84 protein-coding genes (1 of these 84 running past the window's edge) are annotated in these 115,343 nt (G+C 36.8%); 41 read left to right on the top strand and 43 right to left on the bottom strand.

Translation table 11 applies throughout. From position 1 onward, the window contains the following. The 3 genes from QM481_RS10025 to QM481_RS10015 all read left to right on the top strand — a co-directional run. A protein-coding gene (locus QM481_RS10025; RefSeq protein WP_166551085.1) for an SIR2 family NAD-dependent protein deacylase crosses the window boundary here: on the top strand, positions 1-223 show its 3' portion. It extends 473 nt beyond the left edge of the window; the window shows 223 of its 696 coding nt (coding positions 474-696); the start codon falls outside the window, past its left edge; it ends in the stop codon at positions 221-223. A gap of 77 nt (positions 224-300) precedes the next feature. Then, positions 301-1,182 carry a bifunctional 5,10-methylenetetrahydrofolate dehydrogenase/5,10-methenyltetrahydrofolate cyclohydrolase gene (locus QM481_RS10020; RefSeq protein ID WP_095167315.1) on the top strand — a complete coding sequence of 294 codons (882 nt, stop codon included), beginning with the start codon at positions 301-303 and terminating at the stop codon, positions 1,180-1,182. 456 nt (positions 1,183-1,638) lie between these two features. Continuing rightward, entirely contained in the window at positions 1,639-3,267 is a 1,629-nt protein-coding gene (locus QM481_RS10015) for a sialate O-acetylesterase (protein WP_283381646.1), read from the top strand. Between the two features lie 220 nt (positions 3,268-3,487). Here the strand turns inward: QM481_RS10015 and QM481_RS10010 are convergent, their stop codons facing one another. From QM481_RS10010 to QM481_RS09990, 5 genes are all read right to left on the bottom strand, one after another. Continuing rightward, positions 3,488-4,516, bottom strand: coding sequence for a sensor histidine kinase (locus QM481_RS10010; RefSeq protein ID WP_166551088.1), 1,029 nt, complete (start codon positions 4,514-4,516; stop codon positions 3,488-3,490). A gap of 74 nt (positions 4,517-4,590) precedes the next feature. Then, positions 4,591-7,500 carry a TolB family protein gene (locus QM481_RS10005; RefSeq protein WP_283381645.1) on the bottom strand — a complete coding sequence of 970 codons (2,910 nt, stop codon included), beginning with the start codon at positions 7,498-7,500 and terminating at the stop codon, positions 4,591-4,593. Between the two features lie 77 nt (positions 7,501-7,577). After that, positions 7,578-8,345 (bottom strand): hypothetical protein, encoded by a 768-nt coding sequence (locus QM481_RS10000; protein WP_283381644.1) that lies wholly within the window; start codon positions 8,343-8,345, stop codon positions 7,578-7,580. A gap of 135 nt (positions 8,346-8,480) precedes the next feature. After that, a complete protein-coding gene (locus QM481_RS09995) occupies positions 8,481-9,566 on the bottom strand; it encodes an AMP-binding protein (RefSeq protein WP_283381643.1) in 1,086 nt (361 codons plus the stop codon). A gap of 87 nt (positions 9,567-9,653) precedes the next feature. Beyond that, positions 9,654-10,142 carry a QcrA and Rieske domain-containing protein gene (locus QM481_RS09990; protein ID WP_283381642.1) on the bottom strand — a complete coding sequence of 163 codons (489 nt, stop codon included), beginning with the start codon at positions 10,140-10,142 and terminating at the stop codon, positions 9,654-9,656. A 562-nt stretch (positions 10,143-10,704) separates the two neighbouring features. On the opposite strand from QM481_RS09990, the gene QM481_RS09985 reads away from it, so the two are divergent. The 10 genes from QM481_RS09985 (at position 10,705) to rplT (ending at position 21,066) form a co-directional block, all read left to right on the top strand. Beyond that, complete coding sequence (locus QM481_RS09985; protein ID WP_283326475.1) at positions 10,705-11,163, top strand: DUF2452 domain-containing protein; 459 nt, start codon at positions 10,705-10,707, stop codon at positions 11,161-11,163. Between the two features lie 36 nt (positions 11,164-11,199). After that, a complete protein-coding gene (gene menB / locus QM481_RS09980) occupies positions 11,200-12,018 on the top strand; it encodes a 1,4-dihydroxy-2-naphthoyl-CoA synthase (RefSeq protein WP_095167294.1) in 819 nt (272 codons plus the stop codon). Positions 12,019-12,359: 341 nt separating this feature from the next. Continuing rightward, positions 12,360-12,767, top strand: coding sequence for an EVE domain-containing protein (locus tag QM481_RS09975; protein WP_166551094.1), 408 nt, complete (start codon positions 12,360-12,362; stop codon positions 12,765-12,767). 49 nt (positions 12,768-12,816) lie between these two features. Next, the gene (locus tag QM481_RS09970; RefSeq protein ID WP_166551095.1) at positions 12,817-14,421 is read left to right on the top strand and encodes a hypothetical protein; all 1,605 of its coding nucleotides are present in this window, start codon (positions 12,817-12,819) and stop codon (positions 14,419-14,421) included. A gap of 223 nt (positions 14,422-14,644) precedes the next feature. After that, positions 14,645-15,541 (top strand): class I SAM-dependent methyltransferase, encoded by an 897-nt coding sequence (locus tag QM481_RS09965; protein ID WP_166551096.1) that lies wholly within the window; start codon positions 14,645-14,647, stop codon positions 15,539-15,541. Between the two features lie 278 nt (positions 15,542-15,819). Next, positions 15,820-17,043 (top strand): tetratricopeptide repeat protein, encoded by a 1,224-nt coding sequence (locus QM481_RS09960; RefSeq protein ID WP_283381641.1) that lies wholly within the window; start codon positions 15,820-15,822, stop codon positions 17,041-17,043. Positions 17,044-17,181: 138 nt separating this feature from the next. Next, entirely contained in the window at positions 17,182-19,125 is a 1,944-nt protein-coding gene (thrS, locus tag QM481_RS09955) for a threonine--tRNA ligase (RefSeq protein WP_166551098.1), read from the top strand. Positions 19,126-19,437: 312 nt separating this feature from the next. After that, positions 19,438-19,998, top strand: coding sequence for a translation initiation factor IF-3 (infC, locus tag QM481_RS09950; RefSeq protein WP_095167282.1), 561 nt, complete (start codon positions 19,438-19,440; stop codon positions 19,996-19,998). 424 nt (positions 19,999-20,422) lie between these two features. Continuing rightward, complete coding sequence (gene rpmI, locus QM481_RS09945) at positions 20,423-20,617, top strand: 50S ribosomal protein L35 (protein WP_166551099.1); 195 nt, start codon at positions 20,423-20,425, stop codon at positions 20,615-20,617. Positions 20,618-20,721: 104 nt separating this feature from the next. After that, a complete protein-coding gene (gene rplT, locus QM481_RS09940) occupies positions 20,722-21,066 on the top strand; it encodes a 50S ribosomal protein L20 (RefSeq protein ID WP_095167278.1) in 345 nt (114 codons plus the stop codon). A gap of 46 nt (positions 21,067-21,112) precedes the next feature. Here rplT and QM481_RS09935 read toward each other — a convergent pair whose 3' ends face one another. After that, positions 21,113-21,550: a nuclease A inhibitor family protein gene (locus QM481_RS09935; RefSeq protein ID WP_283381640.1), complete on the bottom strand. Its 438-nt coding sequence runs from the start codon at positions 21,548-21,550 to the stop codon at positions 21,113-21,115. Between the two features lie 100 nt (positions 21,551-21,650). Between QM481_RS09935 and QM481_RS09930 the strand changes: the two genes are divergently transcribed. Both QM481_RS09930 and QM481_RS09925 read left to right on the top strand, forming a co-directional pair. After that, positions 21,651-22,157 carry a DUF937 domain-containing protein gene (locus QM481_RS09930; RefSeq protein WP_166578495.1) on the top strand — a complete coding sequence of 169 codons (507 nt, stop codon included), beginning with the start codon at positions 21,651-21,653 and terminating at the stop codon, positions 22,155-22,157. Between the two features lie 272 nt (positions 22,158-22,429). Beyond that, a complete protein-coding gene (locus tag QM481_RS09925) occupies positions 22,430-23,575 on the top strand; it encodes a cysteine desulfurase family protein (RefSeq protein ID WP_283381639.1) in 1,146 nt (381 codons plus the stop codon). A 101-nt stretch (positions 23,576-23,676) separates the two neighbouring features. Here the strand turns inward: QM481_RS09925 and QM481_RS09920 are convergent, their stop codons facing one another. The 4 genes from QM481_RS09920 to QM481_RS09905 all read right to left on the bottom strand — a co-directional run bounded on the left by QM481_RS09920 (position 23,677) and on the right by QM481_RS09905 (position 27,182). Further along, a complete protein-coding gene (locus tag QM481_RS09920) occupies positions 23,677-24,225 on the bottom strand; it encodes a hypothetical protein (protein WP_283381638.1) in 549 nt (182 codons plus the stop codon). Between the two features lie 172 nt (positions 24,226-24,397). Next, complete coding sequence (locus QM481_RS09915) at positions 24,398-25,309, bottom strand: hypothetical protein (protein WP_283381637.1); 912 nt, start codon at positions 25,307-25,309, stop codon at positions 24,398-24,400. A gap of 108 nt (positions 25,310-25,417) precedes the next feature. Further along, entirely contained in the window at positions 25,418-25,969 is a 552-nt protein-coding gene (locus QM481_RS09910; protein ID WP_283381636.1) for a DUF2199 domain-containing protein, read from the bottom strand. Between the two features lie 208 nt (positions 25,970-26,177). Next, on the bottom strand, positions 26,178-27,182 hold the full coding sequence (locus tag QM481_RS09905) for a fatty acid desaturase (RefSeq protein WP_283381635.1): 1,005 nt from the start codon (positions 27,180-27,182) through the stop codon (positions 26,178-26,180). Positions 27,183-27,442: 260 nt separating this feature from the next. Between QM481_RS09905 and QM481_RS09900 the strand changes: the two genes are divergently transcribed. Both QM481_RS09900 and QM481_RS09895 read left to right on the top strand, forming a co-directional pair. Continuing rightward, entirely contained in the window at positions 27,443-28,795 is a 1,353-nt protein-coding gene (locus QM481_RS09900; protein ID WP_283381634.1) for an alpha-L-fucosidase, read from the top strand. A gap of 68 nt (positions 28,796-28,863) precedes the next feature. Beyond that, positions 28,864-29,496, top strand: a complete 633-nt coding sequence (locus tag QM481_RS09895; RefSeq protein ID WP_283381633.1) for a sialidase family protein — start codon at positions 28,864-28,866, stop codon at positions 29,494-29,496. A 283-nt stretch (positions 29,497-29,779) separates the two neighbouring features. On the opposite strand, the gene QM481_RS09890 is transcribed toward QM481_RS09895, so the two are convergent. After that, the gene (locus QM481_RS09890; RefSeq protein WP_283381632.1) at positions 29,780-30,316 is read right to left on the bottom strand and encodes a cupin domain-containing protein; all 537 of its coding nucleotides are present in this window, start codon (positions 30,314-30,316) and stop codon (positions 29,780-29,782) included. 343 nt (positions 30,317-30,659) lie between these two features. On the opposite strand from QM481_RS09890, the gene QM481_RS09885 reads away from it, so the two are divergent. Further along, the gene (locus QM481_RS09885) at positions 30,660-31,172 is read left to right on the top strand and encodes a DUF1905 domain-containing protein (RefSeq protein ID WP_283381631.1); all 513 of its coding nucleotides are present in this window, start codon (positions 30,660-30,662) and stop codon (positions 31,170-31,172) included. Between the two features lie 113 nt (positions 31,173-31,285). Here the strand turns inward: QM481_RS09885 and QM481_RS09880 are convergent, their stop codons facing one another. From QM481_RS09880 to QM481_RS09870, 3 genes are all read right to left on the bottom strand, one after another. Next, a complete protein-coding gene (locus tag QM481_RS09880; RefSeq protein ID WP_283381630.1) occupies positions 31,286-33,409 on the bottom strand; it encodes a fibronectin type III domain-containing protein in 2,124 nt (707 codons plus the stop codon). Between the two features lie 143 nt (positions 33,410-33,552). After that, on the bottom strand, positions 33,553-39,705 hold the full coding sequence (locus QM481_RS09875) for a hypothetical protein (RefSeq protein ID WP_283381629.1): 6,153 nt from the start codon (positions 39,703-39,705) through the stop codon (positions 33,553-33,555). A 13-nt stretch (positions 39,706-39,718) separates the two neighbouring features. Next, a complete protein-coding gene (locus QM481_RS09870) occupies positions 39,719-41,377 on the bottom strand; it encodes a hypothetical protein (protein WP_283381628.1) in 1,659 nt (552 codons plus the stop codon). 399 nt (positions 41,378-41,776) lie between these two features. Between QM481_RS09870 and QM481_RS09865 the strand changes: the two genes are divergently transcribed. Further along, positions 41,777-43,714: a glycoside hydrolase family 97 protein gene (locus QM481_RS09865; RefSeq protein ID WP_283381627.1), complete on the top strand. Its 1,938-nt coding sequence runs from the start codon at positions 41,777-41,779 to the stop codon at positions 43,712-43,714. Positions 43,715-43,932: 218 nt separating this feature from the next. Here the strand turns inward: QM481_RS09865 and QM481_RS09860 are convergent, their stop codons facing one another. Beyond that, positions 43,933-44,568, bottom strand: a complete 636-nt coding sequence (locus QM481_RS09860; RefSeq protein ID WP_283381626.1) for a response regulator — start codon at positions 44,566-44,568, stop codon at positions 43,933-43,935. A gap of 128 nt (positions 44,569-44,696) precedes the next feature. Between QM481_RS09860 and QM481_RS09855 the strand changes: the two genes are divergently transcribed. Then, positions 44,697-45,338 (top strand): HAD-IA family hydrolase, encoded by a 642-nt coding sequence (locus tag QM481_RS09855; protein ID WP_283381625.1) that lies wholly within the window; start codon positions 44,697-44,699, stop codon positions 45,336-45,338. A 34-nt stretch (positions 45,339-45,372) separates the two neighbouring features. On the opposite strand, the gene QM481_RS09850 is transcribed toward QM481_RS09855, so the two are convergent. The 5 genes from QM481_RS09850 to QM481_RS09830 form a co-directional block, all read right to left on the bottom strand. Next, complete coding sequence (locus QM481_RS09850) at positions 45,373-46,815, bottom strand: alpha-L-fucosidase (protein ID WP_283381624.1); 1,443 nt, start codon at positions 46,813-46,815, stop codon at positions 45,373-45,375. Positions 46,816-46,902: 87 nt separating this feature from the next. Then, on the bottom strand, positions 46,903-48,231 hold the full coding sequence (locus QM481_RS09845) for a vanadium-dependent haloperoxidase (protein ID WP_283381623.1): 1,329 nt from the start codon (positions 48,229-48,231) through the stop codon (positions 46,903-46,905). A 59-nt stretch (positions 48,232-48,290) separates the two neighbouring features. After that, positions 48,291-51,548, bottom strand: a complete 3,258-nt coding sequence (locus tag QM481_RS09840; protein WP_283381622.1) for a VCBS repeat-containing protein — start codon at positions 51,546-51,548, stop codon at positions 48,291-48,293. Between the two features lie 232 nt (positions 51,549-51,780). Then, the gene (locus QM481_RS09835) at positions 51,781-53,364 is read right to left on the bottom strand and encodes a SusD/RagB family nutrient-binding outer membrane lipoprotein (RefSeq protein WP_283381621.1); all 1,584 of its coding nucleotides are present in this window, start codon (positions 53,362-53,364) and stop codon (positions 51,781-51,783) included. Between the two features lie 26 nt (positions 53,365-53,390). Beyond that, on the bottom strand, positions 53,391-56,474 hold the full coding sequence (locus QM481_RS09830) for a SusC/RagA family TonB-linked outer membrane protein (RefSeq protein WP_283381620.1): 3,084 nt from the start codon (positions 56,472-56,474) through the stop codon (positions 53,391-53,393). An 839-nt stretch (positions 56,475-57,313) separates the two neighbouring features. Between QM481_RS09830 and QM481_RS09825 the strand changes: the two genes are divergently transcribed. Further along, positions 57,314-58,549, top strand: a complete 1,236-nt coding sequence (locus QM481_RS09825; RefSeq protein WP_283381619.1) for an ROK family protein — start codon at positions 57,314-57,316, stop codon at positions 58,547-58,549. Positions 58,550-58,779: 230 nt separating this feature from the next. Here QM481_RS09825 and QM481_RS09820 read toward each other — a convergent pair whose 3' ends face one another. Together QM481_RS09820 and QM481_RS09815 are read right to left on the bottom strand one after the other, a co-directional pair. Then, positions 58,780-59,469, bottom strand: a complete 690-nt coding sequence (locus QM481_RS09820; RefSeq protein WP_283381618.1) for a cyclase family protein — start codon at positions 59,467-59,469, stop codon at positions 58,780-58,782. Beyond that, complete coding sequence (locus QM481_RS09815; protein ID WP_283381617.1) at positions 59,469-60,854, bottom strand: FAD-binding oxidoreductase; 1,386 nt, start codon at positions 60,852-60,854, stop codon at positions 59,469-59,471. Before QM481_RS09815 ends, QM481_RS09820 begins: the two co-directional genes overlap by 1 nt. 315 nt (positions 60,855-61,169) lie before the next feature. Here QM481_RS09815 and QM481_RS09810 point away from each other — a divergent pair, with 315 nt between their 5' ends. The 3 genes from QM481_RS09810 to QM481_RS09800 all read left to right on the top strand — a co-directional run bounded on the left by QM481_RS09810 (position 61,170) and on the right by QM481_RS09800 (position 64,428). Beyond that, on the top strand, positions 61,170-61,907 hold the full coding sequence (locus QM481_RS09810) for a DUF4290 domain-containing protein (RefSeq protein WP_166553081.1): 738 nt from the start codon (positions 61,170-61,172) through the stop codon (positions 61,905-61,907). Between the two features lie 84 nt (positions 61,908-61,991). Continuing rightward, positions 61,992-63,299, top strand: a complete 1,308-nt coding sequence (murA, locus tag QM481_RS09805; RefSeq protein WP_283369364.1) for a UDP-N-acetylglucosamine 1-carboxyvinyltransferase — start codon at positions 61,992-61,994, stop codon at positions 63,297-63,299. A 169-nt stretch (positions 63,300-63,468) separates the two neighbouring features. Continuing rightward, positions 63,469-64,428: a hypothetical protein gene (locus QM481_RS09800; RefSeq protein WP_166553083.1), complete on the top strand. Its 960-nt coding sequence runs from the start codon at positions 63,469-63,471 to the stop codon at positions 64,426-64,428. Positions 64,429-64,432: 4 nt separating this feature from the next. Here the strand turns inward: QM481_RS09800 and QM481_RS09795 are convergent, their stop codons facing one another. Continuing rightward, a complete protein-coding gene (locus QM481_RS09795; RefSeq protein WP_283381616.1) occupies positions 64,433-65,404 on the bottom strand; it encodes a helix-turn-helix transcriptional regulator in 972 nt (323 codons plus the stop codon). Positions 65,405-65,495: 91 nt separating this feature from the next. On the opposite strand from QM481_RS09795, the gene QM481_RS09790 reads away from it, so the two are divergent. Then, positions 65,496-66,686, top strand: coding sequence for an FAD-dependent oxidoreductase (locus tag QM481_RS09790; protein ID WP_283381615.1), 1,191 nt, complete (start codon positions 65,496-65,498; stop codon positions 66,684-66,686). 53 nt (positions 66,687-66,739) lie between these two features. Here QM481_RS09790 and QM481_RS09785 read toward each other — a convergent pair whose 3' ends face one another. Beyond that, entirely contained in the window at positions 66,740-69,676 is a 2,937-nt protein-coding gene (locus QM481_RS09785; RefSeq protein ID WP_283381614.1) for a sensor histidine kinase, read from the bottom strand. A gap of 297 nt (positions 69,677-69,973) precedes the next feature. Here QM481_RS09785 and QM481_RS09780 point away from each other — a divergent pair, with 297 nt between their 5' ends. Then, a complete protein-coding gene (locus QM481_RS09780) occupies positions 69,974-70,423 on the top strand; it encodes a methylglyoxal synthase (RefSeq protein ID WP_166553087.1) in 450 nt (149 codons plus the stop codon). Between the two features lie 71 nt (positions 70,424-70,494). Here the strand turns inward: QM481_RS09780 and QM481_RS09775 are convergent, their stop codons facing one another. The 6 genes from QM481_RS09775 to QM481_RS09750 form a co-directional block, all read right to left on the bottom strand. After that, positions 70,495-71,907, bottom strand: coding sequence for a PQQ-dependent sugar dehydrogenase (locus QM481_RS09775; protein ID WP_283381613.1), 1,413 nt, complete (start codon positions 71,905-71,907; stop codon positions 70,495-70,497). A gap of 92 nt (positions 71,908-71,999) precedes the next feature. Next, positions 72,000-73,841, bottom strand: coding sequence for a glycoside hydrolase family 2 protein (locus QM481_RS09770; protein ID WP_283381612.1), 1,842 nt, complete (start codon positions 73,839-73,841; stop codon positions 72,000-72,002). A 427-nt stretch (positions 73,842-74,268) separates the two neighbouring features. Next, positions 74,269-74,727: an SRPBCC domain-containing protein gene (locus QM481_RS09765; RefSeq protein WP_205690995.1), complete on the bottom strand. Its 459-nt coding sequence runs from the start codon at positions 74,725-74,727 to the stop codon at positions 74,269-74,271. A gap of 102 nt (positions 74,728-74,829) precedes the next feature. Then, on the bottom strand, positions 74,830-75,996 hold the full coding sequence (locus QM481_RS09760; RefSeq protein WP_283381611.1) for a dipeptidase: 1,167 nt from the start codon (positions 75,994-75,996) through the stop codon (positions 74,830-74,832). Positions 75,997-76,247: 251 nt separating this feature from the next. Next, positions 76,248-76,727 (bottom strand): hypothetical protein, encoded by a 480-nt coding sequence (locus tag QM481_RS09755; RefSeq protein ID WP_283381610.1) that lies wholly within the window; start codon positions 76,725-76,727, stop codon positions 76,248-76,250. 70 nt (positions 76,728-76,797) lie between these two features. After that, positions 76,798-77,673: a helix-turn-helix domain-containing protein gene (locus QM481_RS09750; protein ID WP_283381609.1), complete on the bottom strand. Its 876-nt coding sequence runs from the start codon at positions 77,671-77,673 to the stop codon at positions 76,798-76,800. A gap of 255 nt (positions 77,674-77,928) precedes the next feature. On the opposite strand from QM481_RS09750, the gene QM481_RS09745 reads away from it, so the two are divergent. Continuing rightward, positions 77,929-79,587, top strand: coding sequence for an alpha-L-fucosidase (locus QM481_RS09745; RefSeq protein ID WP_283381608.1), 1,659 nt, complete (start codon positions 77,929-77,931; stop codon positions 79,585-79,587). Positions 79,588-79,986: 399 nt separating this feature from the next. Here QM481_RS09745 and QM481_RS09740 read toward each other — a convergent pair whose 3' ends face one another. Both QM481_RS09740 and QM481_RS09735 read right to left on the bottom strand, forming a co-directional pair. Then, the gene (locus tag QM481_RS09740; protein ID WP_283381607.1) at positions 79,987-81,186 is read right to left on the bottom strand and encodes an MFS transporter; all 1,200 of its coding nucleotides are present in this window, start codon (positions 81,184-81,186) and stop codon (positions 79,987-79,989) included. A 192-nt stretch (positions 81,187-81,378) separates the two neighbouring features. Beyond that, complete coding sequence (locus QM481_RS09735; RefSeq protein ID WP_283326519.1) at positions 81,379-82,275, bottom strand: helix-turn-helix domain-containing protein; 897 nt, start codon at positions 82,273-82,275, stop codon at positions 81,379-81,381. 185 nt (positions 82,276-82,460) lie between these two features. Here QM481_RS09735 and QM481_RS09730 point away from each other — a divergent pair, with 185 nt between their 5' ends. Continuing rightward, positions 82,461-84,026 (top strand): alpha-L-arabinofuranosidase C-terminal domain-containing protein, encoded by a 1,566-nt coding sequence (locus QM481_RS09730; RefSeq protein WP_283381606.1) that lies wholly within the window; start codon positions 82,461-82,463, stop codon positions 84,024-84,026. 188 nt (positions 84,027-84,214) lie between these two features. After that, the gene (gene purL, locus QM481_RS09725) at positions 84,215-87,904 is read left to right on the top strand and encodes a phosphoribosylformylglycinamidine synthase (protein ID WP_283381605.1); all 3,690 of its coding nucleotides are present in this window, start codon (positions 84,215-84,217) and stop codon (positions 87,902-87,904) included. Positions 87,905-88,137: 233 nt separating this feature from the next. Here the strand turns inward: purL and QM481_RS09720 are convergent, their stop codons facing one another. After that, complete coding sequence (locus tag QM481_RS09720) at positions 88,138-88,497, bottom strand: hypothetical protein (RefSeq protein ID WP_283381604.1); 360 nt, start codon at positions 88,495-88,497, stop codon at positions 88,138-88,140. Positions 88,498-91,197: 2,700 nt separating this feature from the next. On the opposite strand from QM481_RS09720, the gene QM481_RS09715 reads away from it, so the two are divergent. From QM481_RS09715 to QM481_RS09705, 3 genes are all read left to right on the top strand, one after another. Continuing rightward, a complete protein-coding gene (locus tag QM481_RS09715) occupies positions 91,198-91,932 on the top strand; it encodes a hypothetical protein (protein WP_283381603.1) in 735 nt (244 codons plus the stop codon). A 97-nt stretch (positions 91,933-92,029) separates the two neighbouring features. After that, positions 92,030-93,013 carry a caspase family protein gene (locus tag QM481_RS09710; RefSeq protein WP_283381602.1) on the top strand — a complete coding sequence of 328 codons (984 nt, stop codon included), beginning with the start codon at positions 92,030-92,032 and terminating at the stop codon, positions 93,011-93,013. Between the two features lie 326 nt (positions 93,014-93,339). After that, positions 93,340-94,323: a formylglycine-generating enzyme family protein gene (locus QM481_RS09705; RefSeq protein WP_283381601.1), complete on the top strand. Its 984-nt coding sequence runs from the start codon at positions 93,340-93,342 to the stop codon at positions 94,321-94,323. A gap of 165 nt (positions 94,324-94,488) precedes the next feature. On the opposite strand, the gene QM481_RS09700 is transcribed toward QM481_RS09705, so the two are convergent. Both QM481_RS09700 and QM481_RS09695 read right to left on the bottom strand, forming a co-directional pair. After that, positions 94,489-95,151 (bottom strand): transposase, encoded by a 663-nt coding sequence (locus QM481_RS09700; protein WP_283381600.1) that lies wholly within the window; start codon positions 95,149-95,151, stop codon positions 94,489-94,491. Further along, the gene (locus QM481_RS09695) at positions 95,127-95,627 is read right to left on the bottom strand and encodes a hypothetical protein (protein WP_283381599.1); all 501 of its coding nucleotides are present in this window, start codon (positions 95,625-95,627) and stop codon (positions 95,127-95,129) included. Before QM481_RS09695 ends, QM481_RS09700 begins: the two co-directional genes overlap by 25 nt. Positions 95,628-96,182: 555 nt before the next feature. On the opposite strand from QM481_RS09695, the gene QM481_RS09690 reads away from it, so the two are divergent. Continuing rightward, a complete protein-coding gene (locus tag QM481_RS09690) occupies positions 96,183-97,262 on the top strand; it encodes an acyltransferase family protein (protein WP_283381598.1) in 1,080 nt (359 codons plus the stop codon). A 407-nt stretch (positions 97,263-97,669) separates the two neighbouring features. Here QM481_RS09690 and QM481_RS09685 read toward each other — a convergent pair whose 3' ends face one another. Further along, a complete protein-coding gene (locus QM481_RS09685) occupies positions 97,670-98,368 on the bottom strand; it encodes a response regulator transcription factor (protein WP_283381597.1) in 699 nt (232 codons plus the stop codon). A gap of 48 nt (positions 98,369-98,416) precedes the next feature. Continuing rightward, complete coding sequence (locus QM481_RS09680) at positions 98,417-99,658, bottom strand: sensor histidine kinase (protein WP_283381596.1); 1,242 nt, start codon at positions 99,656-99,658, stop codon at positions 98,417-98,419. 202 nt (positions 99,659-99,860) lie between these two features. Here QM481_RS09680 and QM481_RS09675 point away from each other — a divergent pair, with 202 nt between their 5' ends. After that, on the top strand, positions 99,861-100,148 hold the full coding sequence (locus tag QM481_RS09675; protein ID WP_283381595.1) for a hypothetical protein: 288 nt from the start codon (positions 99,861-99,863) through the stop codon (positions 100,146-100,148). Between the two features lie 82 nt (positions 100,149-100,230). Here QM481_RS09675 and QM481_RS09670 read toward each other — a convergent pair whose 3' ends face one another. The 5 genes from QM481_RS09670 to msrB all read right to left on the bottom strand — a co-directional run bounded on the left by QM481_RS09670 (position 100,231) and on the right by msrB (position 103,669). Next, entirely contained in the window at positions 100,231-100,401 is a 171-nt protein-coding gene (locus tag QM481_RS09670; RefSeq protein WP_283381594.1) for a hypothetical protein, read from the bottom strand. 103 nt (positions 100,402-100,504) lie between these two features. Then, on the bottom strand, positions 100,505-100,963 hold the full coding sequence (locus QM481_RS09665) for a DUF3299 domain-containing protein (protein ID WP_283381593.1): 459 nt from the start codon (positions 100,961-100,963) through the stop codon (positions 100,505-100,507). Between the two features lie 110 nt (positions 100,964-101,073). Further along, positions 101,074-101,730, bottom strand: a complete 657-nt coding sequence (locus tag QM481_RS09660) for a hypothetical protein (RefSeq protein ID WP_283381592.1) — start codon at positions 101,728-101,730, stop codon at positions 101,074-101,076. A gap of 60 nt (positions 101,731-101,790) precedes the next feature. Next, entirely contained in the window at positions 101,791-102,888 is a 1,098-nt protein-coding gene (locus QM481_RS09655) for a Gfo/Idh/MocA family protein (RefSeq protein ID WP_283381591.1), read from the bottom strand. A gap of 286 nt (positions 102,889-103,174) precedes the next feature. Continuing rightward, a complete protein-coding gene (gene msrB / locus QM481_RS09650) occupies positions 103,175-103,669 on the bottom strand; it encodes a peptide-methionine (R)-S-oxide reductase MsrB (protein WP_283381590.1) in 495 nt (164 codons plus the stop codon). Between the two features lie 1,016 nt (positions 103,670-104,685). Between msrB and QM481_RS09645 the strand changes: the two genes are divergently transcribed. The 6 genes from QM481_RS09645 to QM481_RS09620 all read left to right on the top strand — a co-directional run bounded on the left by QM481_RS09645 (position 104,686) and on the right by QM481_RS09620 (position 112,765). Next, positions 104,686-107,886 carry a SusC/RagA family TonB-linked outer membrane protein gene (locus QM481_RS09645; RefSeq protein ID WP_283381589.1) on the top strand — a complete coding sequence of 1,067 codons (3,201 nt, stop codon included), beginning with the start codon at positions 104,686-104,688 and terminating at the stop codon, positions 107,884-107,886. Between the two features lie 25 nt (positions 107,887-107,911). Continuing rightward, positions 107,912-109,363 (top strand): SusD/RagB family nutrient-binding outer membrane lipoprotein, encoded by a 1,452-nt coding sequence (locus tag QM481_RS09640; protein WP_283381588.1) that lies wholly within the window; start codon positions 107,912-107,914, stop codon positions 109,361-109,363. A gap of 24 nt (positions 109,364-109,387) precedes the next feature. Continuing rightward, positions 109,388-110,239, top strand: coding sequence for a BT_3987 domain-containing protein (locus QM481_RS09635; RefSeq protein ID WP_283381587.1), 852 nt, complete (start codon positions 109,388-109,390; stop codon positions 110,237-110,239). Between the two features lie 293 nt (positions 110,240-110,532). Then, entirely contained in the window at positions 110,533-111,147 is a 615-nt protein-coding gene (locus QM481_RS09630) for a hypothetical protein (protein WP_283381586.1), read from the top strand. A 381-nt stretch (positions 111,148-111,528) separates the two neighbouring features. Continuing rightward, the gene (locus QM481_RS09625; RefSeq protein WP_283381585.1) at positions 111,529-112,122 is read left to right on the top strand and encodes a hypothetical protein; all 594 of its coding nucleotides are present in this window, start codon (positions 111,529-111,531) and stop codon (positions 112,120-112,122) included. A 250-nt stretch (positions 112,123-112,372) separates the two neighbouring features. Then, positions 112,373-112,765: a hypothetical protein gene (locus QM481_RS09620; RefSeq protein WP_283381584.1), complete on the top strand. Its 393-nt coding sequence runs from the start codon at positions 112,373-112,375 to the stop codon at positions 112,763-112,765. Positions 112,766-112,923: 158 nt separating this feature from the next. Here QM481_RS09620 and QM481_RS09615 read toward each other — a convergent pair whose 3' ends face one another. Then, positions 112,924-113,148 (bottom strand): hypothetical protein, encoded by a 225-nt coding sequence (locus QM481_RS09615; RefSeq protein ID WP_283381583.1) that lies wholly within the window; start codon positions 113,146-113,148, stop codon positions 112,924-112,926. Positions 113,149-113,304: 156 nt separating this feature from the next. Between QM481_RS09615 and QM481_RS09610 the strand changes: the two genes are divergently transcribed. Then, positions 113,305-115,203, top strand: coding sequence for a tetratricopeptide repeat-containing sensor histidine kinase (locus QM481_RS09610; protein WP_283381582.1), 1,899 nt, complete (start codon positions 113,305-113,307; stop codon positions 115,201-115,203). Positions 115,204-115,343: the final 140 nt, after the last annotated feature.

Below are 115,343 nucleotides of genomic sequence, written 5' to 3'. Positions count from 1 at the left end.
TGCCTCTGAAATGACCGCTATGGCCGATATTCTCATTATTGTAGGCACATCGATGCAAGTATATCCAGCAGCAGGGTTGATTGACTGTGTAGGCAAAAATGTACCGATTTATATTATTGACCCCAACAAGCCTAATGTGTCGTTGCGTTCTAATATGACCTTTATCGAAGAAATGGGTAGTGTGGGACTCAAACAGCTTTTTGACAAGCTCACCAAAAAATAAAATTTGTCCGAAGACAAACAATCCCGTATTTTTGCGCTTTCAATTTTTACTCGAATACATCCCCCACAAGTCTAATCATGCAAATCATCGACGGTAAAGCCGTAGCAGACGAAATAAAAAAAGAAATTGGTGCAGAAGTTGAAGCTATCAAAGCATCAGGAGGTAAAATTCCTCATTTGGTTGCTATTCTCGTTGGAAACAACGGTGCTTCAGAAACTTATGTAGCAAATAAGGTTAAATCTTGCGAAGAATTAGGCTTTAAATCTACTTTGTTGCGTTTTGACCCAACAATTTCGGAGGAAGAGCTTTTGGACGAGGTTCGCAAAATCAACCAAAATGATGACATGGATGGTTTGATTGTTCAGCTTCCACTTCCTGACCATATCAATCCAGACAAAGTAATGGAAACAATCGACCCAAGAAAAGATGTTGATGGTTTCCACCCAATCAATATTGGTAGAATGGCTAAAGGATTGCCTGCTTACATTTCGGCTACGCCTCAAGGCGTTCTTGATTTGTTGGAGCGTTACAACATCGAAACAGCAGGAAAACACTGTGTAGTAGTAGGTCGTAGCCAAATCGTTGGTTTACCAATGACTATTTTGATGCAACGTAATACTAAAATTGGTAACTGTACTGTAACCATTACGCACTCTAGAACTAAAAATTTGGCTGAGGTATGTGCATCAGCAGATATTTTGATTGCGGCACTAGGTCGTCCAGAATTTATCACAGCTGACTACGTAAAAGAAGGAGCTGTAATCATCGACGTAGGTTTGACTCGCGTAGAAGATAGCTCAAAGAAAAGTGGTTTTGCCTTGAAAGGCGACGTTAAATTTGATGAAGTAGCACCAAAATGCTCATTCATCACTCCAGTACCAAAAGGTGTTGGTCCGATGACTATCGTTTCGCTTATGAAAAACACATTACTTTCTGCTAAAAAAGTAATTTACCAATAGCATTTCAAACTCATTTAGTGAATTGAGATTGAGTGAATAAGTGATTATTTTTAATATGAAATTTACTTGTAGAGACGCAACGCTTTGCGTCTTAAGCTGAGTCAGATATAGCATAGTAGTATCAAAAAAGCGGTCGGAAAACAGTTTCTGACCGCTTTTTTGATGAAAATTTAGAGAATAATCCCAATACTAAAATTCGGGATGCCTCCTATTTCTTTTCTTCTACGACCCTTCTTTTCGCACACCATCATTTTTAAGACTTTTCACAGATTCTTACCAAAAGAATCCATTTTTGTAAAATTTCAAAAAATCTTACTAGATGGCATTGCTTTTGTAGAGTTTTCTATAATTTCATGTCTTCAGGAGCCTTTACTCCTTGTCCTAAGTAGCTTATAAATGAGACATATATACATTTATTCACTCCTATTCATCTACCTATTAGCCACCCATTCGGGAATGGCTCAGATAAAAATTCGCTATCCTGAAAGCAGATTTGTATTTCAACGAAATAATAACAATCGGGCTGATGTCCCTGTAGTATTACAATTTGATAAACCTGTCCAAAAAATTGAGATTCAAGCGATTGCTCGTTCGATGAATTCTCCACAAGGTACATCTACGGACTGGATTCCTGTTCAAAAACCTTCCCAATCCAACACTTGTTACACTAAAATTACCCTAGCGGGAGGTTGGTACGACTTAATTGTTAGGGCATTTGACGGTCTTAACTTTGTGGGTATAGACACGCTCAAAAGAGTAGGTGTTGGCGAAGTTTTTATTGTAGCAGGACAATCAAATGCCACAGGCGATAATGAACTTAGAAATCAAAATATATTTGGCCCCAGTGCTACCGACGATAGAGTCGAAACAATCAATTATTTCAATGGCGAAACCACTACTTATGGGGCAACAAAATATCCCTACCCCATCATCTCCCAAATAGATTCTACTTTTCGTTTGGCTCCCTTTGGTAACAGCGCATGGTGTTGGGGTGTGTTAGGGGATTCCTTGGCAAAAAAATTGAATGTGCCTATTCTCTTTTTTAATGCTGGTTGGTCAGGTTCAGGCATAAGTTCTTGGGTGTCGTCTGCCGAAGATAGTAGCGCCACTCCAAGTGAATTCATTACCTATCCGAGAGGCTTACCCTACGGAAACCTAAGAAGCTCCTTACGCTTTTACACAGCTCAGTTTGGTCTAAGAGCAATTCTATGGCATCAGGGCGAAACCGATAATTTGTATCAAACCGACCGTGATACTTACGGGAAAAAGCTAAAAAGACTTATCGAAAAATCAAGAGAGCACAGCAATGCCCCTAATTTAGCGTGGGTAGTGGCTCGTGCTACAAGATTTAGAGGATTAAGTATTCAGTACTCCAGAGTTTGGCAACCCGTTATTGATGCACAAAACGATGTACTTGGCATCAACGGGCAAGGACAGGCAAACTACCTATCTAATACCTTTATAGGACCTGCAACAGACTCATTGATTGGTCCTTCTATTCGAACGATTGATTCAGTTCATTTTCAAGGAAAGGGAATTGTAAAATTGGCTCAAGCATGGAATACATATTTGGATAGTCACTTTTTTGAAGCGTCAACCCCTATCCTTAGCACATCATTACCCGAAATTAATAGCGCTTGTGCGAGTATTACGAGTCTAAAATTTACGCTAACCAATCCTACACTATATTCGGTATCTGAATGGAGTAATGACCCTTTTGCAAAACAGGTTTTTAGTAACAGTACTAGTATAAATTTATCTCAAAACCAGTTTGCTAGAGTCCGAGTAAAAGATGCGCAGGATCGAGAATTATTTAGTCCATTGCTATATACTCCCAACAATTTTGCGGGTTTGTACCCTTTAGAGTCCACTCAATCGGGCTATTGGCACGACACAGGGATTTGGAGTTGTGGCAGAATCCCTACTGCGTTGGACGAAGTAACCATTTTGAAGAATCATGAAGTCGTTGTTGGAACAGGCTTGTCAGCACAGTTTAAGAAGCTTAATTTGTTAGGGAATTTATATCTCTTTGGCGACACTCATTTGTTTACTAATAAGGTAATCCCCAAATCTGTGAAAGAGTAGAGAAACCTAAAAATTAAGTGAATGTCGATTGAGTGATTTAGTGATTATGTTAAAATCTATATGTTAGCTGTAGAGACGCAATGATTGCGTCTTAAGCCAAGTTATATCTAGTAAAGTTTTATCAAAAAAGGCGGTCGAAAAACAATTTTCGACCGCCTTTTTTGATAAATAGTTGAAGAAATGGGTTATTTCAATTCACTAAATGCGAGATAACATCTCTTTACGAATAATGAATCAAAACCTGCGAAACCACTTTATCTTCTTCTTGTAATAATTGTAATTCTGCTTTTTCTTGAAAATTGATAGAAAGTCGACGTTGAAGGTTTTTCATTCCTACACCTATTCGTTTGTTCTCTAAACTTAGCGTTCCAGCATTGGTAACCCTAATCATCAAAACTTTCTCCGACATTCGGGCTTGAATCATAATATCTCCCCCATTTTTCGTTTTCCCAACACCATGTTTGATGGCATTTTCGACTAATAATTGCAACGACATGGGTGGTACTTTACAGCCCATAGTGGCTCTTTCTATCATAAACTGATATCGTAACCTTTCTTCATATCTTAATTTTTCTAGAAAAAGATAGTCTTTTACTAATTTCAACTCCTCCTCAAAACTTACCAGTTGATGATTACCCATAGATAATGAGGTACGCAACAAATCTGATAATTCTGTTAGTGCATGGCGTGCCAAAGCTGGGTCTGTCAAGGTGAGCGCCTTGATGCTATTGATTGCATTAAAAAGAAAATGCGGGTTAAGCTGGTTTTTAAGGTTTTCTAATTCCGCAATTTTAAGAAGCGTTTCAGCCTTACTTAGCTGAATTTCCTTTTGATGTGAAACCCTTTCCATGATGATTAAATGGAAAAACAAAAACCAAATAATAACATAACGGATAGACTCTACGTAAAACTGAAGATAATCGCCCAATTCGAGCGGCAAACCCATACTTGGTTTTCTATATCGCTGAAAACCAAAAGCAAAGTCTTGTAAATAAAATGCACCTCCTACTACCACGATTCCTAAAAGGGCATAGGGTATTACATTTCTTTTATTAGCAAGCTTTTTATTGAATATCTCTTTATAAATATGTGTAAGAACTAATCCAATAAAAAAACTAATTACTAAATAAATAGGCAAATTGTAGCCCTGCTCAAAATACTTTGAGTTAGGTTGTCTGAGTACAAAAGTGGTAAATATCCACCAGCTAAACTGTCCTATCCAGTAAACTCGTGAGTCTAGTAACTTCATTTTTTCTTTTTTAAGGATGTAAATAATTTGCGGTACACCCCTGTTTGGCTATTTGGTTAAGGAAGACTTTTTTATTAGAATCCTATATCTAAAACTACAGGCTGTATCAAAAATTGGTTCAGGTTTTGCAAATATACGAATCTTATACCGGCCTCAAAAGATTGAGAAAATCTCATCCAATGAAAATCTCCAGAAATATCCAGACCAAAAGATTTAAAGTTACCTATATCACTACCTTTATAATTTAAAACTTTTGTTCCTTGACGAACGGTAAAGTCATAATTAGTTTCTCCATGTGATAAATCTGCAAAGAAATTAGTCTTAATACGCTTCAAATATACCCATCTTCCGATATTCCAATCAGGTGTTGCCAGTGGCATTTTATAGTCAACACTAAGGGTATTGAGGTACTCATAATTACGATACGAATAGCCTCTGGTGTAGGCAATAGGGCTTCCATACACATATAATTTATCATTTGGCGAACCATCCTGATTTTTAAAACCAAACTGCTGTTGGAACCCTCCACGTAATCTCAAACTATGATGAGGAGCTAACCCTGGTGTATAAAGACTTGCCTGCACTGCTGCCAAGCCTCCATCGATCACACTAGCAAAAGCATTTCTGTAGTAAAAATTTACACTCTGTGCCCATTTGGGTGCTATATCTCTCCCCGACTGCTTTAATTGCCTAACATACGAGAATGTATAAATCATAGACTGATTGAGTCCATTGTACGACTCCGTCACATATCTTTTACCTAAATCATAACCATTTACTTGCATCATTGCCCAGTTGGCTGAGAAAGATAATGATTGAATATATTTTGATTTCGTGAAATTTAATGGCACTCTCAAACCTACCAACAATTCTTGCTGATTCCATTGGTCAGAGGCTAGGCTATCCAAAGGTTGTGCATTGTCCAAATAAATGGAAGTCTTTCGTTGGGTATTACGCAACGAAACATCAAGCATTGGGTAAAATGTTTGAAAACTCAAATTCGCGTACGTTCCACTGGTTTGCTCATTCATATTGTAGGAATAACCACCAGAAATAGCGGTAGTTCCCAACAAATCCTGAGATGATAATCCTGCGTAAAGCGTATTACCAGAAGAGGTGGTCATAGCACCCCACGAATAGATATTGAAGATGTTGAATTTACTATACTTGCTGACCTCAAAAGTTTGATTAGGGACTTGTTTCAACAAATTTTGATGAGCCTCTTTCAGCACCATTTCTCCAAAATATCGTGTTGTCGAAACGGGATTAACTTCTTTCAGATCTGAATCATGCAAAGGCATATAAGCTAATCTATGGCCATTTTTAGTGAAATCATTAAAAATTAACTCTTTCCCATCTTGTGAAATGGCAGGATTAAATCCTCCTAGTTTACGATTAGTGACCTGATAACGAGTTTGTTTATCCAAACGAAACAAATACACATTATCTATCCCAGTCACCCCTGAATTAAAAAACAGGCTATCTCCAATCAAGACAGGATGTGCTAAATTTTCTTGACTACTCGCAAATAAGGCAGTCTCTTTTCCTGACAAATCTGTTTTTGTAATAGTTTTCTTTCCATCTTTTAGTTTTACAAAAACAATTTCATTCTGTTTTGTCCATCTTGGATGAAGTAAAAAAGCATTGGTTGGATTTGATATTTTTTGTAAAACTTGTCCAGACTGAGCATCCAAAACTACCAAACTATATTTTTGTTCAGGTGTACTTTCTACACAGACAATCTTTGTAGCATCGGTATTTAGGCTAGGCGCTGCATATTTAGTTTTATGAGTGAGTGTTCTGATTTTACCCTCATTGAAATCATACGTTTTTATCACAGAATAATCCTTACGTGCCCAACGTGCATCATAAGCAATCTCTGCCCAAACTACTTTCGTCCCTTGTAAAGAAAGCATTCCTGCATCGTTCCAAATCCCTAATTCTGCTATTTTTTCTTCTTCACCATTTTTATCAACTGCGACTAATTGCGAAATAATATCTAAACCAGTTTTGACAACCAAAATTCTACCATCAGGCAAATATTGAGGATATAGATAATTGGAAAAGTATTTATCCTTACTCGAAATCTGAGTAGCAGGATTCTCCGTAATCTTACTTTGTTCTTCAATCCATTCTTTTTGAATATCTAAAAATGCATTTTTGTACAAATCTTCAACCCTAAGTCCAGTCACCTTTTTGATATTATTCGAAAAAGAAAAAGGATAAAATGGAAATTGATAAGTTCCTGTCAATACTTTATCCCAAGCATCATTTCCATATTTCTTCTTCAAGTAAGTCGTTAAAAAATAGCCACTTACGTAATAGTTAGGAATATAGTCTTTATAGGATTCTGTAACAGCTTTGGCATAAGGATATATCTTACCAGAAGTCAACTGCGCACGCAAAGCCATATCAAAACTAGGAATTCGTCCTCTACCTGATGGTGTCATGGCAGTTTCTACTCCTACGGCATCTCCTTCTTTAAACCAATTAGGGGCTGTCAAACTGCTTACTACACCTAAGCCATTGTTTCCAAATAAATAATAGGCCAATTTTGAAATACCCGTCAAAGCTTTGTCATTTTGTACCACATGACGAAACTCGTGTACGGCTAGTAAATCAAGCCAGTTGTTAGTTCCCAGCAAATTAGGGTCTTGGGGTGGTGTCACAAAAAATTCACTTCTGCGCGGTAATAGCGTCACAAAACCATTAGAAACGGTCGTCTGATTTTGCAATAACACTGAAATTTTACGAGGATTTTTTCCGAGCGAGGAAGATACTGGTTCGTAAACCGTTTCCAAAACATTGGCCAAACGTTGCCCTTCTTCTGTATTGGTGGTAGGAAAAATAAGTCTGAAGTGTGGGGTATTGATTTTTGACCAGCGAACTGATGGAGGATTTTGTTGTAAACTATTTGTAGAAACCTGAGCCAAATCCAAAAATGGACTCAATAGACCAAACACCAACAAAAGACTTTTTTTCATAGAGATTATTTGGTTTGCGAGAATGGATGTATTAGTAGCGCTTGTTGAGTCGACCTCAACAAGCGCTATAAGGTGTTTTAGTCAACCCAAGGGTCAAACGTTTTTTCAAGTTCAGTCAAATAGCCCTTATTGCCATTTGGTCGTTTTAAGCTTTTGGTAAATTCATACCAATAACCGTCGCCTACAGAGATATATTTTCCTGTATGCTTAGGTTCATTTTTCAAAGCTGCATCAGGGATAAACTCACCGATAAAAACCTGTTGAATAATAGCATTAGCTTGTGCCCAAGTAATTGGTTTTGAGTCAGTTTTTCCAATACTATTGATACCCTCAGCTTGACGCTTGGCATAGTAAAGGTTTAACTCAAAGTTTTTCACATTTTTATCTTTATCGATTCTGCGGTATTCCAAATGAAAAGGCGCTTCTTTTTGGGAAGTTTCATAAATAGCCTGAATCAATTCTTGAAGGAAATATTCCCAATCTGTTTGGTTAATAGGATTACCCGCAGATTGTTGATTTACTTCAATTTCGAAGAAGTTCATTTCCTCCTCCAACGCTTTATGATTAAATTTATTTGGCGTTTTTTTCAATATCTCTTTAATGGGTTCAAGCCATGCATTGTCAATCTGACCTTTCCAGCTGTAATCATCATTGAGAGAAAATCCTTCTTCCAAAATTTCTTCTTCACTCAAATCTTCTCTGTCAATATAGGCAATTTGGAAATCTACCCCGATGCCCTGCCCAGCAAATTGCATTTTTAGCAAAATCTGATGTGAAAATGGAGCACCGACCATATCGGCTGTCTCAAATTTTATTACTAATGATGATAATTGATTAATTTCCATTGAATACTGTTTTTTGTAAAATTGTGTTTTGTCACACTAAAATTATTGCCCATGCTCAAAGCTTTGTTTGGTAACAATCGGCAAAGTAACAAAGGTACAAAGGCTAATTTTGAAGGCAATGAATTGGCTCAAAATTTATAAGTTGGTATCCAAAAGCAGACTTTGAGCAATGGCTCTTTTATCAATTTTACCTGAAGGAGTTTCAACAAATGTATTTACTAAAAAAATGCCTTTAGGGATTTTAAACTTAGGTAATTTTTCTGCACATTTTTCTAAAATACTCTTTTCCTCTGTTGCTACGATTTCGTTAGTTTCCCAAATCAACACGAGTTTTTGACCTAATTTATCGTCGGGAATCCCCCAAGCAAAAAATCGTTTGTTCGACAATTCCTCAAAATACTTTTTGCAGATTTCTAAAACAACTTTCTCAACCTCCTCCAATTGTATCTTGACTCCTCCACTATTAATAATGTTGTCGTATCGACCTAAAATTTTGAATTTCTTATCCTCGGTTAATTCTACCACATCATTGGTAAATATCCATTCGTTATTAGAGGCAGGCGCTTTTATAGCCAGACAAGAGCGTTCGTCCAACTTAATTTCGACTCCATCGAGTATCTCAAACTCATCAGAAAGATGTTCTCCATTCAACTTTTTAATAGCAATATGCGAAACCGTCTCTGTCATGCCATAGGTACTGAACACTGGCACGGAAAGTTGCTGAATCTGTGATTGTAAAGCAATATTCACCGCAGCACCGCCTACAATAATGGCTTTCATTTGGTTGATTTTTTGTAAGCCTGTACCCCCATTTTCAATAACCTGTTGAATTTGTAAAGGGACAAGTGCCACAAAATCAAAATCATATTGAGATATCATTGGGTATTTCGCAAAAGGATTTGAAACAGGTGGTACAATTACCAATTTCAAGCCTAGCGTCATCCCTCTTACTAGCATCATCACCCCTGCAATATACTCGATATTCACACAAACCAAAGCAGTATCACCCTTGTTTAAATCAAATGTTTTTCCTGTCAATTCGGCGCTTGCCTTCATCTGAGCACGGGTCAATTCAATCGGCTTGGGCGTACCAGTTGAGCCTGACGTGTGGAGGACAAAAGTCTCAGCGCCAGACAACCATTTTTTACAAAATTCCAATGCTCGTTGCTCGTAGGCATCGTCGGAATTGGGTAAATTTTCGTAAGAATCTATATATAGCATGCACAAAAATACAAATCGACTGTAGCATTGTCTACCACAGTCGATTTTTTATGGTGAATATTAGAACCCAACCTTCTAAGATGGATTCTATTTGATTGCAACTTTATTCGATACTGAGTCGAATGTAGCGGTGTATTGCTTCAACGGACTGCTTGCAGGAGCAGAAAGAACAGCACCAGTAGTCGAAAATTCGGAACCATGATTCGGGCATCTAAATTTGTTGTCATCTGCTACAAAATTAATCGTAGTACCTTCATGGGTACAAGCTTTGGCCAATGCAATAAAATTTCCAGCTTTAGTACGAGCAACTATTACATCACCAACCACCAAAGCTGAGCCATTAGTTTTTAAAGTCGCATAATCTGAAGTGGAGATATCAATGGTAAAATCAATCGTTCCTTTCGAACTGGCAGCATTGCCAGTAAACCCTGTACTAGTTGGATTGGTTGTAGTACCGCCTGTAGTACCACCTGATGGCGTAGGATCTGACTTACTACTACATCCTGACAAACAATTTTGTAAAATTACAGCACCAACACTGATGCCCACGAGAGACATGAATTCTTTACGTTCCATGATAGATTGAAGAAGTTGTTTAAATAAGACAATATTACGAGAGTCGAGAATTTACATCCTCTTGCACAAGTTGATTTAGTACCACTTTCGTTAGAAAATAGCACAATACGTTTTAAATGAAGAAATTATAAATTGCAACGCTAGAGAAAACGGTCAAGTATAAAAGAGAATAAACGGATATATGTAAGTAAATTAAATGTATTTACAGATAAAAGCAAACTAAAAGGTATAAATTATTTATTACGATTTTATACTCAAAATCAACTCTTTAGTAAAATTCTGTTTAATCCATTTTTTGGCACTAATCTATAACTTCAAAAACAATTTATAAGTCTCCAAGGTTACAACCTTGATTGAATTCTTGGAAAATCTCCAAAATTTGGTCTGCCCAATAGATAATATCCCTATTTTTGTAAAAGATTTCACAGGGATTTGAAAAACTTATCTATTTGCTTAATCACAAATAGATATATTATCTAAAATTTGCTAGTCTAGTAAATAAAAAATCTTGTTCTAGTAAATTTGTGGTATTCATAAACAGTACACAATTTTCACTAAGATTATGTCCGACGATAAATTTATCAATCCCATTAATAAAGATAAAGTAGCCGAAAACCCAGGTTTATTACCATACGCACACACCGCAGGTGGGGCAGTAATCAGACCAGAGGATATGGGCAAAACCAAGGGTCGTTCTGTTACAGCGATGCGCCAGCAAACTGACCGTCAAATGAACCAGTTGTATGAACAAATGGAGACTTTGGCAAGGCAGGCAAAAGCACTGGCTCAGCGTCGTGAGATTTCAGAAAGAATATATACTGCTACTGTTGGGTTTGACCCTATCATCAACGAAACCTACTATATGTACGAGAAAGAAGATGGTACAGATTTGTTGTCGCTGGTAGCACCGCATGAGTGGGGGCGTTCGTTCAAGTATGTTAGATATGTCGCAAAAGTATTACTTTTGGCCGACCATACTTGGGATGTAACTTACAATGAAGAATTAGACAAAGAACAATAAGGCATTAATGCTTATTCATTATTTAATTATACAATTATGATTCAGTGGGAAACCATCAAGGAATATCAAGAAATCCTGTTTCAATTTCATGAGGCTGGGATTGCAAAAATCTCAATCAATCGCCCTCATGTACACAACGCTTTTACGCCATTGACCGTAAAAGAAATGATTGACGCCATGAATATCTGTCGTGACGACGAGCGTATTGGTGTTATTATTTTGACAGGTGAAGGTGGTCGTGCTTTTTGTAGTGGTGGCGACCAGTCTGTTCGTGGACACGGAGGATACATCGGTACAGATGCTGTGCCTCGTTTGAACGTATTGGATTTGCAAAAACAAATTCGTTCAATTCCTAAACCAGTAGTAGCTATGGTTGCAGGTTGGGCAATTGGCGGAGGTCACGTTTTGCATGTAGTTTGTGACTTGTCTATCGCTGCTGAAAACGCTCGTTTTGGACAAACTGGTCCAAACGTAGGTTCTTTCGACGGTGGCTTTGGTGCATCTTACTTGGCTAGAGTAGTAGGTCAGAAAAAAGCTCGTGAGATTTGGTTCTTGTGTGACCAATATAATGCTCAAGAGGCTTTGGATATGGGATTGGTCAACAAAGTAGTTCCTTTAGAAAAACTAGAAGAAACAACTGTTGAGTGGTGTTTGAAAATGTTAGAGAAAAGTCCTTTGGCACTTCGTATGTTGAAATCTGCATTCAATGCCGAATTGGACGGACAAGCAGGTATTCAAGAATTGGCTGGTAACGCAACTTTGTTGTATTACTTATCTGACGAAGCAAAAGAGGGTAAAAATGCTTTCTTGGAAAAAAGAAAACCTGACTTCAGTAAATTCCCTAAATTCCCATAAGAATCGAATACTGAGATTTAGAGAGGAGACATTCCTATTTTCGATAATCTGTATTCTCAAACGACGCCCAATCATATTTTTATGGTTGGGCATTTTTGATTATTGACTCATATACAACATTTTAGATTTTATTCGAAAAAAACTTATCACCGCAAATCAACCTTTTATCTACAAATTGTGTCTATAGTGGAAGCAAATACTTCCAAATTTTAATAACAAGATTCAAGACCAAAGCGTTAAGTATATCAAGATTTCTTTTAGTTTTGGGGAAATAACAAACGAAGAAGATACATCGGTTATTTTCTTACATAAAATTTGTACAATACTTAATTCTTATCAAAATGAACTATTGGTTAGTAAAGTCTGAGCCTTTCAAATATTCGTGGGATGATTTTGTAGCGCAAGGAGTCGGTATGTGGGACGGCGTTAGAAATTATCAAGCTCGTAATAATATGAAAAGTATGAAGCTTGGAGATTTAGTGTTTTTTTATCACTCCAACGAAGGACTTGAAGTTGTAGGTATTGCGAAGGTGGTTAAAGAACATTATCCCGACCCTACCACAGACGATGAGCGTTGGGTTGTTGTAGATTTATCACCTGTTGAAAAATTACCAAAAACAGTTACACTTAAACAAATGAAGAATGATGAAAGACTACAAGATTTAGCATTAATCAAACAATCTCGCTTGTCTGTAACTCCTGTAAAATCAGAAGAATTTGACATCATCGTGGGATTGGCTCATGAATAAATAGCTGGTCTACAAGCTTTTGTTAATCTATAACCCAATCACAACATATATGAAAAAGATATTGTTGATTTTAAGTTGGCTACTTTGTACCACTACAATGTATGCCCAAAGTGTAAAGCGCGTAGAAATTCCGCTGCCTTCGGCCTCGTCGGAATACTTTACGATTCCTTTGCAAAAGCAAGGTGTGCTTCTTTTGTCCCAAATCAACAAAAATCAGTTTAACCTCATTAAACTTGATACCAACCTTGAAACTGTTTGGAATATAACTGGCACAATTGATGGCAACCTTGATTATGTAAAGCACTCTTACGATGGCAAAAATGTGTATTTACTTTTTAGCCGTTACCGTAGCAATGTGTTTGAGGTAATCAAAGTAAATCTTGGTCCAGGGTTTGTCGAAAAATTCCAAATTATGTCAGTCGACAGACTTGAAGTATCTGATTTTCAAGCACTCAACTCATCGGTATTTATCGGAGGACTTGTCAATAGTCAACCCATTATCTTATACACAGATTTGGCCGCTCGCAAGACCAAAGTATTGCCTTCTGCCTTGAAAAATCAAGCAGAATTACAATCAATGGAGCTTGATACGGTAAACCATTTCGTGAATGTAACATACGCTGTTGGCAACAAAGGAAAGAATTACCAATTGGTCGTAAAATCATTTGACGAAGAAGGTACGCCAATCAATCAAATTGTGATGGATACCCAAGAAGATTTTGCCATGATGAATGGGCGTCTCAATATGGTTTCGGATAGCACACAAATCATGTTTGGAACCTATGGTCACAAAAACTCCATAGGTACACAGCGTGGTCCTACCTCACAAGGAATTTATTTCAGCAAAATGCTTGACAATGAGCTAACTGAACTGAAGTTTTATAGCTTTACAGACTTCAAAAACTTCTTTAATTATCTCAGTGAAAAACAGCGTTTGAAACAAGAAAGGAAAATTCAAGACAAAAGAGATAAAGGAGAAGACCTTCGTTTAGATTACCGTTTCTTGGTTCATGATATTGTTAAACAAGGTGATAAATACATTCTTGTAGCAGAGGCATTTTATGCGGATTATCGTTACAACAACTTCAATAACCCATATAGTCCGTTTAGTTCATGGGGATCTGGCTTGTATGGTAGCCCTTGGAATTCCTTCTATAATCCATATCGTTGGGGATATGGTTACTACGGTTTGTATTCGCCATTTAGTAGCTACTACAGTCCGTGGGGATATGGCAATAGATATTACAGCAACTCACAAACATTTGATGGTTGGATCTATACCCATGCCATCGTAGCCGCTTTTGACGAAAAAGGAAATTTGTTGTGGGACAATAGTATTCCACTGAAAGATGTGAAAGAGCCTAAATTAGTAGAGAAAGTTCAAGCCTCTATCAAAGGCGATCAAATTACTTTAACTTACAGTAGCAAAGGGCAAATTTTCACCAAAACTATTGCCAAAGATTTAACACTTGACGAATTAACACCTAAACAGGTGGATACTCAGGTAGAAGGCGATGTAGTAAAAAGAACGACGTCTGACCATATCGATTATTGGTTTGATAACTACTTTTTGGCGTCTGGTATTCAACGAATTAATAATGATTCTGAAAACTTAAGAAGAAATGTATTCTATTTGAATAAAGTTTCATTCTAAAATCCAAAGCCAGACAAACTTATAATTTAGCAGAAAAGAACTTTAGCTCATCAAACAATCTATTGTTTTTCAGCAGTTTAAAGAAAAAAGTAAAAATAATCTAAAACAGCGAAGAGCTTATCGTTCAATTTGCACGCATTCTAACAACTCTTTTTTGTAAATTTGTAGCGGTATCCGAAAAGGATACCGCTTTTTATTTGCAGAAGTTTAATCAACAGAACCATTGAGCACAACCGTAATACAAACAGCAACGCCCAAAAACTGGAAAGCCTATCAACTTTTAGATTCGGGTGGTTTTGAGAAATTAGAGAAATTTGGAGACTATATCTTACGTCGTCCCGAACCGCAAGCGGCTTGGGATAAGTCACTTTCTGAACTAGAGTGGCAAAATCGAGCGAATGCATATTTCAAAAAAGACAAAGGATCTCAAGAAAAGGGCGAATGGATGCTAAAGAAAGGCATGGTAGAGCGCTGGTATATGCCTTATCAAACACCCACCTTGAATCTTAATTTTAAGCTGGCATTATCTTCTTTCAAACACGTTGGTATTTTTCCAGAACAAGCTATGAACTGGGATTTTATCATGGAGAAGGTAAAGAAAATGCCCGTTAAAAATCCAAAAGTATTAAATCTCTTTGCCTATACAGGTGGTGCGTCTATTGCAGCCAAGCAAGCAGGAGCCGATGTAACCCACGTGGATTCTATCAAACAAGTAATTAGCTGGTCGCGCGACAATATGGAAGCTAGTCAGCTTGACAATATTCGTTGGGTAGTCGAAGATGCTATGAAATTTGTACGTCGTGAAGCAAAACGTGGCAATGTATATCAAGGAATTATCCTTGACCCTCCTGCCTATGGTCGTGGTCCTGATGGAGAAAAATGGGTATTGGAAGAACAGATTAATGAAATGCTCAAAACTGTTGCACAAATTTTAGATAAAGAAAATTACTTTCTCATCTTGAATATGTACTCAATGGGGTTTTCTTCTCTTATTGTCGAAAATCTAGTAAAGTGTAGCTTTGAGCATTCCAAAAATCATGAATTCGGGGAGCTTTACTTAGAAGATTCTTTCAAAAAGAAACTTCCTCTTGGTGTGTATTATCGTTTTGCGAGCATCTAAAAATAGTACAAACTGGAGGATTTATTAAAGAAAGTCATATCTTACTTTAGTATCTTTCGTTAGTAACTATTTTACTGCTTAAAAACTAAATAAATACTTCTAATGCTTTGAGTAGCAACAAGAAAAGCGCTAAAAGATAAAATTTTTTCATAACAACAAAATCAGTGATTAGTTAAGGTTTTACTAATAGCAAATATATTGTTATTTATATTTTCAAACAATAATTTTTCTTTTGTTTTGGGAACTTTTAAATGTTTTTTAATGCAGCAATAATTTACATGGTAAAGGCTGTAATTTTGAGAATGATGAAAAGACTGTTTTTCTACTATATATTCTTATTGGGAGTGGTACTTTTTTTGGCAAGCTGTAATAGTGAATCAAAAAAAGGGCTTTCTATTCCTGCTGTTCCTGAAGTTACTGAAAAAGCACGCAGAGCTGCCGCAATTGAATTCTTAACAGATTTGATTAATTCGTCGTCTAGTTCTTCTGAAATTTATTACAAAAGAGCCAAATTGTATCTTGAAGACGAAAGACCCAAAGAGGCCTTAGACGATATTAATACCGCCATTGGCATGAAAGCCAACAATGGTCATTATTATCAAACAAAAGCGCTAATCTTGAGAGAACTCAAAGAGCCTCAGCAAGCACTTGAAGCCGCTTCTAAGGCGGAGGTACTCAATGTAGAGTCGCCTGAACTATTTACTCTTTTGGGCGATTTGTATCAGCAAATTGGACAATTCGCCAAAGCAAAACTATACTTGAATAAGTCTTTACAGATTTCTCCAAATCATGGTGAAACGTACTTCTTCAAGGGAGAAATTGCAGCCAGACAAGGCGACACCACTACGGCTTTACAGTATTTTCATCAAACACTCAATCTCAAGCCTACATTTTTGCCGCTTTATCTCAAGTTCGCGGAGGTTTATACAGCCTTACGTCAATATGATTTAGCCTTATTTTACAGCGATGAAGGGATTAAACAGCATCCTAAAAATGCTGAATTGTACTATAAAAAAGGGGTTACCTATCAGCGAGCTTATCAAACTGATAGCGCTTTGGCTAGTTATACCAAAGCTGTCAAGTTAGATTCGTCCTTGACGCAGGCTAGTTTTAGTGCAGGAATGTTGTATTTCAGAATCAAAAACTATCGTTTTGCTTTGCCTCAATTTGCCCATACGGTAAAAATTAACCCCAAATATCCCGATGCCAAGCTTTACTTAGCCATTTGTCAGGAGTTTACAGGTGATTTTGCTTCGGCTATCCTCACTTACGAACAAATTATCGCCGAAAATCCAACAGATTACCGTGCTTCGGGAGGACTTTACCGCACCAAACGTAAGCAAGACTATGGAGCCTTTATTCCAGATAATTATGGTACGTCTACCGATACCAGTAGTTTGAGTCAATATGATATTCCAAGAAAGAATGTAGATACTACATTTAGACCATTACAACCAAAATCAAGATTAAACTTAAAACCTGATTCTTCTCGAAAGAATTAATTATCTTTGAATAGTCTTTACATTTTAATTCATAAATACAAAAACCAACGCCTGTAATGGCTATCCCTTTCGAAGAAATTGTTTGTATAATTTTCTGACTAGGAAAGATAGAATACAGGCCGAAACTAAAACAATCAAATGATTAAAATCACTTTACCCGATGGTAGTGTTAGAGAGTATGCCCAGGGAGTCACTGGGATGGACATTGCCCTCAGTATTTCAGAAGGTCTTGCCAGAAATGTATTGGCAGCGAAAGTAAATGGAAAGGTAGTTGACGCCTCATTACCTATCAATCAAGATTCAGATTTCCAATTGCTTACGTGGAATGATACAGATGGAAAACAAACTTTCTGGCACTCTTCAGCTCACTTGATGGCCGAAGCTATTGAAGCTTTATACCCCGGTACGAAATTCGGTATTGGTCCTGCTATTGAAACTGGATTCTACTACGACATCGACATGGGTGATAAAACCCTAAGCTCGGAAGACTTCAAGAAAATTGAAGATAAAATGGTAGAATTGGCTCGTCAAAAAAATGAATATCAACGTACTCCTATCTCAAAGGCTGAGGCGATTGAATACTTCACTGAAAAAGGCGACGAATATAAATTAGAGCTAATTGATGGCTTAGAAGACGGCTCAATTACGTTCTATTCTCAAGGAAACTTTACGGACTTATGTCGTGGACCACACATTCCAAACACTGGTTTTATCAAAGCCATTAAATTAATGAGTGTGGCAGGTGCTTACTGGCGTGGTGATGTGAGCCGCAAACAGATGACTCGTGTATATGCCGTTACATTCCCGAAACAAAAGGAATTAGAGGAATATCTACACTTGTTGGAAGAAGCCAAACGTCGCGACCACCGCAAGTTGGGTAAAGAATTAGAGTTATTTGCTTTCTCTGAAAAAGTAGGTATGGGCTTACCACTTTGGTTGCCAAAAGGAACAATGTTGCGTGAGCGTTTGGAAGGATTCCTTCGCAAAGCACAGGTTCGTGCAGGCTACTCTCCTGTTGTTACGCCACATATCGCTTCTAAAGAACTATATGTAACATCGGGTCACTATGCCAAATATGGTCAGGATTCATTCCAACCAATTCATACACCTGATGAAAACGAAGAGTTCTTCTTAAAACCAATGAACTGCCCTCACCACTGCGAGATTTATAAAGTAAAACCTCGTAGTTATCGTGACCTTCCATTGCGTTTGGCTGAATTTGGAACAGTATATCGTTACGAACAATCAGGCGAATTACACGGCTTAACTCGTGTAAGAGGATTTACTCAGGATGATGCGCACATCTTCTGTCGTCCAGACCAAGTAGAAGAAGAGTTCATGAAAGTAATTGACTTGGTATTGTATGTTTTCAAAGCTCTAGGTTTCGAAAACTATTCAGCACAAGTATCACTTCGTGACCCTGAAAACAAGGAAAAATACATCGGTAGAGATGAAGACTGGGAAAGAGCAGAAGCCGCTATTATTCGTTCGGCAGAAATCAAAGGTTTGCCAACAGTAGTAGAATTAGGCGAAGCAGCGTTCTATGGTCCGAAGCTAGACTTTATGGTAAAAGACGCTCTTGGTCGTAAATGGCAGTTGGGTACAATCCAAGTGGATTATCAATTACCACAACGTTTTGAGTTAGAATACACTGGTTCTGACAACCAAAAACACCGCCCAGTGATGATTCACCGTGCACCATTTGGTTCATTAGAGCGTTTTGTGGCTATTTTGATTGAAAACACCGCGGGTAACTTCCCATTGTGGTTGTCGCCAGACCAATTGGCCGTATTGCCAATTTCTGAGAAATACGAAGATTATGCAAACGATTTATTCTTGAGATTACAAGAACAAGATTTGCGTGGATATATCGATCACAGAGATGAGAAAATTGGTAGAAAAATCCGTGATGCGGAAGTTTCCAAAATTCCATTCATGCTAATTGTGGGAGAAAAAGAATCTGCTGAAGGTAAAGTTTCAGTGCGTAAAAAAGGAGAAGGTGATTTAGGAATGATGACCATTGAAGAGTTTATTCAATTGGCTCAAGAAGAAATCAACAAGAATTTGGCACGCATCAGCTAAGCAACCAACGATTTGTAGCATTTGGTGAATAACGAGTTCACACTCCCATTGCTCATCGAATGCTGCAGATTAAGGATGCAATAGCAACGAAAAATAAATTTGTGGTTTCACAGACGCGGAAATTTGCATTTCATTTTTTTTTGATTTAGATTTCGGAAAGATAAATTGATAACTATCTAATAATCACGAAAATCTGTAATTAGCCCTTGTGCTGGAACATTTTTAGGAGTATTATAGTTATTAATTTAAACAGTTTTTGAACTTCTAGCTCAATCTGATTTTATATAATTTAAAACTAATAAATTTTACAATATGGCGTTACGCCCGAATAATAATTACAAAGGGACAAAAAGAGAAGAGGAACCTTACAGAATTAATAATGCTATCCGTGGCGTTCAGCAGGTTCGTCTTGTAGGTGAAAACGTTGAACAAGGCATCGTTGAGTTCAAACAAGCCTTAGAAATTGCGAGTCAACAAGGATTAGACTTGGTAGAGATTTCGCCAAAAGCAGTTCCACCAGTATGTCGTGTTATTGATTACGCAAAGTTTAAATACGAACAGAAGAAAAAACAAAAAGAAATTAAAGCCAACGCCGCTAAAACGGTTGTAAAGGAAATTCGTTTCGGTCCTAACACGGATGAACACGATTTTAATTTCAAGTTAAAACACGCTATCAGTTTCTTGAAAGAAGGTGCAAAAGTGAAAGCTTATGTACACTTTGTTGGTCGTGCTATCGTATTTAAAGAAAGAGGAGAAATGCTTTTGCTTAACTTTGCAAAAGGTTTGGAAGAGGTTGGCAAGCCAGACGAAATGCCAAGATTGGAAGGAAAAAGAATGTCTATTATCTTCTCTCCAAAAGTTGTGAAGAAATAGTATTCAATTTCAAATTCCAGTTTTACTTTGACAATCTAATAAATCTGTAAAGGTTTATAGGTATATTTCAGGTAAACCCCTGATAATCAAAAGCCATTAATGACTGTTCGCAGCATTAATGGCTTTTTAAGTATTAATGCAAAATAAAATTGCATTAATACGCTTTAGGCTGTAAGCCGTAGGCATTAGGCAAAAAAGTTTCTATTACTTCATGAGAAATACTATTTAACTTTTAGCCTACAGCATAAAGCCTAGGGCTTAATGCGGGTAAAATTATTTTAATTTTGCCCACTAACTTATTTCTTAAAAATTAATTACAAACGCAATTAATTGCAAACTTTTTTGTATCTTTGCGGACTATTTTACCAAGCCAAGACAGAAATGTTAAGGCAATTACTTTTCACAATTTAAACGTTTAACAGAAATGCCAAAAATCAAAACTAAGTCAGGAGCGAAAAAACGCTTCAAAGTGACTGGATCAGGCAAAATTAAGCGTAAGCACGCTTTCCATAGCCACATTTTAACAAAAAAATCTACTAAACGTAAGCGTAACTTGGTTCATGATACATTAGTATCTTCTTCAGATATGAACAGAGTTACAGCAATGTTAGTATTGTAATTTTTTTTCGGAAATCTAATTTCCATTTAGTTATTGTTCAACCAGAGAATTGGCCTTAAAGATTTCTTCAACGAAACGCCAAATTTCAAAAAACAAGCAAGATTATGCCACGTAGCGTCAATCACGTAGCGTCGAGAGCAAGACGTAAAAAAGTGCTTAAATTAGCCAAAGGTTTTTACGGAAGAGGTAAAAACGTTTGGACAGTAGCAAAAAACAAGATCGAGAAAGGTCTTCAATATGCTTACCGTGACCGTAAGGTTAAGAAAAGAGATTTCCGCTCATTGTGGATTCAACGTATCAATGCTGCTGCACGTCAAGAAGGTCTTTCTTACTCAGCATTCATGGGTAAAGTGAGCAAATCTGGTATCGAATTAAACAGAAAAGTATTAGCTGACTTAGCAATGAACCACCCAGAGGCGTTCAAAGCTGTAGTAGCTAAAGTAAAATAGCACAATAAAAGCCGAACCTCTAAGGAAGTTCGGCTTTTTTGTTTTTCTAGGTTTCAATCACCTTCGTTTTGATACCCACACAATTTCCTTCTATAGGTTTTCCTAACAAATACACCTCAATCTCTATATTCCCAATTCTATAAATTTTTATATCCGTTAAGTTGGCCGTTAATAGAGCTTGTAAATCTTCAGCAGATTTTAGCCACCCTAATTCTTCTTCTCCAAACCAATCTTCTTTTTTCAATAAAGGTTTAAAAAATGTTTCTAAATCCCATTCAGAGGTGGTGACTTCTGGAGGAATTCCTAAAAACATTTTAAGAGATGCCACATCTGGAGTACCTTCTATCGCGAATGGTGCATCAAAGAATTCAATCTTTTCATCAGATTCACTGGGGTAATAAAGGTCAGCTACTAAGGCTGTTATCTTTTCGCCTAAAGATAAATTTGGAGCTTCTTGTGACAAATTGATAGCTGTTTCTGTCATAACACTGATTTTTATAGATTTTAATCATATTTTAGTTGAATTTATAAAAAGTCTTTCTATTATTGTACTCAACACAAACCAAATTTAAACCCCCATAAAGATGTTAGAGCAACTCATGGGTCTAATCCAAGACCATTCTCAAGACGCAATCGTTAATAACCCCGCTATTCCTAACGAAAAAAACAATGATGCAATGCAAACTATCCTTGGTGCCATTACTGGCGGGCTGCAACAGCAGGCTCAAGGCGGTGGTTTAGCTAGCGTTATGGGTCTTTTGGGTGGACAAGCAAACACAGGTGGTGGAAATCTTATGTCTAATCCAATTGTAGCAAACATTACTCAACAAGCAGTAACAGGATTGATGCAAAAATTTGGACTTGAAAATAGTGCAGCAGCAGGAATCGTTAGTCAAGTATTACCGGGTGTAATTAGTTCTGTGATTTCGAAAACTAATGATCCAAATGACAACTCATTGAACATGTCAGATTTCACAAACGCATTTAGCGATGGTAAATTTGATATGAATGATGTGTCTAACATTGCAGGCAAATTACTAGGAGGAAACGCTGGTGGTATTGGCGGCATGTTGGGTGGCTTATTCAAGTAATTAAATCATACCGAACCCATTTATATATTTGAAGGTGTAAGATTTTCTTACACCTTTTTTATTTTCGGTACTCCAGATGTTTATCTTTGAAGCAAATTCATCAAAGACTTTATCTTAGGACTCTACGAAGGATTTCCAGCAATTGTAGATTTGGGATTTCTGATTTCGGAAATAAAATAAAATACCTTTATTATTTCAAAATAGATTAGATTACTCTTCCGAAACCCAACATCAGATATTCGAAAATCCTTCGTACACTACCAAATTATATCGTGAAATTACCTATTTATTTGGATTACAATGCCACAACGCCTGTCGATGAAAGGGTTTTAGCAGAAATGATACCATGGTTTAGTCAAAACTTTGGTAATGCTGCTTCAAGAAGTCATTTGTATGGTTGGCAAGCTGAAGAAGCTGTTTCAGTTGCACGAGTACAAGTTGCTAAGCTACTTGGTGCAGGCGAAAAAGATATTGTCTTTACCAGCGGTGCTACTGAGTCAAATAACTTGGCAATTAAAGGCGTCTTTGAAGCATTTGGCAAAGAAAAAAATCACATCATTACCATAGCCACCGAACACAAGGCTATTCTCGATGTATGCACGCATTTGGAGCAATTTGGGGCAAAAATTACCGTATTATTGCCTGATACTGATGGACTCATCACCACTGCGCAGATAACCGAAGTAATCGGAGCTAATACCTTATTGGTTTCAGCTATGTATGCCAACAATGAAACAGGTGTTATTTTCCCAATTGAGGAAATAGCAAAAGTTTGTCGTGAAAAAAATGTATTCTTTCATACCGACGCCACGCAGGCTGTTGGCAAACTCCCTATCAATTTACGAAATACTCCTATCGACCTATTGAGTTTATCGGCGCATAAACTCTATGGGGCTAAAGGAATCGGAGCCTTGTATGTCAACCGAAATAATCCCAGACTTAAGGTAATTGCCCAAATGGATGGCGGTAAACATGAACGTGGCATGCGCTCAGGAACGCTTAATGTACCTGGCATAGTTAGCCTAGGAAAAGCATGTGACTTGGCTAGATTAGAAATGAGCGCTAATCAAGAAAAGTTGTCTTTTTTAAGAAATAAATTGGAACAAACCATCCTTTCTATGCTAGAAAATACCTCGGTAAACGGAGGAAATGCCCCTAGACTAGCACACGTAACGAATATTGCTTTTGGTGGCGTAGACGGCGAAATGTTATTAGGAAACCTTAAAAATATAGCAGTATCTTCTGGTTCTGCTTGTACCTCTGCCTCTGTCCTACCCTCGCACGTACTTAAAGCAATGGGCATAAATGACGATTTGGCCTATAGTTCTATTCGATTTAGTTTAGGGAAATATACCACAGAAGAGGAAATTGATTTTACGGTCAATCATGTGGTAGAAGTTATTGAAAAAATGAGGTAAAGATTTAGGATAGAATCCTTAGAAAAAGAGAGTGCTGGATAGGAATCCAGCACCAGCGAATGACTTCGCTTCTTATTGTAGTTAAAAGCTTACCAATTTTACTAGTGTATGCAGTCTTCATATATTTTAGCTTTTATTCTAAAGACTTTTTTTTCGCCCTTTTGTAAAACTGTCAATACACTATCAGCTTCTTTTTCTGATTCATATATGCCTGCAACCAAAGCAATTATTTTATTATCTGCTTGGCTTTGATAAAACTTCAAATACTCTAAGCTTAAATCGCTTGAAGGAAAACGTCTTGGTAAATACTCTCCTGCATACATTTCATCTTCAGAATTATCTGGTAATGCGATTAGATCTTTGTCCTTATTAAAATACCGTCCCATTGTGTCAATCGGAATATTCAAATTTCTATGCAGTTCAAACATCTTCTTATGAAGAGTAAAGTAATTTAGGCTGGTATCTGCAATAATGACAAAGTAGACTGATTCCTCATTTTCCTTGGCTTTACTTTCCATGACAATAGGAGTTTCCACATTCGAAACAGTATCGTGAACATTGGCAGGAGATATAACTTTTTTATTTTCATGACTTTTGGTATTACATGCGCATAACCAAAACAACGAAAGGAAGATGAGAGCTATTTTCATAAATATTGGTTGACGGTAGAAATTGTATTTGATAAAATTTTCATTCATTCTATTAATATCGCAAGAACTAAAAATAGTTTAAACCTCATTGTAAGATTTAAAACGTCTATAAATTGGTGCTAAGGGCGTTATTGGTATATTTTGAAGATTTTAAAATATGCTTAAAGCCATTTTATTTTTGTCGTTTTGGCGTCTGTAATAACTTGGCTTTATCTCTTAAGTCTGGGTCTGTTTCTAAGTTTCTTAGAATTTTTTCTACTTTCCCGTGTCCTAATTTTTTTGCTTGTTCAAAATAATAGAATGCTTTTTCTATCAAGTTTTCTTCAGTCAAGAGTTTAAGAGCATAATCAAAAACACTTTCTCTTGTGACTGGGTGGTATATCACATCTCCAGTTTCAATATCTAAGGAAAAATAGTCTTCTGCCACTTTTTTACTTTTATATGACTGTACTCTATTAATATGAAAAACTCCAACGGTCTTATTATCCAACCACTTCAGTTTATCAAACCACTGAAAATTATAGTTTCCTATTAGAAATGTTACTTTTTCATTATGCTGATTGTCAAATAAAGTAACACTCGTAGTACTCTTATTAGGGTCTTCCGAGTAGAAGCCTTTCATTTGAGCAAAGTGTCGCTTGTTAGGACTAGCTTTTTTTTCTTTATAGAAACCATAATAAACAAGATTATCCAATACAAGTTTGTGCCTTATCGCTTCAAAAACAGAAAAATCACAAGAGTATTTTTGACAAACGAATTCTAACCCTCTACAGAACTGGTCGAGCAAAATTTTCTTTCGATTAAACTCATCAAAAAATATCAGGGAATTGTAATCAAAATAGATGTATAGCTCTACAACATATCCCTCTTCAATCGTATTGAAGTATGTCTTTTCATCAAGAGTTAACTTAACAATAACTCTCCAAATATTTTGACCTATCTCGTAGCTTCGAGGAAGATAGAAACTAAAAATATCCGCTAAAAAACTTGTCGATTTTGCCACCAATTGTTGACTGGGCGTAAGCTTTTTCTGTCCCGCTGGAAGTTGAACACCGTACATAAAATCTTGCAAGTATTTTCCCATACTTTATAATGTCATTATTTACCATCAACTAATTTTCATTACCTTACACTGACGTTATTTTATGCCAAATTAATCAATAATATTACATTTTGATAGTGCTTACCCCCGTTAATCCGCTTTATGTTGAAGTCTAATAATTGTATCGACTATCTCAACTGCTTTTTGGTAGCTAATTCCATTTTCTTGGTCAAGTGTTAATGAATGCCCTTCCTCTATTAGTATGATTTCAGGAATAAACCCAACTTCTTGCTCTATAGAAATGGTTTTCAGATTAATGGTATCTCCATAGCTAGGAACACTTGTTTGTAACCAACCGAAATATGGCTCTTCTTTTGTCCTGTTTGGGTCACTCCACAAATTCATCCTTTTATCAAAGTTGTCTTTGCTGATTGTTGTCCAAACATTGAAAATTAAATCTTCATGATAGTCTGTAATTGGAATAGTCAGCCTTCCACGATGGAAAAAGTATTGGTCATCAACTACAAACAAACTTTCGTGTAATTCGATTCTGGTTTCTCGTTCATTAGGAGGTACAGAATAATAATACTCAGGATAATCAGTCCCAAAACAAAGTGGTAATTCATCGTAAATTTTCCCACAACATGAACACGAATAAATAGGTTTGGTATTGTCATCACCAAGAAAAGAAAATATTTCCATTGATAGCTTCTAACTTTTATTTTAGTTGACAGTCATATTCGAAAGGAAAGTTAATTACAATTCTTTCCGTTGATTTTATAAAGCTAAAGAAATCCTTTAAGGTTTTCTATTAGGCCATTTTAACAAGAGAGGTAATCATCTCCCAAAAACAACAAAAAAACCTCGTCTAATCAAATTAAACGAGGTTTTTTGTAATTAATACTGGGTATTACTTTCCTTGTAACAACTGAATGTCTGGTGTTGAGTTGTCATCCAAAGTAACTTTGCCTCTTTCTTTGCGGACGATACGTGAATAAAGCCCTACTTCTTGACTAAACAAGAAGGTAAAGAACAACTTCGTAAATGAAGTATGATATTTCAAATTATCATAAAACTCTGGAGCTGCAGCCTTCAATTTTGGAAGGTTGTTCCAAGGTACTGATGGCATATCGTGGTGTTCATTGTGGTATCCAACGTTCATGTTAATTCCATTCAATGCACCATAGTAGCTGTATGTTTCTTGGTTTTTGTCCAATACCAAATAGTGTTCTTGAATCCAACGAGCACCAAGTGGGTGTAAACCAACCGAGAACATAAAACTTGCACCCATGTAACCTAATGCAGGCCAACCCATTGTATATACAATGATCGCATCAAATGCCAATTGGCAAACGATATTCATAATTACCCAACGGTCGAATACAGCCAATTCTAAACAACGCAATGTACGAATAGCTTGGAAAATTGGGAACAATAACAACCACAATGCTTTACCGATGAAATAGTTGTTAATCAATTTTGCTTCCCAGTGATCTGGTAAGTCTGCATCTAATTCATGAACACCTTGAAATGCATGGTGTTTCAAATGATAGTTTTTGAATGAAATAGCCGTTGGCGCCAATGAAGGGAAGTTTGCTACGATACCTGCATAAACATTCCAAGATGGTTTTTTGAAAATCAAGTTGTGAGCAGCCTCATGGATACATACAAAAAGTGTATGCGTTGGAAATGCACCAATAAGCCAAGCAGCAGCCAAAATAACCCACCAAGCTTGGTCTTTCACTAGGTAAGCCATACCAATTTGCATTGATACACAGCCTAGAATCCAAACAAAAGTCATGGGGTTTTTGGTAATAAGTTTTTTTACTTCTGGGTGAGCTTTTACAATTTCACGTGTACGAGTACGGTGTGGTTCTGTGCCCGTAACATAGGTAAAATCTTTTTGATATGCCATTAGTTTGGTAATTGTTTAGTTGTTATTGTTAATGTGACTATTTCAAGATTCGGGGATTTTCTGACGAAAATCTTTCAAATATATAGCGAACTTCGCGTTTTATCAATTTGTTTACGAATTAATGCTTTTTTAGTACCTTTTACAATGATATGAATCACTGTTGAGACAAGCTTCTTGTGTTTTATCCAATATTCATGAGTATTTTAACAAGAATTAAGACTATCGAGAAAAATACTTTTATCCTACCTCAATTTTCAACCATGAAGAAATACATATTACCGTTACTTTTGGCAGCTTGTACCGCTCAGGGGCAAGTATCTGGAACACTACCCAAACCTTCTGCCAGACAATTGGCTTGGCAACAATTAGAGACTACTGCTTTTTTGCATTTTACTGTGAATACTTACACAGATAAAGAATGGGGAGAAGGTGATGAATCTCCTTCGATTTTTAACCCTACTAAGTTAGATGCGATGCAATGGGCGAAAGCCTTGAAAGCTGGAGGTTTCAAAATTGCTATCATTACGGCGAAACATCACGATGGATTTTGTCTTTGGCCTTCAAAATATACCGAACATTCTATCAAAAACAGTCCTTATAAAAACGGGAAAGGGGATATTGTCAAAGAGCTTTCGGAAGCTTGTAAAGCTGTTGGAATCAAATTTGGCGTGTATCTTTCTCCTTGGGATAGACATGAAAAAAGTTACGGGACTGACGCCTATAATACCTATTACAAAAACCAGTTGAGAGAACTATTGACTAATTATGGTGAAATAGCTGAAGTTTGGTTTGATGGTGCCAAAGGCGAAAACGCTAAGAATATGGAGTATGATTTCCAAGGATATTGGAAAATGGTGCGTGAGCTTCAGCCAAAGGCAGTAATGTTTTCGGATGCTGGTCCAGACGTTCGCTGGGTTGGAAATGAAAAAGGAAACGCTGGAGAAACTTGCTGGTCGACTATCAATAATGCAGGACAAGCGCCAGGGAAAGCTGATGAACATTATTTGAATACCGGTGATGAAAAAGGCCCAGACTGGATACCTGCCGAGACTGATGTTTCGATTCGTCCAGGATGGTTTTGGCATGAAAAAGAAAACGCCAAAGTTAGAACGCCACAAAATTTGGTTAATCTCTATTATCAATCGGTGGGAAGAAATAGTTTGTTGTTGTTAAACATCCCTCCTAACCGTGATGGTTTGTTAGAAACAACTGATGTGAACGCCATTCAGAAGTTTAGAGCCATTTTAAATGAAACATTCGCTCATAATTTAGTAAGCCCAAAACATAAGCTTTTGATTGACAAAAAGTTAAGCACTAGTAAAGTATTGGATGTAAATCAGTCTTTAATTTTACAACTAGATGGTGAAAAAGAGTTTGACAGAATTGCGATTCAAGAAAATATTGCTGAGGGACAAAGAATCAAGTCATTTTTGGTAGAATTTTGGGATGGTAAGACTTGGCAAAAGCTAGCCGAAAGTACAACAGTCGGTCACAAGCGCTTATTACGATTCCCAACTGTTAAAAGTACACAGGTAAGATTAACTATCAAAGACGCCTTAGCAAAAGTATATTTAGCAGAGTTTGGCGTTTATAAAGCCTCCGCACAAGAATAAGATAAGAACTTCGTTATCAAGGTGTTTGAAAGCCATTTCAAGCACCTTATTTTTTAACTTGTACTGACATGAAAACTTTTTTTGCCTCTTTTTGCTTATTCATTACCCTAATACTCTCGAATAAAGTTCAGAGCCAGCACTTGAACACAAGTGGTACTTTTTTAGATAAAAAAGGAGGTCTTTTTGTTGCCACCATTGAGAAAGACAAATCGGATTTGGCGTCGATAAAAGTCAAGAAATACCTATTGAATAAAAAAACTAATATTACCACGAGTGTTGTCACGAGCGATTATAACCTAGATATACAATCTCCAGTCAAAATACTTGAGACTTCTAATGGCACTTTGTATGTTGTTTTTTTAACAAAACCTATCGTTCATGCCAATCCTAATCCATTTAAAATGAGTGATGATGTTTCATCGAAAAACAATACTGATAACGCTCCCAGAAGCAAACATTCTGAAACGCAAGGAACCACGGTCGTTAACTTCAAACAGTTGAGATATGCATATTCTAATAATGGAGGAAAAACATGGTCGGAAAGCAAAGCCATTGAAAACTTAGATGCCTACAGCGCAACCCACACAGATTTATTTGAATTAAAGGAGTTTAGTGGAGATAGGTTGGAAATTAAAGGAGTAAAAAGACTTATTAAGGATGAAAGAGATGTGGTTTTTAATGTAGTCATAGACAATAAGTAGATAGATGTTATTTGTAAAAAGTATATCAGTTAGTTAAATAAAATTGAGTGAATGGTGATTGAGAGAATGAGTGATTATTTTTAATAAGAATTTTATTCGTAGAGACGCAATGATTGCGTCTCAAACCGAGCCATATCTAGCATGAGAGTATCAAAAAAGCGGTCGGAAAATATTTTCCGACCGCTTTTTTGATAAAATTTAGAGAATAACCCAAATCCTAAAATTAGGGATGACTTATGCTCAGACTACTTTTCAGTTTCACGCTTTGCTCCTTTGCCACTATCTAATTGTGATAAAACTTTTTGTAACCGAAAACAGAAGCAATTGGCGCTAATATATGAGCTAAAACATTTTGTGTTTTTTGAGACAAACCTTCAAAATAAATCTTACTCTCCATGTAGTTTACCCATACCATACTTTGCAAAAAGTTGGCATTCCCGTTTCTTATCTTGCCATTTTGCCACATCGTGATCATTGTTTCTATTAGTGGCTCGATGTCATACGAAGGTGTTATAGTATAGTACATCACTACTGGCTTGGCTGAGTCATTGTAGTGTCTATGAGCTTGAGCTTTGGGTAAAATAATGGTTTCACCTGCCTTTGCTAGCATTTTTTTGTGATTAATTTCATACGTGAGTTCTCCTTCTAAAATTTCATAGATTTCGTCAGACTTCTCGTGACAATGACAAGCAAGTGCTAATTGATTGGGTTGTAAACATACTTTTATTTTAGTATGATTACCATTAGTTTCGGAACTAACCTCCATAAATTCAAAGGTATTTCCATTCCTATCTTCCAGAATTGTGCCTTTCTTCACCATAATTTTAAGGTTTAAGCTATCAGACTACTTTCTTCATCGAAAGCAGATTTAATAGAGGTAATAAAAAGTATTAATGGCTATTTTTGCAATGACATTTTACTTTAGTTAGGTTAACACTAAAGCAATTACTTGTGGAGTTAGAGAAGAAATACATTTCTTAAAACAATGTGCGGTTGCTTCAGGAAATAAACTTTAAGGCTATCAAAAATAATTGAATATTAAACACTTATCAACTAAGATTCGTCTAATTATTATACGGCATATAAATTCCCCTTTTTGTTAACAAAAATCAATTTTATCACTTGAACTGCAAGCTATAGTCTACTTAAATCTTTTGTTTCTTATGAAAGCAACATTCTCTACTATTCATTTTCAGAGTGAGGTTGGACGTAATAATCCACTCAAAATATATTATCTGAGTGTTCCGCCTGATGTCGTTCAAGCCTTAGGTGGAAAAATGGGTATTAGATTTTTGTGCACCATCAAAAATACCACCTGGCAGGCTGGCCTGGTCGCTTTAGGTGAAGGATGGGCATATATTAATCTCAGTACAAAAAGAATGAAAGAGGCAGGATTAAGCCTAGGCTCGACGGTAGATGTGAAATTAGAGCCAGACTTGAGTGAATATGGAGCTGTAATTCCTGAAGAGCTTCAGGCAGTTTTTGATACCGACCCAGAGGGATATGACCGTTTTCAAGGACTGAGCAAAGGAATGCAACGCTATATCATTCATCATGCTGATGGGGTAAAATCGCCACAATTGAGAGTTGAAAGAGCACTGATGATGATTGAGAATTTAAAAAAGTTGCCCGTAGGAAAAGAGGAATTTAGGCGTATTTTAGGAAAACATGATTAAAAAAATATCCCCAAACTTGGATGGCCGCAAGAATGGGGTATTTATTCTCTCATGTATGTAAAAATTATTAAATGATTGTGTACTGTTAAGCAATCGGAATATGGTTAAAAAATCTATTTTGCTTGTACACTTACAGTATTACTCATTTTGTAGCTTGTCCCATCTTTGAAATAGACTTTTACTGCATAATCCAAGGTGTTTGGTGTCTTATCCAGTTTTTCTGAAAATCTATTTGCTTCAACCGTTTGCCACGTACTCAGTGCTGCTTTATTTTCTGCACGATAAATCACAAAATGAGATACGTTGTTTGAACGGCAAGTCCAATCTAAAGTCACAAGTTTTTGATTGGGTTCATAATTTACTTTCAATCCTTCCACGCTGGCAATGCCATTTTCACCAACATACAAAATCGATTGAGAAAACTCTGATTTAGATTTAAGTTTGCTATAATCTTCTGCCTCCACTTTGTATTCATAGCGTTGGTTATTTTTTACGTCAGTATCTATATAATTGATAGAGGTTGTCAATAAGCCATTGTATTGCTTCAACACCTCCCAACTTCCTTTCGAAGATTTTTTATATAGTGTATGAAAAGAAACATCTTCACTCGAACTTGGGATAATCAATAGTTTTATCCCGTTTTTCTCTACGACAATTTGTTCAAAAACAGGTGCCGTTGGAGGATTAGTATCGGGTAATTTTGCCATAACCACAGGTGAATATTCTGAATGATTATTGCTTAAATCAACCGCTACTACTTTATAAAACAGTTGGCGATTCAATAATGTTTTGTCTGGGATTGAATCTGTGTAATCAGAATTAGGAACGCCATAAGGCGTGAGCAATGTATAATTTTTGGCATCCTTGCGATACGCTCGATACACTTTATAGATAGCGACATCAGGCTCTGAGCTAGCGGACCAGTCTATCACTACTTTCCCTTGTGGAGTAGCCGAAGCCGTGAGTGTATTAGGAGCTTTTGGAGGCATTCTATCCTCAATATTTGCCACCACCGGCATCGCATAATTTACATTCCCAACGGTATCTACTGCTCCAACTACATAATATCTCCCCGTGTACGGCTCAGGTGATGCGTCGGTAAAACTGAGACTTTGATTAGATAAGACCTCTTTTTTGACAAAATTAAAAGGCCCAGCTACTGTGCCCCCTTTGGCTATGACATAACCTTTGAGGTCGTTGGTATTACCTGTTTTTTCCCATGTAATAATTACTTCCTTGTTATCTACAACTTTTATTTTAACATTTTTAGGTTTTGTAGGAGGCGTAAAATCCTTTGGCGAACCTACCATGATATCCGACACTGGACTAGATACACCGAACGGATCAATCCCAACGATGCGATAATAGTATTTGCGATAGTTGACCAAATTAGAATCAATATAGGTAATCAGAGAACTAGGATTAGCAATGCCTTTGTAGGTTAAAGAATCTTGTTTGAGTATATTTTCATCAGCAGGCGTTTGAATGTAAGGATTAGAGGTGATAGATTTAAAATTTTTCCCATCCTCACTTCTTTCTATTAAATACCCCGAAAACTCACCATCCACACTCATGCGATACCAACGAAGTGTAACCTGCGAGTCGCCTTGTAAAATACCTGCCGTTATGGGCGCATAGACTTTGGTAAACTGGTTGGCAAACAATACCACTGTCGCAGTATCGGCTTTAGTACTAGATTTGGCATCAGTATCTATCCAAACTTTATACATAATAATATCATCGGGATTTTTAGCAGCCTTATCGACCCAACGCAAACCAAGCACTGTCGCAGCATTAGGACTATAATCTGCCGATAACATCGCACTGGCGTAGCGACTATTTTGTTCATTACTTTTTTGGATAATACCTCCTACACTCTGCTGAAAAGTCGTGCTTACTTTGGGATTATAGAGTGACTGTACAGCAGCACCCACATAACTATCTTGTTTGGAATAACGCAATTTCACCTCCTCAAAGGTCAAAGGAAGAATTTTATTAGGTGTCAAAAGTGTACTTACACCTTGACTTGAGCCTTTTGAGATAACCGTTTTCTGAACACGATAACCTTTTTGACTAGCAATAAGCCATTGCGCTGCATTGGTAGGCGCCCAACGCAATACGACCGAGTCTTGGTAATTGCGTACAAGAAGCTGAACTTTTGGATTGAGAGACTTTTGCGCCTGAGTTTTCAATCCAACGAATAACAACAACATGAATATATAACTTAGTTTTTTCATGACTCACGAGTTTTAAGTATATCAAAAAACGGGACAAAGAACTAGTTGTAAAGACCACTAAAAATGTGGAGAAACTTTGAGTACTATTACTCCATTGCTTCAAATCATACATCTACACTCCTATTTTCTTTGTCCCATTTTGCTTAAAATTTAAAATACCCTCCTACGATTGGTGATGGCATAAATGCTGCCGTACCAAAAGTGAAAGCCTTCTCTACCCTATTGGTTGGTGCATCTGCATAAGGTTTGTACTCCAACGTAATATAGGCAGTTGTGCCACCCGTCCGTGGCTTGAAGGTATAATAACTGGCTGACAGATAACCACTATACACATCCAAATCGGCATTGCTAAAGTTACGAGCCATCGTGGAGGCAGAGGTATTCAAGGTCAAACTTCGACTTGTTCCTTGTACATTGATATTCGCGAAAACAGAACCAAAACCTAAGGAAACGTTTTTCCAATTCCCTAAACTTGCATTCAGTGCTTGGCGAGTTTTGACCATATTTTCTCCAAAATTCTTGACTGCATAGAAATCATGATACGCCACTTGGTCTACCTTGAAAGCGAAAGCATACATTCTGGTAGGTTCGTCTTCTAACGGGAAGAAAGTCAATGAAGGTCCTATAATATCGTCCATTCGTAAAGCAGAGCTAATCGTATTGATATTTCCTAACGTTGCTTTTACACTACCAGAATTAGTAGGCTGATTCGAAGTCGGTTGATTTACAGGAGCTTGTAAGCCATTGAAAGAAGCATTCAAATTAACTGATCCAATAGAGGCAACTTGCCCTATCAGAGACTGGCGTTGGATGGTTACCGCTAAATCTGGTGTACCAATACCTACAATTTTTCTCAGTTCTTGAACACCGTAGTTGATACCTACCTGTTTGGCACCAAAATTCACCAAAGGCGTGTACACTTCGTTTTGAATATAGGTATCAAAACTGACTACGCCAGCTTTCATGGGACTCGATACATTCAATAAAGCTGGCTGGGTTTTTCCATTACGAGTGTATCCATACAACTCTGCATCGTCAAAATTCTCGGCTGTTCCATTGGATGGCTTTATATCCATGACCAAGTAATCCGCAGATTGCACATTATTGGTATTACGATATTCGGCTCTTTCAAAATTTACGGCTGACAATTTTTCATTGATAGTACTGTATTTACTGGTTTTGAAAACAATGTCATAAATTACCTTAGATTTCGGAATCGAGGATGAAGAGGTTGCCGAGCGATTCAAGGCATTTTTGTTGATATAGAAAAAATCCTCTTGGCTTCGTAAAAATGCTGAGGCTTTAGCCACCGTAACTTTTTCTTTCACCATGGCACTCGCCAAAAGTTGCTGATTGAGATTGATGGCTGAGCCTACAGCACTTTGATAAATTCTACGGATTTCGACACGGTAGGTTTTATCATTTTGTAAATTGTTCGGAATATCAAATTTTACCTGGTTTTGTTTGTCGTAATACACCGCTGTAGTAAGTGTATCGCCACCATCTTTCGGAATATATACTGCCTTGTAGATATATTTTCCAGCCAACAAAGCACTAAATTTTGAATCGCTACCATCTACGGTGCTACGGAAGGCCTCATCAGGAATTTGTCCTTCGATCACTCCTTGTGGCAATTGATTTTTTAGGAAATAATTTTGTCCTTCTAATGGCCAAGTATAATTTACGTTGCTAAACTTGATATAATCAGGTTGTTTGGCGGTTGAAAACTCTACTGTTTTTTCTTCTGAACGATTGGCATTATCACCTTTTCCTCCAACTTCTTCAATACCTAATGAAATACTGAATTTATGTTTGGAAGTTGAGGCAAAATGTTTGTTTTTCGACAAAATCAATTGCTGATTATCATTCACCCATTCAGGTGATTGGAAGCCATCAAATGTGGTTAGACGACCGCCATTTTTACTGTCTTCATACGTAAGCTTGTATTCTTTTAGTTTAAAACGGAATGTTTTGACGGTATTATCAGGCATTGCTAATTCATAATCTTGCCCAATGCTTGTGTTGAATGTTACGGTAATGGGTGCATCGGTTTCTACAGCATTTTCGCCATTGGCAGGAGAAATATCACCGATAATTTCGATACCATCCAACCCATTATCCTTATTGTTGGCAGGGGTACATTGTTCACCAAAAGCCAAATCAAAGCCTGTATTTATTTTGATTAAACCCAATACATTCCCTTGAACTTTTACCCTACCGCTCATCCACATCGGATTTGGAATACCTCCTTTGAGTATTGCGCCAGCCGTCACTTCACATATTTTGAAACGTCCAGCGGCAAACCACGAATCTAAGTCTATATAAGCGCCTCCGTTGAGATAAGCATACATTTGAGCATTGGCATACCAGCCGTTCCAGCCTAAGGCTTGACCACCTTGCTCGCATTCGATACCATATTCTAAGGCAGCATCGAAGCCTAAAATTGCAGATGCATTCACAGATAGAATGGCTACAGTAGCATCAAAACTACCTTGTAGTTGTCCGCCTACCAAAATGGAGAACTTGGGCACAGAAGTAACTCGTCCGTCGTCGTCGGTACCGACATTCGTTTTGGAAGCTACCTTACTATATTGGGCATTGCGATACTGGTCAGCGGCGGCGTTAGCACCTCCCATAAAATTGCTTACTTCGGCAGGCAATTCTGGCAAACCACCCAAGTCGTTACCCATCGCTATATAAAATTTGGCTCCCAAATGCGCTTTTACAACAGGAAGGTTCAAGTCCAAAATATTGAATGCAATACGTTTTTGGGCATCGAGAGGGTCACCTAATTTGATATGCCAATTTTGTGGATCAAAGTGGACACGCAATGGCACTTGAACATTTGTTCCTAATATGCCTGCAGTAATATCTGCGTTTACATCATAAATGCCTGGCGCCAAATAATTGAAAGCTACTGAACCTTTCACCAAGGTAGTTGGGTCGTCGGGAGTACCATCTTTGCTGATGATATTGACAGAACCCGTAGCGTTAAAGTTATTGAGTGCACCATTAGAAAAACCCGCTTCAAGTCCGACAGAGGCCGTCAATAAACGAGCATCTGCCACCGACATGTACACACGAGCTTTGAGTCCCCAAGCACCTTTTTGTGGTGAATACACCAAGCCAGACTTTGTCACGCCCGGAGCATTATTTAGCTCAAGTTTTTCGGCGTCGGTAAGTGGCTTATTAGCAATTTTGGCATCTACTGTACCCTCTTGTTTCATGTTAAAATACAATCCTCCACCAAAACCTGTCAAGGTGAGCGGTGGCACTAATACAAACCCAGGATTTGCCACCACTGAAGCATCCATATAACCATAATAATAGTCATTGGTATTGCCAAAAATGATATTAGATTCGACTGTTGCCAGATTCGGAATTTTTACCTTTCCCCATCCACTCAAGCCTGTTCCGTATTTTGCATCGCTATAATAAAATTTCAATTCACCTTTTACATTGGCAGGACCGAACTGTCCATCAATCGTAAATCGAGAAGGATATACTCCTTTGAAAGAAGGCGTTAATTTTCCATTGACAAAATCTAATCTTCCTAATACCTGCACCGTTCCTGAGGCATTTGCCAAACTGGCATCGTCGCCACCTACCATGACTTTTACCCCAAATTCGAAGCCTAAGCCTATATTATTTTTCACAAATTTTGGAGGAATCAATTGAATAGGGAAACCTCCCATTTTTGATTCTTTACCTCCATTGGCTACTGCCGAAGTCATGATAATATCCTCGTGAGGACCGCCTTTTACGTCTTTATTAGCAGGGTCTTTTTCATGTTCTCCTGCCAGTCCTCCCTCCAGATACCATTCACCTGTTTGTAGATAAATGCCACTTCCAGCAATTTCGTCACCACCCAAGGCTTTGAAAGTTGAAAGAGAGAAATTCTCAAAAGTCAGGTCAGGCACGACCATATTGAGTGGTGGTTTAGAATCTAAGGTTAAAGTGCCATTGAGTGAAAACAAAAACTCTGGGTCTTTATCCTTTATCAAGCCAATCACAAAAACTGAGTTAGGCGCTATTTTCATATTGGCCATAAATACTGGCACGTTGTATCCTTGTGGTTTAGGTTTTACCAAGATTTTGAGAGAATCTATACCATTGCGAAGGTTACAAGTATAATCTAGCACATCGGAACTAATAGGCAATTGTATTTTACCCACCATATTGCCTCGTATCAAAGCATTTTTGACAATCAATACCTCAAAAGAATCTACAGAAAAAGCCAATTTCCCCATTTTACCAGTCGTATAATCCAACAGCGGATAACGTGAAGGCGTAAAACGTGCAGTGAGTCCGTCGCTATCAAAAACCATATTAGATGCAGCAAAACTGAGTCGATTATTACCTCCTCCACCTAGTGATTTTGGTAACAATACATCTACTCGTTGTAAATACAGTCCTTTAAAAGTATTACCTCTTTCGCCATCATATTCGGCTGGTGGGTTAAAATTGGGAGGATTACGAAAATCAGAATGGTCATAAAACGCATCTAAGCCTTTTACCGAAATTCCTCCCGCATCCTTAATCCCAAAAATGGGAACAGTCACTGTAGCAACCCAATCGTTCCATTTATTAAAATCAAACTTGAGTTGTGTAATGACATCGCCTGCCAAAGTATTACCGTTTTCGTCGTTTAATTCCAACACATTTTTTCCTAAATTCAAATCTGCTTCCACATGCACATGACGAACCGAGTCTTCGTCGAGAATAGCATAGGTACCATCATTTTGTGGATAATGACTTTGCTTAAACGTGATTGGAGTATAGGGAGCTTTAAAGTCTTTTACTAAATAAAGTACTGCATTTTTGGGGAAAAGCTTGTCAGGCAACATACACATTTCGGTGGCTGCCATCGACAAAAAGGAGTTATCCTCTGGCATTTTGACATTGAGTAATGCCCCCATTTCGGCACCATCTGGCGCTATTGTGAAATAATTGATTCCAATCAAACCAGCGCCAGTGCTATATCCAATAGGCAATGAAACGGCCATTTGCCCTTTGAGGTCATTCCAAAGTTTGCTAGTTAGCAAGTTGGTGTAGGTCTTAAGGTAGTCTACACTGATATTTTTATACGTCGATAAATCGGGAGGAGTAATGCCTGGCATTTGGAAACCTTCATCGCTTCCATTCGCCAAACCTGAAATAGCTTGATTAGCGGCATTAATTTTCAATTTTGAAAATTTCACCTTCAACGGAACATAATTCCAAGTAATTCGTCCATTCCCCGACCAACCCTCTGGCGATTCCACGGCTTGGTCAATGGTCATATCAAAATTGCCTATCTTGATGGTCTTTCCCGTCAGGTAAGTCTGCTTTACAGCCACTAAATCAGCTGGAAATTTGGCATTTTTACACTTTACAATACTGCTGTTTGCTGCCAACATTTCGCCCTGTGCGCCTACTCTAAAAGTGCAGACTTCGCTTTTTCCATCATTTTGTAAATAGATTTTTTCGTTAGCATCTTTCGCAACCACCATCCACGCATATAGCCCATTGACGAGTTCGGGATAGTTGGCTCCAAAAATGAGATTGGGAGCTACTAAATCTTTTTCCGAATATGGATTACCAACATTTCTATTGATCGCATTATTAATGGCGTCGTTAGGATTTTGTCCTTCTGGCACTCTAACAAGGTAAAAATCATACGTTATTTGTGCCCCAGCAATATTACCCACGCAAGGAGTCCAGTTAAAAACGATGTTCTGCGGATTAGTCGACTGAATTGGTGTAACGGGGTCACATACTGGCATCGTCAAGCGAGGTGGCTCGATATAGGTTATCGGAATCATGATACACCCACGAGGCTCATTGCCGTTCAATATTGCAGGTCGCTGATTGTAGGGTGCCACCTTGATACAAAATTCGTAAAAGCCTTGAGGAATTAAGCCACTAATCAACGATTTAGGGTCGATGCCCGTAATATCGATGTTATTTTCAGTAAAAAAGTTTTGGCTCGAACCAAAAATTTCTATTTCCACAGGCACACCATTACCGGGAAGTGTTATTGGCGAGGAAGGCTGGTAAGAGTCACGGGTAACGGCTCGTACACCATTGTTTTGTCCTTTTATTTCTCCCAAAAGCTTTACATCGACTGGGTTAGGAGTTGTATTTGTCAAAATCACTCTCAAGGAGTTATTGGCACCATCGGGTGCATAATCTTTGAGTCTTGGGCTGTAAGGTGGGGGAAAAATCGTTTGAACGTTGATTCCACTAAGGGTTTGACAAAAGGAGTCAAACCCTACTCCCATCAATAAGCTCAGAAAAAGAAAAAGTTTTTTCATGGCGTTGAATGATTTAAAAGTTGAGAGAGTAACCTGCTTGGGTATATACTTCTGTAAAATTTCTTGCTTCAAATTTGAGGTCTTTGTTGTAGAGCAATGCTGCACTTAGCGAAAGTTGTTGTTTGCTCGACAGCCTGATACGTCCATTCCAGCGGGCATTGAAAGTATAGCCATTGGCATTTTCTTTGTAATAGTTTTGGTTGTAATTGACATTCAAACTATTGGAAAATGATTTCAAGTTTTTAGAAATATTCAAACTCACCCCCATCGATTGTGTATTGCCGTAGGACAAAAAGTTTTTGATAAAAATCCCTCCGGGGCTTATCGTAAATTTTTGTTTCATGTTGTTTCTCAAATAGTTGAAAGACAAAAACAGGTTATTAAACTCTAATAACTGTTTTGAAACCGTGTTATAATCAGTGGAATTTTGATAACTCGACATCAAGTTTATGGAATGGCTAACCACGCGGTCGCCCCAAGCAAAACGAGGTGCTACGACCAAACTTTGGTTGACTTGCTGGATTTTGAGCGTATCAATAATTCTATCAGGATTGTTCTGGAAAGTGCCGTAATTCGAATAGGTCATCATCATTCCAAACTTGGCAGAAGGCTGTACTGACAAATTGAGTGATCCAATATTGCGAGTAGTTTGAGTGGCTTTGGTTTTACTAACATTATCTTGCTGTATGCCATAACTGCCACTCAAGTTTACTCGACCCTGCCAGAAAGAAAAGGAGGGAGAAAATAGTATTTCTTGCACATCATTGTTAAAAAAATACGCTCCCATCGACTTATAATCTGTAGAAATTAAACGGTATTGAACTTGTAAGGATGCAAAGCGCGAACTAAATCTCAGACTACTATTGGCAGCATAACCCACCTGCGTACTCCGCTTTAGTAAAAATAATTTCTTCAAAAATTCACTATCGAGGGATATTGTTCCAGTCAAATCTTTGGCATTTATATCGGAGGTATAACCACTTACACCAATGTCAGTCGACCACGATATTTTCTTGAAAAAAGTCAATTGAGAAACAATCCCAAGTGTAGTATTTTCGGCGGGAGTGATACCTTCGGCAATTGGGATTTTGATAGAATTTTCTTCATCCCAAGCTTTGGTATAAATCAGGTCAATAAAGTTCTGTGAAGACCCTACTCCTACTTTTACGGCATATCCCATACGTCTGAAGCTAGAAGGTAAAGACGAAAAGGTATTGCGAGTAGTATCTCGTAAACTTGCTTGTTGAAAGCGTCCATACATCGCAGAAAAGCGAAATTTGCCAGGATTCAGGTCGATACCTGCTCCAAAAAACATTCGCCCAGCCAGTGTGTAATTTGAATAGCTAAGGTTACGATACCCCAAATGCAGTCTCGCCCATTTGTAAGATGGACTCATTCCAAACTGTTGGAAGGGTCCTGAAAAGGACTGACTTTGTTGGTTAATCAAGAAAAAGAATGGCATTTGAATACCATAAAACGAAATAACAGGACTGGCAGAAATAGTCCAAGAAAAAGGGTCGAGACGTTGCCTGCCTTCAAGATTTGAATAGGTATTAAAACCTAAATTCAAACCTCCCGAGACAGTGACAGGCTTTTGTCCCTTTAAACCACCCAAATCTTGCGCCAATAGCGGAATCTGCCAAAAGCATAGTAGTATAAAAAGTTTCTTCATGAGTAGGGCAAGGAAAATGTTTACCCAAAATAAGAGGGTTTATTTCCCTTAATCCATGCCCTTTTTTAGTCATTGAATAAGTGGACAACTAATTGATTTACAATAAATTAAATAAAATTAAAAATGATTATTTTTTTCTTTGATATAGCTTATAACCCTTTTTACACATTGTTTGGTTTGTCCTCTGCTTTCATAAGTTAGAGACTGGGAGAAAAGTGAGTCCAAGACTTAGTCTTGAAATAGGCTTTAACAATATGTTAATCACGCTCTTTGTAGTTTTTATGATAATAACTGTACTAAACCAGATAAGAATGTGTAGATTTGACACAATATTTGCAAAATTCAAATCAATCTATCAATCCCCCAATTAATAAAGCGTGATGCTTTATGACCTCAATTATGAAAAAAGTACTATTCATCGTCGCGATGCTTCTGCAAATTTCAAGCTTCGCTCAAGAAAATGTAAGTATTCTTAGTCCTGACAAGCAATTAAAAGTTAGTCTGGCGATTACGGATGGTAAAGCGAATTATTCTGTCACTTATCAAGGCATTACTGTATTGGAAAACTCTCCATTAGGACTTTCTACGAGTATTGGAGACTTTAGCAAATCTTTGACTTTGGTAAAAAAGGAAGAAAAGCAAATCGACAAGACTTACCAACAAAGTAGAATCAAAAAATCGAGTATTCATTACCTTGCAAACCAAGTAGTATGTACCCTTTCAAACGCTGATAAAAAGCTCTTGGAAATTACTTTTCAGGTAAGCAACAATGATATTGCCTTTCGATATGGACTTTTTCCATTTAAAGAAACTGCCAATTGTATAATCGAAAAAGAGTTGACTGGCTTTAGTTTCCCTTCAAACACAACGACTTTCTTAACACCACAAGCTCCCGCAGGAAGTGGCTGGATGCGCACAAAACCAAGTTATGAAGAAGAATATGAAGCCGATGCTCCACTCAACCATAACTCCAAATACCATTTGGGATATACCTTCCCTGCTTTGTTTCATATAGGAAAAGAGGCTTGGGCTTTAGTTTCAGAAACAGGCGTAACAGGAGCCTATTGTGGTTCAAAATTAAGCGAATCCAATAATGGCACATTCTCTATTTCATTTCCTGAAAAAGACGAAAATAACGGTCATGGCAGTGCTGAACCAGCAATGGCGTTACCAGCTACGACGCCTTGGCGTACTATTACGGTAGGAACAAGTCTGAAACCAATTGTAGAAACTACGATTCCTTTTGATGTAGTTGAACCACTTTATGCACCTTCACAGGTATATAAAGCGGGGCGTGCGACTTGGAGCTGGATTATGTGGCAAGATGAAAGTATGAATTATGATGACCAAATAACCTTCATTGATTTGGCACAGAAATTAGGATATGAATATATCTTGATGGATGCACTTTGGGATAAAAATGTAGGATATGAGCGCATGGAAGCATTGATTAAATATGCTCATTCTAAAAAGGTAGATGTGTTTTTGTGGTATAATTCCAATGGTGCTTGGAACAATGCTCCTCAAGGTCCGAAAAACTGTATGAATAATGCTATTGCTCGTAAAAAAGAGATGAAATGGCTAAAAGCTCAAGGCGTAAAAGGCTTGAAAGTGGATTTCTTTGGAGGTGATAAACAAGAAACTATTCAGCTTTATGAAGATATTTTAAGCGATGCCAACGAATATGGTTTAATGATTATCTTTCACGGCTGTACGCTTCCTCGTGGTTGGGAAAGAATGTACCCTAACTATGTAAGTAGTGAAGCAGTTTTAGCCTCTGAAAACTTGATTTTCAACCAGCATTTTGATGATAATGAAGCCTTCAATGCATCTCTGCATCCATTTATCAGAAATACCGTTGGGAGTATGGATTTTGGAGGGACTTTGCTCAACAAGCGCCTCAACAAAAATAACAATGGTGGAAGAACTCGCAAAACGACGGATATTTTTCAATTAGCTACGGCTGTTTTATTCCAAACAACAGTACAGAACTTTGCACTCACACCAAATAACTTGACAGATGTTCCAAGTTTTGAAATTGATTTTATGAAAAAAGTGCCTACTACTTGGGACGAAACAGTTTTTATAGATGGTTACCCAGGAAAATATTGCGTATTGGCACGTCGTCATGGCAGTGAATGGTATTTAGTAGGTATCAATGCTGAAAAAACTGCGCTAAAAATCAATGTAAAATTGCCAATGTTTGCAGGAAAAACCGTTGCAGAATATAGTGATGATGAGAAAAGAAATCCAACTTTTAAGTCAACAAAAGTCGCTAACTCTGGAGAAGCTTCCTTGACTATCCAGCCAGAAGGTGGTGTTATTTGGGTGAAATAACGAGATTCGATTTCGGATTTAGGATGTTGGATTGCGGAAGTGATTATGCCATTTTCGCCCTTGTCGGAGAAAACTCCGACAAACGTTCATCAGCAATAATTTTATTTCTTACCTAGTCCGAGACTTAATCTCGGATTAGGTTTGATTCCAGTTTGTAAACTGTTAAAAAATATTATGCCCAAGACTAAGTCTTGAACTAGGGAATCTATAGAAGGTAATCACTCATTGACAATCTTCTCACGAATCGCCTTTGCCACGGCTTCAGTACCGCATTGAACCTGTAATTTAAAATAGATATTTTTGAGATGGCGGCGCACGGTCTCTATCGAAATAGTACATTCGTGGGCTATCATTTTATAAGAAAAGCCTCTTGTTAAATATTCCAATACCTCTTTCTCTCGTTCGGTTAAATGATAAGAATTTTGGGTAGGTGCAGGTTTTCTAAAGGTTTGTAAAATTCTTTTGGCAATTCCTGGCGACATAGGAGCACCACCATCAAAAAGCTGTTTGATAGCGCCAAACAGCATACTTGGTGAATCTTTCTTCAAGATATAACCATCTGCACCGTAGCTCAAACAGGCAAATAATCGGTCGTCATCCTCAAATACCGTATGCATAATGACTTTCATGTTAGGGTATTTTTCTTTGACAATTTTCACGCCTGTAATACCATCAATAATGGGCATATCTATGTCCATAATCAGCATATCTGGCGACTCAGACTGGATATGCCGTAAAATATCTTCACAGTTATGGTGAGTGCCTACCACCAGAAACTCCTCAGCAGAATTTATCAGTAATTCGAGTAATTCACGAAGTTTAGGGTTATCTTCATATATTGCTATTCGATTCATTAAATTGGGTTGGCTGTAGGAATGTATAAATATTAGTAAAACCTGTCAATCGATTTTGATATTACAAATCAACAGAATAAATAGATTGTTGTAAATAACCTTTTTGGGTCAGTTGCCTTATTGATACTATGCAAACGTATAAACACATCATTTTTGATTTTGATGGCACTATTGCCAATTCTGTTCCAATTTTTCTGAAAATCTACAATGAATTGGCTACAGAAAAAAACTTCAAGCTTATTTCGGAAGAAACTATTCCTCAAATCCGACATTTATCCTACTTAAAGCGAGCTGAATATTTAGGAATTCCTTTGTATCAAATTCCCTTTATTATTCCTGTGCTATACAAAAAATACAAACAAAATATTCACTCGCTACAAGCATACGAAGGGATTTTTGATTTTTTAGCAACGCTTCATCAACAGGGATTCACTTTAGATATAGTCTCTTCGAACAGCAAAGACAACATCATACAATTTCTTGAAAATCAAAACTTTCCTTATTTCACCAACATTTACTGTTCAGAAAATTTTATGGGAAAAGATAAGGTGTTGAAGAAGTTATTAAAAACCACGGGGTATCCTCTGAAAACGTGTTTGTATGTAGGCGACGAAAACAGAGATATTGAAGCCTGTATGAAAATTAATATGGATTGTGGGTGGGTCAACTGGGGCTATGAGGATGAGTTGCAACCACAACTACAATATTATCCAAAAGGGCATTTCAAAACGGTGCAGGACTTATTGGCATTCATAAAAAAAGACTCCTGATAACGTATCAGGAGTCTGTATAGCACTATTATTATTAATTCAAAACTTTAAATACCCAAGCTGGTTGTGCCGCAAATTTCGCACGTACTTTTTCAGGAACAGCTATTTCAATACCATTAGGTGTTACCTTATATTTCAAAGGTTTAGGCTCACCAATCAAAGTAATTTGAGTAGTTTTGTCCGCTTTTTTCCAAGGTAAAACCACCGTTGCAGGAACAGATTCTCCTTCTTTTGCCAAATAAGTCAAATATGTCGATTTTTCTTTTCCAGTAAATGCCCATTGTCCTTCACGATATGGAGCAACTGGTTTAGTGCCATAAATAGATTCGCCATTTACCGAAACCCATTTGCCCATTTCTTCCATACGTTGGTAAGCTTCGCTATGCCACTCGCCATCTGGTCCTGGGGCAACGTTTAACAACAAATTACCATTTTTAGCAACGATATCGACCAACATGTGGATGATTTCACGCAAAGGTTTGTATTTATCATTAGGCACATACGACCAGCTCGTGCCCATAGTTGTACAAGTCTCCCAAGGAATAGGCATATAATGGTCAGGAATAGACTGCTCTGGTGTAACATAGTTTTCGAACTCACCCGTTACAGTACGGTCAACTACCAAAAGACCCGGTTGATTCTTACGACCCATAGCAGCAATTTTTGCCATGTCAATATCTTGGTCATAAGGAATCGTTTTTTGCCAGCTAATATTGGGGTCAATGGTCGAGAATGGACGTACCCAACCGCCATCTAACCAAAGAATATCCATTTTACCATATTGCGTCATCAACTCCTCAATTTGGTTGTAGGTAAAGTCTTTAAACTCCTGCCATTTTTGAGGATATTTCTTCGGGTCATAGTTAACATTGCGGTCTTTTGGTGGAAAATAAGACCACCAATAAGAAGGCGTATTCCAGTCAGGCTTCGAGAAATAAGCCCCAACCATAAAGTCCTTTTTACGGAATGCGTCAAAAACCTCCTTGGCAATGTTGCTACGTGGATTGCTAGAGAAAGGTGTTTTTGTATCCGTAACTTTGTAGTTTGTATATTTTGAATCAAACATACAAAATCCATCATGGTGCTTTGTGGTAAAAACTACATACTTCATCCCAGCCTTTTGAGCGGCATCTGCCCACTTTTCAGGCGCAAATTTGACAGGATTAAACGTAGTTTGAAGGTTTTCATAAGCCTTTTTGTACTCAAAATAATTCGCAGAAGACGCACCTCTACGCTCGCACCACCCCTCGTCTTCAGGACATAGTGACCAAGACTCAACGATACCCCATTCGCTGTAGGTACCCCAGTGCATCAACAAACCAAATTTGATGTCTTGCCAGTTGTCTAATTTCTTTTTTACCAACTCGTCCTTCGGCCACACATACTTGCTATGGTCTTGTTCTGAGTGTTGTTGGGCGGATGTACCAAAACTGAGTACACTTGCTGCTAATCCAGCCAATATTAATGATTTTTTCATTGGGTGTTTTGATATGCCAGAATGCCTTTCATTAAGCTCTAGCTATTAAATTTGAAAATGGGTGATGGCACCAAAAAATTGATCCTATTACTTTAATGCTAATTTCTTCAAAATATACTCACCTATATTCTCTCCTTGTTTACCACCATCCTCAATAGAATCTCGAAAATGGATTCCCCCATAGAGTCTGGAAATAGCCGCTTCTTGTGCCGCATGTTTAAAGGATTTGAACTTGCGTGCAGGAACACCAAATTCTACCTCCACAACATCAGTATAGGCAAAATTCTCTCCCACTAATGCAGTTAATACAGTCGCAACAGAGGCTGAAACAACACTATGTCCACTTGTATATTCAGGAAATGGTGGCGTTTGTAGCACGGCTCTCCATGCTGGATCTATCCACTGGTTGATCACCGTTTCGGGTCTAATTCGATTGCTTCTATATTTCTCGTCCCAACAAGAAATAAAGGCGTCGGCCATTGTCATAGCTACAAGTGCGTGCGTACGAATTGTATTATTTAGGTCTAACTTTTTTTGGTTGCAGGCAATGCCAGTAATACCCATCCAATGTCCTCCAGGAGATATTTTTTTGGTTCCAAAAGTAATATGTCCTTTTTGGTTTAGGAAAAAAGGGTTACAATCCCAGAAGTTTGCAATATGTAATTGGTCTTTTGTCAGGCTTCGAGAAGCCTCATATACTTCTTTAGTAAGAGCGTAAAACTCACTCTTTGGATCTGCACTGTAAACTACAGGAGGGTTGGGTTTAAATTGAGCAGCACTATCGAGTACAAAAGGACGAAGCATTCGCCAATGAGGCTCATACGCTTCTGTATAGGCTGGCGGGGTCGGTTGCCAGTACCCTGGTTTATTGATTGGTGTATACCTTAGGTATCCACTTGTTTTTACATAACCATCTTTTAGCGCATATTTAACAAATCTTTTTACTACGCTATCAGCCAATATTTTAGATTCAGCAAACGCTTTTGGAGACAATTGAAGCTGTGCCTTTTGGATTAATTCTAACTTAGGTTTTTCTAGCAAATACCCAGATGGCAATAGCTCTTCTCCCATTCTTAATAAGGTATATATTGATGCAAAGTCTGCTACAACTGATTCTCCTATCGTTAAATCTCTAAGCTGAGGATACTGTCTCAATTGTGAGAGAACTTGATTAGCTGAGGCATTATGTTCACATAATGCATTTACTTGCCACGCTGCCAAAGTAGTGTAGGCATAGTATCTGGCGGCAGCACAAGGACCAGTAACATCCTCGACCATGACATCAGTTATTTTCTTTAGGGATTTAACATAGTCTGCGGTGGATAATATTGAATTGGCTTTAGGCTTTGGTTGCGCCATAACTTGTAAAGCCAAGAGTGCCATAGCAAAAAATAAAATAATACGGGAAATATTCATAATGGAAAGTATTTACAATCATCCATACTCAAATACATGTAAGTGGAGATGTTTGAGTTCTATTTTTGGCTATTCAAACGATAGCTTTTTACGCTGTCATTATTTCTAAAAAAATGTATTTGGATACCTTTTGATTGAGGGATAATTACCAAATCTCTTACCTCACCTTTTACTTGGAAACCAGATTGATTTTGAGGAATATAGTTAAAAGTACCATTTCCTTTGTTCAAAAATAACTGACCATAGTTAGCATCCATTCTACCTATTTTGATTCTAGAATGAAAGAAGTTACCAGCAAGAACAAGGTCTTTAAAGCCATCGTGATTGACATCTAAAACACTGATGGCATACACTGGAGCCATTTGCGCTTCGACTGGAAGAGGGCTAGGTTTGAATACCCCTTTTCCTTGATTGAGCAATACGATCGACTCAAACTGATTCACTTCTAATTTATTGGCTTTGGACAACTGTTCTGGCGTAAAAAGTTGCTCCATACTTGCATCAGCGTAACTAGCATAATTAGGAAACTTTTTTCTTAATGAAAATACTTGATTTAACGCTTCATCTCGGCTTACCAATGGATAAGTTTTCCCTTGTACATAGTAATTCACAAATGGATCTATAGCTTCATTTTGGTCAAAATCTGCGTATGTTAGAGATACAGGAGTCTGTAGACTTGGCTTCAATTGATTGTTTTTACCATAATTTCCAACTATCAAGTCTAAATCACCATCGTTATCTAAATCGGCAGATTCTAAAGATGACCACCAACCATTGCTAGGGTAGTTTTGTATCAATGTTTCTGAAGCTAAAAATTTACCTTGAATATTTTTGATCCAAAGAATAGGTTGCCACTCCCCCACTAAAACTAAGTCTTCCCATCCATCACCATCAATATCAATATTTTTTCCAGCAGTTATTCGCCCTAAAGTTTCCAGAGCGGGTGCTAACTCTTTCGTAACATCAGTAAAAAATCCTTTGCCGTCATTTTGTAACAATCGACTTCCAGGAGAAAAAGGGTACTTCCCAGGAGTTACTCTTCCTCCTATTACTAGATCAAGGTCGCCATCTTTATCAAAATCAATGGTCATTACACAGGAGTCACTATTCAAATCACCTGTCACTAAATTATCTTCTGCCTTCTTAAAATTGCCTTTGCTATCGTTTAGGTAAAGTCTATCTTGTAACAATAAATCATCAGGAAGGTAGGAGTATCCTCCACTTACGACATACAAATCCAAATCGCCATCTTTGTCTGCATCAAAAAAAATAGCATCTGTATCAGTACACATTATATCACTATCGATACTGGCTTGTTCTGTTCCTATCCACGAACCATTTGGTTGTTGAAGTAAAATAGCTCCTGATTGTCCCTTCGAACCACCGATATAGATATCCATTAAACCATCTCCATTTACATCGCCATGTGCAGTCTTAGGACTTATGTATGACAACATATTTGGTAAAAGCAATTGGCGCTTGAAGTCGTTATAATCATCCTCTACATTGCCATAAGGTAATGTATCAGTATCAATTGGTTTAAAATAAGGGATTTGGTGACTTACAGCCCATTGGCTAAAAGGTTCTTGAACTTTAACTTTATGAACTTGATTTATTGAAAGATTTAGAAGTGTTTGAATCTTATTGTTAGGAAAAATAATTTGTACACTATCTACTTTGGTTTTCCCTAGCCCAAAATGTAATGGAATCATCATACAAGACTGAAAGCCTCTTGTTGGGAAATGCTCTCTCAATTGCTTTTGTCCATTTTGATATACCAAAACTTTGGTTCCATAAGTTTTGGCATTTAATAACCCATCTATGTCAAAAGCAATATAGTTTCCTTGAGTTTGTTCATTTAGGTAAATACTGGCTTCAAGGTTAACATTATTGGTAACTATTTCTAAATCACCATCATTGTCCAAATCGACATAAATAGCCCCATTAGAAAGGCGAAGTTGATCACAAGCCCATGCAGTAGTTTTATCTTCAAATTGGAGATTACCATTATTTAAGAAGAAATAGTTTTTAGTCAATGTAGAAGGCATTTCTTTGATTATATCCATCATGGCCGTTGGATTACCCTGTGCAGCTTTTAGCTCCTTATCAGCATAAAATTTCATAAAGTCCATGTTAGTGTAATCTCTCAAATAGCCATTTGTAATATATATATCTTTTTGACCATCATTGTTAAAGTCTGCCACTAGTGGCGCCCAGCTCCAATCTGTATTAGACACACCTGCCAGTTGACCAATTTCACTAAATGTTCCATCACCATTATTTAACTGCAACATATTGCGCATAATTTGATGATAAAACCCATTGCGAACCATTGATTTATAATTCTCATAGTTTTCGGGTCCATAAAGTAGTTTTTGACGGCGATTGTCCTCTGGTAACATGTCCAAGGTCAAAATATCTGGCAAACCATCATTGTTGATATCGACCACCTCATTTCCCATTGAAAACTGGCTTAAATGCCCAACCGAAGTCTCCAATTGATCTGAAAAAGTTCCATCCTTTTGATTGATATAGAGGTAATCCTGTTCGATATAGTCGTTTGATACATAGATATCAGGCCAGCCATCTTGATTAATATCAGCAATGGCAATGCCTAATCCAAAACCCAAAGGATTTCCTTTGATATGCGCCTGTTCGCTCACATCAATAAACTTTCCATTATCATTACGTAAGAGCCTATCACCTGCTTGAGGGTCTCGCTGACTTTTTAGTACCGAGGCATCAAAGCGTTTATAATCTTTAATGCTATGGTTGAGTAAAAAACAGTCGAGATCGCCATCTTTATCGTAATCAAAAAATGAAGCTTGAGTAGAGTTTGTTGGTAGGTCTAGACCAAACTGAGAGGCTTTTTCTACAAATTGGAAGTTTTTTTGATTAATATATAGCCTATTTCTCCTAGAGGTCTCATCTCCATCACCCGAATAGCAAACATAAATATCTAGCCAACCGTCTTGATTAATATCGACCAAAGTTACACCAGTCTTCCAGCCACTTCCTTTACTGATACCAGCTGTAGAAGTTTGGTCTTTAAATTTCATTTTACCCATATTCTGATAAATACGATCAGAAACCATATTACCAGTAAAATACAAATCTATTAGACCATCATTATTAAAATCTCCTGCAGCTACTCCTCCACCGTTATAGAAATATTCGTAAGCCAAAACATTATGTTTTTCATTCTCTGTTAGCTGGTTTTTAAAAGTAATACCAGTTTCTCCTGAAGTCAATAATCTAAACTGACCAACAGAGGGAAAAAACAAACAAGAAAGACAGAAGAATAGTAAGAATCTCATGAGACAAAAACAAATTGAGAGTAGTATTCAGTAGTTAAGGAAAATAAAAAGTAAAAACAATATCCCAAATTATTCAAAATGCCTCTGAAATCAGAGGCATTTTGAGATAAATTTCAATAAGAATTAAGCTGTACAGTTCAGAAATAAATAATTCGTTAATACTATTCTTAGTTAATCACCAATTTAATTGAATAAACAGGCACAAAAGTTTGTGCCTGTTTTCATCCATTGATTATTGTTTATCCCACCACATACGAGTAGTGAATAAGTCAGCACCTTGTTGAGCCACTACTGCATTGTAGTTAGTAGCATTTTTAGATGATTCTGACTGAGGGTATTTCAAACGACGTGGAATTACACCTCCTGTTTCGTTACCAGGGTAGTTTGTTGGAGTCAATACAGGATAGCCAGTACGTCTCCAGTTAGCGTAAGCCTCATAAGAGTTTAGGAAGTTAACTGCCCAATACTGTGTATGGATTTGCTCCATTTGTGTATTAGTTGTACTTGCATTATACGGATGAGCAGTCAAATAAGCAGTAATAGCAGCATCTGAGATTGTTGCACCATATAAGCTAAACATTTTCATAGCAGCTGTCACACCTTTGTTGTAGTGAGCAGCAGCCTGACCATCGCCCCAGCCACGTAAAGCAGCTTCAGCTAGTAACAATTCAACCTCAGCGTAAGTTTGGAATAACGTTGGAGCAGCATTGCTAGCTACATAGTTCAAGTTAGCTTCTGAATATTCAGCCAATGAATTGTCATTCCAAGTTGTGATAAGGTTTTTGATTGTTGTATTATCATAACCATTAGGAAGACCTTTTTGTGCTGCTGGAGCAGAAGCTGTTGCTAATTGAGTAGCATCAGCGTTTCCTTGCCATAAAGTAGCAAAATATGGTAAACGAGGGTCATTATTGTTTTTCAAGAAATCAACAAATGTTTTACTCAATTTACTGTTTGCTTTACCTTTCAAGTTAGCAGCATCATATTCTTGAGTTTTCAATGTATTGCCATCCAAGTTACGGTTGTTATCATTGGTATCTTGGTGATTGATTTTTGCAATATCATCGTTGCTTTGCATTACACCACCAGCAATTGCTTTCTTCACCCAAGTTTGAGCTAAGTTAGCATCTACTTTAGTTAAACGCATACCTAAACGCAACATCAATGAGTTAGCAAAACGTTTCCATTTAGCAACATCTCCACCATAAACAGCATCAGCAGTTCCATAAGTAGCTTTTGTTGCATCTAAAGCACCACCAGCTTGCTCTAACTCTTTCAACAAGTCAGCATAAATATCTGCTTGTTTGTCATATTTAGGAGCATACAAGTTAGACAAATAACCTTTTCCTGCCTCAGAGTATGGAATATCACCATAAAGGTCAGTCATACGGCTATAGATGTATGCACGCCAAATACGAGCCACATTATACTTATTTGATAAAGCTGTATTGTCTTTAGTAACAGAAATGATTTGCTCAATTTCTTTTACTTGGTTTTGATAACCTGTATCGAAGTAAGCACTATAGTACTCCACATTCGAAAGGTATTTATCACCTGACCAATAGGTAGTCAATGAAGCAAAATGCTGTACCATTGCACCACAGTAAATCAAGTTAGCACGGTGGTTTTCGTATCCTGTACCAGCTGTTTTTACAAGGTTATAAGTAAAAAGGTTTTCTAAAACAGGGTCTGTAAGAGCATTAGGGTTTTTGTTCATATCTTCAAAACCCTTATCACATGATGTAGCTAACATCGTCGCTGCTGTAAGCATACCCGTTAGCATTAATCCTCTTTTTTGTTTGATATATCTGATCATTATTTTCAAAAGATTTTAGTAAAAGACTAGAATTTAGCTGACAAGTTCAAACCAAAGCTACGAGTAGTTGGTACTCCAAACATTTCCAAACCTTGAGCATTACCATTGTTATAAGTCGACTCAGGGTCAATATTAGGAACGTTGTTGAAAATCATCAACAAGTTACGAGCAACAAAGTTGATTGATAATGATTGGATTGGAGTCTTAGCCAAGAATGATTTTGGAACTGTATATCCAAATGTCAATTGTCTCAACTTCGCGAAGTTTGCATTGTATACAAACTCATCTGTAATGGTTGTAGAAATTCCAGTGAAGTAGTCTTGAGCAGAGATAGTCTTAGTAAATGGAGCACCGTTTTGGTCAACACCTGTTACTGTAACACCTGTTTCACGAACGTTGTTAGCAACAGTACGTTGAGTCAAACCATAACGAGTAGCAAACGCATTGGTTGCTGAGTATAAAGAAGCTCCGAATTTAGCATCAATCAAGAAACTGAAGTTGAAGTTTTTGTAGCTAAATGTGTTTGTTAAACCCATAGTTACTGGAGGAACACCTCTACCTAATGAAGTAAACTCACCTTGTACTGGCAAACCAGTGTCTTTGTTATACACAGTATTACCATTTGCATCTTTCTTAGCACGGTAACCTGCAATCATACCAAATGCTTGTCCTTCGAAGTGGTAGATATATGCGTTACGTGTTCTTGACTCATCCATTGAAAGAGTAGTCAAGCCATCTGCAATTTTAATAACCTTGTTATCATTGTATGCGACGTTGTAGCTAACATCCCATTTCAAGTTAGAAGTCTTAACAGGAGTACCAGTCAATAAAACCTCAATACCTTTGTTTTCTACACGACCTACGTTCAATAATACGTCTGAATAACCACTTGCAGAAGAAACAGAAGCTCTAACGGCATCGTTTTCAGTTACACGGTTATACAATGTCAAATCTATACCTAAACGATTATCAAATGTTTTCAAGTCAAAACCTAATTCAGTTGTAGTTGTAGTATTTGGTTTCAATTGCGAGTTAGGAATAGTACTTGTACCAATGTTCATTAATGGATAGCCCATGTATGAGTTCGACTGCAATGTATATGGTAGGTTCAAGGCATAAGCACCAGGATAACCACCACCTACTGTAGCATAAGATGCACGTACTTTACCATAAGTCAACCAATTTGGACGAGAAGCCAAGGCATCAGAGAATACAAAACCTGTACTCACCGCTGGATAGAAAATGTTATTATTTTTAGGATCCAATGTAGAGAACCAGTCTTGACGACCTGTCAATGTCAAAAACAACATGTTTTTGTAAGATAAGTCAGCCGAACCGTACACCGAGTTTACTGCAAACTTTTGATAGTCGTAGTTCCAGTTACTCTGAATCAAGTTACTTGGAAAATAGTTGAAAGGAACGTTAAATTGGCTACCGCTGATACCTGTTCCTTCGTTTACTTTAGACATTTGGTTACCACCAACAAATGCATTTACTGAATAATCACCAATTTCTTTTGAATAACCAATTACCAATTCTGCGTTAGTTTCAGTGATTTTGCGATCACTTTGGCTCAAGCTACCACGAGTACTGTAAGCAATACCTGTAGGCTCAATTTGCCAGTATTTCAATTGATTATAGTCAGTACCCAAACGAGCTTTTGCATACAAATTGTCTGTAAGATTATAACGCAAGTTAAATGAACCCATAAAACGATTACGATCATCTGTATTTTTTACATAGTTTGTAGCAAAATATGGGTTTTGAGCATACACGTTATCATTCCAAAGAGCCTCATATCCGCGGCTATCAACACCAGGAGCAAGAGTACGAATATCGATACTTGTTGCTAATAACTGAGCAGCTACGTTAGGGTTTTTAGGAGTATCTGACAAGAAAGAACGGTTTGCACCATTTTCCACGTTGTATTGAACAACACTTTGGAATGTCAATTTTTTAGCAAGTGTACCGTTTGTTGACAAGTTAAATGACTTACGACTAAAAGTTGAATTTGGAACTACACTTTTTGAGTCAGCATTTGACATTGAAAAACGGAAGTTCAAATCTTGGTTACCACCAGAAATCGCCAACGTATTTGAGAATGTACTTCCTACATTATAGAAATTCTTGATATTATCTTTTTGAGCAACATAAGCGCGAGATACACCATCTGGTTGAATTACAGAAGAACCGTCCAACTTAGCGCCCCAAGACAACTTACCTGCTGCGATTGCTTCATCTTTAGTTGTAGGTTTAGCACCTCTAGTACCTGAACCATACAAATACTGATAATCAGAAAGTTTTAGAGGAGTTTCTGCTGTAAATGTTGAGTTAAAATCTACACCTAAACCTTTTTGACCTTTACCACTCTTTGTTGTAATCAAGATTACACCACTACCTGCACGGAAACCATAAAGTGCCGCAGAAGCACCACCTTTCAATACTGTTACTGATTCGATATCGTCTGGGTTGATTGAGTTCAAACCATCACCTGTATCAAAACCACCCCACATACCAGCAGAGTTAACGTTAGTGTTATCGATAGGTACACCGTTGATTACGTACAATGGTTGGTTGTTACCTCCCAATGAACCATTACCACGGATAATTACACGGCTAGAGCCACCAGGACCAGTTGCAGTACTAGTAGCGTTTACACCAGCAATTTTACCAGAAAGGGCATTACCTAAGTTAAGTTCACGAGCTTGAGTAAACTCGCCTCCCTTTAATTCTGTAACTGCATAACCTAGTGCTTTTTTGTCTTTTTGAACACCTAAGGCAGTTACAACCACTTCTTGTAGATTTTCAACTGTAGCCTCTAGTGTTACATCAACTACCGCACGGTCACCTACTGCGACCTCCTGTGTAGCAAAACCCAACGATCTAAAAATCAATACGCCGCCTTTTGGTACGTTAATAGAGTAACTACCAACTGCATCAGACACCGTACCTTTTGAAGTACCTTTAATCAGAATATTAACCCCTGCTAAAGGTGTATTATTACTATCAGTTACTTTACCTTTTATTGGGCCTTGAGCAAAGATGGTTTGCCAAGAAAGGAACAGTAATGCAGTAAATAAGAGAGTAAATTTACTTTTGCATGCTTTCATTTTTATGAACTGTTTCAGTGAAAAAATTGAATTGGATGTTAATGTGAATGATAATAAGGGATACTTTTCCCTAAGGGGGATTGGTGGCAAACAATGCTTTTTTCATGGATGGCTAAGAATAGTATAACGTGGAAAATTGGGATTATATAATTATTAAAAAAATGCTGAATCAAATTTACTTAAACTCAAAATAATACAGGTATTTCGTCTAATATATCAATAAGTATGCGATATTAGTAAATTATTTTAATAATTAGTGCAAAAAAATATATTTGTATACCAAAGAGGAATTTCAACCATTTAATACTCACTCGGAATATTCATGAATTAAAAATAACAAAAACAAAATATAATTTGCAAATTTTATTGTAATATTACATATAATTTTAAAATATTAAAACAAAACCCTATATAATTCGAGTAAAAGTACTTAACATTTTTTTTAAAATATATTAATAAAGTAAGTATTTTCTACAAAAGCCCACAGCACCCACAAGTTTTTTTGATATTAAATCATATACTTGTTGCTGAAAGTATTAATTTTTCTTTTTTTTGTAGTACTGTAGACTGAAACGTTAGAAAATATCAGCTCCTTTTAGTAATATTTATTCAAGATTGACTTTTATCATTTTTGAATAACAGCACGATAGGTGATTTTTTAAGTGTCTTCTCAGATACTATATCCTAATTAATTTATATATTAAGCTCCACTAATCAGAAAGCCTATCAAATTATTTATAAAAATGTAAACCTTTTAGAACTGTTTAACGAAGTCTATGTTGGTCGAATAATAGTCAGTCTATTCATAACCACATACTTGAATTCTTATCCCTGAATATATGTCTGATTTGTACAAATCTGCTCCGGATAGCGAAATCGTCGAGAGAGAGTCAATTGTTGATTTAAAGAAAAACAAACTAAAAAAGAAACTTTTACAACACCTTTATAATGGTGGTAACTTCACTATTGCGCAGTTGACAAAACAGCTACACACCAGTGTTCCTTCTGTCACGGCATTGGTCGAAGAACTTATCAATGAAAAGTGGGTAATTGAAGTTGGTATTGCAGAAGTGCAATTGGGGCGTAAACCTACTTTGTATAGTCTAAATCCCTACGAACGTTTTGTCTTGGCTCTTGATATCAATACCTATCAATCGAAAGCCTATATCCTGAATCTCCAAAACAAGGTAATGTACAGCGATGACATTCCTGTTTGTATTGATGGTGATAGCCCTATCGCTGACCAATTAATTAGAGCCGTCGAGAAATTCCTAGCCATTTCTGCCTACCGAATCGAACATTTTGTGGGTGTTAGTGTCTCTATGCCCGGATTGATTAACCCTCGTACTGGGCTAAATTACACGTATCCACATGTAGTAGCTGATGGCGGTAGCTTGGTCTATCTCATGAAAAGTGCCCTTCAACTACCTGTATTTATCATCAACGATACCCAAGCCATTACTTTGGGCGAACACCATTTTGGGCTTGCCAAAGATATGCAACATGCTATTACCGTAAATATGGACTGGGGTGGTGTTGGTTTTGGGGTTCTTGTAAATGGTCAGGTGCTTCAAGGAGAATCTGGCTTTGCTGGTGAATTAGGACACATTCAGGTACGACCAGACGGTGAGCTTTGTCACTGCGGTAAAGTTGGTTGCCTAGATACCGTTACGAAGGCATCATACCTTATCAAACGTATCAAGGAATTGTTGAAAGAAGGTCGTGTTTCGCAACTGGCAAATAAAAATATTGACCAAATCGACATCGAAATGGTGATTGAAGTAGCCAATCGTGGCGATGGGCTTGCGATTGACTTGTTACACGATATTGGTAAAGAAATGGGCAAAGGTCTGGCTATTGCGGTGCACTTGCTCAATCCGAAAACCATTATTATCAATGGAGCTTTAGCCAAAGCGGGTAAGTTTATCAGCAATCCAATCGAGCAGGCGATTTACAAATACTGTTTGGCGGATTACAAAGAAAACTTGAGTATCGTAATTTCAGAGCTCGGCGAATCTGCCAAAGTACTGGGTTTACAAGCTTATGCGCTTAATAAGGTTTTAGCAGAAGAATAAACAATACAAACAGTAAGTAAACATGAGTCTTCCTGTTTTTGTTTGTCTGGGCTCACAATTTAGACTGTTAAAGCTAAGATTTGCACAGTGTTAGGAATATATATCTTGACAGTTAGTCTAAAAGGCGTTCGAAAAACTAGTTTCGAACGCCTTTTTTGATACTATATTTCGAATGATACCTCTTTAGACGCAAAGCATGTGTCTCTACCAGTAAAAATCATATTAAAAACTTACTCAAACACTGCCACCGCACGTACAGGCGACCCCGTTCCTCCTCTAATTTTGAGGGGCAAAGCAATAAACCGAAATCGTCCACGTCCAATTAATTGATGAAGGTTAATCATGTTTTCATAATGTGTAAAACCCATTTTACCACAGATATAATGTACCTCCTTATTGCTGATTTTGGGTATTCCAGGCGATAGTGTTTCTACACCAAAAGCTGATATTTGCTTCTCCCCTAGCCATTGAGTTGCTTCCGCTGTCAATCCCGGTCCTTTGTTCCAATTTTCTGTCGCAAAATGTTTTCGATAATGATTGGTATATAGTAAAACTGTATCCCCTTTTTTGATTTCCAAACCAGCATTCTCACAAGCTTTTTGTAAATCTTCTGAAGTAATGAATTCTTGTAAACCTTTGTGACTCAAATCTAGACAAATACCTTCTGTGTAAAACATAGATAAAGGCATTCTGTCTATAGACTGCCCCACAAACTCCTTACCCATGTGATTGAGCGCATCTACGTGCGTTCCAGTATGCTCACTTAGTTCCAATTTATATACACTTGGTGTTTGGATTTCTTCATCTGTCAGTCCATCCCACTGCTCATGTGTGGCATGAATTTCCATTTTTACAGGCGGTAAACTGTGAAAAACTGACATTCCATCAAATATTTCTTGGCTCAAATCTATAATTTCCATTATTCAAGTATTTTTCCTCTGTTCAAAATCCCTTTCGGGTCCAAGGCTGTTTTCAAGGTTTTCATTAAAGCCATTTCCTCTTGACTACGACTCAAATGCAACCACATTTTTTTCTCTAACCCAACGCCATGTTCTGCCGTAATTGAGCCTCCAATAGCAGTAAGTGGTGTCAAAACAATTTCTTCAACTTGGTGCCGCGTATCTGCATGATTTTCGTCGGTGCTTACAAAAAGATGTAAATTGCCATCTCCCATGTGTCCAAAAGCATAACAGGCAACTTGCTCAAATCTGTTCTGAAGTTTACCTTTTATTTCTTCAACATAGGATTCCATGGTATTGATAGGCAAACTTACGTCAAATAAAAAGACAGGATGATGAACTTGAAAAATAAGCTCTACCTGCTCTCGTATTCCCCAAAACCAGTCAAGTTCTTGCTGCGACTTTGCCAAGGCTGCATCAGTAATAATCTCTCTATCAAAGCAACTTTCTAATAATCCTTCAAAAAGCGCCGTGTCTGCCTCCTGATTTTGCCCCAATGCTTCTATTAACACATAAAAAGGGGCATTTTGTGGTAATGGAGGTGAATATGGCGATGGCGCCGAAGTCATTAATTGGTAATAATCTTGCCAAATAATTTCGTAAGTGGTCAGTAAACTAGCAAGACTCTTTTTTGCTTCATGTAAAAATTGAACCGCATCCTGAAAACTTGCCAAACATACTAAAGCCGTATTACGGGATTGAGGAGCATCTTCTATTCTTAAAACGGCTTTCGTAATAATTCCTAGAGTTCCTTCAGAACCTATAAAGAGTTGTTTGAGGTCATATCCTGCATTATTTTTCATCATTTTATTCATAGATGAAATGATAGTTCCATCTGCCAAAACGACTTCTAATCCTACCACCAATTGACGCATAACACCATAACGCAAAGCCTGAAGTCCCCCAGCGTTGGTTGCGATATTTCCCCCAATCATACAACTACCTTTTGCCCCCAAATCCAAGGGAAACAGGAAGCCTTGATCTGCGACTTTTTGTTGTAAATCTTGCAAAATAACCCCCGCCTGCACTGTTACAGTTTTGTTTGTGACATCTATTTCTTCGATTTTGTTCAGTCGTTCCAGCGTAATGGCAATTTCATCACCTGAAACCTTTGCTCCTCCAGCAACGCCTGTCAATCCTCCATGTGGAACTACAGGCTGTGCGTACGCATGGCAAATACGCATGATTTCAGCAAGTTCTTCGGTACTTTTAGGACGAGCCAACGCTTTGCAGTGAAGTGCTGCCCCTGCCATCCAAACACTAGCAGGACGATGAGCTGCTTCATGTTGGGAAAGAATACACTCCATTCCAAAAGATTCTTGGAGTTTTTCTACTATATCATTCATTTATATGCTTGTGTTTTATGGATACAGAAATGTTGTGTTGCGCTAAATATGGACAATCGAAAAGAAATGTACTGTACTTATTGTCTTTTCAAAATCTTAAAGAGCATGAAGATTAAAGGACTTTCTTCAAATTTATAACTTCTCCGTTAATGGTTATTCTAAGTAAAGATATTTTCGTCTTTCATTCGAATTAAATATTTTTTATAGCAACGAATTATTCCTATTTTTGCCTTGAGTCAGAAAAGAGGAAAGCGTAGGCGTTTTCTTTGCCTATTGTAGGCATAACGCTTCTTCATTCATTCACTCAATAGCACAATGAAAGAATACGGCACAAACGTCCAGAAATTAGTTGATTATATATTATCGGTTCAAGACAAAGAAAAACGTACTAAATACGCCTATTTGCTTGTCGAACTGATGCGTCAAGTACATCCGAATATGCGTGATAATCAGGACTATTCCAACAAACTTTGGGATGACTTGTATATTATGTCAAACTTCAAATTGGATGTCGACAGCCCGTTTCCTCCTCCGTCGCCAGATGCAGTGGGTAAACTTCCAAAACACGTTCCTTACAATGTTAATGAGTTGCGTTTTCGCTACTATGGTCGCAACGTTGAGTTGTTGATTAAACGTGCTATCGCAGAAAGTAATGAAGAAGAAAAGCGTATTTTGGTGGCGCACATCGCTCGATTAATGAAAACTTTTTACCAAAATTGGAACAAAGAAGTAGTCGATGATGAAGTTATTTGGGGTCATTTGTTAGAAATGTCAAATAACGTACTTGCGCCTGTAGTAGAAGGTATCTCTGGAAAATCTGCTTTAGGTAACTTGCGTAATGCTCGTCCTGCAACTAGCAACAATAATTCGAATAACGGTCGCAATAACAACAATAATAATAACAACAATCGTAATTTCGGAAGTCGTAATAACAATCATCAAAACGAAAGAAACGATCGTAACGACCGAAATAACAATAATCGCAATTCGAACGGTCCACGTAACAACGACAATAGAAACAATCACAATAATCGTAACAACGGAAAACGATAGTGCTGTTGGCCTCAAACACAATTCAACAAAACAATAAACCATTCGGCTTAACGGGCACATTATCCCTTAATTATAAAATAGTATATGGCATCATTTAAAGTAACAGGCGGTCGCCACCTCAAAGGCGAGATTATCCCTCAGGGAGCCAAAAACGAAGCTTTACAAATTTTGTGTGCGGTGGTTTTGACAAAAGAACCAGTTACCATTCACAACATTCCAAACATTCGTGACGTAAATCAATTGATTGAGTTATTGGGCGATATGGGTGTTCGTTGCACACGTTTGAGTGATTCTTCTATCAAGTTTGATGCCGCAGAAGTAAACCTTGATTATCTAAATTCAGAAACATATAAGCGTAAAGCAGCAGCTTTGAGAGGCTCAGTAATGTTATTGGGACCAACTTTGGCTCGCTTTAAAAAAGGTAGAATTCCTTCTCCAGGTGGTGACAAAATCGGTCGTCGTCGTTTGGATACTCACTTTCATGGTTTCATGAAATTGGGTGCAAAATTCAATTACAGTCAAGAAGATGGTGGCATTTACGAAGTGGATGCTTCGCATTTGCAAGGCGCCTATATGTTGCTTGACGAAGCGTCGGTAACAGGTACAGCCAACATCGTAATGGCTGCTGTATTGGCAGAAGGTACAACAACTATTTACAACGCTGCTTGCGAGCCTTATTTGCAACAATTGTGTAAAATGTTGAACCGCATGGGAGCCAAAATCTCGGGTGTAGGTTCAAACCTTTTGACAATTGAAGGTGTATCAGAATTACACGGAACAGAGCATACTATGCTTCCAGATATGATTGAAATCGGTTCATTCATTGGATTGGCAGCCATGACTCAGTCAGAAATTACCATCAAAAACTGTTCAATCCCTGATTTAGGAATTATGCCACAGGTATTCCAAAAATTAGGTATCAAATTGGAATTCAGAGGAGATGATATTTTTGTACCAGCACAAGACCACTATGAATTAGAAACATTCATCGATGGTTCAATGCTAACCGTTTCTGACCACCCTTGGCCAGGCTTTACTCCAGACTTGTTGAGTATTGTTTTAGTAACAGCGATTCAGGCAAAAGGAACGGTATTGATTCACCAAAAAATGTTTGAAAGCCGTTTATTCTTCGTAGATAAATTGATTGAAATGGGCGCTCAAATCATTCTTTGTGACCCACACCGTGCTACCGTTGTTGGTTTGAACCGTCAACAACAATTACGTGGAATCCGCATGACATCACCAGATATTCGTGCAGGGGTTTCGTTGTTGATTGCAGCACTTTCAGCTAAAGGAACATCGATTATCGAAAATATTGAGCAGATTGACCGTGGTTATCAAAATATTGATACACGTCTTAATGCAATTGGCGCCGAGATTGTTCGTTTATAGAATAGTACAAAGGCCCAGTGTTAAAACACTTCAGCGATTCATGGTGCTGAAGTGTTTTTTTGTTTCTAATCTAAAGTTCTCAGAATTATTAATTGATTTCATCTCTACTTGCGCCCTTCCTTTAAATCTAAATTGCTATCTTTAGGTATTACTGTAACTCACCACATACATGAATATCAAACAAAAAACACTGCTTTATCTCATTGGCATTCCTGTTGCGTATGCACTTGCACTAAGATTGCTCTACAAAATACCTCGTCTTGAAGGAATTTTTTCGTTAATGTCTATCAGTTTTTTGTTTTTTGTTCCCTTTATCGTGGGGACATTGACTACCTATTTAGCCTCAGAAAATTTCACAAATACCAAGTTAAAAGCAGCCTTTCTTCCTTGGATACCAATACTGATTTTTTTCTTTGTCACATTTTTATTTGCCATTGAGGGCTGGCCTTGCCTACTGATGATAGCCCCTATTTTTTTAATCGCAGCATCAATTGGAGGGCGATATGGAGTAAATTTGAAAAAAAGAGATAAGAATAATCGGCTACAACTATCAGCTTTGACAGTCCTTCCCTTTCTTATATCTCCAGTCGAGCAAATGATTGGCGCACATACCTCTGAATACAAAGCATATACCTATATCGACATCAAAGCGCCAGCAGCGAAGATTTGGAGTAATGTAACCAGAGTTAGAGAAATTTCAGAAAAAGAAGACCAAGGTTATCTTACGCATTTGCTCAATTTTCCTCGTCCTGTAAAAGCTGAGCTCAATTATGAAGGTGTTGGAGCATATCGTGCTGCCATATTTACCAATGGACTCGTTTTCCACGAAACTGTAACAGAATATATTCCTCTCAAAAAAATGTCATTTACCATCAAAGCACTACCTCACGAAATTCCACTTACCACAATGGATGAACATTTGGTAGTGGGTGGAAAATATTTTGATGTACTCAATGGCACTTACGAACTCGAAAAGCTAGGTGATAATTCTTACCGACTTCACTTATTCAGTAATTTCAAACTGACAACTACCTTTAATTTCTATGCAAGTTGGTGGACAAAAAACATCATGAAAGACATTCAAAATAATATTCTTCAGATTGAAAAACAACGATCTGAGTCTATGTAAATACCTACTTTATGCTGTTCTGACTAAATCTCTTGGGCTTTACTCCTATTTGTTCTTCAAAGACTTGTGAAAAATGACTCAAATTGGTAAAGCCCAAACGATAACCTACTTCCGAAACGCTCATATTGCCTTGTTGCAAGAGATTGGCAGCACTTTGGATTCTAAATTTTTGATAATAGCTATAAATGCTATCTCCAAAAATCTGCTTAAAAATTCGCTTGAGTTTCGATTCGCTCATAGTCGCTTTTTTTGCCAAATCAGCAACTAAAGGTGGTTTACTAAGGTCTGCTAACATTTGGTTTCTTATTTCATAAATTTTCTGTACATCTTGTGTATTCAAAGAATGAAAAGCACTTTTATTCTCACGTTTAAGGAGCTCCGAAAGTGTCAAACAGACTAATTCTTCAGCTTTTAGTTTTAGAAAAAACGGCTCTAAAATCTTCGGCACAGCTGCCTCCACAATCTCCTGAGCAACCTCTTGAAGTCGAGGAGAAATCAATTCTTCAAAAATACTTGGTTGCGATTTTTCCAGTAATTGCGATAAAAAAGTATTTTCAGTAATATCTCCAATTAAGGTCTGGAGATACGCCAAATCGATGCTTATCACAATAGCAGAAATTTTGACACTACTCGGAAAAAACATCTCATAGTCCATACCTCCCGTAGCAATTTGTACCGAAGGTAGCTGATTTAATGCACCCTCTCTTTGGGTATTTTTCGTAAGAATATGATGAAATGAAAAGGCGACATTTCGAATCGATTTGTCGGTAACTTTTCTCCTGATAAACAAATCTTCCTTTAGTTCATAATCACGCACCATCATCTTGATAGAAGTATTCAAATTGTAACCTTTGACATAACCATTGCCCAAATGGCTCGGAATAACGATTTGCCCATCCACAATATTTGTCCCTAATACCTCTGCAAAAGAGGAAAGTAACCCTGTTCCATCTTTTGATTCAAACTCTATTACCATTTGACCTGATTTAGCTATTTATTAAACATTTTAGGATATTTTATCGTAAAATGAACATATACTTTTGCAAAGTAAACAAATTAATAAAGCAATGAATCATTTATTAGAACATAAAAAAGTTGCCATTATCGGCGGAGGACCTGGTGGATTAACCTTAGCAAACCTTTTGCAACAAAAGGGTATTGCTGTTAAGGTTTATGAACGCGATGCCAATCAATATACTCGTCAACAGGGTGCAACGCTGGATTTGCATCACGAATCAGGATTGAAGGCTTTGAGTAAAGCAGGATTGCTAGAAGAATTCAAAAAACATTACAGAATTGGGGCAGATAAACTGTGTATTACAAACGCACAGGCAACGCCTCTTTGGGACGACCATCAGGATGAGGTAATTGCAGATTTTGGCAACGAAGATTTCAGACCCGAAATTGATAGAGGTCCCCTGAGAGATATACTGATCGAGGCTCTTTTGCCTGAAACAATTATTTGGAATTCGCATTTCGAAAAACTTCAACCTTTAGAAAATGGTTGGGAGATATTTTTCAAAAATGGTAATTCAGCATACGCCGACTTGGTGATTGGTGTTGATGGAGCTAATTCTAAAATTAGACCATATTTATCAAATATTTCGCCAATTTATTCGGGAATAACTATTGTTGAAGGTAATATCTACCATGCGGCACAAAATGCTCCTACTCTTTGGAAAATGACCAATGGTGGAAAAATATTCGCAATGGGTTCAGAAAAATCACTTATTCTCAGTACGAAAGGAGATGGTGCTTTGTCATTTTACACAGGTACTAAAGAGGCAGAAAATTGGCTTCAAACCTGTGCCATTGATTTTACGAATAAAGATTCTGTGAAAAAATGGTTCATGGAAAGCTATGCTGATTGGAGCGACATTTGGTTAGAGATTTTTGATACCAATGAGTCCTATTTTGTACCTCGTCCTATGTATCATTTTCCCCTGAATCAATCTTGGGAAACCCAATCCAATCTGACGATCATTGGCGATGCCGCGCACAGAATGCCTCCATACGCGGGTGAGGGCGTTAATATGGCGATGCAGGATGCCTTGGAATTAGCTGAAGCATTAACAGAAAGTAACTTTTCGAGTATTCAAGATGCTTTACAGGCATTCGAAAAACAAATGTTGGCAAGAACTTCAGTAGTTACACAAGACACACTCATCAACACAGACTTGATTCACTCAGAAAATGGATTAGCAGAAATGTTAGCATTTTTTAAAGTTGAAAATAAGGATGAGGCTGAAATTGTGTAAAATAAAATGCGTACTGATTTGTACAAATCAGTACGCAAAGCTTCTCCAATTTTTCAAATAGGCAAATCAATCAAGAATAGACTCCCCGACATTGGGTCGCTTTGGATACTTAGTTTTCCTTGGTATTTATTGACTCTTTCTTTGATATTTTGAATACCATTTCTATCAGTTTTTTCATTGGGATCGAACCCGATTCCATTATCTTGAATCGAAAGAATAATTGATTTTTTCTGAATCATAATCTTTATACTCGCTTCGGAACATTGACTATGCTTGGCGATATTATTGACGGTTTCTTTAAAAATCAAATAGATGTCATGCCGTTTTTCCATAGGTAAGGCAATACCGCTCAAATCCTCTGGAAGTTGTAATTGATAGTTGATATTTTTAGCCTCAAACAATTCGCTGGCATAGCGTGTCATGCGAGAAAGTACATTTTCCAAACTATCATTTTGAGGTTTGATACTCCATACAATATCATCTAAAGCCTCCGAAATCTTTTTGGCATCCTCTGAGATTCTCTCAACAAAGCCTTTATTTTCAGGTTGTTCAACTAATCTTTGCTTGAGGATATTACTGATGATATTGATACCACTAATAGTCGAGCCGACTTCATCGTGCAAATCAGCTGAAATCCTATTTCTCACGGTATATATCTCTTTAATTTGCCTGATTCGGTACAAATAAAGGCTATAGATAGCTACAAGCACTAGCAACCCTACCAATAGCTGAAACCACCAAGTTTGGTAAAAATGTGGTTGGATTTCAAAATCAATCGACAACGGAATACTCGCCCAATTCCCCTGACTATCCCCTTGTTGCACCAATAATTCATATTGCTTCGGAGCTAAATTCGAAAAGCTTATCATTTCAGCATTTCCATTATCTATCCAATTTTCATGAATATCTGCCAGTTTAAAACGAATATGATTTTGCGAAGCTGATTTAAAATTCAAAGGACTTAACCTAATTGTCAGATTGTTCTGTTGGGGTTCAAACACCAGCGATTCATGGGTATTCACTAAAGTTGTATCACCCAGTATTTCGATCGTAGAGATTTTCAAATTTGATTTTATCTGCTTCTGCTGAAGCCTTTCCAACTGCAAAATATTAAACTGATTGGTAAACCCCAGCCATAGCTGTTTGGCTTGATTTAGGCTGTAGCCATATACCACATCATTCTCGGTCAAGCCATCTTTTTCAGAAAAGTAAGACACCTGATTTTGTTTTCCAACCGAGCAAACCCCTTCGGTAGTACCTATCCATATGGTACCCTTTTTGTCCAACACAATCGAGTTACAGTTTCCTCCTTTTAGTTTTAAATTTCCCGATGCTCCTGTTCTAATGATTTTACCCGTTGTAGTATTAAGCACATTAAAGCCACCATATCCCGAAATAGCAATCGTATTTGGCTCATGATAAGCTAGACTCAAATAGTAATCAGTAACAAAATCTGTATGTTTATTCTGGTTTTCAGCTAAGACAAACTGCTTCTTTTTTATGTCAAAATGGGCAATACCAAAACCTTTGGGAAACCATGCCGAAAACCATAGATTTCCCTCTTTCGTCTCGAGAATATCAGTAAATACATTTTGCTGAAAAAAGTTTTGATAGGGTAACTCTTTCCAAGGCTGTAGTCGCTGATGAGTAGGCCAGTCATACACTTGAATCGCTCCTGACTCAGGCAAACACCACAGTTGATTTTGCCTAGTCAGGAATACCTTTTTGATATTGGTAGAAAAAGAAACAAGCTTTTCCCATGATTTTTTTGCGAGATTTAATCTAAAAATGGCCTTTTGAGTACATGCTAAAAGATTCCCTGAAACATCTTTTAACAACTGATTGACAGGAGCTCCATCAGGAATCCCAAATAATTGGAAATCGTTGGTATGCTCATTCCATGATAATACTCCTGTATGGGAAAGTCCTAGCCAATTTCGTTCGGTACTTTCATGAAAAAAGCAGGTTACTTTTACGGGAAATGCCACCAATTTTTTGGGTAAATCTACCTGTAACAGCGTCGCATCTACCGCAAAATCATGCTTAAGAAGGCCCACTGAAGAAGCTAACCAGGTAATTTGATTTTGGGTATCTAAATAACAATCTTTCATGGCAATACCTTCTTCTCGTAGATTTGGAAAATCTACAAACGCTCGCTGTTGCGCATCAAAAAGGTATAACGAGCGATCGGTGCCAAGCCAAAAATGAGATGGTAAGTGAGCAGGTTTGAGAAACACAGAAACGTCAGTCTTCGAGGGAAGCTTTACATAAGAACTGATATGCTTTTTAGAAATTTCGAGTAAAAAAACACCTCCATTTGCTGTAGTAAAAAGGGTTGAATCTTTACTCAAAAATGCAATATCGCTTACAGATTGGTTTTTCAAAACTTTCCACAAACGCTTCGTTTGTGAGTCATAGCACTGGATTCCCCACTGATTAGCTGCCCAAACACGCCCTTGTGAATCTTCTGTAAACCGACTTTTAAAAATATTGAATTGATAACTTGGTGTAATTCGGAAGACTTTTAAATGCTTGGTTTTAGGTTCAAAACACTTGATATTGTTAAAATCATTAGACCAAATTCGACCTTGACTATCCGCAAAGATATTTTCATAATGGTCATTTTCGGGATAGGCATCGTGCAAATCAGACGAAATTTCTTTTTGAATTTTTAAGCTTTTTTCGTCAATGCTAAAAAGTCCGTTGATGTTGGCGAACCAGATTTTCCCTTTGTGGTCGGAGGACAAGCCAAAGAGCATTTCGGATTGAGAAAAATGAGTAAAATGATAGCCATCGTAGCGACTAATACTTTGTTTGAAGCCTAACCACAAAAACCCCTGTGCATCTTTGGTAATAAACTGTACTTCTTTGGACAACAGTCCTTCCTTGATTCCGAGTCGCTCGAAATTAATCCCAGAGTTTTGAGATAACAATCGTTGAGTTGGAATAAGGATTAATAGCAAAAAAATACCATATAATTTCCTAAGCATATTGAGTAAGGTATTTATCAAATCAATACAAATGGCGTTGTGGCAATACTATTCTGGTTAACAGCTTGTTATCTGCGTAATCATCATGTGACAAAGAATTCGATTTTTGTGAACACTTCCAAAGCTTATCTCTCTTTTTGTCTTAAATTTTGAGTAAATGGAGTTTTTGAGTTATTTAAGCCCTATATTCCCTTTTAAATAATAGGCTTAGACCATTATTTTTCACGAAACTTCAAGCAATTTCATCTATATTTAGGACATTAATTTCTGACCATAAAACAATCCTTTTTTACAATTATGTCTGATAGAACCATTGCCACACGCAAACGTATTGCGCTCATTGCACATGACAACAAGAAAGCTGAATTAATCGATTGGGTATATTACAATAGAGGAGTTTTGTCGCGCCATGAGTTGTTTGCTACAGGCACAACAGGAAAATTAATTGAAGAAGCCATAGACCGACCTGTTAAGAAATTTTTGAGCGGACCACTCGGTGGCGATCAACAAATTGGGGCGTTGGTTGCTGAAGGTAAAATAGATGTATTAATCTTTTTCTGGGATCCAATGGCGTCTCAGCCTCACGACCCAGACATTAAAGCTCTTTTACGCTTGGGGGTTGTTTGGAATATTCCAATGGCCTGTAATCGTGCGACCGCTGATTTTATATTGACCTCTAATCTTATCGCCGAAACCTACGAATCTGTACAGACAGATTATTCGGGATATTTGAATAGAAAGGTTTAAATATTATCAAGAACAGGGTGCGACTAATGTTACACCCTGTTTTGAATATAGTAATTTATGTAAAAATGCTCTTATTCATTCATTGGGGTAATTTTCAAAACTTGGTCTGGTGCATTCATCAGGAGATATAAAGTGCCGTCGGGTGCAAATTTTACATCTCTTATTCTCCCATAACCTTTCAAAAGAATTTCCTGCTCAAGAACTTTATCTCCTTCAATTACCAGTCGTCTCAACTCTTGAAAAGCTAACGAGCCTATGATGAGATTTCCTTTCCATTTCGAAAACTTGGGTGAAAAAGCAAAATCTATCGCACTCACCGCTATAGAGGGAGTCCATTGAGTTAGGGGCTTTTCGATACCTTCTTTTTCGGACTTATCAGAAATAATTTTTCCACTATAATCTACGCCATAAGTCACCAATGGCCAACCATAATTGGCTCCATTCTTGATGATATTCAGTTCGTCGCCACCTTTTGGTCCATGCTCGGTGGCATAAATACTATTTGTTTTAGGATGAATTGTGATCCCCTGTGCATTACGATTTCCCCAAGAGTAAATCGCCTGAAGAAACTGACCATTCCCAGCCAAAGGATTATCTTTGGGAATAGAGCCATCAGTATTAATACGGAAGATTTTACCCGATGGTCGAGTCAAAACCTGAGAATCCTCTCCCCGATTCATATCTCCAATCGTAAAAAACAAATGTCCCTTTTTATCCAAAGCCAAACGGCTTCCCCAGCGGGTTCCTCCTTTTACTTGTAATGAGTCATGAACTTGAAACAAGGTTTGTTCTTCCTGCCATTGATTCTCTTTAATTTTACCACGCACGATTTTAGTCATTCCAGCAGCCTTCGCGTCCAAGCTATTTTCTGAATTATGGCTTAATGCTAAATAGACCCAACCATTTTTAGTATAATCTCGGTCAAGCGCAATATCCATATAGCCTCCTAATATACTTTGGGCATACGTTGGTGGTGTATTTTTTACGGAAGAATCACTCAGTTTTCCATTTTTCATCCATGTTAATTCACCAGATTTCTCTGAAATTAATGCGGTATTATGATCAACAAACTCGATTCCCCAAGGAGTATTGAGACCACTGGTAACCAAACGCTCAACTTTTAGTTTATAATGTTTTGTTTCGACCATAAAGCTTTCCTCATATTGTCGCTCTTTCTTTGGTTTTTGCTGAGCATTTACAATAAAATCGGCGATTGATTCAATCTCTTTCGTATTTAGGGTATTTTCCCACTTAATCATTTCAGTCGTTGGAACTCCCTGCGTGATAGTTTTTATTAATGAAGTCTTGTCTCCTCCATGTTTCCATGAATTTTTAATCAATGCTGGTGCCGAGCTTCCTTGGAGTTGCTCACCATGGCAACCAGCACAATAAGTTTTATATAATTTTTCGCCAGATTGTGCCCAGACTGGCAAAGTCATTAACCACAACAACATATTCAGTAAAAAACCGAGTAAAATTTTCATAGCTGGTAATGGTTTAGTTAAACGAGAATTTCCCATTGGTTTACAAAGCATGTTTACCAATGGGAAAAGTGTATAAGAAAATGTATACTTTTTTACTCCTCATAAATCAACTCATCATGAAGTTGTTTGAGTTTTTGATAGTTAATTTTCAATTTCTCTCTATCGTAAGTAATCAACCCGTTGATTTCAGTTTCAACATCTGTTAGCTGTGTATAAACTGCGGCTGAAAACCCTAGCTTTTTTAGCTCCTTTATTTTGATAATCAACTGCTTGTAGGCCTCAAACAATTCATCCTCGGTTTTGAAACCTTGATAACTCCAAGCATTTTTTGAAAAAGTATGACCTACAACTGTATGTCCTAAACCACCAAATTCTCCGATTACTAAGGCGCGATGAGACTCCGTAGGGACTGCCTTCAAACGACTCCCATACATGTGGAAATCATGAGTGTCGCCCTCTCCTCTATCAATCCAGCCAGATGGACCATCTACTAAACGAGTTGGATCCAATGATTTGGTCCATTTCAATATTTCATTGGTTTTAAATTGTCCCCAACTTTCATTGAAAGGTACCCACATACAAATACTTGGAAAGTTATACAGTTGTTTGATAATCGCTTGCCATTCATCTTTAAAGAGAGCTTCTTCTCTGGCAGTGCGAGTCACATCATTATATTTCTTGGCTAAAAAATCGCCTTCAATCGAGTGGTCGTGGTCTTTTACAGGTACAATTTCATCATGCCCACTTGGCATATCTTGCCATACTAATAAACCTAGCTTGTCACATTGATAATACCAACGCAATGGTTCTATTTTCACATGTTTTCTTACCATATTAAAGCCTGATTTTTTCATCAATTCAATATCCGAAACCAAGGCCTCCTCGGTTGGCGCTGTATAGATACCATCTGGCCAATATCCTTGATCAAGTGGACCATATTGAAAAACAGGTTTATTGTTAAGAAACAGTCGATTAACGCCATTCTTATCTGGCATCATGGCAATTTTTCTCATCCCAAAATAGCCTTTGACAGCATCTATGGCCTTTCCATTACGAATAATACTCAATTCAAAATCATACAAATTGGGTTTTTCAGGTGTCCATAATTTTGCATTTGGAATCTTAATTTCAAGGACTTCTGAAGGGCTTGTTTGTGAAGAAGCTATTTTTTGCTTTTGGTTTAAAATCTTCACTTGAAATTTATCTCCAGATTTTAACCCCACTCCTTCAGGCTTTATAGAAACAGTATTTTGATCAATATCAGTGATAATCTTATAGGTTTCGATGTAAGATTCAGGAACAGTTTCCAGCCAAACCGTTTGCCAAATGCCAGTTACGGGTGTGTAATAAATACCACCGGGGCGTTTTACTTGTTTGCCACGAGCCTGTTGTCCATCATCAGTTGGATCCCACACTTTTAAGATTATTTCTTGTTGCCCAGTTTTCAAGAATGCCGTTATATCGAAAGAAAATGCGGTATAACCACCCTCATGCTTCCCGACTAATTTACCATTTATCCATACTTCAGCTTGCCAATCTACTGCCCCAAAATGAAGCAAAAGCTTTTCAGATGCTTTCAATGATTTTGTGGAAAATATTTTTTTGTACCAGAGACAATTATCCTTTCCAACGGTTTTTTGGACACCTGACAAATAAGATTCTACAGGGAAAGGTACGGTTATTTGACCTTGCCAAGATTGAGGTTTTTCTTGTACTGGTAAAATGGCGTACTCCCATTTTCCATTGAGATTTTGCCAATTTTTACGCTCCATATTGGGGCGAGGATATTCATTGAGTGGCAAGATAGCATTTACTTTTGCTGTCCAAGGCGTAGAATGAAGCGTTTCATCTGATTGTTGCGAAAGGCTTGAGAAAATGCTTACGGTCACTGCCATTAAGGTTATGAGAGACGTTTTTGTGTACTGGTACATCATTTTGAAGCAGTTAATTTTGGATTTAGTTTTCAAGAAATTGGGATTGTATTTGGAGAATGAATCGAAAAGATCTTCATCTTGAAGGCTAAACTATATAATTTGAAAAACATTCTTTTGATGGGACTTTCAACTTGATACGAATTGCATAAAGTTTGAATAATTAGTACAAACCGACTCAATTTACCTCAATATAAAAATGAGTCACTCCAAATTTTAGAATTAGGGTTATTTTCCAATTTTTATCAAAAAAAGCGCTCGAAAATTGTTTTTTCGAGCGCTTTTTTTGATACTATAATGTTTGATTCGTCAGCCTTAGACCCAAGACATTGCGTTTCTACTGGTAGAATATAGATTTTTAAGATAATCATTCACTCAATCGCAATTCACTAAATTAGAGATAAATCATGCGTGAATAAATAACAAACTTTTAATTCATCGAACTTCCCAAGAGTACTCTCAAATAATGCTCTAGGCGCTCAATATTTTGTTTTTGTCCTTCATCGGCCTTATGTGCTTTTACCACAATGTCGTACATTTCTGGAGTATCGAACAACATTGACCAGTCAATTTGGGTTTCGTCACCTTTTTCCTCAAAAAATACGGTTGTCGTAAAATGAGGGTTAAAATGTTCGAATACAATTTTATGATAAGGAATGATTTCCAAATAGATACTTCGATTGGGATAATTTTTCCCATCTGGACCATGCATAGTCATTTTCCATTCGCCTTCTTCCTGCACATCCATCACATGAATCGTAGACGTAAATCCAGCGGGTCCCCACCAGTTGACTATATGTTTGGGCTCAGTCCAGACCTTCCAAAGCAATTCGATAGGAGCATCGAAAGTAGTTATAGTTCGGAGCTCTTTGATACTAGTAGTATTCATTTTCATAAAGGGTTTAGCATTATCGTAGCTAAAAATAACCGAAATTTGACTAATACCAAAGTAATATAGCACTTTATCGATATTCTTTTAGGTTTGTAACAATCAATGTCCTTTTGTTACTTCATCAAAAACTTTACAAAAATTTGCTCCTCCTATCTTGATAATTTCGGGTTCTGTCAAGCCGAGTTTTAATAATTCTACTACTACGGTATAGAAATACCCCGAATGCTGAGATTCCCAGATTTCATTGGTACGTTCGCCAAAACGTTTTGACTGATTGTTACTATTATTCTGACGATTTTGGTTAGCATTGGGAGAACGATAGGCGGGAGTCAATTTGGTATCTGTTCCCAAACACACATGGTCAACTCCAACGACCTCTACCATTGCCTTGATATTTTGTGCATACGCCATTGGCGAGTCCGTTAAATGTCGCCAAACTCCAATTAAACCTCCTGCATTAGCCACAATTCTGGCTTGCTCTTGACTAATCAAACGTGGCATCATCATTTTCGCTATACTAGGATTTTGACCCAATTGTGTATTCAAACTCGTGTGTGATACAACCATAGGTTTGCTCGAAAGTTTGTGAGCATCGTTAATGGCAGCATCGCTACAATGCGTTAAATCAATCAAAATCCCTAATCTATTGCATTCTTTGACAACTTCCTTTCCAAAATCCGACAATCCATTAAATTTAGGAGGATTAGTATAGATATCGCCCAAGGGCACTGAGGCATCATTGTCGTGTAGAAGTCCTAATTGTCTTAGTCCTCGTTGATAAGCTACGCCTAAGCGTTCTATTTTACCTTCTAAAAAATGCCCTCCTTCTACCGATTGAATTACTGTTGGAGTACCAGCCTTGTGTGCTTTCTTAAGGTCTGAAAGGTTGTATGCTCTCTTAATCTGATTGCTTTCCAACATTTTATCCATAGCATCCAACCCATTCATAAAACGCTCGTAGGCTTCTCCTTCGTAGGTAAGTTTTTGGTAGTCTACCGCAAAAGTCATACAGATAGCAGAAAGCCCTGATTTTTTCATTTCCTGTTTTAGCGCTACCTCAGGACCAGGCAACTCCTCTTTTTTGAGAGGAACGTCTATGTGATTATGCGTGTCTATCGCAATAGTTTTATTGACGATAGCGACTATACGAGGATCTGTTTCATCGATGGCAAATGAACGTAAAGGTTTGAATAACATAATACCACCTATACCAGAGATAGCTGTCAAAAAATGTCTTCTTGTAAAAGCGTTTCGGGTTTGTTTCATGATTTGATTGTCTGAATTGTTAGCAATAATTAACTCGATAAAAGCTATCGATTGATTATTTTGACAAACACTTAGACAAGGATGTTGCTCAAATGTGAGTGTAACTTGGAAGGAAACTACTTTTTTTCGACATACATAATCTATAGCGCCATCATCGGAGATTTTTTGACCCCGAAAAACTGGTTAATACAAAAAAAGAAAGCACTAAGATATTGTAGCTATGCTCCTTAGTGCTTTCATATTTATTCCATTTAGATTCGATTAATAATATCATTTGCAACAGCCTTGAGTTCAGCTATAGAAGTTTTTTCTGAAAATTTATTTACTTTGAGTCGAATCATTTCATTCTTTTTTCTTGCGATAATGAGACAAAAATTTTTGCCATCACTATGAAAAAATGCTTCCTCTCCTACGCCGCTCAATGTCTCATACCCACTTTGCTGTTGGTTGCTTTTCTGGAATTCTGAATATAGTTTGATCGCCTCAGCTTCATTTTCATAGCTATCAAACATAAAATATAAGGCCTTTTGTGGGTTATCTACTGTACTTGACTTGGTCAAAAACTTACATTTGTATTCATGACCACCATTCTTTGATGCACTTGAACTTTCGGAAAGCTCACAGGATTCTCCCAAAATTCTTGTTGCTTCTTGTTGGGTTATTTTATGACCGCCAATAGCGGGAGCTACCAATGAAAAGATAGAGATTAATCCATATAGTATTATTTTCATAGCTTGAATAAGTTTAAGTTTTTTTAGAGATGCTATTTCTACTTAAATGTTGCACATTTAAGCCTAAAAATCAAACACTTAGCCTTCTATTTTTATATTGTCCAGGGGTCATGCCTGTAATAGACTTAAATACTCTTGAAAAATAAGAAACACTTTCAAAACCAGTTTGTGAGGCAATTTCATCAAAAGACAAATACCCTGTAATCATTAGGTACTGTGCCCGCTCAATTCGTTTATCAAGAATATAGGAAATAGGGCGCAAACCTGTTGCTTGAAGGAACAATCGCGAAAAATAATCAACGTGCATATTGGCTCTGGACGCCAGCAGGTTTACTGATATTTTTTGAGACATATTAAGCTGAATATAACTTATCGACTCCATTATTTTAGACGGAATATCAGAAGTATTTCTCTCTAAATCAGGCTCTTTATTCAAGAATTTTGCAATTAATTGATATAAAATTCCCTGCGTTTCGAAATGGCAAGACAATGATTGTTGATGGTTTAAATCTTGATATTCTTTGTAGTAAATATCTTTCTCATACACCTTGGGGTTGTCAGAACGGTTGATTCCTCTGCCAGGATTTATTTCTAGTAATCGCTTAAAATTGAAAATATCACCTTCGTTGGCACTTACTCTCATTACTTTTCGCTGATTGGCAAATAAGGACAATCCATTGCCTGATTCTTCAAAAAATTGAACAAAATACTGGCTCAGATATTCATCACAACTTAAATCACATACCGTAAAACTTGGAATGAGATACAAATAACCCGCTTCCAAATCGACCACACCTAGCGGGCTTGTAATTTTTCCTTTTCCTTCATCGATAAAATATAGTCTATAATAGGGACTAATCACGGTTTTGTAATTCCATTTTATTCCAAGTTTCACATAGTCTACATGCAGCAATGAAAAGAGTTGATTACTTGAAAAACTTCCCATAAATAAGTCTGATTTGTATAAATTAATCTAATAAAGCGATAGCCATCTTTTTCACTAAAAAAACAATCATTTAAGATTCAATACTAGATAAAATAAAGATTTTTCATAACCTTTTCTATGTAGTTTTATCTAAAAAATGGATATATATACCTCAAAAAAGTCTGATTTGTATAATAAAATCGCTGATTTATATAAGAACTAAACTGTCCTTGGCATTTAATTTTGCTTTATCAATTCAATGTATTTTGATAAACTATGAAAAGACGAGCGCTTTTAAAACAACTTGGTTTAGGCTTTTCAGCTCTTAGCTTGGCGAAGCCGACTTTTGCACAAAATTCTTTTGCAAATTTTTCAGGAGGTGAAAAAATCGCCACTGGAAGATTTACACCTGATTGGGCTTCTTTAGAGCAATATCAGGTTCCAAAGTGGTTTCAAGATGCCAAATTTGGTATGTGGGCGCACTGGGGTCCCCAATGTCAGGCGGAGGCAGGCGATTGGTATGCCAGAGGGATGTATCAAGAGGGCGACTGGCAATATAAATATCATGTAGAAAAATTTGGGCACCCGTCTAAGTTTGGGTTCAAAGATATTATTCATGAATGGAAAGCCGAAAAATGGAATCCAGATGAGTTGGTGACGCTTTACAAAAATACAGGAGCGAAATATTTTATTGGTATGGCCAATCACCATGACAATTTTGATATGTACGACAGTAAATATCAAAGCCAATGGAACTCTACCAAAATGGGTCCTAAGAAGGATATTATCGCTGGCTGGGCAAAAGCTGCCAAAGCCAACAATCTTCCTTTTGGCGTAAGTATCCATGCAAGTCATGCTTGGCGCTGGTACGAATCTGCACAAAGAAGTGATAAAAATGGCGCATTAGCGGGAGTTCCTTACGACGGAAAACTGCGTAAATCTGATGGAAAAGGACAGTGGTGGGAAGGTCTTGACCCACAAGATCTTTATGCTCAAAATCATGACCTTAGCGAGAATAGTCTTCAGAATGGAGCGATTCACAAACAATGGGAATGGGAAAATGGGGCCAACAGACCATCAAAAGAATATATTGAAAAGTTCGTAAATCGAACCATTGACCTCATCAATAAATATGACCCTGATTTGTTGTATTTTGATGATACCAAACTTCCATTTTGGCCAATTAGTGATGCGGGATTGCGCATCGCAGCCCATCATTACAACATGAGTATCAAGCGTCATGGAGAGTTAAGAGCTGTTATTAATGGTAAAATCTTGGATGAAAACGAGCGTAAAGCCATGGTTTGGGATATCGAACGTGGACAAGCTAGTGACATTCAACCTTTTGTTTGGCAGACGGATACCTGTATCGGAAGCTGGCACTATGATCGTGGCGTTTATAATCGAGATGGCTATAAATCAGCTAAATCTGTCATTCATGCTTTGGTAGATATTGTTAGCAAAAATGGAAATTATTTGCTCAACGTACCCGTACGTGGCGATGGAAGCATTGATGAAAAAGAACGTAAAATTGTAGAAGAAATCGGGCGTTGGATGGCCGTCAACAGTGGTAGTATTTATGGAACAAGACCATGGAAAATCTACGGCGAAGGTCCTTCTACTCAAAACGAAGCCAAACTAAACGCACAAGGTTTCAATGAAGGTAAAACGAAATATACTGCTGAAGATATTCGCTTCAATACTTTGGGAAATACGCTTTTTGCTACGGTAATGGATTGGCCTTCAAATGGAAAAGTGGTTATCAAAAGCTTAGCTCAAAATAGCCCTTTACATGCACAAACCATCAATAAAGTTGAGTTTTTAGGAAATCAAAATCAGGCTTTGAGTTTCGAAAGACTTTCAGATGGCTTGCATATCCAATTTCCAGAAAACAAGCCAGTAGATAGCTACGCGAATGTCTTGAAAATTTCTTAGTAAATAGAAATTCAATATTAAAACAACGAATTATAATCCTCTTTGTAAATTCAAGTAAAAAGAAGTTAAAAGTATATCAGTTATTGGATTACACTCATAATCAGGAGGATATTACCACAGATAGCAGTAGAGACGCAATGATTGCGTCTCAAGCAGGGTAAAATCTGGGAAGGTTTCATCAAAAAGCGGTCGGAAAATATTTTCCGACCGCTTTTTTGATGAAACCTTGGAGAATCTTAAAATTCGGGATGGCTCATGTTTTTGATCCTATATTTCAGAATAACACCTTTTCAGACGCAAAGCATTGCGTCTCTACTAGTAAAATTCATATTTAAAATAATCACTCATGCGCTCAATCACTCAATTAAGAATGACTCTATTTTACCCTTTCATTTTGAGTTATGAAACCGATGGATGTAATTTTCCGATTCTAACCGTTGTGAGCAACAACATCACAAAAGTTCCCATCGAAAAATAGCCTAAAGCTAAGTCTGGTTGAGTAGCAGGATGTAGCATATTTACGACACCATAACTCAAACCCGAAGTCAGAATAAAGGCGACTCCTCCAGTAAATCCACCCGAAACGCCCGCAATTTTAGGAAAACGACTCAGACAATACGTAAAGTAATTGTTAAAGGTAAAGCCAGCCGCTAAGTGTATAAAAAAGGCAAACACAAGCAGAGTGTAAAGGTTTTGCAGCCATTGCGAAGAAATATACATCGCCAAAATCAAGGTAGTTTGTAACAAACTTGCTAATTGTATTTTGGGTAAAAATGGTTTATTCATCAAAGCACGTCCCAAAAAACCTCCCAACATCCATGCTATTCCCATAATCAAGGAAGCATATCCAACAGTCACAGGAGTATATCCCAACTGATGCTCAATGATAAAAGGTGCACTTAGGTTGAAAAGAAAAATCATTCCGTAACTAAGTCCCACAACTAACAGACCTAAAAAGAAATCAGGAGTTGCTATCATTTCCTTAAAATTACCTAGCAAATTACGACCATTGAAGGCTGTCTTTTTACGAATAGTTTCTCCCGAAAACAAAAACTCTAACACTCCTATCACACCGCTATATACTGCCAATAGGTAGAAATTAGATTGCCAGCCAAAATGTTCTTGTAAGTAGCCCCCAATGAAAGGTGCCACAATCGGACCAGCCGACCACACGATGGTCATCAGACTCAAATATTGTCTTCTTTCTTCGCCCTCATATACGTCTACAAAAAAAGCTCGCTTGGCAACAATCGCAAAAGCTGAGAGAATTCCTTGTACCACACGCATTGCATAAATCATGTATATATCTGTACTTATGGCAGTTATCCAAAAAGATACCATAAACAAAAACAACGATAGTGTCGACAACTTATAACGCCCGAAAGCATCGAGAATACTTCCTACAAAAAACTGTGCAATAGCATAGCTCCCCAAATAAAGGGATAGTGTCAGTTGAATACTGTTTTCTGCCTGACCAAAATATTTTGCCATATAGGGCATCGAAGGCAAGTAAATATCCGTTGCCAAACCCGACATCGGTATTACTGCAAATGCTAACAAAGTAGCAATAACTCTATTTTTTTCCTGAACCGCTTTCATGATCTTATTTTAAGGGACAAAGTAAACAGGCACAAAGTGTATGAAGTGATTATTTACTAAGCGCTTTTCCAATAAACAGAACTTTTCACTTTGTGCCTATGTGCCTTATCACTGTTCACTACTAATTTTAATTCAAAATTATAGGACAAAAAGAAGGCTACAAAAGAAGATTCAAACAAGAAATTATAAAATTCAAACAAGTTCTAGTTTTCTTAACTCTTTTGGTTTGTTCCCTGTAGCTTTTCTATAAAAATTGTTGAAGTAAGCAGGATATTCAAATCCCAAGCAATAAGCTATTTCGGCAATAGCCCAATCGGTATAAGTCAATAATTGATTGGCTTCCAACACAATCCTGTGGGCAATATGCTCAGTTGTGGTTTTTCCTGTAATAGTTTTTACTGCACGATTCAAATGATTAACATGCAGGTTCAATGTATCGGCAAAGTCTTTTGCGGTGGTCAACTGCAATTGATTTTGCATAGAATCAATAGGAAATTGACTTTCCAATACATCAAAAAATTGTTGAGTAATACGAGCATTCGCATTTACAGGAACTTCTTGTTGGGATTGATTAAAGGACTTTAAAGCATAATGAACAATCAAATGCAAATAATTTCGCATAATATCCTGTTTATAAGCATAGTTACCCAAACTTTCGCATTTCATTTTTTGAAATAAGTCTAATATTTCCCCAACACTTTTTTCATCAATAAAATATACTTTTTCGGTATTCATTTGAAACATAGGCAGCTCTGTCAACAAATTGTCTCGTTGATGAATAAAGGCTTCATTAAAAATACAAAACCAACCTTGTTGTAAATCAGATATTGATTGCCAATAATAGGGCAATGTAGGATTACTAAACAAAAGTGCTGGCTTATCGATATATATCGTTTTGTCAGCATATTCAACACGACCCTCTCCTATTACAAGCGTTACTTTATAATAATCTCTACGAGAATATGGCAATAGATTTTTACAATCTCCTCTTTCAAAAACATTGATATGAGGCGTATTATGACTAATAGATTCCCTTGGTTGAATCTCTAGTCTCTGATAAAATTCTTGTAAATTCTCCGTTACTTTCATATCAATAAATTATAAAATTCAAACTATTCACTTTTGTGTCTATTTGTACAAAATGTATTTTTTCAAGAACAAGTTCCTCAATACAGTCAGTTCTTTAGAATTTAATCTTTAATTTTATCAGGTCCGTTTCTCAGAACAGAAATAGACTCTTTTACGGTATTCACTCATTTTCTATCTAAACATTTATGCAATCTCCCAACCGTCGTACCTTTTTGCGTCAATCCAGCAGTTTAGCATTAGCGAGCCTGCTTCCCTCTTCTATTTACCAAGGAACGCCTTTTGCTAAAACAGTTAAAGCCAAAGTTCATGTCAATTTTGAAAAACCAATCGGTAAAATAGAACCTGAAATTTATGGACAATTCATCGAATATCTAGGTCGAGCCATCACAGGTGGAGTCGTAGATGCTAAGACTAGTCAAGTAAGAAAAGATGTTTTAGAAAAAATCAAAAGACTACAAACACCCCTTTTGAGATTTCCAGGAGGTACTGTTACTAAAATTTACCATTGGCAAGACGGTATAGGTCCCAAAAATTTGCGTCCTGTTCGACCAAACCTCATTTGGGGTGGCGAAGAAAGCAACCAATTTGGTACTAATGAGTTTATCGATTATTGTCGGACGCTCAAAACTGACCCATTTTTGGTGGTCAATATGAATACTGGTACACCAGAAGAAGCCTCCAACTGGGTCGAATACTGTAATGGTTCTGGAAATACATCGTTTGCAAGTCTTCGTAAAAAACATGGTTATCCTCAAGCTCACAAGGTAAAATATTGGGGATTGGGAAATGAGGAAAGTGCTGTACCAGATACTGGACGTCTGCAAGACCCCAATAAATATGTAGAAATTGCTTGGCAATATGCCAAATTAATGAAGTTACAAGACCCAAGCATTTCTCTAGTTTTGGCGGGTGGAGATACCAAATGGAACGAAATTCTTCTTAAAGAACTCCATCCTATTGCTGATTATATTTCTTTGCATTATTACGCTAATTCTAAGAAAGGTCAACCTGCATCGCTCTTTGCTCATATTGCTACTTTTGAAAAAGAAATAGTCGCTACCAAAAAACAGATTCATGATTTAGCACCCGAAAAAGTAGAAAATTTTAATCGTTGGTATCGTTTTCCTCCTCGTAAAAAGGCATTAAAAATTGCCTTAGACGAATGGGGGATTTGGGAAAATGAGGGAAAAGGTGCTTATAATCTTGAAGTAACCTATCAATGGTTTCATGCCTTAGGGGTTGCAGGCTTTCTGAATATATTCCAACGTCAAGCAGATATTGTGGGCATGGCTACTTGGGCGCAAACCGTCAATGTACTAGCACCAATCATGACCAATGAAAAAGAATCTATCTGTCAAACTGTTTTCTATCCACTCGAACTTTATCGTAAATATTGCAAAGGAACAAGTATTACAACTGAAGTCGAAAGTCCAGCATTGGAACAATCGGGCGCTGAAAACCTTGGGATATTGGACACCTCTGCGAGCTATGATGAAGATACTAAAACGCTAACGCTCGCTATTGTAAACCGTCATCCTGAGCTGGCAGTGGAAACAGAAATTGATTTCCCTGTAGCCAAAAGCTTGAAAATCTTCGAGAAACATGAGCTTACTGCTACTTCATACACGGCAGCCAATACGCTTGAAAAACCTTCTCAGAATGTTGTAAGCTATCAGCATCAAAATATCGATAACAGTATTTCAAGTATTACCCTAGCTCCTGCCTCTATCACACTCTTGAGATTTAGGTAAATAATGCAGTATTTGTTTTTACCCAGAAAGGCAATACGTTCGGTATTGCCTAATCTATAGATTTTCTTAGGGATTCAGTTTTAAAAACCCTAAATTTGCACTTTCTTAAGTAATTCGGCTGTTTTATGTAATTTTTCTGACTCAAAATTACCGAATTAGGCACAATCAACTATCAATTTGCTATCATCATGATTCATTTCTTCGGAAGTCACTCTGGTAATGTTTTTGCTGTCCAAGCTCAATCTGCTATCGCAGAGGAAGATATTCAAAAACTAGTGTGGCTTTTCAACAGTTCAAGAGACCATCGTTTCACTGTCATCAATCAAGAGGATGCTTCGTTAGAGGCGGTTTTTGTAGGTCCACGTGCCGCTATGATTACTCCATGGAGTACCAATGCTGTGGAAATTACCCAAAACATGGGTATTCAGGGAATTATCCGTATTGAGGAGTTTGCTCAGGTAGCCGAAGATTTTACGGACTTCGACCCAATGTTATCGCAAAAGTACACAAGCTTAAACCAAGCTATTTACACGATAAAAATTCAGCCTGAACCTATCCTCGAAATCGACGATATTGCAGCCTACAACAAACAAGAAGGACTTGCATTAAGTCAGGAAGAAATCGACTATCTGAATGGTCTTTCAGAAAAATTAGGTCGCAAATTGACAGATTCTGAAGTGTTTGGTTTCTCTCAGGTAAACTCTGAACACTGTCGTCACAAAATCTTCAACGGTACTTTTATCATCGACGGTGAAGAAAAACCAAGCTCTCTTTTCAAGCTCATCAAGAAAACTTCCGAAACGAATCCAAACGATATCGTTTCTGCTTATAAAGACAACGTTGCTTTTATCAAAGGTCCTCGCGTTACTCAATTTGCTCCAAAATCTGCTGACAAACCTGACTTTTACGACGAAAAAGAATTCGATTCTGTTATTTCGGTAAAAGCAGAAACTCACAACTTCCCAACGACAGTTGAGCCATTCAACGGTGCAGCAACAGGTTCGGGTGGCGAAATTCGTGACCGTTTGGCTGGTGGACAAGGTTCATTGCCTTTGGCAGGTACTGCGGTTTATATGACTTCGTACTCTCGCTTAGAAGAATCACGTGCTTGGGAAAAGGGTATGAACGAACGTGACTGGTTATATCAAACACCTATGGATATCTTAATCAAAGCGTCTAACGGTGCTTCTGATTTTGGTAACAAGTTTGGTCAACCTTTGATTACGGGTTCTGTTTTGACGTTTGAACACGAAGAAGAGGCTCGCAAATTAGGTTTCGATAAAGTAATCATGTTGGCTGGTGGTATTGGTTATGGCAAAGAAAGTCAAGCCAAAAAACAAAAGCCATCGGTTGGCGATAAAGTAGTGGTATTGGGTGGTGAAAACTACCGTATTGGTATGGGTGGTGCAGCGGTATCATCTGCTGACACAGGCGCATTTGGTTCAGGTATTGAATTAAATGCGATTCAACGTTCAAACCCAGAAATGCAAAAACGTGCTGCCAACGCTATCAGAGGCTTGGTAGAATCTGACGAAAACCCAATCGTTTCTATCCACGACCACGGTGCTGGTGGACACCTTAACTGTTTGTCGGAATTGGTAGAAGAAACAGGCGGTTTGATTGATTTAGACAAATTGCCAGTTGGTGACCCAACGCTTTCAGCAAAAGAAATTATCGGTAACGAATCACAAGAACGTATGGGCTTGGTGATTGGTGAAAAAGATATAGCAACCCTTCAACGTGTAGCAGAGCGTGAGCGCTCACCAATGTACACGGTAGGTGATATTACAGGTAACAACCGTTTTACTTTCCAATCAAAATCTACAGGTGCAAAACCAATGGATTTTGCGATTTCGGAAATGTTCGGAAGCTCGCCTAAAATTGTGATGGAAGACAAAACCATTGAGCGAAATTACGCAGGTTTGTCTTATGCTGAAACAGAAATTCCAACCTATTTGAATCAAGTATTACAGTTAGAAGCTGTAGCTTGTAAAGATTGGTTGACCAATAAAGTTGACCGTTGTGTGGGCGGACGTGTTGCCAAACAACAATGCGCTGGTCCATTGCAATTGCCTTTGAACAACGTTGGCGTAATGGCCTTGGATTTCAAAGGAAAAGATGGTATCGCCACTTCGGTGGGACACTCGCCAGTAGCAGCTATCGTTGACCCAGCAGCGGGTTCTCGTACCGCTATCGCTGAAGCATTGTCAAACATCGTTTTTGCACCATTGAAAGACGGTTTAAAATCGGTTTCATTGTCAGCCAACTGGATGTGGGCTTGTAAAAATGCAGGTGAAGATGCACGTTTATATGAAGCGGTAAAAGCTTGTTCAGACTTTGCGATTGAATTAGGAATCAATATTCCGACAGGAAAAGATTCCCTTTCTATGAAGCAAAAATATCCAAACGATGAAGTAATCGCCCCAGGTACAGTAATTATCTCGGCAGGTGCTCATTGTTCGGACATCAACAAAGTAGTTGAGCCAGTTTTACAACGTAATGGAGGTGCTATTTACTATTTGAATTTATCGAAAGATAGTTTCAAATTAGGCGGTAGCTCATTTGCTCAAATTTTGAATAAAGTAGGCACCGAAGTTCCAACGATTCAAGATGCTGCCTATTTCAAAACGGCATTTGATACTTTCCAAAACTTAATCAAAGCAGGTAAAATCGAGGCAGGTCACGACATCGGTAGCGGTGGTTTGATTACGACTTTATTAGAAATGTGTTTCGCAGATGTAAACCTTGGCGCCAACTTTGACTTGTCAGGTTTAGGTGAAAGCGATACAGTAAAAGCTTTGTTCAACGAAAACATTGCCTTGGTATTCCAAGCAGATGCTTCGGTTGAATCAGTTTTTGCAGCAAACAATATCTCTATCGTTAAAATCGGTGAGGTAGTAGAAGGAAATACAGTTTCTGTAAAAAATAATGATACGTCATTTGATTTCTCAGTAGCTGAATTAAGAGATGTTTGGTACAAAACTTCATTCCTTTTAGATTCAAAACAATCTAAAAACGGAACGGCTTTAGACCGCTATACCAACTACAAAAACCAACCGTTGGCATACACATTCCCTTCACAGTTCACAGGAAAATTAACTGACCACCGTGCGATTTCAACTCGTCCGAAAGCAGCGATTATTCGTGAAAAAGGCTCAAACTCAGAGCGTGAAATGGCGAATGCGATGTATTTGGCAGGCTTTGATGTAAAAGACGTTCACATGACTGACCTTATCGCTGGTCGTGAGACATTAGAAGATATTCAGTTTATTGGTGCAGTGGGTGGTTTCTCAAACTCAGATGTTTTAGGTTCGGCAAAAGGTTGGGCTGGAGCATTCTTGTATAACGAAAAAGCTAATGCTGCCATCAAGAAATTCTTCGAACGTGAAGATACCCTTTCGGTAGGTATTTGTAACGGATGTCAGTTGTTTATGGAATTGGAATTAATCAATCCAGACCATGATACGCATGGTAAAATGCACCATAACAAATCACATAAGCACGAAAGTATCTTTACATCGGTAACTATCCAGCAAAACAACTCGGTAATGCTTTCTACCTTAGAAGGAACTACTTTGGGTGTCTGGGTATCGCATGGAGAAGGTAAGTTTGTATTGCCTTATGGCGAAGAACGTTATCACATTGTTGGTAAATATGGTTATGCTGAGTATCCTGCTAATCCAAATGACTCGGATTACAATACAGCAATGATGTGCGACTCAACAGGTCGTCACTTGGTAACCATGCCGCACATCGAGCGTTCAACTTTCCCTTGGAACTGGGCAAACTACCCAGCCAACCGCAAAAACGACGAAGTAAGTCCTTGGTTAGAAGCTTTTGTAAACGCAAGACTTTGGATTGAGGAGAAGAATAAGTAGAGATACTAAATTGAAAAAGGAAGCTTTCGGGCTTCCTTTTTTTATATCCTCTTGGACCACTAGCGCAAGTCTTAGGCTTTTGCTTTTTCTTTCTAAAGTTTCAAAACTTTAATTTTGAGTCTTTATTTAGTACTAATCCCTTAGACTGTGACAACAGATAAGATTCATTCTTACATTAATGCCTTAATATCCGCTAGTACTGGACTAGAAGCCAGCACTAGCGGATGTTTTTCTTAATATGTTCCTTTCAACAGGACATCTATCGTGCGAGCCTCTGCCGTAAACTGGTTATATCCGATATTAAGTTTGCCAATACTTTCACCGCTGCAATTATAAATATACGAAGCTGGTGATGAAACCAAAGGATTAATCACACCTATAAAGTACTGGTTTTTGTAAGTGTAAAGTACCACTTCTAATGGACCACTTTTAGGTTTTTGAAAGTCTGAAACCACACTTTTAAGCCAAGGAAGTTCAGCAATTGCGTCTTTCTTGAAACACGTGTCGGTTGGTAATGCATTGGAGGTGTCATCAGTACAAGCATTCATTGAAAAAATGAAGAGTAGACTTGCTAAGCGTAGGTAGTTTTTCATAGTGTAAAAATTAATGTTTAGTCGACACAAATATACTTTATTTTATAAATATTTGAATATTATATAGTTATAAACTTATTTAATAAAATAGTAGAACTACAATTGCCCAACTATGTTTGAATATTGAGAATGACACTCACTATGACTATTGGTTGAATCTATAAGTCTTTCAGGTTACAAAATTTTGAAATAAGGCTCCACTAGCGCAAGTCTAAGACTTTTGCTTTTTCTTACTAAAGTTTCAAAACTTCACCTTTGAGCCACGATCTAGGATAAAATTAATTCTTTGACTAATGAAATTAGAATCCTTGGAAATGGCTAGTGCTGGCTTACTTAGAAGCCAACACTAGCGGGGATACTTATTTACTCGTATTGGTGCCTGCTAAGTAGCTACTGGCATTTGATTTCTACATCAGCAGTAATGACTACAAAAAGATTCAGTTTTTAACTGAATCTTTTTGTAGGTGCAAATAACTCTTTGACTTAACTACGACCAGATGGAATTCATATTTGTACCTATTGTTTAATGTGTATGACGATGGATTTGATCAAGTATGACCATTTTATCTTGCAGACTTTTCAAGAACAATTCAGGGTCTGTTGAAAACTTAATAAAATCGGAGGGAATCTCTAAATCAAAGTAAAAACTTGGGCGAGGTAAGGTCTCTTTAAGTGTTTGACAAGCGTTATTTTGCCTACCTGTCGAGTACTAAGAATAGCAGTTACGGGAAAATGATTAATTCTAAACAATAGCTCTTATGTAATTTTCCTCTGAATCATAGCTTCATTTTTATTCTAAGTAAAATCATTTTTAGCTTCCGTTTATGGTTACATGGCTGTTAAGGAATAACTCATATCATGAACCAAGAACGAAAACTTCATTCAGTTGTTATAGCACTCATAAACTGTATTTGATGCTACCTCGAGGTAGCGACTACGAGGTTTCAGTTAAAAACTGGACATATTGGTAAGTGTGAATAACACTAGCTCCTGCTAGTGGGTTCTTGGGGTTTCCAATTGAGATTATTGTATGAAAATTTTAAATAATAAGAAGAAGTTAAAATATATCTTCTCAAGTTGGGCCACGATACCGCCAGTCTATTTCAAGCAGCCGAAAAAAATCTTAGCTAGAACAAAAGAAAAAAATTCTACCGAAAAATAAATTTCCTCCCAAAATATAGGCTAATTAGCTTAATTTTAGGGTCAGTATTTTAATATTTATCCTATTAGACTGTTAAGGTTTTGTCAAAAATAGTATTCATAAGTAAATAATTACAAACAAACTGCCTACGAATATGTATATCTATGCTCTCTCAAGTAGTTGAATCACAACATACTCTTGGCATCTAACGCTCTGAAAACTTACAAACATTTTTATTTAAGTTTTAACAACTCCTACGTGCCTCATATTAAGTGTTCTAGGTACCCCCATAAGTTATCGTCAAACAGCTCAAGAGTGGTATGATTTGGGAGTCGATAAATGAGAGAATAAACAGAAGATAAGGTATTTTAAAAATATGATCCGAGAAAATGAAAATTTCGCATTGGCACATTATCAAAAGAAGTAGTGTTATTGAAGACTTTCAAATACAAAGAAGCACAAGAGTTTTTCTCCACTGCTATCAGTGTGGTTTGACGATTGGAAATTCTACCTATTCAAATTTAAAAAGGCTCATCAAAAACCTTTTTATCCAATAAAGCATACCACACATAATGCGTAACTATTTTTCCATACCTGTTTGTTGTTACTCTATACGCAGCATAATGTAATACTATTTGAGCGCAACGATGTGGAACGCAATTCTTGAATTTTTTGCGACCGCCGCAGCAGTTACTTTTTGTTTTAAAATGGGAACATCTAGTTAAAAGTACGGCTAAAAATTAATCAAAGAATAGCATTTTATTGAAAGTTTAAACAGCTTCTTTGTACTTATAATGTGTCTCGATTCATTTGCTCGTAAAATAATACAGAACCCTTCAACTATTTCAATTACTTTGAAATAATCTGTTACTCAACGAAGGCAAGTACGAACACTTGACCTTTACTCAGGAATTAAGAAAGGTGAATCTTGGGTTTTTGACTACATTTACAAGTTAGTTTATACTAGTCATCAGTATGAATTGAAAGGAGATAAAACCTAGCCTTTGATTTATATCAGGACGTTATTTTAGATTTATTTCTCCGAATAAAAGAGAATCGTCTAGAAAAAAGAACATTAGAAACGGACGGAATGATTATCTCATAGATAAAGCAAAATTTGGAATGGAAACGGGATGATCACTGGAAAAAGTGCTACTAAATACAATGATAGACTTGATATGGTAATTCATGAACAATATACAGCAAGAGCTGCTGAGGCAGAAATGATTTTATATTACAAAGATTTGCTCATGAACATAAATAAACTATCGACAACTTGTGATGATTTGTTAAAGATAAAACTTATTGAAGACCTTGCTTGGCAAACAATTTATCTACGTTATCCCAATGATAATAAGGGTTCATTACGAGTCAAATTCAGTAATAGTATAAAGAATCTTCGGAAGATACTCTCTTGATATAAGAACTAAGATTTAATAAAATCCTATAAATCATTGACTAGCATTTTGATTTAAACATTTTTCACAACCATGATAAAACAAATACCCAAATGGCTACTCTTTGCATTTTGCATATTCGTAGCAAACTCGAACTCCTTAATGGCTCAACTTAGAGTAGAAGCCAATAGCGCTATAGTAGAAAATGGAAAAATAAAAATTTCTTTTTTTGTTCCATTTAGTACAAACAACTGCTATGATATTCAAGCATTGGAAGTAATTGCTATTGAAACCAACACAAAAACAATACCTCATACTCTAATAGGTAAAATAACTCAGTTAAGTACCGGAACAAATAATATTATATGGGACTATAAAGTAGATGATTTTTTTGTGGATGGGGATTTCAAGATTATTGTCTCATTAAAATTATGCCCATTAATAGAAGTACTTACTCCCCCTAAGAAAGAAGTGGTAGTAAACCCTCCTAAAAAAGAGAAAGTAATTGCTACGTCTACAAGAGCAGAAGAGTTATCCTTTAAACCACATCCCATAGGCTTGAAAATAGCTGTTGGAGTAATTGGGGTTGCTACAGCAGTTATGGCAAACTCAATTAAGAGCAACTTCAATTCAAAATTGGCTATTCTCAAATCACTAGATACTAGTGTGAACAACGAGTTTTTGTCAAAGAGTGATTTAGATAAATGGACTGCTGCTGCTGTAGATGCACAAGCCGCTCGTCAAACAGGATTATTAAATGCACTAGTAATTGGTTCTGCCCTCTCATTTGGGTATGAAGTTTTCTTATTAGCAACAAAGGTAAAAGTAAAGGAGAAAGGCTTAAGCTTTCAGCCTTCATCCCACCAAACAGGTATATCATTAACCTATAAATTTTAGTTATCTATATATGAGACAGTCTGTACTACTTTTAATTACCATCCTTTGTTTCTTGCACGCATCTTCGTTCGCTCAATTAAGCTTAAATACCATTAATTTGAAAGAAGTTCGCTGGACAGAACCTTCTCAAGTATCTTCTAGTGGGGTATATCAAACTAATCAGACAATACTAACTTTCCATTGTAAAGCAGAGTCTGATGCTAATTTAGACAAGAGTGATTTTACGCTATTTGTAGATGGCGAGAGTTTTGTCCTGTCTAATGCCAACTGTAAAAACAATGAGCTAACTTTTTCGGCTCAGCTTTCTTTAGAAAAAGACCATGAAGTCTACATTTCTGTTAGAAAAGGAAGAAGAGTGGTACAAACACCATTATTAAAAATCGTACGCTACAAAGCTGTTAAACGTTTTGCCTTCTTACTTGGAAATTCTGATTATATTAACACACTCTCGTTAAATAATAGACCTTTAGAGGACATCAATGCCATTGCAACAAGTTTAAAAAAGCTTGACTTCACCATTCATTCTGTAAGTAATTTATCGAGAATTGGCTTACTAGATTCCTTAGACAATTTTGTAGCAGAAGCACACCATGCTGATATGATTTTTTTCTATTATGCCGGACATGGCATTCAAAATAGTGGAAAAAACTATCTAGTTCCCGTAGATGCAAAATTCAGAACAAGAACAGACATTGCACCTCGTGCTGTAGAAATTCAATACATTATTAATAAGCTTGAAGAAAGTAATCCAAAATGCAAAATAATTGTGTTAGATGCTTGTAGAAACGAAGCATTTCCTGTGTTATCCGCAGATTCACGAGGAGATGATCTTCGTGGCTTTAGCCCTATTATGGGAGTAAGTGTTGCTAAGGGAGTAGGTACCTACATTGTTAATGCAACTCAAGCAAATCAAACAGCTGCCAATGATGGCATTTTCGCTAAAGAATTGGCCTCGGCACTAGGCAGAGGAAAGACAATCTCTGAAGTATTCAGAAGGGTACGAACCAAAATTGTTGAATTGTCAGGCTCGCATCAAGAGCCAGAAATCAATGATAAACTAACAGAGGAAATAACTTTTTAAGATACAAATCAAATGATAAAGCGATCTATTCATGCTTTGCTACTGATGAAGAATTACTAATAAGTCTTAGCCCATTTGCAAGACCTAATATTCGCATTGCATAATTATGATAAATACGTTCCAAAATCCATACTTCGAAAGCAGTATTGGATCTTCAAAACAAAAATTAATTTAAAATGAAAATACAACTATTATCTCTATACATAAGTTTCTTATTGTTTACTACAAATTGTAGTTTAGAAGCAATAGAAACCACTAAAACACTTAAAACTTGTAGTAGAGCAACAAGTGCATCCGCATCAAGCTCCACGCCTCTTAATGTTAATATGAGTTTAGTTGGTACGGTGAGTGATATCACGAGTGTCGTCTGGCAAATTAGTAAAAATGGCACTGAGTATTATAAAAGTAGTACGAATATAAGCCCTTTTTCACTGACCAGTTCGACACTTACAACTGATGGCACATTCACTATTATTGCTCAAGTTACCGATAGATGTGGCTCTAATTACTCATTAACAACAAGTTATAACTACACTACTCCTAATTCTTTAGTGGTAGCAATGGTGCAAGTAGAAGGGGGAACTTTTCAAATGGGAAGTACTACAGGGCAATCTGATGAACAACCTATCCATAATGTAACCTTGAATACCTTTAACATTGGTCAATATGAAGTATCTGTATCTGATTTCAAAAAATTTATAGATGCTACTGGTTACCAAACAGATGCAGAGAAAAATGGGGGAAGTTATGTTTATGATGGCAATCTTTGGCCATATAAAAATGGAATAAATTGGCGTTGTGACGTAGCAGGTAACATAAGACCTACGGCCGATTACACACATCCAGTTATTCACGTAAGCTGGAACGATGCTGTAGCTTATTGTAATTGGCTCAGTAATCAAACTGGTAAAGCATACAGATTACCTACAGAAGCAGAGTGGGAATTTGCCGCACGAGGGGGAAAATTAAGTAAAGGATATACTTATTCAGGTAGTAACACCATAGGTAACATTGCCTGGTACGGTTCAAACAGCGGCAATATAACGCATCCTCTAGCACAAAAATTAACTAATGAAATTGGCATCTACGATATGACAGGAAATGTGTGGGAATGGTGTCAGGATTTGTACGGAACCTACACCGCCACAAATCAAACAAATCCAACAGGAGCTAGTGCTGGTGTTAATCGAGTATTACGAGGTGGTAGTTGGTTTGACAATACTCAGGATAGTAGAATAACCTATAGACTTAACAGAGATCCAACTAATAGGGTTAGCAACTGTGGTTTTAGAGTAGCATCGTCTCTATAGTTAGGAGAAATAGAACTTAAAAATATTTCACCGCTATTAGACTTTATCACGGTTTATTTGTTATGATCAAAAATCATCATCGATTTCTAGAGATATACAAATACCTCAAATTTTGATAATTTAATGTGAATTATGTATTAAGTCTGATTACTGGACAAAATTGTTTTATTGGGGTTTAGGTCTAATTTTATTGGTGTTATATTTTTCAAGGCACCATTCTAGTAAAAGTACCAATTGTTGACAATGTTTAGAAATTAGGCTATATCCCTTTCTAAAAATAGATTCATATTTGGTATTAGCTTTTTGTCTGACAGTGATTTGTTTAAAGTTTTTGAGTCCTTCCCTGACACATAAAACGTAACAGGCAATAACAATGCAAAATAACAACCGAATCTTTTTATGGTCTTTGAAAGCTATCATTTCTAAATTAAAGCCGTTGCTTTTGAGACATTTAAAAAGGCACTCAATTTGCCACCTAAGCTTATAGACAGCGAGATTTTTTTGTCTTTTCAGAGACAAATTTGTTATAAGAATGATTAAAGAGTCGCCCTGATTTTCAGGTGTTTGATTTTTTGTGGCAACTATTCTTAACGTTTGATTTCCTAGGGTAAGTGTTTGCTCAACAAGTTTCCCTTTTTTAGCTTTTTTAAGTAATTGAGCATATGACTTGCCTTGACATTGAAGATCTAGTTTATAATCTGTTTCTGAAATTCGAATAACAAAGTTGAGTTCAAATTTTTCGATTAAGTCATTAAACCATTGACGACCCACATATTCTCGGTCTGCTATTAAAGTCATCTCCTTTAAGGGATATAAACAATTAGCCATTTGAAGAAAGCGCTTACGCTCCAAATGATTAGAGCACCCTTTTTAGCTAAGTTTATAAAGAAAATAGGCAGACTAATTCCTCTATAAACAACACTTAATGTAAAAAAATGAAACTTGATTTTTCCAAACTCCCAAGAAGTACCATCAAGTAGTAAATACTTCGACATACTACGCTTGTCAAAAGTAGAAATTACTTGCTGTATTACCGTTTTAAGAATCATTTTCCAAAGTTGATACTTACAAAATGGAGTATCAAAAAAACGAGTTAGACGACGGTAATGAGAATTAGCTAAGGTATCTTTCTTATCCGTAATCACACCAACTTGATTTTTAAGTTTGTTGAGATTTACGTTTTCTTTAACAATGATACTACAAATAATAACAAGCAAGGTTTTTAACAATGTTTGTTGGCTTTTAGGTAAATCAGTCTTAAATTTGTCCAAAAGCGAGACTAAAAGTTGTTGTTGGGTTTTCACACATTCTCAACAACTTTTTTCTCGCTTTTATTCATTTTGTCCAGTAATCAGGACACAAACATACTTTATTCTATAAATATTTGAATATTATATAGTTACAAACTTATTTAACGTAAATAATATATTTTATGATAATGGAAATACCGTTGCTGAACTATATTCGAATACAGAGAATAAAACCCACGTTGAAGATGTAAGCCTTTTAAGCAACAAAAATATTGGCATATAGCCAGGATTTTTACCCTTCTAGCGCAAGTCTTGAACTTGTGCTTTTTCCTCCTAACGTTTTAAAATTGTTGATTAAACTATCTATTAAAAAACCTTCCAAATTAGGATTTTTCCATCTTTTAGCCTTATTTTAACGAAAAATATGCTTTCTTTTTGCTGAAAATATGGTATTACGTCTTCCAAACTACAATGATAGAAATTAATCTAACTTTATACTCTGTATCTGGATTTATAATAAATACTAGACAAAAAATTTCATTCATATTAAATAGTATTAATACCCAACAGAACTCATACAATAGCTTAGTAAATAAATATATATAAACAATGAACAAACAAATTACTCAATTACACAACTTTAAAAACAACTATGATTTTATTCGATTCTTGGCTGCGTCTTTTGTTATTATAACTCATGCCTATGCACTTAAAGGAATTGAGGATGGTAATGATTTTCTTGGTCAATTAATAGGAGCACGCTACCCTTTTTCGTTCTTTGGAGTTAGAATTTTCTTTCTGATAAGCGGCTATTTGATTCTTCAAAGTTTTGAACGTAAAAAATCTTATCTTGATTATCTGTGGAAAAGATTTCTTCGAATCATCCCTGGTCTTTTTGTACTAGTTCTATTTATGATTTTTATTTTTGGCCCAATCTTTAGTGTTTATACAATCAAAGACTATTTTACTAATACTCAAACGTACCAGATGATGCGGTCCGTTACCATTTATAGACTTAATGGTGTTTTACCCGGAGTATTTTTTGAAAATAACCAAGCACAACTTCTTGGATCTCTTTGGACCTTGCCTTATGAATTTTCAATGTATATAGGTGTTATGATATTAGGCGCAATTAAATTACTTGATAAAAGAAGCTTCAATTTGGTTGTATGGATGTTTTCTATTGTTATTTGTGTTTTTTATCCAACCTATTTTGAATCGATTATTTCATCCTGGTATATCCCATTTTTTAGGCTTAAAATCTGGTATGTAATTGAATTTTCATGCTTTTTCCTAGGAGGTATGTTGGCTCACCAATTTAGAGAAAAAATACGTTTTCAGTTCAATATATTTTTATCCATTCTTTTGGTGTTTGCAGTCAATGTTTATTTTGATAATCAAATAATAACAAGAATGATGATTTATAGTTTACTTCCTTATGTAATTTTTTATTTAGGAAATCTTAAAGGAAAACTAAACAACTTTGGGAAGTATGGAGACTTTTCTTATGGTATTTACATATATGGTTTTCCGATACAGCAAATGCTCGTATTTTTAACCAAAAATAAATCTACTGTATTTGAGCTTCAGGTCTTATCTTTTGTTATTGTTCTCCCTTTGTCAATTTTATCTTGGCATCTTGTGGAGAAGCAAGCCCTAAAGTTTAAAAATAAATTTAGCGGTCTCTAAGTAAAAATATATCACTAGCGCAAGTCTTTGGCTTGCGCTTTTTTTTTAATGGTTTAAAACAATTCTCAAAAGAAGGTGCAGGTCTATCACTTGACTAAGAGCACAGATATATTGTACCGCCAATGACAAAGTACATAAATTAGGCGATCATTGGGCGACGAGTACAGGAGATGGCTACTCAAGTCGTAACTTTGATTATTTTATCAGTCAAGACAACAGTAACTTGACCGTAGTAGAATCACTTTTTTATCATAAACATGATAAAAAAGACCTGAACGATACCATTATTTACACTTTTGAGGAGGATAAATTTAAAGTGCATAGATTAAGCAATCATATAAAGTCAGGTAATTAAATGTCTTTAAGTCATTTACCTGCTCTACAAATCCAATTACAGGAATAAAATATCAACTTTGTACATTCAATATAAAGCCTACTTTAAAAACATTATCGATACTAATTCGAGGGTCGTTTTGTAGCATTTTCCTTAACTTTGATATAAATACATCAAAACTTCTACCCAGAAAATAGTCTTTTTTGCCGTAAATTTTTTCTACAGCATCTTCTCTTTTTAAAATCTGATTTTGGTTCTGACAAAGTAATTTTAAAACTTCACTTTCTGTTTCGGTCAATCGCCATGTTTCATCTTGATAGCATAGTTCTTGTCTGGAATAATCAAAAACGTAGGTACCAATCGTAAATTTCTGTACTTGTGGCGCTGGCAACTGTTGTGGCTGACGACGTAATAATACTTTGATACGACAAAGTAACTCATCCTCATCAAATGGTTTTGTAATGTAATCCTCCGCTCCTAGTTCAAAACCTTTTAGCTTATCTTCTTTTAATGAACGAGCCGTAATAAACAAAAATGGCATAGCTGGATTGAGTTCTTTACAATGAGTCGCCAATGTAAAGCCATCCATTTTAGGCATCATAACATCGAGCAAACAAACATCATAAGGTTGTCTTTTGAGCGCATTATAACCACTTTCTCCATCTCGACATAGCTTGACTTCAAACCCTTGGTCTTCCAAAAATTCGGTCAATAGGAAACCCATGCTGAGGTCGTCTTCAATCAAAAGTATTTTGTGTAAAATATTGCTCATAAATAAGTGGTTACCCTTACATTCAACGATTTAAGGAGGTTGAAATTCTTATATGCTCAAAGGTAGATATACCTCAAAACAACTTCCTTTTTTATCTTCGCTTTTTACTTGAATATTGCCTTTATGGAGTTCAAGCATATTTTTGACATAAGCCAAACCTAGTCCAAATCCTTTGAAAGCATGGGTAGTTTGATGAACTCGCTGAAATTTCTCAAATATCAAACTCCGCTGGCTAACAGGAATACCAATGCCGTTATCTTCAAACGAAATAACGATTTCTTGCGATAGTAATTTTGCCGAAATACGAATTTCGGGTGTGTTTTCATTGTATTTCAAGGCATTTTCAATCAAATTACGAAAGGTGTTCACGAGGTGCTGCCTATCTCCTATCACACACATATCTGTGCTAAATCCCTCCAAAAGAATTTGAGCATTTTTTTCTGAAATCGACATCGACAAACTGTCTATCGAAGCACGAATGAGAGATTCTATACTTAACTTTTCTTTCTCCAAAATATACTCTCCATTTTCGATTTTGGCTAGATGTAACACACGTTCAACTTCTTGCAATAGTTGAGTATTTTCTCTTTTGATAACTGCTAAAAATGGGTTTTCTCGTAAATCTTCATGCTTCTTAGTCAAGCGATTTACTGCTAAACCAATACTACTCAATGGTGTACGAAACTCATGTGCCATATTGTTGAAAAAATCCACATTGGTTTGAAGCAACAGTTTTTGCTTCATCAACGACCAGTTGACCATCAACAACACTACGGTAATAAACCCAACAATAAAAAGGGTAGCTAGCACCATAAAGGTCATTCCGCCCAATATATAGCGTTCTTTAGTGGGAAAAGTAACTCTCAGATATGACTCATTGCCATGATGATTTTTGAAAGAAATTGCCGTTTGAAATACATCAGTAGCACAGAAACTATTGTTAGAAAGGCTAATTTGATAAGGTAAAAAAACCTGATAATTGGCTAGGTTTTTATCTAAAGTTTCTCGGAAATCTTTGGTATTCACAATATCATGTGGCAACTCTGAAATATTGGAAATAAGTGTTTCGCCCGACATATCCACTACTGCACATTTTCCATCATTACAATAAGCGCCATCTTTATATGATTTGATGGTGGAGCAAAGTGCTGATGTAACCCTTTGGTTAAATATCTCTTCTGATAATCGCCATGAGTGACGCATCCATATAATCTGGATAATCACCAAGGCAATTACGCCTAAAGTCGACGCAATCAGAATGTAAGGGATATTTTTATGCTGAATTTTCATGTCGTAAAGATAAAGAGCTTCTTATTAAACAGGGTGGTTTTAACAACTCTATAACAAGTCAATAACACTTGAATGACAGCAAGAAGCCAACAGAAGATTGTAATTTTGTAAGGTCAACAGTGCAAAAATTATCGTATTCAATAAACCTCTTTATGCTTCGATATTTTGCGCTATTCGTTCCATTAAATTAAACAAATTCAACATGAAAAAAGCAATTATTTCAGGATTCTTGACACTTGGTATTGTAGCGGCATCTTTGGCGTGTCCGGGTGGAAAATGTGATAAGTCGAAATGCGACAAATCAAAATGTGATAAGTCGGCTTGTGCAAAATCAGCTAAAACTGAGAACTGCAAAGACCACGATAAAAAATCAGCCTCTGCTGAGAAAAAAGAAGCACAAGATAACAAAGTAAAGTCTGATGCTAAAAATTCTAATAAAGTAGCAATCTGGACATCTCCATATTTTACTTTGGATAAGCCAGGGTGCTAAGAATAAGTGCTGAATTGTGAGTGATGAGTATTGAGCGTAATTTTATGATTACTAATATTTTGGCTCATTAATTCCCTCCACTTCATGCTAAGGAAATTGGATTTTTGATTTCAGATACAGGGAGTACCAAAAGTTTTCGAGGCTTTTGACGATTGTAGTTGTAGTAATTAGGGCTGTACAAAGGATTTAATTTTGTCGTAGCGGCACCCCTTACGGTTGCCCAACTCAACATGGCAACTGCAAGGGGTGCCACTAGTGCAATTTTATTTTAAAGACAATACTTAAACCTTTGTACAGTTCTATTTTAGTAATCCGAAATCAAAAATCCGATTTCCGAAATTCAATAAAGTTCTCAGTTAGTCTACCCTCTCAGCATCCTCCAAAATATAATTTAACTCCTGTACATTAGTGGCATTTAATCGCAGAACACCCTTAAAGGTTCTTATTTCATCAACCTTGTACCGTTGCTTAGCACTAAATTTTAACTGTATCATAGATTCTGGACCAGATTTCCCACAGAAATAACACATCGAATTGGGGTTCTGCGATACCACATAATTTCCTTCACTATCAATCGGAATCGTGTACCCTCTAATTTCAACGGTTCTTCCGTTAAGCATGGTGACCTTTGGCCCAAAATTGGGATATAGATAAAACATCGCTAAGTCGATATTAAATTTCTTTTTGAAATGCACGTCCTTTAAGTCATTCCATGTGATTTTTTGGACATCGAAATCTTGCTTCGACTTCTTTTGCAGAGGATTTTCCCAAAAAGCTGATACTGAGAGAAAGCAGATGAAAATAAGTGTCTTCATAGTCCTTGGTATATTTGCAACAATATTGCAAATATACCAAGGACTTGAATGAATGAGAGAATATTGTCGTTTTTTTATTAGGAAAAAACAAAAGGGAGTGTACTTAGATGTTATTCACCATAATGCGAAAGTACTTTCAATACAATCAGTAAAAACATCATAGTGAATCCAATCGTTATGATTCTTTTACCATGCTTTCGGTCTTCTTCAGAATAAGAGTACACTACACTTCCGTTAGGCAATCTTTTTTGGGAAAAATAAATACCCCAACCCATGGCAACGCCCAAAAGCCCTCCTAAAATAGCAAAAGTATAGCCTGCCCAAATAAATTTAGCTTGCGAAGGCTCAGGTTTCGCCAACATCTCTAATCTTTCCTTTCTCAGATACTTGAGATATTCAGCCCCAACCACATGACCTCTATCTTGTAAAATTTTTTGTGCAAGTTTATAATCCAATTCAGACCACTCATCAGGCTTAGATAAAATTTCAAACAGTTCTTCGTCCGAGAACTGAAAAAGATAATGATCTGGGTCAATATCCTCAATACTTTCTTGAGCAATGTTTTCTAGAAGCTTTTGTACAACGGGAAAATTCTCTTTTTCGATTTTCACTAAAAAAAGCTTTTGTACAGCACGCATACTTACAGGGTCGATTGCGCCATTACTGATTTCTGTTTGAAATTCAACGTTATTCTGCTCAAGGAATTGGGTAAATTCAATAAAGTGTTCTTCGTCTGAAAACTCTTTAAAGGTTACAAATTCATCCATAAAAGGTGGTAGTTACAATTATCAAAGTTAAAGGTTTCTTTCAATTGAAATTTAGGTAAATTATTTTGAAAAATAGATGGTTTTTCCTGTTTTCGCTGATTCCTTGGCGGCTGAAAGAATTTCAACCACTACGCTATTGACTGCAAAAGATGACAAATCTTTTGCAGGTTTAATTTTGCCATTGACCACCGCCGCCAAATATGCAAACACATTGGATTGTTCATAAGAAAGTGGCGCCAAATCTACCCATTTTTCAGCATTGGATGCTTCTCCAAATACATATCGCATTTTAGGTTCTTTATTAGCAATAACGATACCTGATGTACCATAAACTTCGGTATCTTTTACGCCAAATGGCCAGTTCCAAGAAGCCTGAATTACTGCTTGGGTATTAGGATATTTTAGAATAATGGTGGCCTCATCATCTACTTTAGGATATACCGAAGGTTTGTCTTGTTGGGTAACAGCAGTTACTGAAATAGGCTTTTGACCATCCATTAGCCAAGTCATGATATTGGCACCATAACAACCAAAATCTACAATAGCTCCTCCCCCATTTTGGATAGGATCAGTGAGCCAATTGGTAAATTCTTTCGAACAGCCAATTTCGATTGGACCACCATGACCATCCTTAAAAACCACCTTTTTGATTTCACCTAAATTCTTATTCTGCTTAGCCATTTCCCATACCTTGGCATGAGATGCATACCAGGTAGTTTCAAAATTGGTCAATAAATGAATTTTGTACTTTTCTACCAATGCTTTCATTAATGCCAAATGCTGATTATTAACTGCCAAGGGCTTTTCTACAATCACATGGATACCCTTAGGAGCACAAGTTTCTACCACAGACAAATGCTCGTAAATAGAATTGAAAGCACAAACAGCCTCGGGATTTTTTTGTTGGATTAATGCCTCCAATGTAGGAAACCACATCGTTTCTGGAAGGTTGTGACGTTTCAGCAAACGCATAGCTAATGCTTTGTTGGGCTCAGCAAACCCTACAATTTCTACATCCTGCTGTTTGCCCATATAATCAAAAACCTGATTGATATGATCGTGAGTCATGCCAGCTACCCCAACACGGATAGGTTTGGCATTCACCAAATGGCTTGATATAAGCAACAATAGAAGAAGAGATAAAAGTATTTTTTTCATAGTTAATTGGGATAAAATTTGAAACTCAATTTATTGTAACAACCCAACATTGTTATCTGTCAGTATATGTATTGATAAAATAAAAATATGATTTATCCTGAAATTTAAGATTGGAATTATTCCCCAAGTGTTCATCAAAAAAGCGGTCAGAAAATATTTTCCGACCGCTTTTTTGATACTACCGTGCTAGATATGACTTGCCTTAAGACGCAATCATTGCGTCTCTACAGCTAGAATACAAATTTTAAAAATCACTCATTCACTCAATCTCAAATCACTCAATTGTTTATTTCGCATCCTTCTCAAAATCCAATGCCACTGAGTTGAGACAGTATCTTAAACCTGTGGGTCTTGGGCCATCGTCGAATACGTGTCCGAGGTGTGCGCCACAACGACTACACAAAATTTCGGTGCGTGACATCCCAAAACTATCATCAGGAACTTCGAGGATAGCATCCTTATGAATGGCTTTGTAAAAAGAAGGCCAGCCTGTCCCTGATTCAAATTTTGTCTTAGAATCGAATAAAGGGAGTTTGCAACAAACACATTTATAAATCCCTTTTTCATGGTTTTTCCAGTAAGCTCCCGAACAAGCTAATTCTGTACTTCGTTGACGAGTAACTTTATATTGTTCTGGTGTCAAAATCTTGCGCCATTCAGCCTCAGTTTTGACTACAGCAAATTTGTGGTTTTTGAGCGGGTCGTCTTCTTTTCTCTGGGAGCGACTTATCACAAGTCCTAACACACAAATAAATCCTAAAATGACTAATATGGTTTTCATATCTGATAAGTTTTGTTTTAATAATTACGAAAAACTCCTACAAATTGTTTTTGAATGCAATTAATAACTTCTCGAAATGATAAAAAGTCGTCTAGATTGCCAAATAGAATTAAGAAATAAAAATGTTGAAATTATGGTAAAATTTGAAATTCGCAGAAAATTTTCCTGCGAGGTTTAAAAACAAACTAACTATGTTGTTTTTCTGACAGATAAGTAATTTTACCATCCAAAATTGACCAAATGCTACCTAATTTTAACATATTTTAACATAATTTTAAATTTTTTTATTATGTTTTAAAATAAGTTATTATATTTATCCATCTGCTTACGATCAGCCATTTTTAAGCAGACCAATTTTCTAAAAAAAACGATTTGCAGAATTTTTTACTCCTAAATATTACTGGATGCAAAATATTTACTAATAAGGATTCCAACTTGACAAAATTTGAAAGTGTTTCTCTTCTAAGATTTTCAAAAAATCAGAAATTAACTTTCATAACCAACAATCACATACATATTTCCTTCTTGTCAGTCTTCTTTTGGTAGATCGCTTCTTTAATATTAGGTGTTCGATTAAAACTTAAACCGAAACTAAATTTATTCCCGTTGAACATTGTCCTTTCTAAAAGGATGGTATTTGACATAACTTGACTAATTAGCTTGAAAAACTTTACCATTAAATCAGCCAAACTAAAGGAGAACTATCAAGATTCAAACACAACTTCTGGGTGAATTCACACTTAGAGGCTTTCCTTTTATTATTCAATCTCAAATATTCAAAACCTTAGCATTGCTCTGTAGCAATTGCCACTGAAAAGTACGTCTATACGATACTCAATTAGGTTTTGATATTTCCATATTCATCTTTCTGTCCGAAACGATGCCTTTATAACTGTGTGTGCTCAGAACTGAGAACACCCTTTCTGGAATACGTATATACTTATAGTTAGCTAAAATATATCTCTTTTCCACCTTTAAAAGAATCTTTTTACCAAACAATTTAAACAATAATCATTATGAGAAAACTCTTACTGCTTATTACTGTATTTCTTCTTGTACAGATAGGCAACGCGTTTGCACAAGATAGGCAAGTTACAGGGAAGGTGACCTCATCTGAAGATGGTGCTCCACTTCCTGGCGTTAGTATCTCGATAAAAGGTACTCCTCGTGGTACAACTTCGGGTGCAGATGGTTCCTATAAAATTGCTGTAGGAAAAGACGCTGTTTTGACATTTTCATTCGTAGGTTTTGCTGCTCAAACTGTTACAGTAGGTGGACAATCACAAATCAACGTGGCATTAAAAGTAAACACTTCACAAATCGAAGAAGTTGTCGTAACTGCCCTTGGAGCAAAACGTTCGGAAAAATCTTTAGCATACTCAGCTCAGAGTGTTAAAGACGAACAATTAAACACTATTCGTCAAACAAACTTAAACAACGCATTAGCTGGAAAAGTAGCTGGTATTCAGGTACGTAGCCAGTCAACAGTAGCATTGGGTCGCGATGCTAGTATCCGTATCCGTGGTGCGGGTTCATTGAGCGACAAAGCTCCACTTTACATCCTTGACGGTAACCCTGTAAGTTCATCTGACGTAAACTTAGATGACGTTGAATCAGTAACAGTGTTGAAAGGTCCAAGTGCAACTGCACTTTATGGACAACGTGGTGATGCTGGTGTAATCATCATGGCATCCAAAAAAGGTACGATGAAAAAAGGAGTTGGTATCGAATTGAACCAAAGTACTTTCTACGAAACAGTTTATGTTTTACCTCGTTACCAAAACTCTTACGCTGGTGGTGCTTCTTCAGATATGATTAAATTCAACTGGGAAGCTGGCATGCCAGAAGAGTGGAAAGCATTGAATGGAAAATTTTATCATGACTACTCTGATGATGCATCTTGGGGACCTCGTATGGTAGGTCAAGAGTATATCCCGTGGTATTCTTGGTATCCAGGTACACAATATACTGGTAAAACAGCTTCTTTGGTAGCTCAACCAAACAACATCCGTGATTTCTACCAAGGTCAGTTTGCTACTAACACTAACGTAAACTTCTCGAAGGCAGGAGACAACTACTCTACTCGTATTTCATTTACGGCACAAAACCAAAACGGTTTGATGTACAAATCAAGTGGTGTAAAATATAACATTTCATCACAAACTACAGTAGATTTAGGAAAGCATTTGACTGCAACAGCCAACATCAACTTGTCAGAATACACAATCAAAGGACAATTCAATGATGGTTATTCTAATCAATCTTCAGGTTCATTTAACTCTTGGTTCCACAGAGATTTGGATTTGAATAAGTTAAAAGAATTGAAAGACTTGACTTCTCCAGAAGGTATTTTAGCAAGCTGGAACCACAATAACCCAGGTGCTTATGCTTCTTCTCCATTGAACTTCTACGGAGCAAACTACTGGTATAACTTCTACTCGTATTTCGAGAAATTAGATATTTCAGAAAACAGAAGACGTATGTTTGGTGATGTGAATTTGACTTACAAAATCAATGATAATTTGAAAGTAGCAGGTTTTGTTCGTTTCAACCAAGGTAATACTTTTGGAGAATCTAAAGTCCCAAGCATTCTTCAAACATCGGCTACTCAGACAGGTTTGAAAGCAGGTTATAACACTTACCAAACTTATGGTAATATTGTGAACAACGGTAACACGCCAAATGAGATGAACTACGAATTGATGGCGACTTACAACAAGCACATCTATGACTTTACAATCGATGCTTTGGCTGGGGGTAACATTCGTCACGATAGCTACAGAACGATGTCGGCTGGTACTGTAAACGGTTTAGTTATTCCAGACTATTTTACATTAAGTAACTCATCCTCAACTCCAGCATTGAGTTCTTATCGCTCAGATAAAGAAATTCGCAGTTTGTATGCACGAGGTTCATTTGGTTACAAAGACATCATCTTCTTAGAAGGTTCTGTTCGTAATGACCGTTCTTCGGCACTTCCAAAAGATGCTAACTCATACACTTATCCTTCGGTAGGTACTTCATTCGTCTTCGGAGAGTTGATTCGTAACACGGTTCCTGCTTTGTCATTTGGTAAAGTACGTGCTAGCTGGGCACAAGTCGGCTCTGACTTAAATCCATACTCATTAGCTCTTAATTACACATTAGCAAGTACTAAATTTGGTTCTAGTTCATATATGGGAACTCCCAATACATTGGTAGATGCTAATATCAAACCAGCTTTGTCATCTGCTTATGAATTTGGTTTGGACTTGAAATTCTTGAAGGATAAATTAGGTTTGTCTGTAACATACTATAACGAAGACAAAATCAATGAAATCATTACGGTACCTATTTCAGGAACAAGTGGTTTTACTTCTAAATTGATTAACGCTGGTAAAATCAACCGTCATGGTTTGGAGGTGTCATTAAACGCAACCCCTGTTAAAACTAAAGATGTAACTTGGACAACTACTGTAAACTGGGCAAAAAACACTTCAAAAGTATTAGCATTAGCTGAAGGTGTAGATGCGATTACTGTAACATCTGATGCATTTGGTGTAGGTACTGTTGTTCACCAAGTAGGTGAAGCATGGGGTCAAATCCGTGGTGGTGCATACACATACAAAGATGGTAAGAAAGTATTGACTGCTGATGGTATGTATGTAGTAACTCCAAACTCTTATTTGGGTAGTGTATTGCCAGACTTTACTGGTGGTTGGTTCAACCAAATCCAATACAAAGACTTCGTTCTTTCGGCTAACATCGAATTCTCAAAAGGTGGTAAATACTTCTCGCTATCTGATTACTGGGGTGGTTTCTCAGGTTTGTTTGAGAGAACAGCAGGTGTAAATGACAAAGGAAACCCTATCCGCGACCCTATCGCTGATGGTGGTGGTGTACACGTACAAGGTGTTACTGCCGATGGTGCAGCAGTAGATAAATACGTAGATGCTTATACCTACTTCCACCAATTCTCTACTAACAAACTTTCTCAAGAACACGTTTATGACCTTGATTTTATCAAATTAAGAGAGGTTAGTATTGGTTATAGAATTCCAGTAAAAGGAAGCAAATTGTTACAAAGCGCAACGGTTTCAATTGTTGCTCGTAACCCTTGGTTGATTTATACTAAAAACAGAGATTTTGACCCATCAGAGATGTCTCAAATTTTCGGTGAAAACGGTCAGTTCCCAGGCACAAGATCATTAGGTGTAAACATCAAATTAGGTTTCTAACAAACGATTTTAATTGAAGAGTAAGATGATACGTAAAAATATACTAAAAACGCTGGGTTTTGCATCAGTAATGCTTTTCGCAGCAAGTTGTTCGGATTTTGGAACAATGAACGACAACCCTAACGCAATCCTAACCCCAGTAACCTCTGCTTTGCTAACAAACGCATTGTTGGATTTTGATAGCCCTGCAAACAATGGGTCAATCAGAAATGGTTTGTATTGCCAATATTTTGCTGAAACACAATACACAGAAACATCGCTTTATGCTATTCCTCAAATTGGGTGGGATGGTAATTATGCTGGTTCGTTGTATGACTTACAAAACATCATCAATAACAATACGGATCCTGCTACCAAAGCTTATGCTGCATTAAACGGTTCAAACAATAACCAAATCGCTTTGGCTCGCATTGTAAAAGCATACCGTTTTTTGATGCTAACTGATCAATGGGGTGATATGCCTTATTCGGAAGCATTACAACTCAAAACACAACCAAAATACGATACACAACAAGAAATCTATAATGGTTTGTTTAAAGAATTAAAAGAGGCAGTTGCTCAATTTGACGGTGGTGCTGTACCAGCTGGGGACATTGTACATAACGGTAATTTAACACGCTGGAAAAAGTTTGCGAACTCTTTGCGTTTGATTATGGCAGTTCGTTTATCAAAAGTTGACCCAACTACAGGTAAAGCCCAATTTTTGGATGCTTTAGCATCTAATGGAGGTATAATTGACGCAAACGAAGATAATGCTCAAGTGGTTTATCCAGGCGGCACATTCAATAGCCCTTGGTACAATACTTACAATGGACGTAAAGATTATGGTATTAGTGATGTGATCGTAAATATGCTTTACGCAACTTCTGATGCACGTGTAAACGCTTATGGCGAACCAAATGCAAGTGGAACTGTGGTTCCTATGCCTTATGGCTTGACTCGTGATGATGCTGTTAATTATACTAACGCACACGCAGACTGGTCTAAAATTCTAAATCCTACGTACCGTCTGGGTAGTGCTACTTCTTTTGTTTTGACTGCTGCTAGTGTTTATTTGGCGAGAGCTGAAGCTGCTGCTTTAGGTTGGACAACAGAAAATGTAGCTACGATGTACAGTAAGGGACTTGAAATGTCTTGGAAACAATGGGGCGTATTTGACCAATCAAAGTTTAATACATTTATGTCAAATGCTGGTGTTCAATTAGGAACTACTAATGATGACATCTTAACTAAAGTCCGTACGCAGCGTTATGTTTCTTTCTTCCCTGATGGTGCTAACGGTTGGTCAGAATGGCGTAGAACAGGTGTTCCAGCTCTTACTCCAACACCAAAAGCAACTAACTCAAGTAAGCAAATTCCTCGTCGTTTTGTGTATGGTTCAAATGAGCCTAACCTAAACAAAACAAACTACCAAGCAGCAGTATCAAAACTAACAGGTGGGGATACGCAAGATGCTAAAATCTGGTGGGATAAATAGATGAACATTTTAATTCTAGAAGCAATGAAAAAATATATCAATATAATTAATTTTTTGGTGTTAGGTTCTCTTTTATCGATGACTAGTTGTATCGAAGAAGGTAAGGATTTAATAGAAGGGAAAGGTTCTAATTTTGTGAGACTCCCTGCCGCCAATACTAGACTTAATACAGTTGGTTTAGAGCTTTCCGCAGGCGATAAAACCGCAGAAATGGTTGAAATTATCCGAGATGTGAATTCAAATGCCGAGTTACAAAGCTCTGTAACAGTCAAAGTCAAAATAGATAATTCTCCTGTAGAAGCCTATAATGTTTATGCAGAAACAAATAAGTTGGCCAAATTACAAGTTTTACCCACCTCATATTATAAACTATCTTCAACTGAGGTAACTTTTGCTCCAGGTGAATTCAGTAAAATGATTTCAATTACCATTGACCCAACCAAGGTTGCTGGAGTTGATTATGCAGTAGGTATTACAGTTGATAACGCAGGTGCTTACAAAATCCGTTCAGGATTGGGTTCAGCTTTGTTCAAAATCATTGCTAAAAACCAATGGGATGGCCGTTACAAAGCTGCTGGGGTATTCTCACACCCAACTGCTGGTGACCGTGCTATCGACCGTGTAAAAGACTTGGTAAGTGTGAATGCCAACACGGTAATTGCTGAATTAGGTGACTTAGGTGGTTCTGGATATTATATGTTGTTGACCATTAACACAGATAATTCTGTAACAATTAAGCCGTCTGGCGCAACTCCAAACGTAGACCAGAGTTATTCTAGAAACTACTACGACCCAGCTACGAAGAGATTCTACTTGAATTACTCTTACAACGTAGCAGCTCCTCGTATTGTGAAGGAGACATTGACTAGACAATAAAGAATTTTATTAATAATTATTGGTTAAATTGTAATCGGTACTGAATATTTCGGTACCGATTTTTTTTGAATCAGAATTGAAACGATAACTAAGGGCAAACTAACATTCTCCTAGTTCAAGTCTAAAACTTTATTAATGGAAAGCACAAGTCAAAGAATTGTATTTTAAGCTTATTCTAAAAATAAAAGCCATTTAAGACAAAATAGAAAAGAATAAATTTTATATCTTAACAAGGTAATTTCTACATTAATAAACAAGTTACATCTCTAAATTAGTTTTAATAAAACTTTCTTATGAAAACACACCTTTCATTTCTTGCACTATTGTGCATGCTACTTTTTACTTCTACTCACAATTTAGTTGCTCAATGTACGATTCCATTATTAGATATTAGAGACTCAGTTACCATAAAGGCACTGAGAAGATACGTTGATAAGGCAGACGTGAGTAACTCCAAAGGTACTGGCAAGTACATTGATACAAAATCTACGGTTATTTTGCTTCAAGAAGAAATCGTACATCAAGCCGATAGAACTGTAACGAAGCTTTTGAAAGTTAATATGGCCAGAATGAATTATTATAAGTATCGTAAAATGAGTATAATAGGATATTTTTATATTGATGAATTTCTCGTCTTAGTAACTTCCTCTGAATTCGGTTTATTCACAACTCAAAATTATGACTATGACAACTGTTTGAGTAAAGTACTACAAAATCATTCCTTAAGAGAATATGATTCGCCAAAAAGAATTAAGAAAATTTTTCATAATCAAGAAGTAGAACAGATAGAATTGGGCGAACGAACCACTTTTCATGCAGCAACAATAACACTCGACTTTGCTGATAAGAAAAAGAAAGAGCCTTTTCATATTCAGTTTGAATGGGAGACCGTCAGTGATGGACGTTAGGTATAAATCGTAAACTATAAGATTTTAGGACTATAAGAAGAATTTCAAACTATTGATGATTTGGGATTTCTGATTTCGGGAATAAAGTAAAAACGCTAGTGCTGGCTTGGAAGCCAGCACTTACCATATCCAAGGATTCCAATCCTGATAGTAAAAGAGCTAAACTTATCTGAAGTAAAGTTTTAAAACTTTAGAAATTGAAAGCACGAGTCTAAGACTTGCGCTAGAAGCATTAGTCAAAGAATTGTATTTTAAGCTTATTCTAAAAATAAAAGCCATTTAAGACAAAATAGAAAAGAATAAATTTTATATCTTAACAAGGTAATTTCTACATTAATAAACAAGTTACATCTCTAAATTAGTTTTAATATAATCTTTCTTATGAAGATACACCTTTCATTTCTTGCACTATTGTGCACGCTACTTTTTACCTCTGCTCCCGACTTAGTTGCTCAATGTACGATTCCATTATTAGATATTAAAGACTCCGTTACCATAAAAGCACTTAAAATATACATTAACACAACTGATGCAAGAAACTTAAAACGTGAAGGAAAATATATAGATGAAAAGAGCACTATTGTTTTAGTCGAGGAAAAGCAAATTCACCAAACTGATGGTAGAACATTAAAGGTTTTAGAAGTGAATATGGCACAAATGAATTATTATAAGCATTGGAAAATGAGTATCATTGGGTATTTTTATATAGATAAAGTTCTCTTTCTGGTAACATCACCTTTTATGGGTCTATTCACTACCAAAAACTATGACTATGACACCTGTTTGAGTCAAGTGCTCCAAAATCATTCCATAAGAGAATATGATGCGCCAAAAAGAATTAAGAAAATCTTTCACAATCAAGAGGTAGAAATGAAAGAACTAGGGGAGTCCATAGATCATTATCAAGCCAGAATAACAATAAATCTGTTAGATAAAAATTCAAAAGAACCCTACATCGTTCAGTATTACAGATAGATTTTTAACGGAACTAGTCCGTGTATAATACTTGGGCTAGTTCATCTACAATTTTACCCCCCCGCTAGTGCTAGCATCAAAGCCAGTACTTCCATTTCCAAGCATTCCCAAAACTTCAAAATATAACTACAAGTCTTTGACTTTCGCTAGTTGGTAATTCTTACTAAAATTGAAAAATCCTACATGCTTCACTTCTAACACCTACAATTAAAGTATATTTGTGTTTTTTACACAAAACATCTTATGCTCTATGAAAAACCTCCTATGCTTAGTAAGCTTAGGCTTTATTCTTTCAATAAGTTCATGCTCAGTTGAGGAGACAGTCGCATTGCCAGAAAATAAATGTTTTAACGATGATGCTTCTGCCATCGAGCAGTTACCTTGGTTAAAAACGGTAGTATCCGAATTCCAAAAGCCTAAAAGTGGACCTGTGCAGGTAGTACTATACGTTTATAATCACGAGTACGCCAAAGACAAGTTTCAACTAGAGTATTTTATAGGAGTTTACAATTCATCGATAGCCTCTACTGATTCGTATATTTATACTTGTGATGGCAAAACTATCGGAGAGGCTGCTATAAATGCAAAAGATTTCTATGCAAAAGCTACAGTTGTGAAGGTATTATTCGAAGGGAGTTATTAAATTTATACAAAAGTTTTAGGAAGCTATCAATAATCATGGATTATAGTTAACAGAACAGGGTCTTGCCTTCATAATCCTGTTCTGTTCATCATACATCAATTTAGAAAAAAACATCAGCACCTATAAATTACTTATTATCAAGTATTACGAACTGATATCTATTTTCCCATATTTACAGAACTATTAATTTGCCATCCTGCGACAATCCAATTTTGTGGGTCGATTAATACACTTGGACTTTGAAGCATCGATTGAAGAAAAGTTAATTCGTCAAGAGATAACTCAGAAAAGACGTGTTCATTGCCAGTCTCATCCAAAATGGTTAGATATCCAACTTTATTAATAACGTCCCAACCGATGGTGTATGTTTTGATTGTTTGCATTGGTGTAAAGTTGTACTTTATTTTTACCAAAAGAAATACTATATATTGGGTATTTTAATCAAAATATAAACTTTTTATAATAACATAGAGTCCCTGTTTACCACTAATTTGTTTCCTATGTCGTACAAGAAAGTATTCATATTCCTTTTCATGTTGATGATTGCGACCGTTGCAATGTCTAATAATGAATTAGATAGTCTAACTAAGAAACTAAGGGGATTACCTGCTATAGGGAAAAATTTAGATACAGACACATTAAGAGCTTCATTACTTTGTAAGATTAGTAGAAGTATAATTGTTACAAATCCAGACAGTTCGTTTAGCTTATTAAACATTGCGGAGCAAATTTGCAAATACAGAGAGTGGCATCAAGGACATACAAATGTTTTATATTCAAGAGGCTTTAATTATATGAGTATAGGGCAATATATGAAAGCCACCGAATATTTATATAAAGGATTAATGTTAGCCGAAAAGACTAATGATTTACTAATGGTCGCTAAATGCGGTTCGATGTTGGGAATTAGTTACTCAAAACTAAAATACTTCAAAGAAGCAAAACATTACCTCGATATAAGTATTAGTATCTTTCAAAAGATAAACCAACCTCTTCAATATCTTAATAATCTCAATTATATGGGTATTGTTTTATTAGAAGAAAATAAATATTACAATGCTATTAAATACTTTTCATTGTGTTACGAAAAAAACAAAAATCTAAACTTCCCTGGACTGAGTTTGTATGCGTTAACCAATATCGGTATTTGTCAAAAAAAGCTCAATCAATACCAGAATGCCTTGAAAACCTTCTCCAAAGTAAAATCACAAGAAGAATCAATAAATGGATATCCTGTTTATGATAGAGTATTTACCCTAGCCAGTCTAGCAGATATTTACCAGAATTTAAAACAGTTTTCTACAGCTCAAAATCATTTGAATGAAGCTATCATATTAAATGAAAAAGGAGGCACAGATCATTCGTCCTCCTATCTTTATGAAATTGCATATAAGTATTTTAAAGCTGCTAAACATTATGATAAGGCTCTCATTTTCTTTGAAAAATATAAAACTCTTGAAGAAAAAATAAAACTACAAAATAATAATAGAGATATTGAAAATTTAAAATTTGAATACGAAAACGAAAAAAGCGAATTAAAGCTTAAAAATATCAATCAGGAATACACACAAGAATTACGCTTACGTAAAATTGCTGTTGGAAGCATAATTATCTTACTTCTTATTGGTTGCATTCTAGGCTGGAACCATATTCAGTTAAAGCGAAAGAATCTATTTATTCAACAACAAAGACAAGAAATTGTCAATGTCAATAAAGATTTGGAGGAACTAAATCATAATTTAGAAAGAATTGTAGAGAATAGAACACATGATTTGAAACAAGCTAATTTTGAATTAATTAAGAAAAATGATGAAATATTACTTGCTTTAGTTGAAGGTCAAACATTAGAAAGGAAAAGAGTAGCAGTTGAACTCCATGATAATCTTGGAGCTATGATGTCGGCTATGCGGTGGAGACTTCAAATTTTAAATAGAGATAGATTTACGGACAAAGAACAAAAGGTATATGATGGAATACTAGACATGATGGGAACTGCCTATTCGGAAATTAGGCTAATTTCACATAATCTATTGCCCATTGAACTTGAGAATAAAGGATTAAAAGGTGCTTTAGAAAAACTAGTCAATGATATTAATCTAGGAGATAAACTGCATCTATCATTAAATGTAGAACAAAAAGATATTCCAGAAGACAAAAGATTTCAACTTGAAATTTACAGTATTTGCTTAGAATTAGTAAATAATATAATCAAACACTCAAAAGCTAACAGGGCATCTATACACGTTTATAAAGAAAATGAAAAGCTAAAGGTTTCTGTGTCTGACAATGGAGTTGGCTTTGACCATGAGATTCTATCATCTGGTGTTGGATTAAAGAATATCCAAAATAGAGTGAATGCAAATCATGGCACTTTAGATATATCATCAGACACAAATAACATCACATCCATAACATGCTATTTTACAATAGGTTATTAATTCATATTTTGAATTAACAATGGTGTCGGCTTCCCATTTTTAGTACAGTTTAAAAATATACATAATCTGATTGTTTTGATTATGTATTTAACCCTTCTTGGGCTGAGTGTAGCGTAGCGGAACGAAGCCCAAGAAGGGTG

Source organism: Flectobacillus rivi (assembly GCF_030056655.1).
GTDB lineage: Bacteria > Bacteroidota > Bacteroidia > Cytophagales > Spirosomataceae > Flectobacillus > Flectobacillus rivi.
This window is presented reverse-complemented; position numbering and strand designations above follow the sequence as displayed.

Coding starts and splice junctions, on each gene's coding strand:
- QM481_RS10020 (WP_095167315.1), top strand. CDS start 301: ATGCAAATCATCGACGGTAAAGCCGTAGCAGACGAAATAAAAAAAGAA.
- QM481_RS10015 (WP_283381646.1), top strand. CDS start 1,639: ATGGCTCAGATAAAAATTCGCTATCCTGAAAGCAGATTTGTATTTCAA.
- QM481_RS10010 (WP_166551088.1), bottom strand. CDS start 4,516: ATGAAGTTACTAGACTCACGAGTTTACTGGATAGGACAGTTTAGCTGG.
- QM481_RS10005 (WP_283381645.1), bottom strand. CDS start 7,500: ATGAAAAAAAGTCTTTTGTTGGTGTTTGGTCTATTGAGTCCATTTTTG.
- QM481_RS10000 (WP_283381644.1), bottom strand. CDS start 8,345: ATGGAAATTAATCAATTATCATCATTAGTAATAAAATTTGAGACAGCC.
- QM481_RS09995 (WP_283381643.1), bottom strand. CDS start 9,566: ATGCTATATATAGATTCTTACGAAAATTTACCCAATTCCGACGATGCC.
- QM481_RS09990 (WP_283381642.1), bottom strand. CDS start 10,142: ATGGAACGTAAAGAATTCATGTCTCTCGTGGGCATCAGTGTTGGTGCT.
- QM481_RS09985 (WP_283326475.1), top strand. CDS start 10,705: ATGTCCGACGATAAATTTATCAATCCCATTAATAAAGATAAAGTAGCC.
- menB (WP_095167294.1), top strand. CDS start 11,200: ATGATTCAGTGGGAAACCATCAAGGAATATCAAGAAATCCTGTTTCAA.
- QM481_RS09975 (WP_166551094.1), top strand. CDS start 12,360: ATGAACTATTGGTTAGTAAAGTCTGAGCCTTTCAAATATTCGTGGGAT.
- QM481_RS09970 (WP_166551095.1), top strand. CDS start 12,817: ATGAAAAAGATATTGTTGATTTTAAGTTGGCTACTTTGTACCACTACA.
- QM481_RS09960 (WP_283381641.1), top strand. CDS start 15,820: ATGGTAAAGGCTGTAATTTTGAGAATGATGAAAAGACTGTTTTTCTAC.
- thrS (WP_166551098.1), top strand. CDS start 17,182: ATGATTAAAATCACTTTACCCGATGGTAGTGTTAGAGAGTATGCCCAG.
- infC (WP_095167282.1), top strand. CDS start 19,438: ATGGCGTTACGCCCGAATAATAATTACAAAGGGACAAAAAGAGAAGAG.
- rpmI (WP_166551099.1), top strand. CDS start 20,423: ATGCCAAAAATCAAAACTAAGTCAGGAGCGAAAAAACGCTTCAAAGTG.
- rplT (WP_095167278.1), top strand. CDS start 20,722: ATGCCACGTAGCGTCAATCACGTAGCGTCGAGAGCAAGACGTAAAAAA.
- QM481_RS09935 (WP_283381640.1), bottom strand. CDS start 21,550: ATGACAGAAACAGCTATCAATTTGTCACAAGAAGCTCCAAATTTATCT.
- QM481_RS09930 (WP_166578495.1), top strand. CDS start 21,651: ATGTTAGAGCAACTCATGGGTCTAATCCAAGACCATTCTCAAGACGCA.
- QM481_RS09920 (WP_283381638.1), bottom strand. CDS start 24,225: ATGAAAATAGCTCTCATCTTCCTTTCGTTGTTTTGGTTATGCGCATGT.
- QM481_RS09915 (WP_283381637.1), bottom strand. CDS start 25,309: ATGGGAAAATACTTGCAAGATTTTATGTACGGTGTTCAACTTCCAGCG.
- QM481_RS09910 (WP_283381636.1), bottom strand. CDS start 25,969: ATGGAAATATTTTCTTTTCTTGGTGATGACAATACCAAACCTATTTAT.
- QM481_RS09905 (WP_283381635.1), bottom strand. CDS start 27,182: ATGGCATATCAAAAAGATTTTACCTATGTTACGGGCACAGAACCACAC.
- QM481_RS09900 (WP_283381634.1), top strand. CDS start 27,443: ATGAAGAAATACATATTACCGTTACTTTTGGCAGCTTGTACCGCTCAG.
- QM481_RS09895 (WP_283381633.1), top strand. CDS start 28,864: ATGAAAACTTTTTTTGCCTCTTTTTGCTTATTCATTACCCTAATACTC.
- QM481_RS09890 (WP_283381632.1), bottom strand. CDS start 30,316: ATGGTGAAGAAAGGCACAATTCTGGAAGATAGGAATGGAAATACCTTT.
- QM481_RS09885 (WP_283381631.1), top strand. CDS start 30,660: ATGAAAGCAACATTCTCTACTATTCATTTTCAGAGTGAGGTTGGACGT.
- QM481_RS09880 (WP_283381630.1), bottom strand. CDS start 33,409: ATGAAAAAACTAAGTTATATATTCATGTTGTTGTTATTCGTTGGATTG.
- QM481_RS09875 (WP_283381629.1), bottom strand. CDS start 39,705: ATGAAAAAACTTTTTCTTTTTCTGAGCTTATTGATGGGAGTAGGGTTT.
- QM481_RS09870 (WP_283381628.1), bottom strand. CDS start 41,377: ATGAAGAAACTTTTTATACTACTATGCTTTTGGCAGATTCCGCTATTG.
- QM481_RS09865 (WP_283381627.1), top strand. CDS start 41,777: ATGAAAAAAGTACTATTCATCGTCGCGATGCTTCTGCAAATTTCAAGC.
- QM481_RS09860 (WP_283381626.1), bottom strand. CDS start 44,568: ATGAATCGAATAGCAATATATGAAGATAACCCTAAACTTCGTGAATTA.
- QM481_RS09855 (WP_283381625.1), top strand. CDS start 44,697: ATGCAAACGTATAAACACATCATTTTTGATTTTGATGGCACTATTGCC.
- QM481_RS09850 (WP_283381624.1), bottom strand. CDS start 46,815: ATGAAAAAATCATTAATATTGGCTGGATTAGCAGCAAGTGTACTCAGT.
- QM481_RS09845 (WP_283381623.1), bottom strand. CDS start 48,231: ATGAATATTTCCCGTATTATTTTATTTTTTGCTATGGCACTCTTGGCT.
- QM481_RS09840 (WP_283381622.1), bottom strand. CDS start 51,548: ATGAGATTCTTACTATTCTTCTGTCTTTCTTGTTTGTTTTTTCCCTCT.
- QM481_RS09835 (WP_283381621.1), bottom strand. CDS start 53,364: ATGATCAGATATATCAAACAAAAAAGAGGATTAATGCTAACGGGTATG.
- QM481_RS09830 (WP_283381620.1), bottom strand. CDS start 56,474: ATGAAAGCATGCAAAAGTAAATTTACTCTCTTATTTACTGCATTACTG.
- QM481_RS09825 (WP_283381619.1), top strand. CDS start 57,314: ATGTCTGATTTGTACAAATCTGCTCCGGATAGCGAAATCGTCGAGAGA.
- QM481_RS09820 (WP_283381618.1), bottom strand. CDS start 59,469: ATGGAAATTATAGATTTGAGCCAAGAAATATTTGATGGAATGTCAGTT.
- QM481_RS09815 (WP_283381617.1), bottom strand. CDS start 60,854: ATGAATGATATAGTAGAAAAACTCCAAGAATCTTTTGGAATGGAGTGT.
- QM481_RS09810 (WP_166553081.1), top strand. CDS start 61,170: ATGAAAGAATACGGCACAAACGTCCAGAAATTAGTTGATTATATATTA.
- murA (WP_283369364.1), top strand. CDS start 61,992: ATGGCATCATTTAAAGTAACAGGCGGTCGCCACCTCAAAGGCGAGATT.
- QM481_RS09800 (WP_166553083.1), top strand. CDS start 63,469: ATGAATATCAAACAAAAAACACTGCTTTATCTCATTGGCATTCCTGTT.
- QM481_RS09795 (WP_283381616.1), bottom strand. CDS start 65,404: ATGGTAATAGAGTTTGAATCAAAAGATGGAACAGGGTTACTTTCCTCT.
- QM481_RS09790 (WP_283381615.1), top strand. CDS start 65,496: ATGAATCATTTATTAGAACATAAAAAAGTTGCCATTATCGGCGGAGGA.
- QM481_RS09785 (WP_283381614.1), bottom strand. CDS start 69,676: ATGCTTAGGAAATTATATGGTATTTTTTTGCTATTAATCCTTATTCCA.
- QM481_RS09780 (WP_166553087.1), top strand. CDS start 69,974: ATGTCTGATAGAACCATTGCCACACGCAAACGTATTGCGCTCATTGCA.
- QM481_RS09775 (WP_283381613.1), bottom strand. CDS start 71,907: ATGAAAATTTTACTCGGTTTTTTACTGAATATGTTGTTGTGGTTAATG.
- QM481_RS09770 (WP_283381612.1), bottom strand. CDS start 73,841: ATGATGTACCAGTACACAAAAACGTCTCTCATAACCTTAATGGCAGTG.
- QM481_RS09765 (WP_205690995.1), bottom strand. CDS start 74,727: ATGAATACTACTAGTATCAAAGAGCTCCGAACTATAACTACTTTCGAT.
- QM481_RS09760 (WP_283381611.1), bottom strand. CDS start 75,996: ATGAAACAAACCCGAAACGCTTTTACAAGAAGACATTTTTTGACAGCT.
- QM481_RS09755 (WP_283381610.1), bottom strand. CDS start 76,727: ATGAAAATAATACTATATGGATTAATCTCTATCTTTTCATTGGTAGCT.
- QM481_RS09750 (WP_283381609.1), bottom strand. CDS start 77,673: ATGGGAAGTTTTTCAAGTAATCAACTCTTTTCATTGCTGCATGTAGAC.
- QM481_RS09745 (WP_283381608.1), top strand. CDS start 77,929: ATGAAAAGACGAGCGCTTTTAAAACAACTTGGTTTAGGCTTTTCAGCT.
- QM481_RS09740 (WP_283381607.1), bottom strand. CDS start 81,186: ATGAAAGCGGTTCAGGAAAAAAATAGAGTTATTGCTACTTTGTTAGCA.
- QM481_RS09735 (WP_283326519.1), bottom strand. CDS start 82,275: ATGAAAGTAACGGAGAATTTACAAGAATTTTATCAGAGACTAGAGATT.
- QM481_RS09730 (WP_283381606.1), top strand. CDS start 82,461: ATGCAATCTCCCAACCGTCGTACCTTTTTGCGTCAATCCAGCAGTTTA.
- purL (WP_283381605.1), top strand. CDS start 84,215: ATGATTCATTTCTTCGGAAGTCACTCTGGTAATGTTTTTGCTGTCCAA.
- QM481_RS09720 (WP_283381604.1), bottom strand. CDS start 88,497: ATGAAAAACTACCTACGCTTAGCAAGTCTACTCTTCATTTTTTCAATG.
- QM481_RS09715 (WP_283381603.1), top strand. CDS start 91,198: ATGGCTCAACTTAGAGTAGAAGCCAATAGCGCTATAGTAGAAAATGGA.
- QM481_RS09705 (WP_283381601.1), top strand. CDS start 93,340: ATGAGTTTAGTTGGTACGGTGAGTGATATCACGAGTGTCGTCTGGCAA.
- QM481_RS09700 (WP_283381600.1), bottom strand. CDS start 95,151: ATGGCTAATTGTTTATATCCCTTAAAGGAGATGACTTTAATAGCAGAC.
- QM481_RS09690 (WP_283381598.1), top strand. CDS start 96,183: ATGAACAAACAAATTACTCAATTACACAACTTTAAAAACAACTATGAT.
- QM481_RS09685 (WP_283381597.1), bottom strand. CDS start 98,368: ATGAGCAATATTTTACACAAAATACTTTTGATTGAAGACGACCTCAGC.
- QM481_RS09680 (WP_283381596.1), bottom strand. CDS start 99,658: ATGAAAATTCAGCATAAAAATATCCCTTACATTCTGATTGCGTCGACT.
- QM481_RS09675 (WP_283381595.1), top strand. CDS start 99,861: ATGAAAAAAGCAATTATTTCAGGATTCTTGACACTTGGTATTGTAGCG.
- QM481_RS09665 (WP_283381593.1), bottom strand. CDS start 100,963: ATGAAGACACTTATTTTCATCTGCTTTCTCTCAGTATCAGCTTTTTGG.
- QM481_RS09660 (WP_283381592.1), bottom strand. CDS start 101,730: ATGGATGAATTTGTAACCTTTAAAGAGTTTTCAGACGAAGAACACTTT.
- QM481_RS09655 (WP_283381591.1), bottom strand. CDS start 102,888: ATGAAAAAAATACTTTTATCTCTTCTTCTATTGTTGCTTATATCAAGC.
- msrB (WP_283381590.1), bottom strand. CDS start 103,669: ATGAAAACCATATTAGTCATTTTAGGATTTATTTGTGTGTTAGGACTT.
- QM481_RS09645 (WP_283381589.1), top strand. CDS start 104,686: ATGAGAAAACTCTTACTGCTTATTACTGTATTTCTTCTTGTACAGATA.
- QM481_RS09640 (WP_283381588.1), top strand. CDS start 107,912: ATGATACGTAAAAATATACTAAAAACGCTGGGTTTTGCATCAGTAATG.
- QM481_RS09635 (WP_283381587.1), top strand. CDS start 109,388: ATGAAAAAATATATCAATATAATTAATTTTTTGGTGTTAGGTTCTCTT.
- QM481_RS09630 (WP_283381586.1), top strand. CDS start 110,533: ATGAAAACACACCTTTCATTTCTTGCACTATTGTGCATGCTACTTTTT.
- QM481_RS09625 (WP_283381585.1), top strand. CDS start 111,529: ATGAAGATACACCTTTCATTTCTTGCACTATTGTGCACGCTACTTTTT.
- QM481_RS09620 (WP_283381584.1), top strand. CDS start 112,373: ATGAAAAACCTCCTATGCTTAGTAAGCTTAGGCTTTATTCTTTCAATA.
- QM481_RS09615 (WP_283381583.1), bottom strand. CDS start 113,148: ATGCAAACAATCAAAACATACACCATCGGTTGGGACGTTATTAATAAA.
- QM481_RS09610 (WP_283381582.1), top strand. CDS start 113,305: ATGATTGCGACCGTTGCAATGTCTAATAATGAATTAGATAGTCTAACT.